Origin of the sequence: Spirosoma spitsbergense DSM 19989 (assembly GCF_000374085.1) — a bacterium.
Lineage (GTDB): Bacteria > Bacteroidota > Bacteroidia > Cytophagales > Spirosomataceae > Spirosoma > Spirosoma spitsbergense.
The window spans coordinates 1-84,005 of sequence record NZ_KB893500.1 but is presented as its reverse complement, the minus strand read 5'-3'; the positions used below and the strand labels follow the sequence as shown (position 1 = coordinate 84,005).

Below are 84,005 nucleotides of genomic sequence, written 5' to 3'. Positions count from 1 at the left end.
TGGAGGCTAACTTGACTTTGTCGTTCAGATGTTGTGCAATCTCACAAAATTGTGTATTTCTGCTTTTTATGAGCCCAATAATAAACTGAGCGACGAACTTTTTACGGGCTAAATTGGCTACAATTGGTGCTTTATGCAGGAGTGTTGTAATTTGGTCAATGAAGTTCTGCTTCATGGGAAAGGGGGATATTTGGAGCTTGAGAACTACAAAAATCCAACTTTCCCTTTTTCATCCCAATTTTAGCAGGGTACAGTACTAGGTGCGCTATATCCATACCAACTTTTAATTTGTTTTCTTTGATCTAATTCGTTTTTTCTACTCAGTAAATATTGATAAGTATGTGGATATTTTTCCATCAGCTCTTTTTCCTCAATTAAAGAATAGCTGTCTTTCTCAATTTTATAGGGGAAGATAATTAACTCGTTCTTCGCTCCCTTAAAGTTGTACCTTGTGAAATTTGTAGCATATATGGGTATTCTAAGCATTTCAGGTTCTAGTGTAACTTCTCGGCCTTCTGAATCAACAAGAATATCATTAATGTTTTTTAGACAAAAAACATTATCACAACCTGTACTAGACCCCCTTGCTATATCCGTAGGTAAATCTATAAGTGGTATGCTTTTTGATCTCAATTTTTTAAATATAACTTCAGTATAATCGTCATTGAATGACCAGCCAGTTCTTTTTAAAGAATTTCTATCAATTAGATTGAAGTTTATATTTTTATTTTCTATTAAAGATAAGGGGTCAATGTTAGCATATCGAATTTGTTTTTCTACAATAGATGAAATTGATAAGATACAGGTGTAAGTAGTTGCAGTGTCAAAAATCTGATGATAACCAAAATCGACAATACTTTTCAAGGCAGATTTATTTATTAAAAATTGGCGCACATTTAAACCGTAATTTGTTGTCATAAACTTTGAAGGTAGAATGTAAGAAAGGTTACCATTTAGTTTATTTAGTAATTGATGCCCCTTTTCTATAAATAATAAATAGATGTCATAATTCCCTGATGAAGCAGTCAGATAGGTGTTTTTGTAAATTTGTGTTACATCACTATAATATCTCTTTAAATCTTGAATACTCAAATAAGGAGGGTTACCAATAATAGCATCAAAGCCCACAAAGTCTCCTCTTTCGTTCAGAACCTCGGGAAACTCAAACCGCCATTCAAAGGAACCCCGATACAGCGTATTATTTTCAATGTCGGCAATTTCGGTTTCTGCTTTTTCAATAAGTTTGTCGTACCGCTTCTTTTCAAAGGCAATCAGCTTCGGGTCTTTGACCGTATCGAAGATGCTCAATTCACTATCCAGCAGGATACGTTCACCCCGTAGTTTGGCCAGTTTAGCCCGGCGTGGGTCGCGATTAATAACCGTTTCGCGGAACTGGCTTTTTATGTCGTTGATGAAGCGTTGTAGTTCGCTTTTGGCTTCTTTGTTGGGAGCATTCTTGTAGGCAGCTACCGCGTCTTTGTATGACCGTAAACTGAACTTCTGCTTTCTGAATACGTCGCTGAGGTCTTCGGTTAAACTAAATTTGCTCAACAGGCTATTCCCCTGTTTTATGTTGATGTCAATGTTGGGTAACGTTTCCAATTCGGTAAAACCGGATTCGTCGGTATAGTAGGCATTCTTGAGCAGTTCAATCCAGAGCCGCAACCGGCAAATCTTAACCGAGTTCGGGTTAATGTCCACCCCAAACAGGCAGTTTTCAATAATGACCTGCTTTTCATTAAACAGGCTCTTTTGCACCCGTTGCCGTTCAGCCGTGGGTTTATTGGTTGCAACCTGTAATCCATAGCTGAAGGGTTCGCTTTCCTCATCTTCTACCACTAACTCATCATTCAGGATGCTTACCGTGTAGCCTTTGAGCCGCTTACCGGTTTCGTCCTGTAATACATTTAAATCGGACTTAATAGCTATCAATTCATTCAAAGCCGATACCAGAAAGTGACCCGATCCCACCGCCGGATCACAGATGCGCAATTCATTGATGAGGGTGTTAGCTTCGTTGCGGTCAAGGTCTTTGTCTTCTAAGTCGGCAAAGTCTTTACAGTTCCACCCCTTTGCATCATTGAACTTTTGCACCACCGCTTTACGGATGGTTTCCCGGCACATATATTCGGTAATGAATCCCGGCGTATAAAACGAACCATCTTTGTAGCCGTTGATCTTTTCAAAGATTAGCCCTAACACACTGGCATTAATCAACGTCCGGTTCTTTTCCTGAATCTCTTCCCGGCTCTCCGATGCAAAATCATAAGCATCCAAAAAGGCGAACAAATAAGGCAGCGTAGGCAACTCTTTTTGATGCCGGTAAGCCGTATTATCCTTCAGCACACTTTTAGCCAACAGGGGCAACGTCTGGCTATCTTCCAGGCTGTTAATGTTGATGGTTGCGTCTTCCAGTTCGGTAATCTCAAACAACGAACTGTTCAGGTAAGGCACCCGACCAAATTTGGTTTGGATTGACCCTTGCCGTTCGGCGGGTTTCTTTGCCAGCACCCGAAAGAACAGTTTGAAGAGTTCGTCAAAGTCTCCCACCGTTGCCTGATTCAAAAAGGCATATGCTGGATTACCATTGTGATACTTGACCAACTGCGATTCCAGCAACTTGAGAAACAGAATCCGGTTAACCCACGTAATACAGAGTTCAAGGGCTACGCTAAACAGTTGCTCTTCTGTCGTAGCCCCGTATTGCCCCCGATCCGGTAAGTGGAAGAGTTTATTGGTAATGTCAAGCTGAACAATAGTATTTTCCAGTAATGACCCCTCATCCCGCTTACCTACTTCTTTACGCCGGATTACCTTTTTGCCCCCCTCCTTTACCTCTTCCAATCCGATGAGGTGCAATAGTTCGGTATAAAATTGCGGGTTAAGCCGGTTGCTGTCGGTAGCCGTTGGCAGCTTCAGCAGGTGCGTAGGAGACAGGATTTTGTACAGCGATAGTAAAGCCTTGTCATTGACCTTATCCGCGTCTAAGACGTTCTTTTGATAATCCCGAATATCAAAGTAGGTAAACGGGATTTCGTCGGTTAACTCCGATAAAAAGGGTTTGGCAATCTCATTGTAAAACAATTCATTGTTCTTGCTGACCTTTTGCCCCGTTGACCATGCTTTGTATTCTTTGGATAGGTGAGCATTGCGGTAAAACACCCGGTCAATCAGAGCCGCGTCAAAAATAAACCACTCATATACGTTGGTAATGACACAGTGTCGAAGGTCGCTGTTTTTGGCTCGTTCCCTCTCCTGAAAGTAGTATAGTAAGAGTTCGTGAAAGGCTTTTGTATTCAGGTTTTGCCGGGTTATCATTTCCCCTTTGTTTGCCGGTCGTTTGACCTCAAACAGTACCCCGGCTTGCGACGTGGCATCTTTACCCAGATGAATCACAAAATCAGTTTTACCCTTTGGAGCTACTACGTGGGCATCTTTGTAATAGACCTCCTTTAGAAAGTCCATCAAATGATCCTTTACGTTTTCTTCGCTTTCCTTCTCATTGATGAGGGGCAATAGTTTGGCGTAACTGTTTTTAAAGCGTTCAACCTGTTCCCGGTTAGCGGATTGAAGGCGGTAGGTTTTTTCAAGGGATTCAGCCGGTGTGCGGATGGTAAGCAGCATGCTTTTTTGTATCTTTAAAAGGCAGACAAATAAAGGAAATCAACGCCCATTTACAAACAGCCACCCACATAGTTAACCATAAACAACCATTACCACCCATGCCGACCGTTACCAAAGTACGAAGGCCCTGGCTAAAGATTCACCCAAAAACAGCCGGATTAAAACAGAAGCCGAACGGTGACATACCCGTTAACTTTTACCGAATGGCCAGTTGGCGCAACCTACGGGCAAGGGTATTGCAGGAGCAGCCCCTATGCGTTCACTGTTTCAATCAAAAGCGATTAACCCCGGCTCAGATGGTTGACCATATTACCCCGATCCGGTTAGGCGGTGAACCCTTAGACGAAAGAAACCTGATGCCGCTTTGCCACCACTGCCACCAAATTAAGCGGGGCAAAGAACGGCACTTATAACCCTCTTCATCATATGTGCGGGGGAGGGGTAGGTTAACTTTCTACCGTTTGTCCAACCCTTAACCGCTTGGATAACCAAAAAAAAACGGTGCCAAAATTCAGGGGGGTATATGGTTGTAAATCTCTAAAGTATGAACACCCCTTAACCGCTATACTAACCAAAAAAAAGCGGTGGTAAAATTCAGACTATTTTTTTTAGGCAGAGGTGTAAAAAGTTGATTTGGATTCGTTTAAGGCAGTTTTTACTACTTTTTTGGGGAAATTTAATTCAATTTAATTGCCGAAAATGACTGATTAAATGCTTTTGGGTTGAACGGGGCAAATTATGTGAACCGTTGCCCCGCCAAAAGAAAACGGTGTCAAAATTAAGCGTTTATTACCCCTAGTACAGAAAATGAAATTTAGTTACATAGGTATTAAAGTATTCAGGGAGGGTTTCAGCCAGAAGTACGGCTAAATTCTCGAATAGCGTGGCCACTAATTGAGGGTCTAAAGTGGCTAATGTGCTTTTTGTTTCGGTAAGGTTTCGGTAACAAAAATAAAACCCCTATAATCTACTGAAATACAGGTAGTTACAGGGGTTCATTGTACCGGGAGCCGGACTCGAACCGGCATGTCCTTGCAGACAATGGTGTTTGAGACCATCGCGTCTACCGATTCCGCCATCCCGGCGACAGAATCGTCCCGCCAGTGGCAGGATGCGTTTGTCAAACGTGGGTGCAAAAGTAGCCGCAGGCCGTGGGTTTTGCAAATAAAAATTCAACAGAATCGTAGTGGGGTCGTTCACGCACGTTCGGGTTAGTGTTGATTGATCCATTTTCTTAGTTTTACAGGGTTAAATTATCTTGTCCGATATGCCCGCTTCATCCTTAACGACTTCATTCACACCAACCCCTTCTTTACTGGCCGATTTACTCGCCAATTTACCGCAGGGTGTAATTGCCAGCGAAGCAGTTCGGGATACCAGTGGAATCATCGTTAATTATCGTGCCTACTATGCAAATGCGCAGGCACTGGCCATCATTGGCTATTCAGTTGAGCAACTCACCAGCCAACTGCTGTATGAATGGGCACCCCATGCCCTGACCCATGCTGAACAGATTCGTCGGGTTGTGGAGGAGCAGATTCCCTTCGACTTTGAGTATTTTCATCCGGTATCGCATCATTGGTACTGTATAGAAAATCGCCCGCTGAACAACGGCTTATGCACCACCTTTCGGAATATTGACGAGGCCAAACAGGCGCAACAGCAGACAGAAAACCAGACCCGGTTGCTACAGGGCGTTATGGATGCAATGGATGAAGCCATTGCCTACTGCGAAGCCGTCCGCGATCCGGACGGCCGGGTAATCGACTTTACGTACCAATTGACGAATGCCGCCAGCGATACGATTGTTGGTTTCTCCGCCGACCAGGTTATTGGGAAACGGATCACCACGTTTTTCCCGGAATTGAGGGAAATGGGTGTATTACAGCAATTCATTGACGTAGTCGACTCCGGCCAGCCCCAACGCATTGAACAGTCATACCAGGTTGATGATAACGAAGGCTGGTATCTGATGTCTATCATACCGTTGCTGAATGGCGTCGTTATCTATTACAAAGACATTAGTGCCAGTAAGCAGGCAGCCCGACAGATTGAAGAACAGGCGCTCATATTTGATGATGTGCTTAAATCTATTACCAATGGGTTGTGCGTGCTGGAAGCCGTCCGGAATGAAAACGGGGCTGTTATCGATTTTCGCTACGTGCGGGTAAGTCAGGCCATTTGTAGGGACACGGAGTTGTCAGTAGCGCAACTGGAGGGTAAATCTATTCTGTCTTTGTTTCCCGGCTTGCAGGAAACCACGTACTGGACGGCCTATTTAGCGGCCCTGACAACGGGGCAGACTCAACACTTCGAACTGCATTATCAGCGGGACCGATTCGATAACTATACCGATAACTGGGTCACCCGCATCGATGAGAATCGGATCATCTCGATTTACTCCATCGTAAACGACCAGAAACGGGTGGAATTGGAGGCTCGTCAACAGGCGGCTATGCTCCAGAGCGTGCTGGATAGTTGCCAGATGCCCATTGTGCTGTTTGAAGCCATACGGAGCAATAATGGCCAAATTGCCGACTTTCGGTATCTGCTCCAGAACGAAGCCAACGCCCGGGCGGTTGGCCACCCGCTGGATCAGACAACCACCCGCACCATGCTGGACGTATTGCCCAGCCTGAAGTCAATCGGAGTCTTTGACCGGTACGTCGATGTGGTGACGACCGGCCAGCCGCAGCGGTTTGAACAGCAAATTGCCGATGGGGCCGTGGATGGCTGGTTTGATATGTCCATTGTTAAACAGGGTGATGGGATCGTGATAGCCGCTAATGACCAGACACTGTTGCGCCAAACGCTATTGCGGGCCGAGAAGCTGGTAGGTGACTTGAAACAGTCTAACCAACAGTTGGAGCAGTTTGCCTACATAGCCAGTCACGATTTACAGGAACCCTTACGGAAGATTAGGTCATTCGGTGATATTCTCGTCAGGAATTATAGTGCTCTTCTGCCAGACGAAGGACAGGACATGATTGCCCGCATGCAGTCGTCGGCAGAGCGGATGGGTGTGTTTATCCGGGATCTACTGGCCTACTCCCGACTGGCTACTCAGGATGACCCGTTTCAGCCGGTTGCCCTGGAAACCCTGTTGGCTGATATTCAGCAGGACCTGAGCGTAGTCATTACGGAAACCCACGCTCAGGTAATTGTTGGCAGCAGTAGCCAGCCACTACCAACGGTCAATGGCAGTTTGCTTCAGCTACGTCAGTTATTTCAAAATTTAATCAGTAATGCACTGAAATTCTCCCGCTCTGGTGTACAACCCCAGGTAACGGTACAGAGCCGTACCGTAGGACCCGAATCCGTGCCCGACACGGTACTGAATCGCGCCAGTCAGTCATGGGTAGCTATCGACGTTACCGATAATGGAATTGGGTTTGAGGAGAAATACGAGGAGCGCATTTTTCAGCTTTTCGAGCGATTACACAGCCGTAGTGCCTATAGTGGAACGGGCATTGGTCTGGCTATTTGCCGGAAAGTAGCCGAAAACCACGGCGGTGCCATTCTTGCTCATAGCCAGCCCGGACAGGGTGCTCAGTTTACGGTATTTCTGCCCATCAGTGCAGTTTCCATAACAGAGTAAGCCAGCTTTCCTGGCTGAAAAGAGGACCGACTTGCTCGTATGACTTTTCTCTGCCGGGTCGGAATCCGGTACAAGTTACTTATCGCCCCATTCCATAGCCGGTGTCAACCTGGCTGGAAAGTTCTGTGTCAGCTTTTCAGCTGTATTATTCGTACCGAAGGGCATCAATCGGGTCGAGCTTAGAAGCCCGCACGGCAGGATAAATACCCGCAAACAGGCCTACGGATACACAAACAACCAGTCCCAGACCCATCCATCCCCAGGGAACCACAAATCCTCCTTTTCCCTGGCTAACCAGCGAGGCAATTAGATTACCAATACCCAGTCCCAGCATCACCCCGCCTAAACCGCCAAGAAGGCAAATAACGATGGCTTCAATCAGGAACTGCTCGCGAATTCGCTGGGGTGTGGCACCAAGTGACTTTCGGATGCCAATTTCGCGGGTTCGCTCTGTTACAGAAACGAGCATAATATTGAGTAGTGCGATGGCCGCACCCAGCAAGGTGATAAAACCAATGCCAAACCCGCCAATGCGCAGGTAGCCGGTAATGTTTTCGGTTTGTTTGGCCAGCTCATCGGCCCGGTCTATCTCAAACGAATCGGGTTGCCCAAGCGGGTCGCGCCGGACCAGGCGCATGGTGCCCCTTGCTTCGCCAACGGCTTCGTTCTGATCAGATACACTGGGAACGGATGCCGTGATGTCGAAGGTTAATTGTCTGGTACCGGCCAGCGCACGGGCGTTGTTCAGGGGAATCAGGAGAATCCGGTCATCGCCCCCGCCGGAAAATCCCCCCTTTTTATCCAGGACGCCAATGATTTTGTACTGCCTGCCCGATACACGAATGAGCTGGTTTATCGGATTCAGTTTCTTTTCAAACAGGGTAGTAGCGACTTCACTGCCAATAATAGCGACGTTGAGCGCGTAGTTCAGGTCATTCTGGGAGAAGTTACGGCCATTCTGAATCGTGTATCCTTTTACCGCCAGATACGTATCGTCGCCCCCGGTAAGCTGCACGTTTGGATTCGTTTTCCTAGACCCAAATTTCGCCTGGGCTGCCCCCACCACAACGGTCGAAACGGAAATAGTGGCTCCGTACGGAAACCGGCGTTTGAACTGAATGGCGTCAAAATAATCAATAGGAGCATCCTGCTTCTGGATGCGGCCACCCCGCCGGAAAGCATCCTGCCGGGCCACAATACTAAAGGTATTGGCACCCAGCCCGGCAAAACTATTGTTTACCGAGTCCTGAATACCATCAATAGCGGTCAGTATACCCACCAGCGACGTAATGCCGATGGCAATGATGAGTGAGGTCAGAATGGTTCGCAGCCGGTTACCGGCAATGGAACGCAGCCCCTCCCGTATGTTTTCGAGTAGATTCATGTGGTAAAGAGCGAAAGAATGAATGAGTGAAAGAGTGAAACCAGGCCACCGGTGCGGAGCGAAAGAAGGGCTTGTTTGCTATCACTCTTTCGCTCTTTCGTACTTTCACTCTTTAATTCCTGCACAATAATTGCTTATCTTTCGTTATAACAAAACTAACACAAGCATTCTTACCTCAGATACCAATGAAACGGCTGCTGTTACCGCTTATCCTAATTCTGAGCCTGACGGGCCGGGCGTGGGCTTCTAAAATTCTGATTCCCATGGATGATAGCCAGAAGAATCACCTGAAAGCCTACGGAATTGCTTTTTGGGTCCTGAAAGTGTACGATACCGAAATCGACTGGCTGCTCAATTACCGGGGTGGCTCATTTATGATGCCCCAGACGCAGGCTTTTGTCAACGAAATTGTTATCCGGGGTGTAAGTTATGAGGTTATTTCGGACGCCCAGGCAGGCCAGATACTGGCCGAAGTGGCGGCTCCCGATGCCAACATGGATGCCGTAAAACTTCAGAAACCGCCCAAAGTAGCCGTGTATTCGCCCAAAACCAAGCAACCCTGGGACGATGCCGTTACCATGGTGATGACGTATGCCGAAATACCTTACGACGTTGTGTTTGACGAAGAGGTGATGAATGGTAAACTACCTGAGTACGACTGGCTGCACCTCCACCACGAAGATTTCACGGGGCAATACGGTAAATTTTTCCACTTCAAAGATCAGCCCTGGTACATTGCCCAAAAAAATGAAGCGGAAGCCATCACCCGGAAATTTGGCTTCACCAAAGTACCTCAGCTAAAACTGGCCGTGAGTCAGAAAATCCGGGACTTTGTGCTGGGAGGAGGGTACCTCTTCGCCATGTGTAATGCTACCGATACCTTCGATATTGCCCTCTCTGCCCATAATACGGATATCGTCGATTCCTTTTACGATGGCGACCCCGCCGACCCCAATGCCAATAACAAACTGGATTATAGTCAGACGTTTGCCTTCAAAGATTTTCAGGTGTATACCAATCCGTACCTGATCGAGTTCTCAAACGTCGATAACCAGCCCGAAGAACGGGGGCTAAGCGAGCATAACGACTACTTTACCCTGTTTCAGTTTTCGGCCAAGTATGACCCGATTCCCACCATGCTGACCCAGAATCACCTGAACGTGATTAAAGGGTTCATGGGGCAGACAACAGCCTTCAAAAAAGCGTACATCAAACCGGAAGTGGTGGTTCTGGCCGAAAATCGGGCCGTTAACGAAGCCCGCTATATTCATTCTCCCTACGGCCGGGGCTTCTTTACGTTCTACGGTGGCCACGACCCCGAAGATTACCGCCACGAAATCGGCGAGGAACCCACCGACCTGAACCTGCATCCTAACTCCGCCGGTTACCGCCTGATCCTGAACAATATCCTGTTTCCGGCGGCTAAGAAGAAGAAGCAGAAAACGTAAGCCGTGCCAACCTTCACCGAGACACAAAAGAATCCATGGCGATGGTATATGACGGCCCTCGTAGTTGCCATGCCGTTCGTTTTGTATTGGTCGATTCGTTCCAACACCCGCTTTGTTGAGACAACACATTACTTATTTATGCTGGGCACATTATTACCACTTGCCCTATACATAATAATCAAATTTTTCGGTAAAACCACGTACCGGATTGACGAGCAGGGGGTCCATTACCGTGTGAAACCCTTCGAAAAATGGCAGACTATCTCCTGGTTTCATATTGACCGCGCTTTCGTCCGGGATCTTACACTTTTCGGGGAGTACCCAAAGGGAACTGTCGATGCCCGGAAGAGACCAAAGGGCAGACCGTACATTATGAAGTTTGGGCCAGGTAGCCGGATGTTTGATATGAAGTTTGGCGCAAAGGGTGACCTTGGTTTCCAGATAACCAAAAAGTCGGGTGGTACAATTCTTTTCGGTACGCAGCGCCCCGACGAACTGCAGGCCCTTTTAATCACGCTTGGATTCGGGGCTTGAACACGCTTGGTTAAAACCAGTTGGCTGGCACTGTTTATTAGGTTTTGGGTTTCAGATTCATGTCTGTACATTAGCTCGACAAGACCGTTCGACGCAGAACCAATGCCTATGAATACCTTCACCGAATTACAGCGTTTCCGCCAATGGTGGCTTTGGGGCATTGTCGGTATATGCACCATAATAGGTATTAGCGGAATCCTGGTTGATTCGAGTGCTTGGCCCGTTCTGCTGGTAGTTTTGGTATTACCCATTTTTATGTGGGTTTACCGACTGGATACGCGCTTCGACCGGGAAAGTATTCACTATCGAGCTTTTCCTCTTTTTGGCTGGCGCACTATCTATTGGACTGATATAACCAAGGCAACCGTTACTACCTATGCGTTTGTGGGTTACGGCATTCGCTGGAACTTCGGTGAATGGGTGTATAACGTGAATGGAAATCAGGGACTGCGCATAGAAACATCCAGCGGTAAGCGCATCCTAATCGGCACCCAAAGACCTGACGAAGTAAGGGTATTTCTAGCGTCAAATAATGCATTGTTTACCTCGTAAATAAATGTTTTTCACCATGCTAACCTTCTCTGAAACGCAGCAAAATCCTTATCGATGGTATGTTGTTCTGGCAGTTATTGGCTTCTCCCTTTCTTTGGTAAGCTGGTTTTATTGGGGGGCAACAGTCAATTTACTGGCAGAAGGAGAAAGCCTGGTTTCGTGGAAACTGGCCGGTGCATTCATTCTGGTCAGCGTGTTCTTTTGTGCTATTCCTTTCAGGAAGATAGAAACACATATCGATCAGAGCAGTGTGCAGTTCAAAATAAGCTTATTCGGTAGCAAGCGTGAGGTAATAAAATGGGAAGACATCGACCACGCTTACGTCCGGGAGTTTGTCCTGTACGGTGAATACCCCAAAGGCATGGGAGGCACCCGACAAGGGCCAAATGGCTGGGCGTACGTCATGAATGGCGACTACGGCTTGCAGATCAATAAGAAATCGGGCGGCAAAATTCTCCTTGGTACGCAACGCCCTGACGAATTACTGGCTTTCCTGACGACATTGCCAATCCAGCAAAAAACAAAAGTACTTTAGGGTTAAAACCAATCCGCTACAACTTCCTCCCGGCCCTTGCTTTCCAGTTTCCGCTCAAGGTCATCGGGGATTTTCGGGAAGAAATCGAGGCCTGTCAGTTGTTCAATCAGGTCCACCGGCACCACAAATTCCTGTAGTGAACCATGGGCTTCTTCATTATTGAGTAGGAAGCCAATCATGCGTATATTGGGCCTGTTACAGTACAGAATTACTTTGTAAAACTTGGCGGGTACACTCACTTCATTGCTTTTTCCGATGGTGGGTAAACCGGGTTTGAGTACCGGACCTGTCACAATGTAGAGGCCTTTATCGCGCCGTGCCCAGACGCGCACCTGATTTTCCAGTTCGCTCCAGATACCCCGGTTAAACTGAGGTGCCTGAGGGGTAATATTGCTCATGAAAAACGTTTCACGCATCATTCGCTGCGAAAACTTAAAATCGGCGGCCGGGGCCAAATGCCCCCGGTCATAGCCGGAACGGGTATAGTCCGATGGTAAAGCGGTCCCATTTTCGACGGAAGGGTCGGGTTTGAACTGCTCATTTTTTCGGTCGGCATCCCCCGTTGTTTCATACGCTAGGAGTGGATACGCTACCCACTCTGCATCTTTGTATTGCCCGCGGTAACTGAGCGTGTACCCTTCATGCCGAATCAGTTCACCCGCCGAACCGGATTTGGGCAACAGAAAATCAACCTCTTTCTCAAAATCGAAACGGGCATTACCCGACGATTCCTCCGTCGGTCTGCCGGGCCTATTATCACTGGCTTCACTTTCACCCCGTTCGCCGTTATCCGTTGCTACATCAGAAGGCTCATTGGGTTCGGGTGCTTTATAGGGATTCGATCCGTCCCGGTCACGGCGCGAATGCCCCAGTCCAACCATTTCCCGGAAATCATTCCAGAATGCCACTACGGGCTGGGTTCGGCCGCCGTAGTGTAGAAAAAGCCCAATCAGGAAAAAGATGAACAGCAGTACGAGCGTGTTGCCATGGGGCCTCATACCCCGACGGGTATATCCTTTGGTTGAAAATTTAGGCTTGAAGAACATACATCAAAGTTACAAACAGTTTGTGGTTTAGCGGTAGCATTCATGTCGTCCCGATTGGGCAATAAGTCATAATCCAATAACTCAATGTGTCTGGTAAATCCTGAACGATGAACTATAAGCCCAAAAACCACTGTTTTTAACCCATGTCATCCCTTACAATTGCCGTTATCGGTGGCGGAGCGGCTGGGTTTTTCGGGGCTATCACGGCTGCGGAAACCTTTCCCGAAGCCTCCGTCATTATTCTCGAAAAGAATCGCACCGTTTTAAATAAAGTCCGCATTTCGGGCGGGGGACGCTGTAATGTTACGCACGCCTGTTTCGATAACCGGCAGTTGGTAAAGCATTACCCACGGGGCGAAAAACCGTTACGCGCGCTGTTGACTCAGTTCGATGCTACGGCTACGGTAAACTGGTTCGAACGCCGGGGAAGCCCGCTGAAAACCGAGGCCGACGGCCGCATGTTTCCCACCACCAATACCTCCGATACCATCGTGGATTGCCTGCTAACCACGGCTCGAAGGCTGGGTATTCAGGTCAGAACAAGTTGTGGGGTAGCCACCATTCGGCAAACTGAAACCCGTACCTGGTCGCTCGATTTGCTCACGGACGAAACGCTCATTGCCGACCGGGTACTGATTGCTACGGGGGGCTATCCGCAACCGGCATCGTATAACTGGCTTCCCCGGCAGACCGATGAACTCTTATCGCCCGTACCTTCGCTGTTCACCTTCAACGTGCCGGATAGCTACCTGCTACCGTTGGCGGGCGTGTCGGTACCCGATGCCGGTGTATCAATCGTAGGGGCCAAACAGGAACAACGCGGACCGGTATTGATCACGCACTGGGGCTTTAGCGGTCCGGCCATTCTGCGTTTGTCGGCCTGGGCTGCCCGCGAGTTAGCCAACCTGGACTATCGGTTTACACTCCGTATTAACTGGGTACCCGATCTGAACGACAATGCCCTGCGCAGTAAGTTGCAGGATTTTCGGCAACAGAATGGGAAAAAGCTGGTTGTTTCACAAAATCCATTCGGTTTGCCTACCCGACTGTGGCATTCTTTTGCCGCAGAGTCAGGTATTCCGGAGGTACAGCGCTGGGCCGACCTGCCCGCCAAACCCCTGAACCGTCTGGCCGAGCGGCTGACAAACAGCCAGTTTCAGGTTGCCGGTAAAACTACGTTCAAAGACGAGTTTGTGACCTGTGGCGGTATCTCGCTCAATGGTTTGAACGGGCAAACACTGGAGAGTAACGCCTGGCCGGGGCTGTTCTTTGCGGGCGAAGTGCTGGATATCGACGGTATCACAGGGGGCTTCAACTTCCAGAATGCTTGGACAACGGGTTACGTAGCTGGATTGCATATTGGCCGATAACGCTTGCTCCCTGCCAAACTTCGTCCTTACGCGTTAACAGGCTACTGGTGATGATGAGTGACCCCGCCTGATGTCGGCCAGGGCTTCCTGCCCCATTTGCCATCGTCGAATAACGTTTACCTGACGCACAAGTTCCGGATCTTTGGCTACGTTGGTCTGGTCGAAATATTCCGGCATGCGCTCCGTCATGCAGCTTACCAAATCCTCAATAGAACCGCTAATCAGTTCAGGCGATAGTTTGGTTAGTTGAATGAGTGCCCTGGCCATAGAAGCGCTGTAAAAAGCACAGTCGATATCCTGATGGCGAACGGGTACGCCATCATGTAATCGCTGGAGATTGAGACTGCCATCTTCCAGTCGCTCCGAAGCGGCTGGACTACCCTCGGGTTGCGGAAATACCGTGTCGAGGTAACGTTTGAACTTATCCCACCAGGGTGGCTTCCCGTTTGGTTTCAGCGTATCGCAGAAGAGTACCCGCTGGGGCAGGCTGGGCTGCTGGACGTTCATCAGCAGCAAGGCGGCTCCCAGATGCCGGTCATCGACAGCATGGCGACGCTGTACGACAAAGCAATGAATCGCCTGCTGACTTTCCCGCTGCAATTGTTCGGCCGCCGTCCTGACGGCCCGCAGGGAATCTTCCATGTACCCTTCCGTTACAACATGAATGGGCAGTTGAGACGAAAACAACGCTTCCAGACGAAGTTGACGGGCAATTAAATTCAGGGTTGTGGTATCCGAACGCCGGGTACCGAAGTAGTAGCCAATATCCTCCCGTCCTTCTCCGGCGGGTATGTCCGAGAAACGAATAGAATCGCCACAATCCCGCTGCCGACTGACGGGACTGTACCGAAAGGGTACTTCCCGGTGTTCGCGGTGGGCGGCCAGGTTGTAGATACGTCGCTCGAATAGGGCCAGCAGTGGCTCGTAGGCATCCATCTCGAAAAAGACTTTTGTGTCGGGCCTAAGCAGATGCCGGGCAATGTCGTCCTGCTGAAGCAGCCGCTCAAGCGCATCGTCATGATGCTTGAAAAAACTCCGTAATGCCCCCTGCTCAATAAACGATTCAGTATCCCGTTCAACCTCCGTACTTCGGTCGATACCTGCCGCAGTACCCTGTTCAATCCAGTGCCTCAGATATTGTTTTACGGCTTCATCGAAGGTGAAATTTGCTTCCTCTGCCTGTTCCCGGGTGTATTGTGTATAAGAAATTTGCAGGCTACTTATCGGTTCAGGATTGCTGAAATCGAGGGCCGGGAGTGCAGTCATATAAGTTTGTCGGTGGTTTATAAAGTTTAGGCTAATATATGAATTTACGGAGGATTATTTTGACAGAGTGGCCTTGCACCGCAACTATATTTCTGGATTTCACAAAATGATTTTGCTCAGGTCTTTATTTCGTCAGGCCATTGGCAAAGCACGCCAGTTTACCTGGATGAACAGGGCGTGCAGTTCCAGTAAACGGGTCAGGAAATTTGTGTTCAATGAATTCGGAGATGGACTGAGGGGGGTATTTACAATACCGCCCGTGCCGCTTCCTCGTCGTATTTTAGCTGAGCAACCAAAGCCGGTAATCCATCAAATTTCTGCTCCGGGCGCAGAAATTCCCTGAATCTTAAGGTCATGTGTTCCCCATAAATATCTTTGTCGAAATCGAAGATATAGGTTTCAATGGTCTGATGAGTACCCGCCACCGTGGGTCGGAAACCAATGTTGAGCATACCACCGAGGGTTTGACCACCATATTCTACGGCAACGGCATAAACCCCATTGGCCGGAACAAGTTTAGCGGCATTATCCACCTGCATATTGGCCGTTGGGAACCCAATGGTGCGACCCAGTTGTCGCCCTTTCACAATGGTACCCGTTAACGTATAGGGTCTACCGAGAAACTGATTGGCGGTGTGGATATTGCCTTCGTTCAGGGCGGCCCGGATTTTGGACGAACTCACGCCCACCGCGTCTACGTCCTGCCGGGGAATTTCCTCCACCTCAAAACCGTACTCATGCTGATGGGCTTTAATGTATTCGAACCCACCTTCGCGGTCGCGGCCAAACCGATGGTCGTAGCCAATGACCAGTTTCTTCGTGCCGATTTTTTCAATCAGAATCTGATTGATATACTCCTCGGATGTTAATTGCGAAAACGAGCGGGTAAACGGAATGATGACCAGATGGTCTACGCCCGCCTGATCGATCAGGGCGGCCTTTTCCTCAAGGGTAGTCAGCAGTTTTAAGTTCTGACTGTCATTGGACACAACGGTACGCGGGTGCGGCCAGTACGTAATCAAAACCGACTCGCCCCCGCTGGCTTTGGCCACTTCCGTCAGGCGCGCCAGAATGGTCTGGTGCCCCCGGTGTACACCATCAAACGTGCCACTGGTAACTACCGCATTCGGCAATGGTTGTATATCATCGAGACCCTGGTAAATAATCATTCATTCGTTGATGGTTGGTTCGCCCGATAGGCGTCGATAAATTGCTCGATTGTACTGGCTTCTTCTATCCGGAAGTCGCCAATACGGGTCCGGCGCAGGCTGCTCATGTAGGCGCCATTAGTGAGTAAAAGGCCCAAATCGCGTACCAGACTGCGAATATAGGTGCCTTTGGTACACACAATGCGGAAATCTATTTCGGGAAAACGGCCCGCGTCTACCTCAAAAACCGAAACAGTCACCTGCCGCGCCTTGATTCCCCCCTCAACCCGGTCGGCAGTTTCACCCCGCCGGGCTTTTTCGTACAGTCGTTCACCATTAACCCGAATGGCCGAATAAATGGGGGGTACCTGTAATATATCGCCCGTTAGTTGCCGGGCCGCTTTCTGAATTTGTTCAGCAGTAATAGATGAGGTATCAAACTCAGCATCGAAGGTCGTTTCCAAATCGACGGAGGGCGTGGTTTTGCCCAGCACGAGCGTTCCCGTGTATTCCTTTTCCTGCGCCTGGTACTGATCAATCTGTTTGGTCATCTTGCCGGTACACAGAATGAGCAACCCCGTTGCCAGCGGATCAAGCGTACCGGCATGCCCGATCTTCTTGAACTTGCAGGCGTATTTGAGCTTATTGGCCACGTCGAACGATGTCCAGGTAAGCGGTTTGTCAATCAGGATAACCTGACCCGGATCGGGTGTTGGTAGTTCATTCACTGTTATAATACATCCAGTTTCACCCCAGCTGCCATCAGCCCCAGCAGCAGCAGTCCCAGCACAATTCGGTAATAGCCAAATACCTTGAACCCATAGCGCGTCAGGAAATTAACAAATCCCCGAATAGCAATCAGGCCAACCACAAAAGCAATGGCGTTACCCAGTAGCAGAGTCTGGTAATCAGCAGGCTGGAGAAGCTTGTAGGTTTTGAGCAGTTTATAACCCGACGCAGCGGCCATAGTGGGTACGGCCAGAAAGAACGAAAACTCGGCGGCCTGTTTGCGGGATAATCCCTGAAACATACCGCCAATAATGGTTGCCGCCGACCGGGATACACCCGGAATCATGGCAATACACTGATAAAACCCGATGCGTAGGGCGTCAGGTACGCTTACATCCCCGTCCTTGGGCTCTGCGTTGGTGATTCGGTCAATAAAGACGAGTACGATACCGCCTAACAATAGAGTTAATGCCACAACAACCACGTTTTCGAGCAGGGAGTCGATGAAGTCGTTCAGCAAAAAGCCAATAACGGCGGCTGGCAGAAAAGCAATCAGAATTTTACTGTAGAAATCGGCCATGGGCTGCCAGCGGGCAGGCACCGATTTCAGGTAGGAGGGGATAGTAAATGTACCCGTACGCGGGTCCGTCAGGAATCGGCGGTGGTACAGAACCAGTACCGACAGGATGCAGCCGAACTGGATATCGACCGTGTATAATTTGGTGAATTCATCACTGGCAATGCCGGCCAGCGACGAGTAAATAATCATGTGACCCGTTGAGGAAACCGGCAAAAACTCGGTTATCCCCTCGATGATAGCCAACGCAATAGCGTGAAAAAGCTCCATTAAAAAACAGTTTGTAGTTCGTAGTCTGTAGTTTGACGTTTGTCAACGGCGGACAAACTTAGGACAAGCGTGGTCAAACGACAAACTACGGGCCACAAACGGCGAACTTTTTAGCTTTTCGGGCGGGCAAGAATGGCGAAAAACTCAACCATGAAACCGGCCATTACCACAATTGGTCCCAGCGTCAGCCCCAGAAATCCAAAACCAAACTCTTCTTTGTCGAGACTCATGATAAAGAAACCGGCCAGGATGGTGCCAATACCGATGAGCATGAGCACGTAGTTCTGCCGTCCAAACGGCATCGCTACCGTACGGGCAGGCTCACTAACCGTTGACCGGATAGGAGCAGTTTTTGCAACTGCCGGTACTGGAGTAACCGTCTTTTTTTCTGGTTCTTCGCGGCTTAGTGTAGCCGAACCAGTCTGTTTATCTTTTGCCATTTCTTTTTGTGTTTAACTGAACGTAAAGTCTATAGTAAACAAGGTAAACGGTAGTATGGCTTTCATGGCCAGTCGTTCAGCTTGTTATACGGGCCTATTTATCATTAATAAAGCTCATCCAGCGTTAACCCAAGATACCGGTTTACGGCCTGAAAGGTGCTCAGAAAACCAATTATGATGCCCAGGCAAACAATCCCAGCCATCAGGAAAATAATCTTTTGCGGATCCTGAAACATACCCAGTTCGGGTAGATTATGAATGGCCAGTTGTAACCCGCCTATGAGCAACCCAACGGCAATGATACCCGCCAGAAAACCCTGCCACATACCCCGCCCCAGAAAGGGCCGCGTAATAAACGAATTGGTAGCCCCCACCAGTTGCATACTCCGAATCAGCATCCGTTGCGAGTGGAGAGCCAGCCGAATGGTATTGTTCATCAGTACCACTATGATTACCAGTAGAATCAGGGCAAAGGCCGACATAACTGCGTAAATCTTCGTGATATTCTGGTTGATATTATCGACCAGATTTTCCTGATACACCACTTCAAAAATGCCGCCGATCTGTTCCAGATCCTTTTTTACTTCCTGCAATTTTGCTTCCTCGAAATACCCTTCGTTAAGCTTAATCCGGTAGCTGTCGTGCAGTGGATTCTCTCCCAGAAATTTCGAAAAATCTTCTTTCGTTTCAGCAATGAACTCCTTGGCCGCTTCGTCTTTGGTGACCAGGTTTACCTGTGCTTTGCCATCGGTTTGTAACACGTAAGGTCGTTCCGCAATGGTCTTGTACACCACTTCTGTCTTTTTCTCGTCCAGTCCTTTATCCAGAAAGGCCCGGATTTCGTAGTTCTCGCGGATGTGGGTCACCAATTTCTTCGACTGGATAGCCAACAGCCCGCAGAAGCCGATCAAAAACAACGCCAGCGTCAGACTGAATAGAATCATGCCGCTGGGATACGCACCTACTTTTTTCTTTGTACGAGCCATTCAGGGGTTCGTGTTAATGGAAACAAAAATAACGGAATAACCCGCTAAGCGGTCGAATTTAAGAAAATTTAAGGGTAAACCGAAAAAGCCATACTATCGGCAAAAAGGGTTATCCCTGTTTTTCCTTGTTTATCCGGTGCTGAAAGACACTGGCCGGATACGTGACTTCAACCAGATACAATCCATTGGCTGGCGCTGCCCGCCCTGCCCGGTTCCGGTCGCGGGCCAGTATAATCTGTTCAAACCGCTCCAGGCTCATGCGCTCCTGACCAATCTCGATCATAGTACCAACAATGGTACGGACCATGCCCCACAAAAACCGGTTTGCCCGAATATGGAACGTCAGCGAATCGTCGTTTATGCGTTCCCAGTAGGCAAAATCGATCCGACAGTTAAAATGCGTTACGTTAGCACGGGCCTTGCTGAAGCTCTGGAAATTGGTATGTTGACGCAATACAGCACAGGCTTCGTTCATCAATGATAGCTTGAGCGATGGCCTGAAATGATAAGTCAGGCCGTTCTGAAATGCGTCTTTCTGGCGGGTAATCAGGTACTGATAATAGCGGGCCGTAGCCGAAAATCGGGCGTGGTCGCTGGAGTCAACCGGAAAAATGGCGTGGATGGCAATGTCGTCGGGCAGGATGCAATTGAGTGAATAAAGGAACGATTCGGTAAGCGTTATTGGCTCATCGACCTCGAAATGCGCAAACTGCTGCCTGGCATGAACACCCGCATCCGTGCGACCACTACCCATCACGTAAATAGGTTTTCCGAATCGCTGGGTCAGGGCGGCTTCGATTGTCGTTTGCACACTAACCCCGTTGGCCTGCGTCTGCCAGCCGTGATAGGCCGTTCCCCGATAGGATAGTTCGATAAAGTACCGCATAGCCCGCAAAAGTACGGCTTCGGCGGCAGTTACCGGGTATTGCCCGTGTCACATCCAAAACAAAAGGCCCTTTCTCTTGCTTGAGAAAGGGCCATATTAATCACAAAATCGATAGTTTACCGGGGACCCCGCTGACGGCTTCCGCCCCCATTGTATCCGCCTTCTCCCCGCTGGGGCTGATTCTGAGATGGCTGAGAATTGGGTGCGCTCCGGACGTCCGGTGTTCGCTGTGGCTGGTCGCCACCATTTCGCCCACCCGGTGACGATGGCGCGTTTACAGTACCCTGCCGCTCAGACCGGTCGAACGTTCGGTCCGTTTGTGGCGATGGTGTTGGAGCGGACGGACCGGCACCTGGCGAATAAGTCCCGCGACTGCGTCCGAAACGATCAGCCGGTGTGTTGTCCGGTGTGGGAGTCATTCCGGAGTTGCCACGCTGGTCGGCTGGTGCATTGCCGTTGTAACTACCCCGGTTAGTTGTATTCCCGTCATACGTCCGGCCAGGGACAGCGTTGTAATCCCGATTGGCTCCGTCATACGTCCGGCTCGGTGTGGTACCGCCGTTGTAAGTTCGGTCGGGAGCCGTGTTGCCATTATAACTGCCTCTCGGTGCAGCATCGTGGTTGTCATCGTATCCCCGGTTTGAGCCGTTAGTATAGTCGCCACGATTTCCCCGGTTCGAACCGTTATTTTGGTTATAATCGGTCCGGCCGCCATTGTTGTACTGGTTATTCCGGTTCGTATTGCCCTGCCCGTAAGCACTCGCTCCACGACTCGTTGCGCTACGACTATCCGGACGATAGAACCCAACGGACCCGTTCCCCACCACCGAATGCCCCGGACGGTTTATGGACTCAATCCGGTAAACCTGAACATTCCGGCGCGTAACACGCTCAATGTCGCCACGGGGCGGGCCGTAGTTGAACGACCGGTTATTGTACCGGTACACGTTGTTGATATAGCTGGTATTCTGGTAGATATAGTTCGCCCGATTACGGGGCACGTAGTAGCCGTACAGATTAGGGCTGGTGATGTACACCTGCGGTACGAAAGTCCAGTAAGGGGCCGGAATATTGATGTTGATGTTCACGCCGGGGCCAAGCGGTGCCCAGCCATAATACCCGCCACCCGACCGCCACGATACCCAGGCTGGTGCCCATTCCGTATCGGGTAGCCAGAGCCATCCGCCGTAGGCAGGGTCATAGAGCCAGCGGCCGTAGTGAAACGGTGCCCAGCCCCAGTCGTAATCCGATACCCACGTATTGCCGTACTCCGTTAGTACCCAGTGACCACCCGTTGCATAGGGTTGAAAGTCAGGCCCGGCATTGGGAATCCAGGCATTGCCATAACCCGGGTACTGGGTCCACTGCCCATAGGGTGACAGTTCATTATAGAAAGCATCAACGGGCACACTATAGCCCGGTTGGGCCGATAGTGGCTGCGCGAAAAACAGACAGAAAGCAAATAGGGCGATCAGGCTGGTTGTAGTTAGTTTATTCAGGATGGTAGTCATTGTCTGTGTTATTAGACAACGTCTCAGACGTTTCAAAAGTTAGATGCCTAAACACCCGAAACGTTTAACGACTGACCAGCGTATTTGTGCCGCCCCCAAACGCCTGCCTTTTCACCCGCAGGATTTTAGAAATGATACTGTATCCCTAGATATGCCAGATTCGATTTTACCCGAAACCGGTCATTGGCTTCCGGTATCGTCTGGACGGTGGTGGTAGTGGTCAACTCATTGAATAAGTGCTGATAAGCCAGCTTTATGCCTACCTTGTTGGAGAACCTATAGCGACTGAAAATATACGACCCCAGCGAGCCGATGTCGTTATTGTCGATGAGCAGGACATTGAACCGGGTGGGCGATGCACTAACCGTCGACCGGTTGCCCGATGCGACAAAGTCCGGCTTCCCGGTTGGGCCAAACGAAAAACCCAGCGCGTCAATGCTAAAGCCAAGCTGAATTTTTGGACTGACATTGACTGCCAGCGTTATCAGTAAGTTTAGGGCGTTTATGTTGGGAGCGGGGGCAAAAAGCGTATCGACCGAAGCCGGGTCGCGGGCGAGGTTGGGCGGTGCCGACGTGAGCGTGACATTGTTGGCGTAGAAGCCGGTAAACCGTACGCCTGATCCGATCAAAAACCGGCTTTTTTTGTCGAGCGACCAATCTTTATGGAGAGCGACCACGGGCGAAATGGTACTTGCTCCGAACCCCACACCCGCTTCTGCATAGGGAGAGCGTTGGGCGTATCCCGCCAAACCGATACTGGATAGGAGGACCGACAAACCTAGTATTCGTGAAAAATTCATTGGATAAGGTGGCTTAGTTTTATGTACGAAACGGCTAACTGGATTAAAAGCCAATGTTCCATACCAGTCGGTAAGCTAGATTGTCTTGTGGTATTGGTAGCGCATTGGGACCCCATCGGTAAAAAACCCCCATGCCAACACCCACGTAGGCCACGTTAGCTATCCTCTGCCGATAGAGGTTATCCACCAGCAGGCCGCTCTCGAAAAACCCCCGTTCCAGCGTCTTTATTGGAATCCCTTCGTGGTAGTCCGGCGACCGCAGGCTTCCATAGGCAATGCCCTGTACGACAGACGGTTCGGGTCGAAACCATCTCACGGTGGGTTTGCCGAGCAACGTTTTGAAGTTGTGCGTCACGAACAGCGTTGCGTACCGGTCGGAGGTAAATTCGTACAAGTCCATCGTCTGGAAATGATTCGCTACCCAGATTGGGCTAAAGTCGTTCTTCGCTCCGCGGGCGTTGTACAGGTACGGATAGGGCAGTTGACCCCACAGGATACCCGCGGTCAGGTTCAGGTACGTTTCGCCCAGCCGTCGGTGCCGAATCAGTTGCTCGTAACGGGTGTTGAGTTTCGTGTAATTGTAGTGCCCACCCAGCAAACGGTTCATCACGCCCTGAACAACCTGCACCGACCACACCGGCGAAGGAGCCTGTGCCAGAATAGTGCCCTGCCCCACCTGAGCAAACTGCTCATTGTAGGCGTACCGAAACCCCGCGCTCAGTTCGGTCGTGCTGAAGCTGGTCATGGGCATATGTTCGTATTCGGGGGGGCGAAACAGGTACGTATAGGTAGGCGTACGGGTTTCGTCCGCGACCGAAAACGTTACCGTCGTGTGCTTAACGGCCCGAAATGACCACTCTACCCGCCACTGTTGCAGGCTGTCGGCTCGCGTGAATAGAAACGTGCGAAGCAGTTCATATGGAATCTGCGGGTAATCCCAGATGAAAAACTGAACATTTCCCGGCTCCGAGACATCAAACCGATAAGCCGCCGTGAGATACATGCGCCGGGCCGGATTCAACAGTAGCCGGGCGCGGCCTTCGTATTTAACGGCCTGGTCGCGAAAACCGTAGGATAGTTTGGCATCCAGCCGCAGCGTTTTGGAAAAAGCCGGGCTGGTAATCGGGTTGAGCGTGAGTCGTAATCCTTCGTACCGGTTGCCATCAAAAAACGTCTGGCTCGACATGTTCAGGTACTTACCTAACGGCACAACACCCGCCGTACCCCATTCGGCCAGGGTGGGGAGCATCTTTGTTTTAAACCGTGCCCAGCCCCGCAAGGCAGCTTGCCTGGCAAACAGGTCTTTTTCGGCAATGGTGAGTGAATCGAGCCGGTGCGTTTGCCAAAATTCCTCCGACCGGCGTGTACTATTATCGGCCAGCAACAGGGCTATTTCGCTGAAATTTTCGGCACGAAGGGGCAGATCTATCTGAATATTTGTCAGTAAACTGCGGGTTTCTACCTCCACAGCCCCCATTTTCAGAACGGATGACGGACTTATTATCCAGTTAGACCGAATCTCTACCGGGAACCAGTGTTTTTTTATTTGCTTGTAGGTCTGCTCGAATCGGAACCGAAGTACGGTTTTTGGGTCGGCTGGTTCGGCAGTAACATACGTCGGTGCAAAACTGCCCGACCGGATATGCAGGACCCCTTTCAGCCCCGAAATTCCCCGTCCCTTTTTTGGTTCGTATTCAATAACAAAAGTGCTGTCGCCGGGAGTATGTACCAGCGTATCGGCCAGATAAAAATCGTAGACAGCCGCGCTGTTGCGGGAGAGAGGATTCAAAAATGAAATGGGTTCGGTCATGCGGGGCAATCGAATCAGTATCGTTTCCTTATGAAATCCAAACGGTTGAAACATAGGGCGAAAACTAGCGAACAACGTAGCCTGCGTACCCGACGTGCGCGAACCGATTATTTCTTCGTGGTTGAGCGTAGGGGCCAGAAACTGCCGTATGGAGTAAGACTCATTCACATACAGCGGTTTTGTAACGGGCGTATCATGGACTGGTTTAGCCGCTTTCGTGTGGCTGATGGTGGATACGTGGTACCCTTCGTACTGAAAGGAAGCCAGTGCTTCGGGATTGTTGCGGGGGAGGTTTTGCGTAGCCTGTTCAATAATCCGGTGGGCAGGGTTAACCGCCTTTATCCGAACCTCATTTAGTGTCAGGTGGCTTTCTTTCAGGGTGATCCGGCTGGCTTCGGTGGTAGCAATCCGGCGTGTTTCGTAGCCTAATGACCGTACCAGCAGTGTATCATTTTTAGCCGGGACGGTCAGGCTAAATCGCCCGCTACTGTCGGCCATCGTGCCATTGGTGGTCTGCTCAACACCAACGGTGGCAAATGGAATACCCTGACCACTTCGTTCCGATACAACTTGCCCGTGCACCTTCACCTGTCCAAATACAGGATTCAGCATCAGCCAGAAAATGAGTCCGAGAAGTAGCAGTTTGTTCATTGTCGGCCTATCAATGGACAGAGTCAGGCAACGCTGAACCAGCAGTGCTGCGGAAAGATGACCAACTAACAGCAAGGGCTGTGCCAGAAATATTTCCTCAGTAAGTTGTTAAAATTCAATGGTATAGCTGATTTTTTTTGATAAGCCGAACCCGGATTTTTTCTGAAATAACGAGAGTGTTACGGTATTTCGGGAGAATAGAATCCCGTTTGCTATCGCTTGTTTACAGCAAACGTATAGGGAACGTAACACTGGCAATCGATAAGAAGATAAGCATCAGTGCCCGGTTTTGGGCGATGCACCGGTTGGATAGATTAGCAGGAGTTATCATATTTAGAATCTTTTTTCCTGATATCCTCCTATGATAAAACGCGTACTTTTTTTTCTGCTACTGGGTGGGTGATTACGTGTCTATTGCCCGAAAAGGGAAAGGAATACACAACTGGTAACTGGGCGCGATTACCGACGAAAACAGCCGTGACCTGCCTATAAACCTGGACTTCCTGGAACCTGGAAAAATATATGAGGCCATCCTGTATAAAGATGCCCCCACTGCCGACTGGCAAACCAACCCGGAGGTCTATGTGATGGGGAAAAAGACGGTAACGGCCACTACCTCTCTAACGGTTCATCTAGCCAAAGGGGGCGGTTGCGTCATTCAGTTCGTCTAACGCTGAAAGCTGACAGCAAGGCATAAAAAATCCCGATTCGGTGAATGAACCCACCGCCGGGATTTTTATGCACTCACGACAATCGTGTGCGTCAGCGTATATCCTGTTGCCACACTCCCCGATAGGGTACCTAACTCCATCGTGAAGCCATCCGAAAAGACCCCATCCCTTTCGTTGGTCGTATCCTGCGCTCCTTTTGTATAGCCTTTGGCCTGAGCCGTTGTATACACTGTATTCGTTACGTCATAAGGAAAGGCAATCTGGGTAACCAGCAGGGATTTGCCGGCTGCGTTGTAAATGTGTACGTGAATATGTGGTGCCCGACCTGAATACCAGCCCGGAAAAACAGATGTAAAACCAACCAGCCCGGTAGCATCGGTAGTCTGGCGGCCGCGCAGAAAATCGACCGTAGTCAGATTGACGCTCTGCATCCCTGACCCGCCGTATTCGGAGTAGTAACCGTCCTTATCGCAATGCCAGACATCCACAAGCGCACCCGCCAGGGCGGCACAACCGGCATTGGCGTTCTTGATGGTGATATTAACCGCCAGCGTTACGCCTGTACGCCCATCGGTGATATCTTTCCGAACAAAATTGGTTGGTACTTTTGTGGGAAAAGGCCCTTCTGTTTCCGTGGGTGTAACGGAGCAGTTGGTAGCCGAACTGCCATTTGTAGAACCCGTTGAGGAAGTACCGGGATCCATAATTTTTGTCTGGCATGCTCCTGCCAGCGGAGTAATGGCAGCTATGCCCAATAAGCCGGTAAAACCCCGTTTCAGAAATTCTTTGCGCTCCATAGTTTTCAGTAAGAAAGTACTTCTCTGATTGCCGTACCTATACGACACTCCTTCGCGAAGGGCCGCGCCATCAAGCTGGTTTGTGGCTGGCAGAACCGCAACATATCGGGTGACGTTATTAATCTGACTTACGCGATACAAAGATCTTTCGTTGCAGTACGGGTATATCCGGTCGTAGAGGGGCGTATCGTTCTCCGTCTAAATCCTGTACTTTTGTAAAAAAATAATGGCCAACAGAAACCCACGTTTCTCAGGCAACCCTATAAACGGATTACGTCATGCCAGGAATGGAATTTTTTGGAGCCGCTGAGCGCAGTGAAATCAACGATGTGCTGGAAACCGGTATCCTGTTTCGGTACAACCACGAAGCACAACGCAATAACGTCTACAAAGCCCGTGAATTTGAAGCGGAAGTAGCTAAACTAGTTGGGGCGAAATACGCCCACGCCGTATCGAGTGGCTCAACGGCTGCTTTGTGCGCTATGGCGGCCGCTGGTATTGGGGCCGGTGATGAAGTTATCGTACCCCCTTTCACGTATATCGCTACCATTGAAGCGGTACTGATGATTGGTGCTCTGCCCGTTTTCGCGGACATTGACGACACCATCTGCCTCAGTGCGGAAGGTATTCGTAAGGCCATTACGCCCCGTACCAAAGGTGTTTGCCTGGTACATATGTGTGGACAAATGGCCGATATGGACGCTATTATGGCGGTCATTAAGGAGCACAACCTGGTACTGGTTGAAGATGCCGGACAGGCGATGGGGGCCAGCTACAAAGGGATTTCAACGGGCCTTTGGGGAAAAACGGGTGCTTATTCGTTCGATTTTTTCAAGATTGCCACGGCGGGTGAAGGCGGAATCATGGTGACGAACGACGAAACGGCTTATAAGCACGCTGACTCCTATTCCGACCACGGCCACGACCATATAGGTAGTAACCGGGGTATGGAGCAACACCCCATTTTGGGCTTCAACTACCGTATTAGCGAACTTCACGCGGCTGTTGGTTTGGTGCAAACCCGCCGGGTCCCTGAAATTATCGGCAGTAACAACCGCCATAAAAAGCAGTTGATGGATGCGCTGGGTCAGGTACCGGGTGTTTCGTTTGCGCGTATACCCGACCCGGATGGCGATTCTGGTACCTTCCTGAACCTGCTGCTACCCGATACCGAAACGGCCGGACGCGTAGTAACCGAGCTTAATGCTGCGGGTGTGGGTGGTTTCAACTACTGGTTTACGAACATGTATCACTTCATCAATCAGTGGGACCATATCAAGGAGATGCGGACGGCTTCGGCCCTGCCTATCGAGAAGTTCGGAGCACCGCAGGACTACAAGAATCTCGATATTCCCAATGCGCAGGCTGTTATTGGTCGATTGATTTCGTTCGGTGTCCGGGCTACCTGGACCCCGGAGGAAGTAGCAGCCCTGGCGTCGAATATAGAAGCCGCCGTTCGAAAGGTAGTACTGGTCGAAGCCTGATGCCAACGCTGTTCACGGAGGGGAGTTTACGCTTCTTCTTTGTTATGTTCGACTTGTTGAATGAGCCTTTCCATTTGCACGTTGGTGATGGCGGTAGAAAGCTATGTAAATATTGGATTTTTGCCGATAGTAGCATCGAACTGGCTGAATCAAAAGGCTTTAAACAGCGTGAACTGAACGGCATTTACACTACCTTACAAACCCGAATGAGTCAAATTCAGGAAGCTTATGGAGACTATTGCACAAAAAATAAAATCCAAATCAACTACAAAACAAGGTGGAGTAACTGATTCTGTTTCCATCGCCGAACTGCCAATCCTGGCGAACGTCCGGGTAGATGAGGAGCGTGTTTATTTTGATTTAGAAGATGGTCGAATCATAGCCTGGCCGTGGTCGTGGTCGGAGTTACTGACGAAAGCAACGCCCGAACAGCGGCAAAACTTTACTCATTCGGCTTATCATGTTTTTTGGGATGAACTGGACGAAATTATTGGGGTGAAAAATGTGCTCTATCCGGTTAAACTACAACAGCCCAATTCGCCAGCTTTCGATAAAAAATAGTATAAAATCTGTCATGCATAAAAATTTTAAAGGCATCGAGAAGACCGTTTTTGGTCGGGGAAGTTTTTCTCAGCTCGACGAAATTATTGCTCCCCATCGGGCTGATAACGAAGGCTATTTCGTTTTTCTGGTCGATAACTACTTCAAAGGAAAACCCCTCGAAAGCCGGGTGCCCGCCCACGATGAAGACCTGACCTATTACATCAGCGTCGAAGAACACGAGCCGACGACCAGTCAGATTGACCAGCTTCGCGATGAGATTCTGGCCAAAAAGGGTCTTCCATCCGGTGTGGTTGGTATTGGCGGGGGAAGCATCATGGACATTGCCAAGGCACTCTCGCTGATGCTCACCAACGAAGGCTCCTCGACGCTGTATCAGGGCCTGAACCTGATCAAAAAGCCGGGTATTTACCACGTGGGCGTTCCCACCATTTCGGGTACCGGTGCCGAAGTGTCGATGACGGCGGTGTTGACAGGCCCGGAGAAAAAACTGGGTCTTAAATGCGAATGGACCGTGTTTAACCAGGTTATCCTCGACCCCGAACTGATTGCTACTGTACCGCGCAACTGGTGGTTTTATACGGGTATGGATACGTATATTCACTGCATCGAATCGGAAAACGGAAACCTGAACAATGCCTATTCGCACGCTTATGCCGACCAGTCCATGAAACTCTGCCGGGAAATTTACCTCGGTGAGCAATCGGGGCAAACGCCGGAAAACGACGACAAGCTAATGGTGGCTTCGCTGATGGGCGGGCTGAGTCTGACGTATTCTGAAGTAGGCGTTTGCCACGCGCTTAGCTACGGGCTGTCCAAGATTCTGGGCATGCGTCACTGTTACGCCAACTGCCTTATCATGAATCATCTGGAAGACTATTATCCGCAGGGTGTGGCCGAGTTCAGACACATGGTAGCCTATCACCAGATTGATCTGCCGCAGGGGTTGTCGAACGACTGGAACGACGACATCCTCACCCAGATGGCGCATGTATCGTACGGCCTGCCGCATATGTGGCTGCACGCCATTGGCGACAACTGGAAGGAGGTCATCACGATTGACGGGCTGAAAGATTTGTTCCGCCGGTTGTAAATCGAAACAACGAGTATGGAAACCAGACAACGAATTGTATCAAACCCTGATGTATTGACTGGCAAGCCAGTCATTGCCGGAACACGCTTGTCTGTTCCCTTTATTGTAGGATTACTGGCAAAGGGGGTAACACATCAGGAAATCCTGGCTGAGTATCCTTACATTATGGAAGAGGATATTCTGGCTTGTTTGGCTTATGCCAGTCAAATGCTTGAAAGTAGTACGCTTGTTCCACTAGCAGCCTGATGAAGTGGCTGGTTGATGAGTGTACAGGACCGTCGGTGGGGCGATGGCTACGTAGCGAAGGATATGATGTTTATTCTGTTGGAGAACAGTCTCCAGGCTGGTCTGACTGGCAGGTGCTAGCGCATGCTGTTAGTGAAAACAGGGTAGTTATTTCGAATGATAAAGACTCTGGGGAATTAGTTTTTAAATTCCATTTGTCGCATTGTGGGATTGTTCTGATGCGATTGGACGATGAACGTATAGAAAATAAAATAGCCATACTGAGTCGTTTTCTGGCTAGTTTTTCTGAGCCAATTACCCCGCAGCATTTTATTGTTATCACAGAAAAAGCAATGCGAATTACGCTTAACAAATAAAAAATATGTCTCAGAAAATTGTTCGCGTTGGCGACATCGAGTGCGGAGCGGATGAGTTGTTTCTCATCAGCGGCCCCTGTGTTATTGAGGATGAAAAAATAATGATGTCGGTGGCCGAGCAGCTCCGCGAAATCCAGGAGCGGGTTGGCATCAAAATCATCTATAAGTCATCGTTCCAGAAGGATAACCGGTCCAGCCTGAATTACTATAATGGTCCCGGTCTCGATAAAGGCATGAAGATTCTGGCCAAAGTAAAGGAACAGTTCGGCTTCCCACTGCTGACGGACGTTCACTACCCTGACCAGTGTGCTGCGGCTGCCGAAGTCGTTGATGTGCTTCAGATTCCGGCGTACCTGTGCATGCAAACGATGCTGGTGGTGGCTGCTGCCAAAACGGGCAAGGTTGTCAATGTGAAGCACGGTCAGTTTCTGGCCCCGGAGAACATGAAGCACCCGGTCAAAAAGATTGAAGATTCGGGCAATGACCAGATTATCCTGACCGAGCGCGGTTTCACCTTTGGCTACAACGACCTGGTAGTTGACCCGCGGGCTTTTTACCACATGGCCCGCACCAACTACCCGGTTGTGTTCGACGTAACGCACGCTATCCGTAAGTATGGTATCCCATCGGCCGATGCTAAAGGCGGGGCGCGTGAATACCTGCCCGTGCTGGCCCGTGCCGGCGTGGCTGCGGGTGTGGATGGTCTTTTCGTAGAAACGCACACGTGCCCCTCAGAAGCTCTTTGCGACGCGGCCAGTCAACTGGATATTCGTTTTCTGGAGGAATTCCTGAAACCGCTTATTGAACTACACGCGGTGGAAGTAAAATACCGGAACACCCTGCCCGAACTGACTTAAATAACTTTTATCCTGTGGCAAAAAGGAGACCGGGCCGTGGGGTCAGTTATGAGTAACTGACCCCACGGCCCGGTCTCCTTTTGTGGGTAACTCCCTAAGCGGAAGCCTGTTTCAGTATCTCCTCCACCGTCAACGCTTCCAGCGAGGGTGCAACCATATCTGCTTTCGTAAGCACATCGGGCGTTCCGATGCCAACTACGAACATGCCCGCCCGTTTGCCCGCTTCTACCCCCGCAACGGCATCTTCAAACACCACACATTCGGCCGCGCTGAGGCCCAGTTCTTCCGCTCCTTTGGTGAACACTTCCGGGTCTGGTTTGCCTTTGCTGATTTTGTTCCCGTCAATGATAGCATCGAAGGCATCGGTCATGCCAATCCGTGCCAGAATCATTGGGGCATTTTTGCTGACGGAGCCAAGCGCGGTTTTCAGACCGGCCTGCCGAACCTGCGCGAAAAAAGCGGGTACCCCCGGTAGAATATCATTGGAGGTCATTCGGCTAACCAGTTCCAGATACCATTCATTTTTTTGGGTAGCCAGTTCGGTTTTTCGCTCATCGGGTAACGTAAGGCCACCGTGGGCCAGAATCAAATCCAGCGAATCCATTCGGCTAACGCCTTTCAACCCTTCGTTGAATTCCTCCGAAATATCGAAGCCAAGTTCGTTGGCCAGCCGTTTCCAGGCTTGATAATGATAGATAGCGGTATCGACAATGACCCCATCGAGGTCGAATAAGAAGGCATTAATGGACATAATTTTTCAGGTTGGCGAATGGCAAAAGTAGCCGATTCAGCGATTGATGATGCGCTGCAAAAAAAAACTTACCCCAGAATTTGCAAAACCAGAAAGCATATAGTTTACTTTGTATCACAAAGTACTTTTAGTTATAAACTATATGGAACCTTCATTTCCCTCCGAGCAATCAATGTCCATGTTTGACCGTATAAACCGCTGGGTTCGTACCTCTACCATGCTAAAACTGGCCGTTATCGGTATACTGGTGCTGGTCCTGCTGATTCCAACGGCCATGCTGCAATCATTGATTTCGGAACGGGAGTCGACGCGTAACATGGCCGTGGCCGAGGTGAGTTCAAAGTGGGGAGCGGAGCAGGTCATCGGTGGGCCGGTACTATCTGTACCGTACGAAACGACGGTGAACGATGCGAACGGACAGGTTCAGCGTCAGACGGAGTACGCTCATTTTTTACCCGACGAGTTGCAGTTTGATGGGAGTATTCGGCCGGAGAAGCGCAGCCGGGGTATTTTTACCGTTATGCTTTACAATACCCGGCTCAACATCAAAGGAACGTTTAAGAAACCTTTGGTAGCCTCTCTGGGGTTGTCGGCCAGTGCGATGCGATGGGACAAGGCCTTTTTGTCGCTTGGCATCAGTGATGTAAAAGGTATTCGGGAAGCCATAAAGTTTCGGTTAAATGACCGGCTGGTCGAAGCCGAACCCGGCATTGCGGGGGGGGATATTCTGCCATCGGGCGTCAGTATTCCCCTGGCACTGAATGCCGACACGTACGCGTTCGAAACTACCCTCAACCTGAATGGGAGCACGCAGTTGAGTTTTTTGCCACTGGGTAAAGAAACGCGGGTGCGGCTGCAATCGCCCTGGTCTACGCCCAGTTTTACCGGTTCCTTCCTGCCCGACCAGCGACGCATCACGGCCAGTGGTTTTGAGGCAAACTGGAAGGTATTGCAGTTCAACCGGAATTTTCCGCAGCAGGGTATCGGCAATTTTTTAACCAGGTCGGGGAGGGGAGAGGTAGTCAGTCCCGGTCAGCAGCCCAGTGAACTACCGTCGTTTGGGGTTAAACTTTTACTACCGGTGGATGAGTATCAGAAGACGATGCGCTCGGCCAAGTACGGTATCATGTTCGTCATGCTGACGTTCGTTGCTTTTTTCTTCGTCGAAATCCTCGACCGTCGGCGTATCCATCCCATTCAATATCTGCTGGTTGGTTTTGCCATCTGCCTGTTTTATCTGCTGCTGCTATCCATCTCTGAACACATGCCGTTCGACTGGGCGTACCTGATCGGGAGCGTTATTATCCTGGTACTAATCACCGGCTACGTCCGCTATGTTTTTCGAAATGTACGCCTGACGGTTTTATTCAGTACCGTGCTGGCGTTGCTGTACGGGTTTTTCTACTCGCTGCTGCAACTGGAAGATTATTCCCTGCTGCTGGGTAGTTTTGGCTTACTCCTCATGCTGGGCATAATCATGTACCTGACCCGCCACATCGACTGGTACCAGGCGTATGAACCGGCGGACGTGGTAAAGGCGTAGCGTCGTTGGTGTTAAATAAGGGAGGATGTGTATTTTTGGGCTAATCATTTTCTTATTCCTGCCATTACCCCAAATTACCTGATTATGTCCTTAACGAACCAGTACCTACAAAAAGCCAGGGCGATTCTGGATACGGCTGAGCAACAGGCCGATGCCATTCAACAGGCGGCCCAATGGTTTAGCCAGACGATTCTGGCGGGTCGGATGGTCCATTTATTCGGTAGTGGGCACAGCCGGATTATGGTGGAGGAGATGTGGCCCCGCTACGGCTCGTTTGCGGGTTTCAATCCTATTGTGGAGTTATCCCTTTCGTTTCATAATCTGGTGGTAGGCGCCAACGGACAGCGGCAGGCCATGTTTCTGGAAAATGTGCCGGGCCTGGCCCAGCGGATTTTACGTAACTATGATCTTTCGGAGCAGGATTCGGCGCTGGTCATTTCGTCCAGTGGCTGCAACGTCGTTCCTGTCGAAATGGCCGAACTGTTTCAAGAGCGGGGTATCAAAGTGGTGGCGCTGATTACGAAACAACACGCTGAAAAAAGTGCCAGCAAGCGCCCGGATGGGAAGAAGCTGAGTGACTTTGCGGATTTGATTCTGGATACCGGGGCACCCGCAGGCGATGCCATGGTAAACGTTCCGGGCCTGGATACGCCGGTAGCACCGGGGTCAACGGTGGGCGGGGCCGTGCTGGTCAACTGCATCAAGGCCGAAGTCGCCGGGTTGCTCACGCAGGCTGGTTATCCGCCCAGGGTGCTATCGGCTGCTAATGTAGTGGGAGCGGAGCGGGCCGTGTCGTTGTTTGAAAGCGCGTATGACGAGCATGCTCACCGGCTGGCTAAACTTTACGAACGCGTGGGTATTCCCTCGTACGTCAGTGAACCGCAAAAACCGGTAGTTCCCTGACACTGCTCCTCAAAAACTGTTCGGATGCAGACAGTTTTACCAGTAATTAACGATTAATTCGAACTATTGGGGCAGGGACTGGGGCATATCAGCCGCACAAAGCCGTCTATATGGGAAAAAATACACTAAAGACTGACCCCTGATCGGGTTGGCTCGCAGCCGTAATAGCCCCGCCGTAATTAGTAACGACTTTTTCGCAGATGGCCAGGCCAATGCCCGTACCCGCAAAGGTACTCCGATTATGGAGTCGCTGGAAAACGTCAAAAATGCGTGTCAGGTACCTTTCATCAAAGCCAATGCCGTTATCAATTACATCGATCTGGTGGTACATGTCGGTAGCTTTTGCCGGTTTCACCGTATTGGATAAATCAGCCGCTTTTACCGTTCGGGCGGTGATTTGAATGTGGGGAACGGTATCCGCCCGGCGAAATTTCAGGGCGTTGCTAAGCAGATTCTGGAAGAGCTGATTCAACTGAGAAGCTTCACCGATTATGGTTGGTAATACACCGACATTCACGATGGCTCTGGTTTCTGCAATGGTCAGGTCTAAATCAGTTACTACCGATTGCATCAGATCATTGAGTACCACCAATTTACTCGTATCACGCCGGATGGATAGGCGCGAATAGTTGAGCAGGTCCCGAATCAGGGTCGACATGCGACCGGCGGCACTCTGCATACGATCCAGATAATCCAGTCCTTCGCTGGAGGTTGATGCGAACTCTTTTTTCAATAGGTCGCCAAACGCCTGAATTTTGCGTAACGGCTCCTGCAAATCGTGCGAGGCTACGTACGCAAACTTCTGGAGGTTATCGTTCGACCGTATCAGTAAATCGTTGGCTTCTACTAAGTCTTCGTTGACCGTGAGCAATTCCTTCGTCCGCTGTTGTACCTGCTGCTCCAGTTCAACCGATAGTATTCGGTAACGTTCTTCACTTTCTTTCAGGGCTGCATTGGTTTTTCTTAGTTCCAGCATATGCACAACCTGCCTGGCCAGGGTTTTTAGTGCCGCCAACTGATTTTGGGACAACTGGCGGGCGGTCTGATCGATAACGCAGAGGGAACCCAGGGCGAAGCCATCCGAATCCACCAGTGGCACACCCGCATAGAAAACAATGTTTGGATCACCCGTCACCAGCGGATTCCGGGCAAATCGCTCATCTTCTCTCGAATCCGTAACCACCATCATTTCGCTTGGGTTGAGGATGGCATGCGCACAAAAAGCAAGTTCACGGGATGTTTCCCGAATGGGCAGGCCATGGTTGGATTTGAACCACTGCCTTGTTTCATCGATAAGGCTTATGAGGGAGATAGGCGTCTGACAGATTTCGGAAGCGAGTTTGGTGATATCGTCGTAGTCCTGTTCGGGCAGTGAGTCCAGGATATCATACTTTTTTAACGCATCGATTCGGTTACTTTCCACTGTATAAGGTAGATGAGTCTTCATAGGCTACTAGTGAAACAGGGGGCGCAGAAAAAATCAGCCAGTTTCAAAATTAGGGAAAACTGAGCCAAATCAAGTATTGTTTACTTTCTTTTCGGAAAGTGCTGACCGAAAGAAATCTTGTAGCGCGTTGTTTCTGTCTAGTAGTCTTTCAGCAGGATAATCACGATGGAGCCGGTTATCATAATAGCCGAACCAATCAGCTTCTGACGGATGGCCTGCTCGTTGAACAGCCGGTGTCCAAAAAATACGCTGACAATGGCCGAAAGCTGGAATAATGACAACGCATAGCCAACGGGCATGTGGTCAAAAACGTAGTTGGTTGTAAACTGCATGGTACCGACACAGGCAACGAGAAAGGCGTATTGAGTACGGTTTGTTTGACTTATTTTGCTCAGTTCACTTTTTATATCCAGCCGATAAACAAACAGAAGAAGCCCGGAGAAAACAGCCCCGAACAAGCACCAGCTAACGAAAGCAATGGTTGTTGACGAGGCCAGTACCACTTTTTTGACAAATACCGCTTCCACCGCCGTCAGAACCATAGCCCACAGGCGAAACCGGATTTCGGGCTTCTTCAGCAATGTCCAGGAAAATCGTTCTTCTGTGGTATCGAGCACGAAGTAGCTGCCGTAAATAATCAGCACAATACCCAGTACACCCCATCCATTGGGTATTTCTCCCAGCAGAAAAACGCCGATGATAATACTGACAACCGACTTATACGAATTAATGGGCGCCAGTACCGACAGGTCACCTTTCTGGAGCGCCTTTACTAGAAAACCGTTTCCCAACGCGCCTATCAGGCCGCCGAGAACCGAGTAATACCAGAATGAATCTGGCAGTGCCCGCCAGTTTATGCTAATCGCAACAGGAAAGCAGACTATCGATAAAAGCAGGTACGTAAAGAAATTGACCAACAGAGGGTGGTTTCCGCTGACCGTGAGCTGTTTCTGAAAAACGTTTCCGGTAGCATTGGAAAGGATTCTCAACAAAACGGCACCAGAAAGGAGAAAGGCCTCTATCAACTGATTGATGGTTTGTACCCGGTAAATTACACATAAAGTACCCTCATAAGGGCAGTATGCATGCTGAGACACGTCTACTCTTTGCAAACATAGATCTGTTTAGCGCTATTTTTCCTCATAGATTGGAAGTACGCAAACCATTTTACGGGTCAATTTACGGGTCATGCCATCCCTGGTCTCTACACGTAAATCAGCTGACTCAATCAAAATCTGGTCGCCGGCCTGAGCGTTGAGAAGTGAAAAATACAACGACGCCCCACCTGGATATATCATTATCCGTCTGCCATTTCGAATCAGGTATTCATACGTATTTTTTACGATCACAGCAGGCTTTAGATAGGGGTATTTTTCGAGACTTTCATCCGTAAGTACTACCCTTAATTTAACTAGCTTAGACAAAACCGATGCACCTCGTTCAGGATTGATGGGTACTCCGTCCTCATACACCAACACCTTGTAAGTCGGCTCCCGGCTGGAAGGCTGGCTTTGCGATATGGCTGGAATTGCCGATAGGGAAACCCAGCCATAAAAGAAACACAGAAATGAGAGTGGGGGGCGCATTGGATAGGTCGTTATGGTGCATGATATGCCTATAACGAAACCGATAATAAAATCTTTTATCAGCATTTTTCCTTCCCTTATTTCAACGGGAAATTGCCTGAACAGACGTATTGGTCCTGTATTTCAGCTACTTGATAAAATAGTAACTGGCTCCGTACCGAACACAACGTGCAGATGGTCAGGACTGGGTTTGCGGTTGGCCGTAAGCAGGCTGGCAAAAACGTAGACCACAAACGAAGCGATAAACGCGGGGAAAACCTCGTGTACATCGGCCATTGATTCATAATTGGGTCGCACGCCAAACCGCCAGATGATGTTGACCACAATACCCGTTATCATCGACGCCACCGACCCTAAATCCGTACCCCAGCGAAAATACAGCCCTCCGAAAATAGTGGGCAGAAAACTGGCTACGTACACTGAACCCGCAAAGGCCGACAGCTCTACCACGCCCGCCGGCGGAAATAACGTGAAGTAATATACGAGAACGCAGTACAGCAGCATGACCAGCTTGGTTCGGGGAATGATGCGCTCAACGGGCATGGGTCGCCACACGTTCCAGATATCCTTAACCAGTGTGGTACCCACTACAAGTGTCACCGACGCCAGAGCCGCCATACCAGCCGCAAAAAGTCCCATCAGGCAGATACCACTGATGAGCGGACTATTGAACTTATTCAGCATGAAGCCCACTACCTCGTCGGTATTGTTGACCAGATAGGCGGCTTCTTCCGTCGAAACCATACCATGTACCAGCGCACCCAGCCCCATGACGCACACCAGCGATACGCCCATAAAAATGGGGGTCCAGGTCATAGCGAACTTCATGCCTTTCCGGTCCTTCACGGTATAGAACCGAATGAGGAGCTTGGGTTCTGAAATCTGTTTCATGCCCACCGACAGCCCAATCCCGGCAATGTACAGAAACGAGGTCAACTGTCCGAAACTAACTAACCCACTGCCAATGGGCGTTCCTTTTTTAGACACATGATCGACGTAAGCAATTTTGGCCATCAGCACATCGTACCCGCCCACGTACACAAAGGGCAGGGCCAGCATTAGAATCGCCACCGCAAACATCAGAATGCCCTGTACTGCATCCGTCCACATAATGCCGTACATACCCCCCGAAATGGTATAGAAGCAGGTGAAAAACAGCATAAAACCCGCACCATACATGTACGGTATGTCGAGAACCGATTGCAGCAGATGCGCGATTCCCTTGGCAATACCGGTCATGTACCAGACAGTAGCAAACAGGATAATGAAGGCCGACAGCACCCGGATACTCCGGGAAAGCGGACTCTGGTAGCGAAGCTGAAAATAGTCCGGCACCGTAAACGACTTGAGCCGGATACTCTGATTCCGCATCCGGGGACCAAGAATCATCCACGACACAACGCAGAAAATGGCCCAGAATAGCCCCACCCACGTCCACGACAGGCCGTACCGAAACGATTCACCCGCCTGCCCGATGTAGGTGTTGGTGCTGATAAACGTCGAGAAGAAAGCCAGCGAAACCACCCAGCCCGGTATCCGGCGGTTGGCCACGTAATATTCGCCAACGGTTTTGGCCGACTGGCGTTGCAGGTACCAGCCGAGCGTGATAATCAGGCCCAGATAAACCACCATGCATAGTAACACGGTGGCGTGGTTAGTGAGGTAGTTCATTTGGTGGGTTCTTTTTCCTTTTCGTCATCCTGCACGTCTATTTTCATAAACTGTACAGCAATGGCATTGACAATCATGATGACCAGAATGGCCCAGTACGGGAAGGCGGTTAGGAAATCCATCGGTCAGAAAAGTTGTTTGAGGTCGTTTTTTGTCACTTTGCCCATTGCGTTCCGGGGCAATTCGGCCACTACCCGGTACTGCCGGGGCACTTTATACGGCGGCAACTGCGTCCGTATCCATTGATTCAGTTCGGCCAGGTCAATGGGGTGCAGGGCTACCAGCACGGCGGCTACCGTTTCGCCCCATTCCTCATCGGGCAGGGCAATCACTCCGCAGTCGTCAATGGCCGGGTGGGTACGCAGCACCTCTTCAATTTCCAGTGCCGATAGTTTGTACCCGCCCGACTTGATGATGTCGATAGAACTGCGGCCCAGAATTTTATAACTTCCGTCATCTACCACGGCCACGTCGCCGGTACGGAACCAGCCGTCATCGGTAAAGGCGTCGGCCGTGGCCTGCGGGCGTTGCCAGTAGTCCAGAAACACGGTTGGCCCCTGCACCTGAATCTCTCCCGGCTGGCTATCGGCAACGGGTTGGTCGTAGTCATCGACCAGGCGAATACCCACACCCGCCAGCGGTTGGCCGATGTGGCCGGGAACGCGTTTACCCCGGTAGGGATTGCTGATAGCCATCCCGATTTCGGTCATGCCGTATCGTTCGAGCAAAATCTGTCCGCTTACCCGTTCCCATTTTTCCATCACCGTAACGGGCAACGCGGCCGAGCCGGAAACCATCAGCCGGAAGGGGCGCATCACGGCGGTCAGGGCTTCCTGATCCGGTGTGTGCAAACGCTCCCAGTAGGTAATTAGCTTAAAATAAATAGTCGGTACGGCCATGAAAAGGTTGATCGTTCCCCGCTGAAAAGCAGCAAATACATCGGCCGCCGAAAATTCAGGTAAAAACTCACAGCAGGCACCCGCCCACAGGGCACATCCAATCACGTTTATGATACCATGCACGTGGTGGAGTGGCAGTACACACAGAATATGGTCGGTGGGTTGCCATTCCCAGGCCGTTACGAGTGAAGTTATCTGGGCATCAAGGTTAGCGTGGGTCGTTACCACGCCTTTGGGTAAACTCGTCGTGCCGCTTGTGTACAGGATCATTGCCTTCCGCTCCGGCATCAGGTCGGGCAGAATTATGGCGTCGTATTCATCCAACTGCTCCAGTTCAATAAACCGAAGCTGCCGCGCTTCGACCAGGGGTTTGATGATGGTTGTATAACGAGCCGAAGCCACGACAATATCGGCCCCCGTGTCAGATAATACGTAGTCGAGTGAAGCGGGCGGATAGGTCAGGCAAAGCGGTACTGCCATGCCACCCGCCCGCCAGATACCCCACTGCACCCGAACGTAATCGAAACCGGGCATAACCATAAAAGCAACTCGCGCTTCGGCCAGGTCGGCCTGACCATTCAGCAACCGTTGCGCAAAATGGTCAGACTGCTCCAGCAACTGGTTATAGGTGTACGACTGTCCATCGGAGATGATGGCGGTATTTTTCGGATGAGCCTGCGCCTGCCGAACCAGATGTAACATAGAGTGAGCGGTTTAGCCAGTAAAGTTCAACGACTGTTTATCCTACTAGGTATGACCGAATCTCAATGTTTTTTTATGGATTCTCTACCAAAAATATGTCAGACTGAGCCGGGCGAAAAATGGGGTTCCGGGGGTGAAACAAATGTCGGTAATGGGTGCTGGTTCACCACGCAGGTGGCTTTCGGTGGCAAACTGCGTTTCTTTCCAGCGTACGTTGAACAGGTTTTGTACCGATAAGCCAAGGGTATAATTTCGATGACTGTAATTGGCCTGCAAATCATTGACGAAATAACCGGTTGCGACAATCGAATAATCGTCGGTAGCGGGCCGGTCGGCGATATACCGGTAGCGGATGGAACCACCGAAGCCGCTATTGCTTTTCAGCGACAGTCCGCCCGTTGAGGTAAACAGGGGTGCCAATGGTAGGTAATTCTGGCCCGTTTCTGAATCGATGGCGCGGGGAGTAGCCGTGTTCAGGTCTACGTCGGCGTACAGGTTGGCTCCGTCCGTCCGGTTGGTGATCTGATACCGGGCCGATACATCGACACCATACCGGCGCGACCGGCCACTGGGTTCCACTACGTTTTCGTCGCCCACGAAAATGAACTCCTGCGCCAGCCACAGATACCAAGCTGCGGCATTGATGAGCAGCCGGGGAAATGGCTTGACAATCAGCCCCAGATCGGAACCGTAGGCCGGTGGCAGTATACCCTTGCCGCCCTGTGGCACTACCACCCGTGCATCGTTGGAATGAAACCCTTTGCCCGAATTCAGGTAAAGCTGCACCCGTGGATTGATGGTGTAATAAAAATTCAGTTTGGGCGAAACGATGGCATCCGTCGCGTGCTTTGTGGTTACGGGTTGGGCCAGCAAATCCTCGTACTGACTCCGGAAATAGTCGACCCGCACCCCTGCATTGATCGTAAACCGATCCGACACCTCAATCAATTCATCGGCATATACGGCCGCGTTCAGTTCGTTGATGTTGCCAAAGTTCTTCTGTTCAAGGGTAATGACCCGGTCCTTCGTGTGCGACAGTTCGGTGTGGTGGGTTAAGTCCTGCCGGTATTGCGCTCCTATAGTGGTGTTCCAGTGGCTACGGCCAACGCGTGTTTCAACGGCGTAGCTGCCGTTGTAGCCAAACAGATTCCGGTGTTCTTTTTGTCGAATCTGATCGCCATTGATGGTGTCCTCCCTGAAAAAAGTGAAGTTGGAATACAGTTCAAAATTGTAGTTGCTGTAAAAAAACTGATTTTTGATCACGTGGTTTCGGGGCGTTACCGTTACGAGTTGGGCGTTGAAATTTGTCCGGCTGGTTTCGCCCCCTTCGGTTGGGTCGATGGACCCAAAAAAGTCGGTCAGGCCCGAGGCTACTGCCCGTTCGGGAATCTGACCGGAGTGGTTCCATTTGCTCCAGAACGTGGAGCCAGTCAGGGTCAGGTTAGTATTTGGTGCCAGATGTCCGTGGTATTTACCGACTACGTTTAGCCGTTTAAAGTGCTGCGGATTATCGAAATACGAATTGGTAAACGAATATTCCGATGCCAGATAGGCCGATTGATTTTTATCCCGTTCTTTCCGGATCGCCGGACCGCCGGACCGCCGGAACGTATTCAATAAATCTAACCCAGCCACGGCGCGGTAGGTACCATACTGACCGGTTTCGAGTTTCACGAAGGACCGGTCGAGGGCGGTGCGGGTTCTGAAATCGACCCAGCCGGCGGTGGTCAGGTTCCCTTTGTCGGCGCGATACGGTCCTTTTTTGAAATCGACGCCTTCTACCAGTTCGGGAATAACAAAATGCAGGTCGGCATACCCCTGCCCGTGCGCGTGCGACACCATGTTGACCGGCATACCGTCTACCGTCAGGCGAATATCGGTACCGTGGTCGAGGTCAAAGCCACGCAGGAAAATCTGTTCGGCCTTCCCTCCGCCCGCGTGCTGACCAATGAACAGACCCGGCACCAGCCGCAAAATCTCCTGCGAATTGGTGATTGGGCGTAGTTTGATGTCCATACTGCCGATCAGCTGCTGATCGTGCGCCCGCTGCGAGGAGACAACCACCTCGCTCAAGTAAACCGATGTAGCCGACAGGATGGTACTAACAAACGTAGTCTGGTCATCATGCACGACTACATCGATTAGTTGTGCCTTAAACCCCACGTGCGACAGTTCAATTTTGTAGGGGGCCGCTACCAGCCCGTCGAAGCGGTACTGGCCCAGTTCATTCGTTAGGGTGGCTTTACCCAGTCCCACCAGTTGCACCGTTACGCCCGCCAGGGGCAGGTTGGTTGCCTGATCGTATACCTTACCGGACGCATGACCAAGGTGGGCATACGATTGTACACTAACCAACCCTACAATCAGGACAGCGTATAGAAATTTCATCATTAATGCAAAATGGGGTGATTCAACACCCGTTTTTCCAGTCGTTCTATGCAGTATAAGGGATAACCTCACAAGCTGTAAGGACAGTTGTGCAGGAGTCGGGCGTAATACAATTATCTCAGTGCAATGGCAGGAGATAGCCGTAAGGCCGCTCAGGAAGAAGAACGTAAACAGCCACGTATGGCTGGAAGATAGCTCCGTACCCCACGGAATAGCCTGACGGTGTTGAATCGGCGGGGACTAGGCCAGCCTGGGAGGTATGGGTATAATATGGCCGTACCCGGGCGGGATGGCATACTGACCAACAATCAAGGGCTTGATTGCATCGGCGTAGATGGGTTCCTGCATCGGCCACTGCATGCCCGGCAGGCAATGGGAATCCACACCACTAACAATCGAAATTAGATTATGCTTAGGCGTGTCGGTCGCTTTCTGATACCGGCTGGCCAATGATTCCAGCAGGAAATTTTCCAGCCCATCCATGCGCATGTACCGGCATTCCTGATACTGCTTACCGGCCTCACTGGCTTGTACCAGCAAAAACTCCTGCTGATCTTCCGGGCGGCTAATGCAACCCAGGCCAACCACCAGCAGGTAGTTGATTAGCAGCAGAAGGGCGAGAGAACAGCGGAGCATTGGAATAAAGAGAACTATGTGTGTAAAAAAACTACAGCGTGTAATTTGGGTTTGTTTTGCGGGCAGCTGCCACTAATTTCTGGTGTTCGGCCGCATTGCCCAGGGCCAGTTCAATGGCTCCTGCTTCCTGTAATAATTCGGGGTCTTTACTGCCGGTACGCATAGCAACCTGCATGTGTTTTTGAGCATTTTTCAAGTCATGCTTATTGAAATACACCCAGGCCAGCGCATGGTTGACATCAATATTGTTAGGCCGTTTTTTATACTCATTCAGTCCATACACCAGTGCCGAATCCAGTTGACCCGTTTTGGTATAAAGCTTACATAATTCCAGATCGACCGCGTGGCCCGAACGGGCATCGTCATCCAGCATTTTAACCACTTCAGCGTATTTTTTGGTGGCTTTGTCCTTATTTCCCTGCAAGGCATATATGTCGGCCATTTGCTCGTGGAACGAAAATTCAGGCATTATTTTAGCCGCTTTATCCAGCGTGGCCAGCGCCTGATCATATTGCTTGCGGGCCTTCTGAATCCGGGCTTTTCCGGCCATCGCAAATGCATAGCTGGGCCGAAGAACCAAAATGCCATCGTACTGATTTTCGGCTTTATCCAGTTGACCGGTTGTTTCGTACAAATGACCCAGGGTGTTTTTGCTCCAGCACTGGGGTTCAGAACCGGGTAAACCAGCCTGCACGGCCAGTTTCATCGCTTCGATAGAACTAGGGTAACTGCCATAAATTTCGCGCAGGTACGAGGCCCGTGAGTAGGCTTCCAGCGAGGGCTTGAGTGCCTGCATCTTGTCGGACATGGTTACAGCTTCCTCGTAATTCCCTAACTCTACATTGGCATCGACCAGTACACCGTATACATAGGCATTGTTCGGGTTGATCTGACGGGCTTTTTCGGCCAGGTCGCGGGCTTCGGCAAACTGGTGCTGCGACATTTTGACGGATGCCTTAAAGGTAGTTGCCTCAAAGTTTTTTGGTTCCATTGCCAGCACGCCGTCCAGCACTTTCAAAATTGCCGGATAGTAATAAGGGTGCTCACCGGTAATCCGGGCTTCGGCCAGATAGATCATGGCAATCTGAAGCCGGGGCTTTACATCATTTGGCTCCTTTCTGATTTTGTCGTTCAGTTCAGCCACCTTTTCTTTTGTGCGCTGCCACTCCACAGCCGTAGCTAACTCACCCCGCCGTTCAAAAAGGGGCGGAATGTCCATAATGGATGTGCTCGCGGTTTCTGTTTTCTGTTTGCTGGTACAACCGGTTTGTGCCAGCAATAACAGAAAAAGAAACGCCGGAAGGCCTAGTAAAAAGACTTTTTTGCCAGAAGTAATAAATGCGTTCATATAGAGAGAGAATGAAGACGTATTAACAAAAAATAAGCCGACTGCGCGTAAATGTACGCAGTCGGCTTACCGGATTTTATTTAGTGACGAATTACTTTGATCGTCTGGCTACCCGTTGGCGTTACTGCCTGCAGGAAGTAGGTGCCTGGCTGTTCGCCCAATGGCAGCGTATGACGCTCGACCGTCCCCGCTTCAGAGATTGTTTTCTGATTGATAAACTGACCGCGACTGTTGGTAACGCCCAGTTTCAGCGTCTGACCAACGGCTCCGTTTACCTCAAACGTTACGTCGCTATTGGTGGTCGGGTTACCCAGCAGACGCATCGATAGCGGAGCTACATTTTCAGCCGCTACACGAGCCTGCCCACAGGGGGTACGGAAGTCGAAATTGTAGGTAACCATTGACGCTGGGTCACCCACATAACGAGCCCGTATCATGAGTATACGGCTGCTGTTCGCATCCATCCGCAAGGGAGCCTCAATTTGCTGGTTTACGTTAGTGCTCCACATCCCGTTCACCGTACCAGGAGCCAGATACTCAACTGTGCGGGCAGGGTCTCCACCAACACGACCGTAGGTAATAGCACCTGTACTACAGTTATAGGCTACTACCGTTGCCGACAGGGGACTTGTAACCGGCGTTTGAGGGCCCATGTACTGATTGCCGATAAACCCTCTCCATGGGTCCTGTACAAATGGGAAGGCAGCTTTCAGGGTCGTATCGTTTTTCGTTACACCGGCGGTGAAACCCAATACATTGCCCAGCATCGGTGTTACCGGACTTGGGCTAACGTTCGGCGTATAGTCGTCGTACCACAGACCAATGGCTGCCAGTACTACACCACCCACGGCCTGCAACTCAATCGTTGTCACGTCATCCTCCAGCCGGCGTCCGTTGGGGAAACCATCCATGTTGGGAATAAACTGTAGGTTGATGTTGGTGTAGGTCGAGTTGGTCAACCCCAGCACCGCTGCTCCCACCAGTCCCAATGAAGAGAAGTTAGGGTCATTGCGCGGGGTAGCGGGAACGGCCATATTCAGCCGCAGCATGTCACCCAGGGTGGGCAGGAAGTTGTTAATGAAGGGCTTGCCAGCAGCCAGAGGATTGCCTGCTTTGCCGGTAGCCAGTTGGTAAGGCTTCAGGTTAGGCACCCCCGTGTAGAAGATAGGCAGCAAATCCACTGCCCGTGGGCTGGCGTTATCAGGCAGTAATACACCCCCGAAAGCAGCTTCGGCCAGGGCCGTACCATCCAGGGCTGCATTGCCTTTCAGACCGAACAGGCCGGGCTTGCCATTACGGAAGTCAAACGAACCCAGTGATTTTGACTGAATACGCAGGGCTTTCAAACCTGGAACCGCACTACCAAACTGGGAATCGTCCATGTACAGGGCGAGTTCAGGGTTGGTGAAATACTTGGCGAACTGAAGGTCATTACCAGCGTAAGGCGTAACCGAGTTCCAGCGGTCTTTTTGTCCGATTGGGATAACAGCTTCGTTGGTCAGGGGCATGCCCAGACGGGACACCTGTACCCACTTGCCATCATAGCCTACATCACCAGCCGCGTACAGCGTCTTGATCATTTTACGGCTACTCGACGCCCATACACCGATGACATAATCGCCATCCAGAATGTTAGCTGCCTGCGCTACTGTTTTGCCACTCTTTTGCAACGTCGAAACGGGCACTTCAATGGCAATGGTATGACAGTTAAACTTGGCAACGGCATCGCGGGCCTGCGCTCCGGTGCGGAAGTTGCCCACGTCGAATATGCCACCCAGGTCAACGAAGAAGGGATCGTCGATCGGTCCGCAGAAAATCCGCTCTCCTGTCGATGCCGTTGTGATGGCTTTGGTAGCCAGTTCGTTGTAGCTACCTGCGCCTAAACCAACCGTTTTGTTCTCAATGGAACGGGGTCCAATATTAGCCGGTGGCACTACGCCATTGCTGATAATGGTCATCCAGGTTTGACCACCGTTGATGCTGCGTTCGCAGGTGTAGGTCGCCTTCTGGTTCTGCTTACCCAACCGGATGTTGAAAAACGTGGTTGGGTCTTCGTTTACTATTTTGAAGGTAAACCGGTAAGTGATGTCATCACCAGCCGTAGAGGCATTGTTCTTGACGTGAACTTCATACCGGATGTTCTCACCGAACGTGTACCAGTTTGGTCCACCCGCCGGGTCTTCAAACGGAATATAGTTGGCAATCAGGATGATTTTCTCCGCGTCGGTTGGACTCTTGAACGCATACACGTCGGTATTATCGGCCAGTGGATCATTGGAGATCAGCGGGGCTTCGCGGTGCGAAGAAGCCCTCACCTGGCTATAGGGCAGGTACATCAGTACCGCCATCAAAGCTATTGATAGTATTTTTTTCATTGTTTTTCCAAAGAAGAATGAGGTGGCTTAAAACTTAACCGCTTTCGAGTAATTGAAACCACGCCAGGGTGTTTGCACGTAAGGGAACGAAGCCTTCAGGGTCGTATCGTTTTTCGTTACACCGGCGGTGAAACCCAATACATTGCCCAGCATCGGTGTTACCGGACTTGGGCTAACGTTCGGCGTATAGTCGTCGTACCACAGACCAATGGCTGCCAGTACTACACCACCCACGGCCTGCAACTCAATCGTTGTCACGTCATCCTCCAGCCGGCGTCCGTTGGGGAAACCATCCATGTTGGGAATGAACTGCATGTTGATGTTGGTGTAGGTCGAGTTGGTCAACCCCAGCACCGCTGCTCCCACCAGTCCCAATGAAGAGAAATTAGGGTCATTGCGGGGCGTAGCGGGAACGGCCATATTCAGCCGCAGCATGTCACCCAGGGTGGGCAGGAAGTTGTTAATGAAGGGCTTACCAGCAGCCAGGGGATTACCTGCTTTGCCCGTTGCCAGTTGGTAAGGCTTCAGGTTAGGCACACCCGTGTAGAAGATAGGCAGCAAATCAACGGCCCGTGGGCTGGCGTTATCAGGCAGTAATACACCCCCGAAAGCAGCTTCGGCCAGTGCCGTACCATCCAGGGCGGCATTGCCTTTCAGACCAAACAGGCCAGGCTTGCCATTACGGAAGTCAAACGAACCCAGCGACTTCGATTGAATACGCAGGGCTTTCAGCGAGGGGACCGCACCGCCAAACTGGGAATCGTCCATGTACAGGGCGAGTTCAGGGTTGGTGAAATACTTGGCGAACTGAAGGTCATTGCCATTATAAGGCGTCACTGCGTTCCAGCGGTCTTTCATACCGATTGGGATAACAGCTTCGTTGGTCAGGGGCATGCCCAGACGGGATACCTGTACCCACTCACCGTCGAACCCTACGTCGCCCCCGTTGTATAGGGTCGTGATTTTTTGCCGACTAGCCGAAGCCCATACCCCGATTACGAAATCACCATCCAGAATGTTAGCTGCCTGTCCAACGGATTTTCCGTCTTTCTGCAGCATGTTAACCGGAATCTTCAGGGCAATGGTGTGCACGTTGTACCGGGCCAGTCCATCTTTCGGCTTGTTTACGCTATTGCCTTCGGGACGGAAGTTACCTACGTCGAAAGCGCCCGCCAGATCAACAAAGAAAGGATCATCGGCAGGACCACAGAAAACCTTCTCGCCCGACGTTGCCGTGGCGATGGCCTCTGCAATGAGCATGTCATACGATTTGCCCAGTCCCAGACCCGGTGTATCGATAGACCGTGGCCCGATGTTGTAGGCTGGTACGATACCGTTTTGAACGATTGCCGTGAAGGGACCACCATTTACGCTTTTCTCACAGACGTAGCTCGTCTTTAAGTTTTGCTTGCCCAGCCGGATGTTGAAAAATGTGCTCGGGTCTTCGTTTGTTTTGGTAAATGTGAACCGATACGTGATATCGTCTCCCCCCGTAGTGGCTTTGTTTTTGATGTGAATCTCGTACCGGATCCGCTCACCAAAATTGTAGTAGTTTGGGCCGCCTTCGGGCGACTCAAATGGGATGTAGTTAGCAAGAATCGTAATGGTGTTCGGATCGTCCGGGCTTTTGAACGCGTATACATCGGTGTTGTCGGCCAGCGGATCGTTGGAGATCAGCGGGGCTTCGCGGTGGCTGGAGGCATAACTGCCAAATGCCAGTCCCAGCATAGCGAAACTAAGACATACTATCCTCAGTCTGCCTAATAGTAAAGGAAATTTTTGCATATCAAATTTAAATTAAACGTGAAAAAATTGTACCCAAATAAACGTAAAAGAATTAACTGCACTGACAATGAATAAGTTATTGCTGCATGAAGAATTTAATATTGCGGATATAGTAAAAGCACCTGAATGTGACTATTTGATGAGCAGAGATAGCTTTTTGTGACCCATTTATCCCCATAATAGACACCAGACACTGCGAAATTTTCAGATGAATTGTTGCGGATCTACTTTCAGGGCCAGAATTGGTTGTTGAAAAGTAACCGTATATACTCTCAGGCCCAGAAAATAGATTTAGTGATTTTGCGGAATGAACTTTTTATTCTGAATTCGTTCGGATACCGCTACACGTCGCCTGTCTGAAAGGCATATTTCGGGAGTGGGTCCGGATGACGCAGCACAGGGAGTTCGCCCGGAAAACCAGATCGGTGAAGCGTTAGCGAAGGCAGTCAGTAATCTGCTGCTTCGTTAGAGGAGTTCATGCACAGAATGGGCAACGGTAGGGAATCCCTCTCCCGGAAAATTATCGGCAGGAATATATAGGCCCGGTTGAGCGGGTGAAGGTGCAGAGGCAACGTAAAAGCAAAGGGGCTACGGGGTTGTACTGTTTTGGTGAATTTAGCGGGGTAACCGGATGATAAACTCGGTGCCTTCTCCTTCCGTACTTTCCACCATCATCTCGCCCCCGTGCCCTTTGGTAACAATATCGTAGCTTAGTGATAGACCCAGACCCGTGCCCTCGCCCGTTGGTTTGGTGGTGAAGAAAGGCTGGAAGATTTTTTGCTTCAGCGAATCGGGAATGCCCGTGCCATTATCACTAATACGGATTTCGACACGGTCATCCAGCCTTTTCGTCGTGATGCTTACAAAGGGCTGGTACCCTGTTTTATCCGTTTTTTGTCGTTGCTGAACGGCATAAAACCCGTTGTTAATCAGGTTTAACAGCACCCGGCTCATGTCCTGCTGAATTAAGTTTACCTCACCTATAGTCGGATCTAAATTCATTTTCAGTTCGCAGTTAAATCGACCCGTCGACCCGTGCTTTTCCTGCGCCCGAAAACCATGGTACGCCAGACGAAAATACTCGTCGCAGAGGGCGTTAAGGTTCGTGGGTTCTTTTGTACCCGTACTTTTTCGGGAATGCTCCAGCATCCCTTTAACAATGGAGGATGCCCGATGTCCGTGGTGGGTAATTTTCTGAAGATTCTGTTTCAAATCACCCAATAGTTCGGTTTCCAGTGCTTCATCCCGGTCGGGTCTCTGCTGTTCTTCTTCAATTTCAGTAACCAGTTCCGTACTCACTTCGGAGAAGTTATTAACGAAGTTGAGCGGGTTCTGAATTTCGTGGGCAATACCCGCCATCAGCTCGCCCAGGCTGGCCAGTTTTTCCCGCTGAATAAGCTGATTCTGCGTTTCATGCAGGTCGGCCAGCGATTGCTCCAACTCAGCGGTTCGGTCGGCAACCTGCTGTTCGAGCCGCTCGTTCTGGCTGGCCAGCAGTTGTTGTTTTTCCTGTTCCTGCCGCAGCGTTTGAGCCGACAATTGTTCGACTTCGTCGTACTTCTGGCGCAGCGACTGGTAGGTTCGGGCGTAATCGCGTACGAGCGAAAGCGACAGGCCCAACGGAACACTGAACATGGCCACCAACACCAGGATTTTTAAGGGGATTTCAATCCATTCCAGCACGTCGTAATTCAGGGAGAAAACGCTCAATGAGATACCCACCGCTACCCCTAACAGTAGCATGGCGAATAGCGCGTACAGCGTTATCTTCAACGAATTCCAGGGTAGCCGGGCATCGGCATCGGGATTTCGGCGTTTTGCCAGCCAGCTGACGCGAACGTATTCGACCATCATCAGACAGGCGGGGACCCAGTACAAATCATGTGGCAGAGGGCCAATTCCAATACTGTACAGCATGGCCACGATTGACAGTCCGGCCAGGCTCCAAAATGTCCAGCCGGGGCGTTGGCCTACGTAGGTATTGACCGAAAGCAGTAATAAAACGGTGCCTATACTAATGCCCGCCCGGCTCAAAGCCCCACACAGCGAATCGAGCGTCAGAGTGCCGGTGCTGTCATTGGTTTCGTTGAACAGGAATCCCACCGAAAAAGTCAGCATGGTAGCCGCCAGAACCCGGTTCACCCGCTGGGCCGGATTAGCCCGGTAAAACAGCCAATGCAATAGTCCCAATAACCCGAATAATCCGGTTATCAGATACCCCATACCACTCGACGTCCGCTGCCGGTCAATCAATCGGGGCATTGCCTTCTGCATCAAGCCAAACTCAGTCTGGAAAGGCGCCTTGTCGACGACTGCACTGAGCTGTGGGTCGGCCCGGAAGGCGTAGCGTACGGCCAGTGTGTGCCAATTACTATCTGCTATACGGATCGGCACCAGCGTTGTTATACGCTGCGAACCACCTGAGTCATACCCATCGGGCTTCAGCACAGCGATTCGTCGACCGTCCAGATACACTTCCGACCGGCCAAACTGCTGGATAGTAATAGCAGCATCCTGGTTCCGTAAATCCCTGAACCTGAATCTCTTTATAAACCAACCCCGGCCTTTTTTCCACAGGTCCAGATTCTCATTAAGGTCTGTTTCGGGATTAATTGTGGTCCAGAGACGAGCATCGTAACGCGGGTTATTCCAGCCTGTACTATCGCCCGCTCTGAAGTGCCAGGCGTTATCCGTCAGGGCATAATTAGTGGCTAAGGAATCCCCGACCTGAGCCGTTACATTCAGTGTACTGAAGAGCAGCAACAAACCAACAAACTGGTGAAAAAAACGCATCATGTACACAGGTATTACCTGGTTTATTGGTTACCTAACGGGCGCCGGTGGACTCAGATACCGGGCCAGGAATTTATAAATTTCCTCCCGCGAATCGCGGGCTAATTTAGTATCGAGCCGGTTGAAGCTGTGCCCACCGGGGGCATCCTGATAAATTTTGTACTCGAACTTTTTCTCGTGGGCTTTCAGGGCATTAATCAGCGATTCGACTTCCAGCACGTTCACGTCCTCATCATTCGTGTTCGTATGGATGAGCAGGGGCGTTTTCAGTTTCTGTGCATTCCAGACCGGCGACCGTCGGCGGTATTCTGCTACGTTGTCAGAAGGATCTTTTCCAATGTGCGTAGCCGCCGAAAAGATGGTTCGGTAGCTCTGCGGTTTGTAGCCCAGCCGCGCAATAATGTCGGACACGGGCACACCGGCATAGGCCACTTTGTAGTCTTCGGGGTGATCGAACACGTTCATCAGCGAAATCATGCCCCCGTGACTCCAGCCAATAATGCCCACCCGACTGGCATCTACCTGCGGCATATTCTCGACCGCCCAGCGCTTGCCGGCCAGCACATCGTCATTTTCGTAGTCGCCGTAGTCAATCTGGTTGTAGAAAGCCCCGCCGTAGCCCACGCTGCCCCGGTATTCGGGCGCAAAAATGAGGTATCCCTGGTCCAGCAATTCCCGCACAACATGGGCATACAACGTACTGAAATCACCGTGGATACCGTCGTGAACGAAAACAAGCAGGGGCAGCTTTTTAGCCGACGCAAACTTCTTCGACACAAACGTGTAGGCTGGAATCACTACCGGATTATTGGCCCCCTGCCCAGTGGGGTTCTTGATGACGTGGGGCGGCTTACTGTCATACCGAACCTTATCGATAATGGCTACATCGCCCAGTTTCTGGTACCAGAGCAAATCGTCAACACTTTTGGCCAGACTCTGATCGGCAAAGCGGAGGTTTTCCTCCAGCAGTCGAACACGTTCATTCAAATCAATGGGTGGGGTGGATGTCGTTGGACTGGCGGGAGGGGTTTGGGCAAATAGTGTACCGGAAATAAAGAAAAATAGGAACGTAGCAAGATACAGCTTGTACATAAGTTAGTTGATTGAGTGATTGGCTCGCTGCGTGAACAACGCAGCGATGGAAATTACAACTTTTCTCCTTTGGTCAACACACTTTTTATCCTCAGCACGGGAAAATGACTTTTTCAATGACCAGCGCGGTGGACAAGTGATGTTATTCCTTACGTTAACTGAGAACGTAGTGAAGGTAGTGAAGGTAGTAGACGAATAATGCCTGACGGTGGTGGCGTAATCATCGTACGATTTACCAAAGATGGTAAGTATAGTGTATTTCCCTTGAGTGAATCAGCTAGCTAGTACAGCTAATTAGCGCATTCGGCCCGTTCGTCAAAATTGATGAACGGGCCGAATGCGCTACAGCCTTTTTCTAAATACTTCTTACAGAAACGACCGGATTTTCTCCGCCGTTTGCGCCAGTTCTTCGGGCGTTGGCTTCAGCTTATGGCTGAAATCCATGTCGGCCATCGAATTGAGTGGAATCAGGTGGATGTGCGCGTGGGGTACTTCCAGCCCCACTACGGCCATGCCGATGCGCTGGCAGGGAATGGCTTTTTCGATGGCGGGGGCTATCTTTTTGGCAAACGCCATCAGGCCCAGATACAGGTCATCGTCCAGGTCGAAGAGATAATCGACTTCTTTTTTCGGGATTACCAGCGTATGACCGGTGGCCGTGGGCATCACGTCCAGAAAAGCCAGATAGTCGTCGGTTTCGGCGATTTTGTGGGCGGGTATGTCACCGGCCACAATGCGGGAGAAGATGGAAGGCATAGTTAATGGATAATGTACAATGGATAATGTACGATGTAAAAGAAGCGTGGGTACTCATTATTCATTTTACATCGTACATTATCCATTCATTCAATTACCGGCTTATGTCAAGTACGTCGAATTCAAGAACCCCGGCGGGTACCTTAATCTCAGCGGTGTCGCCTACATGTTTGCCCAGCAAACCCTTGCCGATGGGGGAGTTCACCGAGATGCGGCCCGATTTTAGGTCGGCTTCTTCTTCCGACACCAGCATGTAGGTCATCTGAGCACCGTTCTTCCTGTTCTTGATCGTTACTTTCGACAGCACCGATACCTGTGAGGCATCAATCGTTGATTCGTCCAGAATCCGGGCTGTAGACAGAACCTCTTCCAGCTTCGATATCTTCAGTTCATGAAGCCCCTGTGCATCTTTAGCCGCATCGTATTCGGCATTTTCGCTTAAGTCGCCTTTGTCGCGGGCTTCGGCAATCTGGTGGGCAATTGCCGTCCGGCCTTTCGTTTTCAACTCATTCAACTCCGCTTTTAGCCGGTTGAGTCCTTCTTCGGTGTAATATGAAATCTTTCCCATAATCGTATGCTTACTCGTTATTCTAAATTCTTACTAGTATTGGTGTAGGGCTAAAAAACAAAAAGAACGGTACACCGACCGTTCTGCAACCAAATTGGTTTTCTTTGCAGACGCGTCAGGGATACCATTGACTTCCCGAAGCGAGCGGTTTTGGTGTACAGAAAAAAGATTGTTGCATTAGGTACGCTGATTACTGATTAACAATAGCAGGATGTGCTGCCTGTAACAGCAGCGCATCGTGGATACAAAAATAGATATACTTCCCGGCTATATCAATACAAAGTCGGCTGGCCGGGTAAAAACTGATTAAACGATTCATGTCAACTCCACTTCGCATCATATTCATGGGTACGCCCGATTTTGCCGTTGCCAGTTTGCAGCGGTTGCTGGGTGCAGGCTGCCAGGTCGTGGCCGTCGTAACCGCTCCTGACCGGCCATCCGGTCGGGGATTACAGCTCACCCCATCATCGGTAAAAAAAGCGGCCGAAGCCGCTAATTTACCCGTGTTGCAACCTGAAAAACTGCGCGATCCGGCTTTCCTGGAACATCTGGCCAGCTTCCGGGCCGATTTACAGGTGGTGGTTGCGTTTCGGATGCTGCCCGAAGTGGTATGGTCGATGCCTACCATTGGCACCTTCAATCTGCACGGGTCATTACTACCGCAGTACCGGGGAGCCGCGCCCATCAACTGGGCCATTATCAACGGCGAAACCGAAACGGGGGTCACTACTTTTTTTATCGAAAAAGAGATTGATACGGGTCAGATGATTTTCCAGGATACCGAACCCATCTACCCTGACGATACCGCCGGAATGCTCCATGACCGCCTGATGGAACGGGGAGCCAACCTAGTAGTAAAAACGGTACAGGCCATCGAAGCGGGTGATTATCCCCGCACACCCCAGCCCACTGCGGAGGAAATGAAACCCGCACCGAAACTCAGCCGCGAAACCACCGAGATCAACTGGAATCAGCCTGCCCTTACTATCCGTAATTTCGTACGGGGCCTGTCGCCTTACCCAACCGCCTGGACGCTGATGAACGGAAAGGTGTTCAAGATTTACGAAGTCTCAATCGCTAATTTCTCTCCTTTTGCCGCCGAACCTGGCTGGTCGGCCATCGCCGACACGCACACCGACAACAAAAAAACAATTCTGGTCCGGGCTGCGGATGGCTGGCTGCAACTCGATTCACTTCAGGCCGAGGGTAAACGACGCATGAGCACTGAGGAGTTTTTGCGGGGGAATAAGCTTTAGAGAGGTATGAAACAATTCCTGAGCATTCTGCTACTGGCCACAATTACCTGCACCGTTGCTACGGCGCAACCCACAGAAACCTACGCCGAGAAACTGGGCTTCCCGAAAGGTAAAAAAGTAATCATTCTGCACGTCGATGATGTGGGGATGAGCTATGAATCGAATGCGGGCATGATGAACGCGCTGGACAAAGGCATTGCCAATTCGGCCAGCGTCATGATGCCCTGCGGTTGGGTACCCCAGTTTTTCGACTACCTCAAAAAAAAGCCGGATACCGATGCGGGCATTCACCTCGCTCTTACGTCCGAATGGGATAACTACCGCTGGGGTCCACTAGTAGGCTGCAAAAACGCACCGGGCCTATGCGACAGTCAGGGGGCCTTGTGGCATTCAGTGGCGCAGGTGGTCGAACACGCATCGGCTGATGAAGTAGAAGCCGAAATCCGGGCGCAGCTGGCGCGATACCGGGCCTTTGGCATGGAACCCACGCACCTCGATTCGCACATGGGTACGCTCTTCGACCCGAAATTTATCATGCGGTATGCGAAGGTAGGCATGGACCAGCACATCCCGATTCTGTTTCCGGGCGGACATGCCACGCTGATTTTCAAAGCCAGCAGTGTACCGGCTCCGATGCGGCAACTGGCGCATCAGGTGGGTCAGCAACTGTGGGAGTCCGGACTACCCGTTTTTGATGACATCGATGGCACCAGTTACGGCTGGAACCTCCCCGCCGGAATGCCCGTGACCGATGCGAATTTACAGCAATACAAAACCAGGAAGTACATCGAACTCCTCAACTCGGCAAAGCCGGGCCTGACCTACATCATCATGCACTGCACAGCCTCCACGCCCACCTTCGATCAGATCAGTACCTCCGGTCAGTCGCGCAAAGGGGATATGCTCGCCATGATGGATCCCGCCCTGAAGGCGTTTATCGAAAAAGAGGGAATTATCGTTACAAACTGGAAGGAGTTGCTGGAACGACGCAAAAAGGCTAGGTAAGTGGCTGGCCTTATAGGCTCATTAGTAACCTGGCCAGTGCCCGAACCAGTTGATTTGGTGGATCGAACTGGTAGCTGAGCAGGTGCTTACTGACAAAGGTTATTTTTCGCTAAAGATTCACGGCTGACTGTTGCCTTCGCCAAAGGCTTCGACCTCGAACTGGACGACCTTTCTTTCTCACTGTTTTCTCAACGAAAACGTGTTCCGCGACAGGGCAGTGCCATGGCAAGTTTGATCAGATAGGTACTGCCTTCGATCGTTCACCCATTACCTCTTTTATTCTTTCGCTTTTTATGAAACTGAACCCCGCTTTCCGCGCCGACCACGTCGGCAGTTTACTACGCCCTGATGCCGTTCGGGAAAACCGGCTTCGCTGGAAGAAAGGCGAAATCTCCGCCGAAGAACTTCGTGCCGTTGAGGATGCTGCCATTGCCGATACCGTCAAAAAAGTGGAGTCGCTGGGGATGAAATCCATCACCGATGGCGAATTTCGCCGGGATTATTTTCACCTCGATTTCCTGAAGCAACTGGATGGCGTCACCGTAACGGGCGGCATCGGGGCCAACCCAAACGCTAAAGTTGCCGACGATGGATTTACCCCGCCCCAGCTATCCGTAACGGGTAAACTCCGCCACGCCCGCGACATTCAGGTGGCCGATTATGCGTATCTCGAATCGGTCACCACCCAAACCCCGAAGGTGAGTATTCCGTCGCCCACGATGGTGCATTTCCGGGGTGGCCGCAAATCCATCGACATTGAGGCTTACCCGGACATGGATGAATTTTTTCATGATTTAGCCGCAGTCTATCGACAGGAAATAGACCATCTGTACAAAGCTGGTTTGCGTTACCTGCAACTGGACGATACGAATCTGGCCTATCTCTGCGACCCCAAAATGAGGGCGGCTGCCGTGGAGCGGGGCGAAGACCCGAATGAGTTGCCCAAAACGTACGCTGCGCTGATTAATTCGGTCATCGACGGTCGGCCCGACGACCTTACTGTGGGAATTCACCTCTGCCGGGGCAATTACCGGAGCACGTGGTTTGCCGAAGGAGGCTACGAACCCGTGGCCGAAGTCTTGTTCAGTTCCATCAATGTGGATGCCTATTTCCTGGAATACGACGACGAACGGTCGGGTGATTTTGCTCCGCTGCGCTTTGTGCCGGATAACAAAATGGTGATTCTGGGCATCGTATCGTCTAAAGTGCCGACGCTGGAGAAGCAGGCCGACCTGATTACGCGCATTGAAGAGGCCGCGCAGTACATGCCGCTGGCCAACATGGGCGTTAGTCCGCAGTGTGGTTTCTCGAGCACGCACCACGGCAACGCCATGACGATGGATGACCAGTGGCGCAAGCTCGAACTCGTGGTCGACACCGCCCGAATCGTATGGGGTGATTGAGTACTAATTCACCCGCTCGATGATGACTGCGTAGCCCATACCTACGCCGACGCACATGGTAGCCAGCGCATACCGCTTTTGCTGTTGCTGCAGTTCGAGCATAGCTGTTTGAATCAACCGCGTGCCCGACATGCCCAGGGGGTGGCCCAATGCAATAGCCCCGCCGTTCGGATTAAGGCGCGGGTCGTTGTCGGCCAGTCCTAGTGCCCGGGTGCAGGCCAGCGACTGGGCGGCAAAGGCTTCGTTGAGTTCGATAACGTCCATCTCATCCAGCCGTAATCCCGCTTTTTTCAGGGCTTTCTGCGTGGCCGAAACCGGGCCGATGCCCATGATGCGCGGCTCCACACCTACCACCGCCGAGGTAATAATCCGGGCTTTCGGCGTTAGCTGATACCGGTTGGCGGCATCCTGCGTAGCAATCAGCATGGCTGCGGCCCCGTCATTCAGGCCGGCCGCGTTCCCCGCCGTCACGCTCCCGTTCTTTTTGAAAGCTGGTTTCAGAGTGGCCAATACATCCAGACTCGTATTTGGTTTTACAAACTCATCCTGCTCAAACAGCGTTGGTGGCCCTTTGCGGGCCGCAATCTCAACCGGCATGATTTCCATCGCCAGTCGGCCCGACTGCCGGGCGCGCGCGGCTTTCTGCTGGGAATTGTAGGCGAACAGATCCTGGTCTTCACGACTGATGTGGAAAAGGTCGACCAGATTTTCGGCGGTTACGCCCATCGCGTCGGTCCCGTACATCTCCTGCATTTTGGGGTTGATGAACCGCCAGCCAAAACTGGAATCGAAGAGTTGCGCGTCGTTGCCAAAGGGTTTCGATGATTTGGACATTACCCACGGTCCACGGGTCATATGCTCCATGCCCCCGGTAATGAACACGTCGCCGTCGCCCGCCCGGATAGCCCGGTTGGCATGAACCACCGCCGACATCCCCGACGAGCACAGCCGATTGACGGTTTCGCCGGGAACGGTGTACGGTAGTCCAGCCAGCAACAGTGCCATGCGGGCTACGTTGCGGTTATCCTCCCCTGCCTGATTGTGGCATCCCAGAATGACATCCTCAATCACATCGGGTGGCAACGTGGGGTTTCGGCTGAGTAACTCCTTCAGTGGCATAGCCGCGAGGTCATCGGCCCGAACGGTCGACAGGCTCCCGCCAAAACTCCCGATTGGGGTACGGATGGCGTCAATTATATAGGCTTCAGTCATAGGATGAACGAGCGAAAGAGTGAAAACCAGTCGGCGGTTTTTTCACTCTTTCACTCTTTTGCTTGTTTTAAAGTTTGCAATTGTTTTGGCTTTTACGCCGTCGAGCGTGGCACCAGGCATTAGTTCCAGCAGGGTTAGTTTGCCATCCGGATAGGCAAATACGGCTAAATCGGTAATAATCAGGCTCACCACGCCCATTGCCGTGAGTGGCAGCGTGCATTGCGGCACTAGCTTGGACGACCCGTCGGGGTTGGTATGCGTCATGGTGATGATGAGTCGTTTGGCTCCTCTGGCCAGGTCCATTGCCCCGCCCACGCCCAGCAGGGGTTTACCCGGTACGGCCCAGTTGGCCAGATTAGCGGCTTCGTCCACTTCCAGTCCGCCCATGATTGCGACATCAATGTGCCCACCCCGAATCATGGCGAAGGAATCGGCGCTGTCGAAATAGCTGCTTCCTTTTAAGGCCGTCACGGGAATTTTCCCGGCGTTCACCGGGTAATTCATGGCCCCTCCACCATCGGCAGGGACGGGTCCCACGCCCAGCATCCCGTTTTCGGTGTGCAGCAAAATGCCGTGTTCGTCCGTAATCAGGTCGGCCACCAGGGTTGGAATACCGATGCCCAGATTGACCACGTCGCCTTTTTTGAGTTCGGCCAGTGCCCGCCGGGCCATGTTCATTCGGGATTCGTCCACCTTTTTGGACGACGATACTGAAGCCGAACTGCCTAAATCAGCCAGCGTCAGGGTTGCCTGTACCAGATAGTCGACAAAGCAGCCGGGCGTGTGTACCTCTTCCGGCGCTATCTGCCCAACGGGAACAATTTCCTCCACTTCAACGATAACGGTATCGGCGGCCGTTGCCATCGCCTTGTTGAAGTTATTTTCGGTCATGCGGTAGTGTAGATTCCCCGCCGTATCGGCCCGCCAGGCCCGGATAAAGGCGACGTTAGCCCGGATACTTTTGACGAAAACCTGCTCTACCCCGTCGATAATTTTTGTTTCGCGACCGTCGGCCAGTGGCGTCCCCGCCGAGGTGGGCGTGTAAAATCCGCCGATACCCGCTCCCCCTGCCCGGATGGCTTCGGCCAGCGTTCCCTGGGGTAATAGTTCGTACGCCACCTCACCACTCTGGGCGGCTTTGACCGCATCATGATTGGAGGTGAAAAACGACCCAATCATCCGGCGTATCTGCCCGTTCTGCAGTAAACGCCCGCCCCCCATGCCCACTTCGCCTACATTGTTACCAACGAACGTGAGGTTTCCCGTGCCGGTTTCTGCCAGTGCGTGCATCAGGTGAACCGGGTTGCCTGTCATCCCAAATCCGCCCTGTAGGAGTGTGTCGCCGTCTTTTACCAGCGCGGCTGCCTGCTCCAGCGTTAGTATGGGTACTGTTTTCATGCGTGAAGAGTTGATTGCCAGAGCTTACTACCCGTTGCCTCTGACGCCCTTTTGGCCGCGAGACCCACGTAGTTTTCGGCTATAACCGTTGAGGCTGCCTGACTATTGACTAATTGATTGAATCGGGATGCCTGCAAATGAGCATCGAAGGTTGATTTATTGGGATCACGGTGCAGCATTTCAGTCATGAAGTTCGAGAACTCCTGCACCCGCCACACCCGACGCATGCAACCCGCGGTGTAGGCATCCAGCTCCGACGAAATGCCGACCTCATACCAGCGCATGAGGGCATCGAACAAATGACCCGTATCGGCAATGGCCATGTTTAGCCCTTTGGCACCCGTTGGGGGGACAATATGGGCCGAATCACCCGCCAGAAACAACCGCCCGAATTGCATGGGCTCGCTCACGAAGCTGCGCATGGGCGTGATGGTTTTCTCCAGAATCGGGCCTTCCGCTAAAGTCCATCCGGTAGCCCCCAGCCGAATCTGGAGTTCGGCCCAAATGCGTTCGTCGGGCCAGTCGTCCAGCGTGTCGGTTACGTCGCATTGCACGTAGAGCCGCGAAATTTCGGGCGAACGCATGCTGTGCAGAGCAAATCCCCGGTCGTGATAAGCGTAGATCAACTCGTCGGTGGAGGGCGGGACTTTAGCCAGAATGCCCAGCCAGCAGTAGGGGTAAACTTTATCGTAGGTGGTAGTCAGGTGCGCTGGGATAGCCTGCCGGGCAATGCCGTGAAAGCCATCGCAGCCCGCTATAAAATCGCAGGTGAGGGTATGGTTACCGCCCTGATGCGTGTAATGGATGGCCGGTGCGTACCCGTCCAACCCGTCGATGGACGTGGCTTTGGCTTCAAACAAAATAGACTGGTCGTCCTCATCCAGCCGCAGATGTATCAGGTCTTTTACTACTTCCGTCTGGGCATAAATCGTCACACGGGAGCCGCCGGTCAGGTGCGCCAGGTCGATGCGGTGCCGGTGTCCATTGTAGCTTAGTATAACGCCATCGTGAACAAGCCCTTCGCGGTCGAGCCGGTCGGTGGCACCCGCCTGCCGGAGCCGGTCGACGGTGTTTTGTTCGAGTAACCCCGCCCGTTGCCGGCTTTCGACCCGCTGGCGGGGTCTATTTTCCAGCACCACCGAGTTGATGCCCTGCGTATGTAGCAGTTGCGCGAGCAGCAACCCCGACGGCCCGGCTCCGATGATGCCTACCTGCGTGTGATGGTTCATTTTTCCGGATTGTTAAGGACTTCGCTGGCCGCGTGAAAAGCTGCGTTGGCGGCTGGTAAGCCACAGTATAGAGCCGAGTGCATAATTACCTCTTTTATCTCGTCCATTGTAACGCCATTGTTAAGGGCGGCACGAACGTGCATCTTGAACTCGGTTTCGCGGTTCAGCGCAATGAGCATTCCCAGCGTAATCAGGCTTCGCGCATGGCGGGATAGACCTGGCCGGGTCCAGATTTCACCCCAGGCGTAGCGGGTAATGAAGTCCTGAAAATCAGTAGTAAAGTCTGTTGTGCCCGCATTGGCCCGGTCAACGTGGGCATCGCCCAGCACGGCACGGCGCGCGGCCATACCGGCTTCGTACGTAGGCTGATTGGGGGAGAGTTCTGGTTCGGCTAAAAACGTGTTCAGGGTACGGGCGAAAGCATCGGCTGATTCAACCGCCGACAGGTGGGCAGCTGGTAACTCAACCAGTTGGGCATCGGGGATAGCCTGTTGCATGAATTGCCCATCGGTTACGGTGGTTACCGGGTCGTGCGTTCCGGCAATGATGAGCGTGGGTGCCTTGATTTGGTGCAAATCTTCCCGGAAATCGGCGTTGCGGATGGCCATGCAGCAGGCCGCGTATCCCTGGTCGTCTGTTTCCCGGAACCGGTTTACCCAATGGTCGCGTACTGCCGGGTGCTGCTCCCGAAATTCGGGGGTCAGCCAGCGGTCGAGGGCGGCATTAGCAACGTCCGACAAGCCATACCGGCGTACCGTGTCAATGCGTTCGTTCCAGCTGACATTGGTGCCAATTTTAGCGGCTGTGTTGCTCAGAATAAGCTTATCGATGCGTTCGGGGTGGTGAATGGCCAACCATTGGCCGATTAACCCTCCCATCGATAAACCACAAAAATGCACTTTCGGAATGGCTAGTTCGTTCAGCAGGGCGATTACATCCTCGCCCAGATCGGCTATGGTAACGGGGGGGGGCAAAGCCGGGGTTTGCCCGTGACCCCTTGTATCATACCGCAGTACCCGGAGCGAAGGAGTTAACTCGTTCACAACGGCATCCCACATGGTCAGGTCGGCACCCAGCGAATTGGAAAATAGCACCACCATGCCCTCTTCAGGGCCGTCGAGCTGGTAATGCATCCGGTTGCCATTGATTTTTTTTTCAGGCATAAGTCAGTCAGGTACGTTGCTGTTTTGCTTCATTCGTTCCGTATCAACCTCAAGGGTACGGATTAATTCGTTGGCATGGTACAGGTTAGCCGCGGTCAGTCGAATCAGGTCGCGCATAACGGGCCACTCACTGTGCCAGGCACCAGCGGCCCGTTCGTGCGGCTGTATCATAGCGGCCAGCATACTGGCCACCAGGGCAGGGGTGTGGTGCGCAATGGCCACCATAAACGTGCTGCTGACCGGATTGCGTTTGTGCGGCATGGACGACGAACCGCCTTTACCATCGGCGGCACCCTCCCGCACTTCGCCCACTTCGGTTTGCATGAGCAGGATAATGTCATTCCCCAGCTTCCCCAGCGACCCGTTCAGGATGCCGAGCGTTGCGGCTATATTGGCCAGCCGGTCGCGTTGGGTATGCCAGGCGTGGGGTGTATTGCCTAATCCCAGTAGTTCGGCCATCCGCGCCCGAATAGCTTCCGCATGGTCGCCGAGTGAAACGCTGTTGCCCACGGGACCACCCAACTGAATCACGATGTCTTTTTCAACTACCTGGTCTACTCGTTCAGCCGCCCGTAGTAATCCGTCCAGCCAGCCCTTTACTTTATCGCCAAAGGTGATGGGCAAGGCCTGCTGGAGCAGTGTTCTCCCCATCATGGGTGTATCGCGGTGCGTTTGAGCCAGTTGTGTAAGTTGCGTATTGAGCTGATTCAAGTCGGTCTGACATTGGGCCAATCCCTGTTTCAACTGCATCATCAGCACCGTGTCGATAACATCCTGACTGGTAGCTCCCTGATGAACATATCGAACGGCTTCAACATCTTTCTGATGTACCCGCTCTTTCAGCATCGAAACGAACGGTATTGCTGGATTACCCGCCAGCAACGTCTGCTGGCGGATGGATTCTGTATCCCAGTTGGTTTGCCGACAAACATCGGTGATAGTTGCTGCCGCTTCTGCTGGAATTGCCCCAGCCGCAGCCTGCGCTGTGACCAGTGCCGACTCGAACGCCAGCATAAGCCGTAGCTCCGTTTCGTCCGAGAAAATAGTCTCCATCGGCGGGGTGGTAAAAATAAGGTCAGCAAGCATCGTTTTACTACTAAGTGAAGGGCAAGGTACTAATCAACGCCGGTTAGAGGTCGAAAAATACGGTTTCCTTCGGCCCCTGCATGTGGATATCAAAGACGTATCGAATCTCATTGTTCACCTCTGTCCGATGAGCCAGCAGGGTGGCCCGTCGTTCGGCCGGAACGGCGTTCAGCAAGGCATCCTGGGCGTTGGCTACCGGTTCGTCAGCAAAGTACAGGCGGGTGTACAGATTCCGTAGTGAGCCGCGCATCACCAGCATAACGTTGATGTGAGGGGCCGCACCTGTACTTATAGCACCGGGTTTGATGGTGGTAAACTGGAACTGATGACCGGGTAGTGTGCCCGTTCCCACCCGGCCAAACCCCAGAAAGCCCCGGTCGGTATGGGTCGCGGTGTTCTGCTCAATGGGTGCCGTGCGGTACTGCCCCTTCGCGTCGGCCTGCCAGAACTCAACCACGGTATCGGAAATGGTGGCCCCCGCGCCATCCCAGATACGGCCACTAACCATAATCCGCTGGCCGGGGGTATCGGGGCTAACCAGCGTGTGATTCATCAGGCTATCGTAGGGATAGCCGTACTGCTCGGCGGTCAGGGCATAAGCAAAGAAAGGACCGACTGTTTGGGAAGGTGTTTGTTGTAGCTGTTCCATTATTCGAAAGGAGTCTTGTGGCGACCGTTCAGGACAATATCAAACTGGTAAGCCAGGGCAAACTCGGCCTCGGTCCAGTCCATTCGGAATTTGGCAATCAGCAGCTCGCGGGCGTGCTGCGGAACGGACTGAAAGATGGGGTCGTAGTCGAACAGCGGGTCGCCGGGAAAGTACATCTGGGTTACCAGCCGCTGCTCAAACTGATGACCAATCACGGAAAAGTGGATGTGATTCGGTCGCCAGGCGTTGTAATGATTTCCCCACGGATAGGCACCGGGTTTGATGGTATAAAATGAGTAGTTGCCGTCCCTGTCGGTTAACACACGGCCTCCGCCCAGGAAATTAGGATCCAGGGGAGCGTCGTGAATTTCGGCTTTGTGAATGTACCGACCCGCCGAATTGGCCTGCCATATTTCGATGAGTACGTTGGACAATGGCTTTCCCCCGTCGTCCAGTACCTTCCCCGCTACTTTGATACGCTCACCGATTGGTTCGCCATTGATGCGGGCGTTCCTGGTCAGGTCGTTATCAAATTCGCGCAGCACCGACTGACCAAAAACCGGCATACTCAAATCGCGAATCAACTCCCGTACCGGCATAAGGGCCTGGGTCGGGCTACGCAGAATGGTTGATTTGTAGGCGGGCGACAAATGAGGTGGATGAACGTCGGTACCGGAGGCCGGTGCGGCTGACTGAGGCAGGTTTTTTTCGTGCAATGCTTCCATACGGGTGATGCTGTCTCCGAAACGTAAGGTTCAGCAGGTCAACGTAGCTATTCGAAAGACAATCGCCTGCTTATGTCTTGTAAAAGTAACGGTTCGGGTGTGCTATCATTTGGCAAATCGGACAAAAAACCAGCACAAAACAAACATAATTAAAAATAGATAAAATTTACTTATTGGGGAATCAGGCAAGATCATGGATTTTTATTCTCTAAAGGGATGATTGACAGGTGATTTCAGTAAAGGATTCCGGTTAGTAAACCCGTTGTCAGGACCCGACCAGAGCCTTTTTTGTCTAATCCAAACATGGCGAAACGGACAAAAACAGGGAAATGATTGGTAATTTACCCGCTGTTATGAATACTACATTAGCCACTTACGGCCTATACGGCGAGAAATACGAGCCCCGCCTGCCGGATTTTGTGCATAGTGAACTACACGAAACCCGATGCAAGCAATATGGCTGGGTTATTAGTCCGCACAGACACACCAATTTGTTTCAGATTGTGCTGATTGAATCCGGAGCGGCTGAGTTTACGGCGGGTTCGCAAACCATCTCGCTGAAAGAACCCTGCCTGATTACCATGCCGGTGGATGTTCTGCACGGGTACGTGTTTAGTCCGGACGTTACAGGAGTGGTTATTTCGCTGGCGGATTCCTACCCGGAAAGCCTGTTTCGCAACTCACCGTCCGTGCTGCTGGAACTGGGCCGAATGCAGTTGATTCGGGCTGGTCAGGATCAGGAGACGTTTCGGCAACTAGCCGCCCTGGCCTGGCAGGTACACCGGGAATTATACGCCAATCTACCCGAGCGTATGGTTTCCCTGCAAGCCTGCTTAAGTTTACTGCTGGTCAATGTGTATCGGCTGGTCCACCGGCAAGCGGCTGACGCGATGGCCGTGGACAACCGGAGTCTCCAGTATTTCCGGCAGTTTCAGCAACTGGTAAAAGAAAACCTGCTGCACCGACTGACCATTACAGACTATGCCCGCATGGTGGGCATTACCGCTGTTCACCTGAACCGGGTATGCCGGTCGATTGTGGGTAAATCGACGTTGCAAACCATTCAGGAGGCCATTTTGCTGGAAGCGCAGCGGTATCTGCACCATTCGTCCTATTCTATTTCCGAGATTTCGTACCTGCTGAACTTCGACGATATCAGTTATTTTTCCCGCCTGTTTAAAAAGCAGGTGGGCGTATCGCCCAGGCAGTTCAGGGAACAGGCCACTCGGTTGATGGTAGCAAAGAAACGGGATCCAGGGTAACTGTACGGATACCAGTTCACAGACGGGGGCAGAAGGCCAGGCAGCCGGTGCCGGGCTTTGTTCAAACTTGAATTAAATTCCCTCCGGGAGATTCAGGGGTGCCTGTGTATGTGCTATCGGCATAGTCGTCGGCCTAATTGGACAGTTAACCCATGATAAATGACCCGCTAGTGAATCATTTTTCGTATTCACTGTTTTTCTGGTATATAACCTTACGTACGCATGTTAGAAAGACCCCTTACCGACTGGTTGCCGCTCACGATGAAAGAAGTCGAGAAACGAGGTTGGGATGAAGTAGATATCGTGCTGGTTTCGGGCGATGCCTACGTCGACCACCCTGCTTTTGGTACCGCTGTCATTGGGCGCATCATGGAAAGTGAGGGGTTCCGTGTGGCCATCATTGCCCAGCCCAACTGGAAAGATGACCTGCGCGATTTCAAGAAATTCGGCAAGCCAAAGTACTTTTTCGGCGTCACGGCGGGGTGTATGGACTCGATGGTGAATCACTATACGGCCAACAAACGGCTGCGTTCCAACGATTCCTATACGCCCGGTGGCGAGGCTGGTTTCCGGCCCGATTACGCGACCATCGTCTACACCAAAATCCTGAAAGAACTGTACCCCGATGTACCCGTACTGCTAGGCGGAATAGAAGCTTCCTTGCGCCGGGTAACGCATTATGATTACTGGCAGGACCGGTTGATGCCGTCCATTCTGGTCGATGCCGGGGCCGATATGCTGGTGTACGGTATGGGCGAGCAGCCCCTGCGCGAAATTCTGAAACTGGCCCGGAAAGGAGTGCCTTTTTCGTCGATGCAGAATATCAATCAGGTGGCTTTTTTGCACGATGCCAGCACGCCACTGCGGGACCACAACAACTGGGATTCGGTGGAACTGGCGAGCCATGAGGTTTGCCTGGAGGATAAAATAAGGTACGCGGCTAATTTCAAGATCGTTGAAGTGGAGTCGAATAAGTGGCAGGCAAACCGGATTCTACAAAAAGTGGGCGACCAGGTGCTGGTGATCAACCCGCCGTTCAAGACGATGGAGGAGGCTGAAATTGACAAGTCGTTCGACCTGCCCTACACCCGCATGCCCCACCCGAAGTATAAAAAACGGGGACCCATTCCGGCCTACGACATGATCAAGTTCTCGGTCAATATGCACCGGGGCTGCTTTGGCGGCTGTAGTTTCTGCACCATCTCGGCGCATCAGGGCAAATTCGTGGCCTCTCGGAGCGAAGCATCGGTGCTGAAGGAAGTGGACGAGATTACAAAACACCCGGAGTTTAAAGGGTATATTTCGGACCTGGGTGGCCCGTCGGCCAATATGTACAAGATGAAGGGTAAAGACGAGTCGATCTGTGCCCGCTGCCAGAGTCCGAGCTGTATTCACCCGGTCATCTGCTCCAATCTCGACACCTCGCACAAACCGATGACGGAGTTATACAAAAAGGTCGATGCTAACCCCGCCATCAAAAAAGCATTCGTTGGCTCCGGCGTTCGCTACGATCTGCTGGTGGACGATTTTAACAAGAACAATGCCGATGGCAACCACGATGAATACATGGAGCAACTCGTTACGCGCCACGTATCGGGTCGCTTGAAAGTAGCTCCTGAACATACGTCGGATGATACCCTTCGGGTGATGCGGAAGCCCTCGTTCAAATATTTTAAGCTATTCAAGAAAAAGTACGATACCATTCAAGAGAAGCACAACCTGAAGCAACCGCTGATTCCGTACTTCATTTCGTCGCATCCCGGCTGCGAGGAGCAGGATATGGCCAATCTGGCCGCCGAAACCAAGGATTTGGGTTTCGAACTGGAGCAGGTGCAGGACTTTACGCCCACGCCCATGACGGTGGCCGAGGTTATCTACTATTCCGGCGTTCATCCGTATACGCTGAAGCCAGTTAAAACGGCCAAAACGCGGGAAGAAAAGCAGACCCAGAACAACTACTTCTTCTGGTACAAACCCGAATACAAAAACTGGATTCGGAACCGGCTGGCCAAACTCAATCGTCCTGATTTGGCCGAGCGATTGCTGGGTGCTCCAAAATCAGAAAATACCGATAAGCCGAATAAATCAAGGCATTATTCCGACCGGAAGAAGCGGTCATGAAATCAACGTTTTTCTGTCATTCCGACGTCAGGAGGAATGACAGAAAAATACCAATAGAAGGTTAAATCAGCTAATGTTTCTTACTCAAGTTCCTTAGGCACTTCACCAGCCGCCAGTCCACCGTTATCTTTCAATTCCACTCCCGTAAGTTTTAACCGGAAGGCTGTTTCGATAATATACATAAGTTTGTTGACGGCCATGATGGGCGTTAATCCCTGTTCCCGAATGTTAGAGAGACAATTTCGGCGTTCATCGGTCAGGCCGGGTTGGGGGGCGTAGGTAATGTAGGCGCCCATGCTGTCGAAGGAACTTAGGCCCGGCCGTTCGCCAACCAGCAGGATAGCCAGCCGGGGCTGCAACAATGCGCCGATGGCATCGGTGATAGCTACCCGGCCCTGCTCGACCAGTACAACAGGAGCCAGTGAATACCCCGCTCTTCGGACCTGCTCAACCAGTAAATTAACCACCAGAACCGCGTTTTTATGGATGGCCGTAGCCGACAGGCCATCGGCCACGATAAGGCTAATGTCTGCGGGTGTGCTGTTGAGTCCCTGTAACCGTTTCGCGGAAGGCTCATCCAGCAGTCGACCTAAATCAGGGCGTTGCAGGTACGTATCCCGATTTTCGGCCTGACTATGAACGGCACAAATCGGCAGGCCCGTTGGAGCCAGATCATCCTCCAGACTGGCTATATTCAGCCGGGAGTAAACAGCATCCTTCGCGTGGGCGTGGGCCAGCCGGAACCGCAATGACTCCCTAAGTGGAATGGAAACGCCCGTTTTTCCCAACGCAATACGGGCGTCGGTATAGGCCTTCAGCGCGTCCCACTCATCAGATTCCAGCCCTGTCTTTTTTTGCTTGTTCATGCCGGAAGGAGGGCTGCGTAAAGCTGTTTCTGAAGGCCACCGGAGAGTCGATTTCCCTGATTATCGATAATTCCCTGTCGCAGCAGCCACTCCTCAAATTCGGGAGCCGGACGCAGGCCCAGTACCCGGCGCAGATAGAGCGCATCGTGGAACGACGTGGACTGGTAGTGCAGCATAATATCGTCGGCACCGGGAACCCCCATAATGAAATTGACACCGGCCACGCCCAATAGCGTCAACAGCGTATCCATGTCGTCCTGGTCGGCCTGGGCGTGGTTGGTATAGCAAATGTCCATACCCATTGGCAGTCCCATCAGTTTGCCGCAGAAATGGTCTTCCAGCCCCGCCCGGATAATCTGCTTCCCATCGAACAGGTATTCGGGGCCGATAAACCCAACCACCGAGTTCACCAAAAAGGGATTGTAGTGCCGGGTAACGGCGTAGGCCCGTACCTCGCAGGTTTGCTGGTCAACGCCGTGATGCCCACCAGACGACAGCGCACTTCCCTGACCCGTCTCGAAATACATCAGGTTGTTACCCAGCGTACCCCGTTTGAGCGAAAGACCCGCTTCGTAGGCTTCCTGCAATAAGGGAAGCGTTACACCAAAGCTGGCATTGGCCTGTTGGGTACCCGCGATGGACTGAAAAATCAGATCGACCGGTACCTGCTGGTTGATGAGTTCCAGCGTAGTAGTGATGTGGCTGAGCACACAGTTTTGGGTCGGGATAGCAAAGCGTTCCCGCACATCATCCAGCATGTGCAGCAGACGCGCGGTCGTGGCCGGGCTATCGGTGGCGGGGTTAATGCCAATCATGGCGTCGCCACTGCCGTACAGTAATCCGTCGATGATGCTGGCCGCAATTCCCTTAGCATCGTCGGTGGGGTGATTCGGCTGTAACCGAACGGATAAATGCCCGGGTAAACCTATCGTATTGCGAAACCGGGTCACTACCTGTATCTTTTTTGCGACCAGAATCAGCTCCTGATTTCGCATCAGTTTTGACACGGCGGACACCATTTCGGGCGTCAGTCCGGGTGATAGTGCCCGTAGTGCAGCGGTATCAGCGTCATCACTCAGCAGCCAGTCGCGCAGGTCGCCCACGGTGAAGTGGCTGATGGTAGCCAGCGCAGCGGCATCGTGCGTATCAATGATCAGGCGGGTAACGTCGTCGGTCTCGTAGGGAATGACAGTTTCGTTCAGAAACTGGGTGAGCGGTACATCGGCCAGGGCTATTTGTGCCGCCACGCGTTCTTCGTAGCTATCTGCCACCAGCCCCGCCAGGCCATCACCCGACCGCAGCGGACTGGCCTTTGCCAAAATCGTTTTAAGGTCGGCAAAGCGGTACGTAAAGTGGCCGATGGTACAGGAATACCCCATTTTCTACGCGTCTATACTACGTTGGTATCCTGCCCCTGCCGGTGTTTCCGGTAGCGGACAGAGGCATAAAACAGACCGGCAATCGCGCCGAAGCCAGCGAAAAACAGCCCGCTTAATTTAGTATAAAAATAACCCATTGCCACCATCGTCACAATCGCCATGCCCAGCGCAATGGCTGGAAATACGGGATAAAAGGGCGCTTTAAACGACCGGGGTAGGTCAGGCTGGGTTTGCCGGAGACGGAATAATGATAGCATACTGACAATATACACTACCACCGCGCCAATGGTCGACAGGATAACTAATTTGCTGGTATCCAGACTTATGAGGGCTAGTGTGCCAAAGATGGCTCCTGCCAGTAACGCCCGGTACGGTACCTGACGCTTCGGACTTACGGTCGATAGGCCGTAGGGCAGATAACCGGCACGGGCCAGCGCAAAAATTTGTCGGGAATAACTAATAATAATCCCGTGAAACGAAGCAATCAGTCCGAAAAGCCCTACACTGGTGAAGAATTTGGTGAGTGGATTTTGCCGACCGAGTACAATAGCAATAGCTTCGGGCATGGGGTAGTCGAGGTGGTCGAGGTTTTCCCAGTTGGTGACACCGCCCACGCTGATCATGACGGTCAGGGCCAGAAAAGCCAGCGTCAGCACCGCCGAGATATAGCCCTTGGCAATGGCATTTTTTCCTTCTTTCACTTCCTCCGCTACCATGGCGATACCTTCCAGACAAACGAACAGCCAGATGGCAAATGGCAGTGCCGCAAACACCCCCGACCAGCCGAATGGCATGGGATTATGCATAAAGGTGTCGAAACGGGTGTAGGGATACACAACGCCTATAAAAACCAGCAGTTCGGCAATGGCGATAAGGGTGATAATCAGTGAAAACCAGGCCGCTTCTTTGATGCCCAGCAGATTTATGGCGGTAAATACCACAAACGACCCCGCCGAACACCACACCACGGGTACCGCCGGGTACAGAAAATGCACGTAACTACCCAGCGCCAGCGCAATGGCAGGGGTAGCGAACAGAAACTCAATCAGGGTTGCGTATCCGGCCATTAAAGCGCCGAATGGCCCAAATGCCTGCAACGCATATGAAAACGGCCCGCCCGCATTCGGGATGGCCGTGGTGAGTTCGGTAAAACTGAAAATAAAGGTGATGTACAGGATAATGATGAAGAGCGTGGCGATCAGCAACCCCACCGTGCCGGCCACGCCCCAGCCGTAGTTCCAGCCGAAATACTCGCCCGAAATTACCAGGCCGACGCCAATAGCCCACAAGTGAACGGGTGTCAATACTTTTTTGAGAACCGGAGCGGATTGGTCAGGCATGGTTAAGACAGACTACGGGCAGAAGAACAGAAAGGTGGCTGAACCTGATAGTACTGCAACATACGAACTTAACCCGTGCAAACACAGCTCTCGTTTCGCTTTCATTTGTCCGGGCAGCGTGCAAACGTAAAACCATCTTTGCAGAACTGTTACCTTTGTGAATTCATCGTAGCTTTAGCTCATGTCCACTCCCGTAAACGAGAAACTGGAACTCGCCCACAATTTTGTTCTGCATACGAACCGAAACATTTTCCTGACGGGCAAAGCCGGAACGGGTAAAACGACGTTTCTGCACCAGGTTAAGCAGCTAAGTGGCAAGCGGCTGGCCGTGGTGGCACCCACGGGCGTGGCAGCTATCAATGCCGGGGGCGTTACCATTCACTCCCTGTTTCAGCTACCGTTCGGGCCGCTGGTGCCGGGCGCTACCCAGCGGGAGGGGCGGAAGTTCAACCGGGAGAAAATAAACCTTCTCCGCACTCTCGACCTGCTGGTGATTGACGAAATCAGTATGGTGCGGGCCGATGTCCTCGACGGTATTGATGAGATACTCCGCCAGTATCGGAACAGCGGGCAGCCGTTTGGGGGCGTTCAGCTGCTGCTCATCGGCGATATGCAGCAGCTGCCGCCCGTTATTCGGGATGAGGAGTGGGCTTTGCTGCGACCGTACTACCAGACGGGTTACTTCTTCGGCAGCAAAGCCCTGCGGCAAACCCCTTACGTGTCCATTGAGTTAACCCATATTTACCGCCAGTCCGACCAGCGGTTCATTAACCTGCTCAACAGCATCCGGGAGAAGACCATCACTCCCGACCAGTTGGCTGATTTAAACAAGCGTTACATTCCTGATTTCTCGCCCAGCGACACGGAAGGCTACATTACCCTCTCCACGCATAACCATACGGCCCAGCAGATTAACAGTCAGAAGTTAGCGGCTCTGAAAGCGAAACCCCGCACCTTTACGGCCACCGTTGAAGGCGATTTTCCCGCCCACGCCTACCCTACCGAAGAGCGTCTTGAGCTAAAAGTGGGGGCTCAGGTAATGTTTATTAAAAACGATATATCGCGCGACAAACGGTATTACAACGGTAAAATAGGCCGGATAACGGACATTGACGATGACGTTATTGTCGTCGATAGTGGCGGTGAGGATATTGAGGTGTATCCGGCTGACTGGAGCAACATCCGGTATAGCCTCGACCCGTCTACGAAAGAAATCAAAGCAGAGCCCATTGGTACTTTCCGGCAGTTTCCGCTTAAGCTGGCTTGGGCCATTACGATTCATAAAAGCCAGGGACTAACGTTCGAGAAAGCCATTATTGATGCGTCGGGAGCGTTTGCGCACGGGCAGGTGTACGTGGCCCTCAGCCGCTGCAAAACCCTGAATGGGCTGGTTCTGCGCGCGCCTATCCCGTCGCGCAGCATCAAAACGGAGCAGACGCTGGAGGATTTCCACGAAGAAGTGCAGCAGCATATCCCTACCCAGCAACAGCTACACGAGTCGAAGCGAACCAACCAGCAAACCCTGCTTCAGGACATGTTTTCGTTTGAACGGGCCAATTCCCTGCTGTACCGATGTCGCCGGGTAGTGAACGAGCACACTAGTAGCCTGGCCCCGGCCTGTGTGCTCATAACCCAGCAGCTTACCGACCTCCTGCGCGATAAGGTGCGCGATGTAACCCAGCGTTTTTTGCAGCAGCTACCGGCGTACTTTACGCAGGAGCACTTACCCGAAGATAACAGCCAACTGCAGGAGCGCGTGCGGAAAGGGGCTGCCTACTTTCAGACCGTGCTGGGCCAGGAGCTACTCCCCCTGCTGCACACCCTCCCAACCGACTGCGACAATAAGCAGGTGCGCGAGTTGCTGCTGGAAGCAACGGACGAGCTGGAGAAAGAGCTGTTTAGCAAGCTGCGTAGCTTTGAAAGCTGCCGGGAGGGTTTTGGAGCGCTGACTTATTTACAGGCGCGTAATCGTGCCGAACTGGACTTTCTGCCCGAACGCAAAAAACACGAGCGGCAATCAGCAAAAACCGAAGAAGGGTCGGCGCGGGGTGGTCTGTACGGCGCCCTGATGAAATGGCGGAATGACCTGGCGGGCGAAAAGGATACCTCTACCTACCTGATTTTACCGCAAAAGGCCATCGTTGAACTGGCACGACTCAAACCGACCACTGCGGATGAACTATTGGCCATCAAAGGGTTCGGTAAAACAAAAGTAAAGCAGATTGGCGCTGAAGTACTGGCCATTATCCAGGCGTACGGCGACCGGCCGAAAGCAGGCAGCCGGAGTACGACGGCCAAAGAAAAACCGATAAAAGAGTCCAAGATTCCCTCAACAACCCTAACGCTGGCCCTGTTTCAGATGGGTAAAACCGTTGCCGAGGTAGCTGCCGAACGCGGTCTGTCCGTTTCCACCGTCGAAAGTCACCTGACCCAGTGCATAGGTAAGGGGGAGCTGGCCGTTGAAGCGATTCTTACGCCCGGCCGAATTGCCTTAATCCGTAATTACCTCGACGCGAATAGGCCCGGTACCCTGAGCGAAGCCGTACAGGGCATTGGGCAGGGCGTAACGTACAATGAAATCCGGATGGTGTTGGGTGCAAGTCAGGAGTAGCCGGATAAAATTCTCGGACTATACTGACACCAGTTCTTTGCGTTCCCCGATTTGCTGACGCCACATGGCGTAATACAGCCCTTTCCGCTCTACTAATTCCTCATGACGGCCTTCTTCGACGACATGGCCCTGTTCAAGCACAAAAATCCGGTCGGCGTGGAGGATGGTGCTCAGGCGGTGGGCAATCAGGATGGTAATGTGCTGACGCGAACCGGACAAGTCGCGCACGGTGCGGCCAATTTCTTCTTCGGTCAATGAATCCAGGGCAGAGGTGGCCTCATCGAACACCAGCAGCGCGGGTTTGCGCAACAGGGCACGGGCAATACTCAGTCGCTGCTTTTCCCCACCCGATACTTTCACTCCGCCTTCGCCGATAACGGTGTCGAGGCCCTGCGGGGCGCGGGACAACAGCGTGTCGGCGGCTGCCTGATGCAAGGCCATCAGGCATTCCGCATCAGTGGCGTGGGGTGCCACAAAGAGTAGGTTTTCGCGAATGGTACCCGCAAAAAGTTGCGTATCCTGCGTTACAAAGCCAATTTGTTCCCGAAGCTCGTCCAGATTAACATCTGAGCCGGGAATGTCGTTGTACCGAATCTGCCCGCTCAAGGGCTTGTATAAACCCACCAGTAACTTTACCAGGGTCGTTTTCCCGGAACCGCTGGGGCCGACAAAGGCAACTGTTTCACCCACCCGGGCATTGAACGAAATACCATCCAGTGCCGGTTTGTCGGCGGTGAGGTGTTTGAAATGAACATCGTCAAAGGCCAGCGTTTTCAGGGCTTCGACGGGTTGCGGGTGCAGGGGTTGCACATCGCGGGGCGTATCCAGTATCTGCTGGAAATTAGCCAGCGACGCTTCCGTTTCACGGTACACGTTGATTATGTTGCCCAGTTCCTGTAATGGCCCGAAGATGGCAAACGAATAGATAAACAGCGAGAAGAACTCACCAACGGTAATTTTCTCCTGTACCACCAGAAATAGCATCAGCAGCATAATGGCGTTGCGCAGCAGGTTGACAAACGTGCCCTGTACGAACGACAGCGACCGGATGTACCGCACTTTTTTGAGTTCGAGTTTCAGAATCTTCTCGGTCGTCGCGTTCAGTCGTTCGGTTTCCTGATTGGCCAGCCCGAGGCTTTTGACCAGTTCGATATTGCGCAGACTCTCCGTGGTGGAACCAGCCAGGGCGGTGGTTTCGGCCACAATTGTTTTCTGAACAGTCTTGATTTTTTTGCTGAGTAACGAGCTCACGAATCCCAGCAACGGAATGGTCAGAAAGTAGGCCGGGGCAATGGGCCAGTACACGGTAGCGGCATACCACATCACAAAGACGATACCCACCACCGAGGTGAACAGCACGTTCACGAACGACTGAATCAACTTTTCTACATCGGCCCGAACTTTCTGGAGTTTACCCAGCGTTTCGCCCGACCGCTGGTCTTCAAACACCTGATAGGGGAGGTCCAGCGAATGGCGCAGGCCGTCTGTATAAAGTTTGGCACCCAGTCGCTGGGTAATCACATTGACGTAGTAGTCCTGAAAGTTCTTGGCAATCCGGCTCACCATCGCTACGCCCAGTGCCTGTAAAATCAGGATACCGGCACCGTTTTGCAGGAAGCTCCAGAAACCCAGTGGTCGCAGGGCGCCACCCGGTTTAACCACATATTGGTCGATGATTTTTCGGAAAATGTAGGGGTCCAGCAGCGAGAAGACCTGATTGATAGTGGCTAGTAACAGCGCCAGTGCCAGAAGGCCCCAGTAACGCCGTAAATAACTGTACAGTAATTGCATAAATGAGTTAATGATAGAACAGCGCGGGGGTGCCTGTTGGAGGAAGCCCCTGAACGAATGCCGGTTATTTCGGGGAGTTAACAAAAAAAGTAACGATTTAGGTCGACGTTTGGCGTGTTCTGCTACTGGATAAATGCGAAATTTGCCGCATGAAAAACAAACTCTTACTCTTTTCTATAGCCAGTCTGTTCTTCGCCTGCGGGCGTACCGAAAAAACGTCGGACACGACCGGGAAGACGGCTGATACGTCCACTGACTCCGCCATGACTGCCGCCCCACCTGCGCCGAAAAACTGCCAGTCGGTTATTAACGCGGATAAACTGGGAAAGGCCGATGTGTATCAGGAGTCGGCCAAATCCATCAGCGTATCCATTACGATGGAGCAGGACGCCAGCACAACGCCCACCGCCAGTGATTGCTATTTCAACAACAAGGCTACGGTGCTGGCGGCCAAAAAATCGGGTAGTCAGGTTTTCAAACGTACCCTCCAGAAAGATGACCTGGCGTTGTTCACCAACGATGATGCGTACATTGAAAAGGCCGTTCTGCAACAGGTGACGTATAAACCCACTTTCAACGGACAGCGATACGTTACTCTGACCATGCGCCTGCTCCAGCCCGATACTAAAAAGACGATGACGTATACCGTTTTTATGAATTACTTCGGCGAGATGGTTAAAGTCAAATAAGGTGGCCCGTATAAAGATAAGCCGCTAAACTATGTTGGCTGACAGAGCGTTAGCAAAGTTCACCTACTGCCCTCCAATTGTGACAAAAGACGTTCCTGTTTTTCGATTAGCTGGTCAGGCGTTCGATAATCTAAAAGCGAACGCCCCGATTCAGATGGCGGCTGCCACGGCTTTTTTTACTTTTTTCGCCCTGCCGCCCATCGTCATTATCCTGAGTCAGTTGTTCAGTGGTTTACTAAATGTGCAGGACAAGCAGGTTAGCCGGCAACTTTTTCATGAACTGGCCCAACTGTTTGGGCATCAGGGGGCCCGCGAGTTACGGGATATTTCACACAACATGAGTCAGCGCCGATCGGGTCTGGCGTTTACGGCACTGAATATCTTTCTGCTATTGCTGGCTTCCACTACGCTGTTCGCCATCATCAAGCGTTCGCTCAATCAGCTCTGGATGGTGAAGTCGATTGCCCACCGCCCCTGGACGGATACCTTACTGGAGCGACTGGTCGCCCTGGGAATTATTATTTTTTCGGGTGTTCTGGTGGCGATGTCGCTGGCTATTCAACAGTTTCTGCTGACTATATTTCCCGATGCTATCCAGTACGACTGGCTGCTAACGGTTGGTAAGCATCTGCTTTCCATTCTCCTGTTGACGAGTTGGTTTTCGGTCGTTTTTAAATACCTGCCCGACATTCGGATACGGTGGCAGGGTATTTGGGTAGGGGCGCTGGTAACGGCCCTGCTAATTGAGGCAGGAGAAAAGATTCTGGATCGCCTGCTAATCAATAGCGAGGTAAGTTCTCTGTATGGCACATCAGGGGCTATTATCCTGGTCCTGCTGTTTGTCTTTTACTCGTCGCTGATCTTCTACTACGGCGCGAGTTTCACCCGTCAATACGCTCAGTGGATTCATCAGGAAGCAAGACCCTCGACCAATGCCACTGCCTTTGAAATCAATGATGTAAGCAGCAGGGAAGTGAACTCTGGGGAGGAGTAAAGGAGTGAACGCGTATAATCTATGTGGAAGTGTTGGTTCCAGATAACTGCCAGTCAATGCATACAAACAATAGCGGCCTGTACTATACAGGCCGCCTAAAGACAACTTTCTATCCCGGCCCTTGCCGGGTTCGATGGCTGTAAGGAATCAATCCTCTTTCTTATGATACACCAACACGGGCACGTCCGATTTTCCAATCAGGGAATTGGTGTAATTGGGGTGCAGAATGCCATCCAGGAAACCGGATTTTGGGTGTAACTCCATCACAATCAGGTCGGGGTGCGCCTTGTCCAACTGCTCTTCGGTGAGCACCTCGAGCCTGGCCTTGAACGCTTCCACGAGCGATTCGGTCTGGAAGGTTACCTGCGCCTGCGTCGTTTCGGTCTGCATAGCATAGGCAATGGTGCTTACCTGGGCTGGCCGGATTGCTTTCCCTTCGTCATTAACGGGCACGATAAGCACGGGACACCGGGCTTCGTCGGCTACGTCGGTTGCGGCACTACCCGCGAGCCGATCAAAAAAAGTGCTCAGATCACTGCGACCCATCACAATCAGATCGGCCGAATGGTCGCGGGCGGCATCCAGAATAGCGTCTTCTACTGAACCAATGCGCCAGTCGACCGCTATCTGTAACCCTTCGCCCTCCAGCTTATTGGCTAGTTGACCCAGCCGCTGGCGGCTAATGTCTTCAACTTCCTGCGAAGCCATCATGCCTATTCCCGGATCGCTAATGCTGGGGAATGTGCTGTCGGGCAGCATAGGTTGGAAAACGTGCAGTAATGTAATGGTTGCCCCCGTCTTCTGGGCAAAGAGTCGCACCCAGTCCAGGGCCACGGCATTACTGGTTGAAAAGTCGGTAGGGAACAGCAGATTAGTCATTTCAGTGAACAGTTATCAGTTGGCAGTTATCAGTTTTAGTAGGTGACGAGTTGCTGATAACCGTTCTCTGATAACTGCTAACTGTTCGGCTATGTTTACTGCTCGCTGGTACGGTTCATTTTTTCAACCGCCAGCAGTTGGTTCATTGTCTTCTGCATTCCTTCGGTCGAACCGTCCAGGAAAATGACGTTGCCCTTACCGTTTTCAGCAAAATGCTTGATGGCTTCGGTCCAGATAGAGAATAAAATCAGGGACGCATCCAGATTGGCTTCATTCATCACTTTGGCCGATTCGGCCATACCCCTGGCCACTTCTTCGCGGAACAGGGCCACCCCCTGTCCTCTTAGCTGCGAAGCTGTCTTCTCGGCTTCGGCCGAAATCTGAATGGCATTACCGTCGGCCTGGGCAGCCTTGGTTTTAGTAATGAGCAGTGCCTGGCCTTCGTTTTCGGCGGCTGCTTTCAGGTTGGAGGAGGCCACTACCTGCGCCATCGACCGCATAATCACTTCATCGAACGCAATATCATTCAGTTGCAGATCGGTGAGGTGATAGCCCCAGGTTTCGAGCAGCACATCGAGCTGTGATTTAACGTGTTCAATGATTTCGGAACGGAGCGACAGGATTTCGGCCTGCCGTTTGGTGGCCACAAAACTACGGATGGACCCTTCGATAGTTCGAATCAGGGCCTGCATAAACGACGCTTCGTCGATGAACTTGAAGGCTACATTTTTAATCGTTTCCTCCGCCTGATTCAGCACTGAATAGACCAGCATTGCCTTGAAGTTGACATTAGCCTGATCGGCCGTGATGGCCTGAAACGCCAACTCGACGGAGCGATTCTGAATCGAAATGCGCCGGTAGATGAACTCAATAAAGGGAATCTTGAAATTTAAACCCGGCGTCATGACCCGGGAATATTTTCCGAAAACGGTAATGACTGCCACCGTGCCCTGCTGCACGATAACGACAGACAGGTATATGATGATAATGACTAACAGGAACAGTACAAGTACAAAATTCATTGGCGTAAATGGTTTTAGGGAAATAAAAAACGGATTCCGCTTTTAAGGTACGGAATCCGTTGATAGTGTGTATGGGATTCTATGTAATCGGTCTCTGTTTAGTGTCCGGTTGATAGTTCGTAAGCCGGAGCCTCTTTCTGCCTGAAATACATCATCATCGCCATCAGGAAACCCGTGAACGCCAGCATGGCCCCCACCAGTTCGGGAGCGGCATAACCCAGACCGGCAGCGATTGGTAGGCCTCCCAGATAAGCCCCCAGGGCATTACCCATGTTGAACCCGGCTTGAGTCACCGAAGAAGCCAGCATTTCGGACCCGTTGGCCGCCCGAATCATCAAAATCTGAATCGGTGCACCCAGGGAGAAGGCAATGGCTCCTGTAATAAATGTCATACCGAGAAGGGGTATCTGAAAGGGCGAAGCGTAATACACAACGACCAAGCAAAGGCTCATCAACAAAAGAAACAACGCGGTGGCCTTGATGGGCGAAATACTATCGGCGGTACGGCCGGAAATCAGGTTGCCAAAGGCCATACCAAAACCCGCCAGCACGAGAATCCAGGTAATCTGACTACTGTCAAAGTGCGCCACTTCGGTTAGCAGGGGCGCTATATAACTGAACCAGGCAAACAACCCGCCGGTGCCAATGGCCGTAATACCCAGGATAAGCCAGGGTTCTATATGCGTAAATAACTTCAGGTCTTTCCGCAGGTTGGACTGACTCACCACCGGCATCACCGGCAGTAGCTTCTGAAGGCAAAACAGGGTGACCAGGCCAACAGCGGAAATGATGACAAACGTTAGTCGCCAGCTCAGGGTGTGACCGATGAACGTGCCTAACGGTACGCCGATGATGTTGGCAACCGTGAGTCCGGCAAACATCATGGAAATGGCCTGCGCTTCTTTCCCTTTACCCGCCAACCGACTGGCTACTACGGCACCCACACCAAAAAAAGCACCATGCGGCAAACCCGATAGCAGGCGGGTTATCAGCATGATTTCGTAGTTGGGCGCAAAGGACGAAAGCAGATTGCAAAAGGTGAACAAAACCATCAGGCCGAGCAAAATTTTCTTGGGTGGATAGTTCCCGGCAATCCCAACCAGCAGGGGAGCACCCAAAACAACGCCAAGTGCATAGGCTGAAATCAGGTGACCGGCAGTCGGAATCGTGATGTTCAATGTGTTTGCGATATCGGGCAGAATACCCATCATGACGAATTCCGTCATGCCGATACCAAAGCCTCCTATGGCGAGGGGTACTAATTGTTTTTTCATGTTGCAGCTTTCTATTTTCTGACAGCTCGTGCGTTTTACCAACTTGGAAAAACGCACAATAAACCCCACTTGGTGAAGTTTATTTGGTCAGAAAAATAGAAAAAATACAAAATTGTTCCCCGTTCTGGGAATGTTATAACTTATTAGTTGGTTGGTGCAACTACCGGTTATTGTACACGCTTACCCGGCATATCCCGGCCATTCTGATGCAGAATCAGCTGCTCGACTTCGCCTTTGTCGTTTTTAACGAACGTTACCTGCGCGTCGACCACTTTGAGGTAAAACTTGGTATTCGAAGTAGGAAAAAGTTCAAACGGGGGTTGGCCGGTAGCCTGCCCAAAGAGTTTATTATCCTGACGGGTGATGGCAATAGAAAAGGTGGGGGCCAGTTGGTACGTACCCACGTAGGATTGCAGGGTAGCCGCATCAACCACGGCATCGGCAGGCGTTTCTACGGTTTCGCCCAGTTGCTTCAGCATGGCCGTTCCGTTGGTATTGCCCGGATTCAGTTCCAGCGATTTTTTGTAATCCTGGATGGCCGCTACTTTATTCCCCGCTTTCATGTACGCTTCTCCCCGGCTATCGTACACGTTGTATGAGTTGGGAAAGGCTTCAGCATTGAGGGTAAACACGTTTATCGACTCTGGTAGTTTACCCTCGCCCATCAGTTCATAGCCCAGCGCGTTTATCTCGCTTTCGTTCAGGTTATAAGCTTTATCGGCTTTCCAGGCGTTGAACCGCTCCCGCGTCCTGGCAACTGGTTCTGTACGTACCGACTGACGAAGCAAATCGGTGATGGGCTTTTTAGGGGCTTCTACCGGTTGATCGTACAGGATACGAAGAATATTCCGACGCATGTCGCTGAGGGGGGCACCACCGGTATTGTTCAGCAGAACAATTAGTTGCCTATCCTGTGGCAGCCGGCTAATGAGCGTGTTGAAGCCATTGATGCCGCCACCGTGTTCGATAAGTTGCAGACTGTCTTTCTGGCTTCCAACCTTCGTTTTACCCACGTTCCAGCCATATGCATAGTAATCCAGAAAAGGGGTAAACATCGTTGTTTTTGAAGCCGCTGATAGGAGTTTGTCCGTGTACAACGCCTGGTCCCACTTATACAAATCTTCGACGGTGGAATAGAGCGAACCGGCTGCGTAGGGAATCGACATATCCAGGTAGGGCGCGTTTACGTAGCTTGCTCCCTGCTTTTCGTACCCCACAGCGCGTTTGGGCAGTATTGGACTGAACAGATCGTAGCCGGTGTCTTTGAGTTGGAGGGGTCCAAGAATAGTTTCCTGTAACACATCAGCATACGGTTTGTCCGTTACTTTCTCGATGAGTACCCCCAGCAGAAAATAGCCCGAGTTACTGTACGAAAACTTCGTGCCCGGTTCAAAGTCCAGGGGCATATCGGCGAAGGTTTTCAGGAAGGCGTCGGGTTTGTAAGGGTCCCTGCTTTTGGTTTGGAAAAAGCCGGGAAAACTGGTATAGTTCGGAATGCCGGAGGTGTGGGTAAGCAAGTGGTGAATCGTAATTTTATCGCCGGTTGCTTTAGGGTAATCAGGCAGATAATCCGTGACGTGTCCCGCCAGTTTCAGCTTGCCTTTTTCGACCAGTTGCATAACCAGCATGGCCGTAAACTGCTTGGTAATGGAGCCGAGCCGAAATTTGGTATCCGGCGCATTAGGAATGTTCCATTCCATGTTGGCCATACCGTACCCTTTCTTAAAAATGACCTGCCCTTTTTCTGCCACCAGCACCGAGCCGTTAAACTGTTTATTGGCCACGTACTGCTGCACGAGGGCGTCAATTTTAGCGACTTTATTCTGAGCAAAACTCATGGAAAGAGTGAGCCAGAGGAAGAGTGCCATCAGGGCAAACGATTGGGAGTAAACTATCTTTTTCATTTAGATAAGGAGTAGCCTACTGTACCCTGCTAAAATTGGGATGAAAAAGGGAAAGTTGGATTTTTGTAGTTCTCAAGCTCCAAATATCCCCCTTTCCCATGAAGCAGAACTTCATTGACCAAATTACAACACTCCTGCATAAAGCACCAATTGTAGCCAATTTAGCCCGTAAAAAGTTCGTCGCTCAGTTTATTATTGGGCTCATAAAAAGCAGAAATACACAATTTTGTGAGATTGCACAACATCTGAACGACAAAGTCAAGTTAGCCTCCAA

General features: G+C 51.5%; 70 protein-coding genes and 1 tRNA gene. 25 read left to right on the top strand and 46 right to left on the bottom strand.

All coding sequences use genetic code 11. From position 1 onward, the window contains the following. Positions 1-240: 240 nt before the first annotated feature. Positions 241-3,624, bottom strand: a complete 3,384-nt coding sequence (locus B157_RS0112600; protein ID WP_020603687.1) for a type IIG restriction enzyme/methyltransferase — start codon at positions 3,622-3,624, stop codon at positions 241-243. 98 nt (positions 3,625-3,722) lie between these two features. Here B157_RS0112600 and B157_RS35185 point away from each other — a divergent pair, with 98 nt between their 5' ends. Then, complete coding sequence (locus tag B157_RS35185; RefSeq protein WP_020603686.1) at positions 3,723-4,037, top strand: HNH endonuclease; 315 nt, start codon at positions 3,723-3,725, stop codon at positions 4,035-4,037. A gap of 588 nt (positions 4,038-4,625) precedes the next feature. Here B157_RS35185 and B157_RS0112590 read toward each other — a convergent pair. Then, positions 4,626-4,709: transfer RNA gene (locus B157_RS0112590), tRNA-Leu, on the bottom strand. A 182-nt stretch (positions 4,710-4,891) separates the two neighbouring features. On the opposite strand from B157_RS0112590, the gene B157_RS0112585 reads away from it, so the two are divergent. After that, positions 4,892-7,222 carry a PAS domain-containing sensor histidine kinase gene (locus B157_RS0112585; RefSeq protein ID WP_020603685.1) on the top strand — a complete coding sequence of 777 codons (2,331 nt, stop codon included), beginning with the start codon at positions 4,892-4,894 and terminating at the stop codon, positions 7,220-7,222. A gap of 145 nt (positions 7,223-7,367) precedes the next feature. Here B157_RS0112585 and B157_RS0112580 read toward each other — a convergent pair whose 3' ends face one another. Continuing rightward, a complete protein-coding gene (locus B157_RS0112580; RefSeq protein ID WP_020603684.1) occupies positions 7,368-8,606 on the bottom strand; it encodes an ABC transporter permease in 1,239 nt (412 codons plus the stop codon). Between the two features lie 185 nt (positions 8,607-8,791). Here B157_RS0112580 and B157_RS0112575 point away from each other — a divergent pair, with 185 nt between their 5' ends. The 4 genes from B157_RS0112575 to B157_RS0112560 all read left to right on the top strand — a co-directional run bounded on the left by B157_RS0112575 (position 8,792) and on the right by B157_RS0112560 (position 11,675). Next, positions 8,792-10,054: a hypothetical protein gene (locus B157_RS0112575; RefSeq protein WP_020603683.1), complete on the top strand. Its 1,263-nt coding sequence runs from the start codon at positions 8,792-8,794 to the stop codon at positions 10,052-10,054. 48 nt (positions 10,055-10,102) lie between these two features. After that, a complete protein-coding gene (locus B157_RS0112570) occupies positions 10,103-10,588 on the top strand; it encodes a hypothetical protein (protein WP_020603682.1) in 486 nt (161 codons plus the stop codon). A gap of 102 nt (positions 10,589-10,690) precedes the next feature. Next, positions 10,691-11,140, top strand: coding sequence for a hypothetical protein (locus tag B157_RS36835; RefSeq protein WP_157618416.1), 450 nt, complete (start codon positions 10,691-10,693; stop codon positions 11,138-11,140). Positions 11,141-11,156: 16 nt separating this feature from the next. Continuing rightward, entirely contained in the window at positions 11,157-11,675 is a 519-nt protein-coding gene (locus B157_RS0112560; protein ID WP_157618414.1) for a hypothetical protein, read from the top strand. 2 nt (positions 11,676-11,677) lie between these two features. Here B157_RS0112560 and B157_RS0112555 read toward each other — a convergent pair whose 3' ends face one another. Next, complete coding sequence (locus tag B157_RS0112555) at positions 11,678-12,721, bottom strand: DNA/RNA non-specific endonuclease (protein WP_020603679.1); 1,044 nt, start codon at positions 12,719-12,721, stop codon at positions 11,678-11,680. A 143-nt stretch (positions 12,722-12,864) separates the two neighbouring features. On the opposite strand from B157_RS0112555, the gene B157_RS0112550 reads away from it, so the two are divergent. Next, the gene (locus B157_RS0112550) at positions 12,865-14,091 is read left to right on the top strand and encodes a BaiN/RdsA family NAD(P)/FAD-dependent oxidoreductase (protein WP_020603678.1); all 1,227 of its coding nucleotides are present in this window, start codon (positions 12,865-12,867) and stop codon (positions 14,089-14,091) included. Between the two features lie 33 nt (positions 14,092-14,124). On the opposite strand, the gene B157_RS0112545 is transcribed toward B157_RS0112550, so the two are convergent. The 10 genes from B157_RS0112545 to B157_RS0112500 all read right to left on the bottom strand — a co-directional run bounded on the left by B157_RS0112545 (position 14,125) and on the right by B157_RS0112500 (position 25,165). Continuing rightward, the gene (locus B157_RS0112545; protein ID WP_020603677.1) at positions 14,125-15,357 is read right to left on the bottom strand and encodes a hypothetical protein; all 1,233 of its coding nucleotides are present in this window, start codon (positions 15,355-15,357) and stop codon (positions 14,125-14,127) included. A gap of 245 nt (positions 15,358-15,602) precedes the next feature. Then, a complete protein-coding gene (locus tag B157_RS0112540; RefSeq protein WP_020603676.1) occupies positions 15,603-16,526 on the bottom strand; it encodes a bifunctional riboflavin kinase/FAD synthetase in 924 nt (307 codons plus the stop codon). Further along, positions 16,523-17,233 carry a tRNA pseudouridine(55) synthase TruB gene (truB, locus tag B157_RS0112535; protein ID WP_020603675.1) on the bottom strand — a complete coding sequence of 237 codons (711 nt, stop codon included), beginning with the start codon at positions 17,231-17,233 and terminating at the stop codon, positions 16,523-16,525. Before truB ends, B157_RS0112540 begins: the two co-directional genes overlap by 4 nt. A gap of 2 nt (positions 17,234-17,235) precedes the next feature. Further along, positions 17,236-18,081, bottom strand: a complete 846-nt coding sequence (locus B157_RS0112530; protein ID WP_020603674.1) for an undecaprenyl-diphosphate phosphatase — start codon at positions 18,079-18,081, stop codon at positions 17,236-17,238. 110 nt (positions 18,082-18,191) lie between these two features. Then, positions 18,192-18,521 (bottom strand): DUF3098 domain-containing protein, encoded by a 330-nt coding sequence (locus B157_RS0112525; RefSeq protein WP_020603673.1) that lies wholly within the window; start codon positions 18,519-18,521, stop codon positions 18,192-18,194. 104 nt (positions 18,522-18,625) lie between these two features. Further along, complete coding sequence (locus B157_RS0112520) at positions 18,626-19,507, bottom strand: cell division protein FtsX (RefSeq protein ID WP_020603672.1); 882 nt, start codon at positions 19,505-19,507, stop codon at positions 18,626-18,628. 109 nt (positions 19,508-19,616) lie between these two features. Then, positions 19,617-20,393 (bottom strand): tRNA pseudouridine(38-40) synthase TruA, encoded by a 777-nt coding sequence (gene truA, locus B157_RS0112515; RefSeq protein WP_020603671.1) that lies wholly within the window; start codon positions 20,391-20,393, stop codon positions 19,617-19,619. A 116-nt stretch (positions 20,394-20,509) separates the two neighbouring features. Further along, positions 20,510-21,904: a DUF6600 domain-containing protein gene (locus B157_RS0112510; protein ID WP_020603670.1), complete on the bottom strand. Its 1,395-nt coding sequence runs from the start codon at positions 21,902-21,904 to the stop codon at positions 20,510-20,512. A 125-nt stretch (positions 21,905-22,029) separates the two neighbouring features. After that, positions 22,030-22,704 carry a hypothetical protein gene (locus B157_RS0112505; protein WP_020603669.1) on the bottom strand — a complete coding sequence of 225 codons (675 nt, stop codon included), beginning with the start codon at positions 22,702-22,704 and terminating at the stop codon, positions 22,030-22,032. Between the two features lie 43 nt (positions 22,705-22,747). Then, entirely contained in the window at positions 22,748-25,165 is a 2,418-nt protein-coding gene (locus B157_RS0112500; protein ID WP_020603668.1) for a DUF5686 and carboxypeptidase-like regulatory domain-containing protein, read from the bottom strand. A gap of 449 nt (positions 25,166-25,614) precedes the next feature. On the opposite strand from B157_RS0112500, the gene B157_RS39720 reads away from it, so the two are divergent. Further along, entirely contained in the window at positions 25,615-25,836 is a 222-nt protein-coding gene (locus tag B157_RS39720; protein ID WP_342664697.1) for a glycoside hydrolase family 97 C-terminal domain-containing protein, read from the top strand. Positions 25,837-25,901: 65 nt separating this feature from the next. Here B157_RS39720 and B157_RS0112495 read toward each other — a convergent pair whose 3' ends face one another. Then, the gene (locus tag B157_RS0112495; RefSeq protein WP_020603667.1) at positions 25,902-26,633 is read right to left on the bottom strand and encodes a dioxygenase family protein; all 732 of its coding nucleotides are present in this window, start codon (positions 26,631-26,633) and stop codon (positions 25,902-25,904) included. 278 nt (positions 26,634-26,911) lie between these two features. On the opposite strand from B157_RS0112495, the gene B157_RS0112490 reads away from it, so the two are divergent. From B157_RS0112490 to kdsA, 7 genes are read left to right on the top strand one after another with little or no spacing between them, the layout of a single operon-like run. Further along, positions 26,912-28,117: a DegT/DnrJ/EryC1/StrS family aminotransferase gene (locus tag B157_RS0112490; RefSeq protein ID WP_026308663.1), complete on the top strand. Its 1,206-nt coding sequence runs from the start codon at positions 26,912-26,914 to the stop codon at positions 28,115-28,117. Then, positions 28,117-28,407, top strand: a complete 291-nt coding sequence (locus B157_RS40495; RefSeq protein WP_084761804.1) for a DUF4160 domain-containing protein — start codon at positions 28,117-28,119, stop codon at positions 28,405-28,407. The genes B157_RS0112490 and B157_RS40495 overlap by 1 nt, the downstream gene beginning before the upstream one ends. Beyond that, complete coding sequence (locus tag B157_RS35175; RefSeq protein WP_020603665.1) at positions 28,346-28,678, top strand: DUF2442 domain-containing protein; 333 nt, start codon at positions 28,346-28,348, stop codon at positions 28,676-28,678. The genes B157_RS40495 and B157_RS35175 overlap by 62 nt, the downstream gene beginning before the upstream one ends. A gap of 13 nt (positions 28,679-28,691) precedes the next feature. After that, positions 28,692-29,771: an iron-containing alcohol dehydrogenase family protein gene (locus B157_RS0112480; protein WP_020603664.1), complete on the top strand. Its 1,080-nt coding sequence runs from the start codon at positions 28,692-28,694 to the stop codon at positions 29,769-29,771. Positions 29,772-29,786: 15 nt separating this feature from the next. Next, positions 29,787-30,017 carry a DUF433 domain-containing protein gene (locus B157_RS0112475; RefSeq protein WP_020603663.1) on the top strand — a complete coding sequence of 77 codons (231 nt, stop codon included), beginning with the start codon at positions 29,787-29,789 and terminating at the stop codon, positions 30,015-30,017. Next, positions 30,017-30,373 (top strand): DUF5615 family PIN-like protein, encoded by a 357-nt coding sequence (locus tag B157_RS0112470; RefSeq protein WP_020603662.1) that lies wholly within the window; start codon positions 30,017-30,019, stop codon positions 30,371-30,373. Before B157_RS0112475 ends, B157_RS0112470 begins: the two co-directional genes overlap by 1 nt. A 5-nt stretch (positions 30,374-30,378) precedes the next feature. Further along, positions 30,379-31,230, top strand: a complete 852-nt coding sequence (gene kdsA, locus B157_RS0112465) for a 3-deoxy-8-phosphooctulonate synthase (protein ID WP_020603661.1) — start codon at positions 30,379-30,381, stop codon at positions 31,228-31,230. A 94-nt stretch (positions 31,231-31,324) separates the two neighbouring features. Here kdsA and pgmB read toward each other — a convergent pair whose 3' ends face one another. Then, positions 31,325-31,981, bottom strand: a complete 657-nt coding sequence (pgmB, locus tag B157_RS0112460; protein WP_020603660.1) for a beta-phosphoglucomutase — start codon at positions 31,979-31,981, stop codon at positions 31,325-31,327. A 142-nt stretch (positions 31,982-32,123) separates the two neighbouring features. Here pgmB and creD point away from each other — a divergent pair, with 142 nt between their 5' ends. Both creD and B157_RS0112450 read left to right on the top strand, forming a co-directional pair. Further along, positions 32,124-33,524: a cell envelope integrity protein CreD gene (gene creD, locus B157_RS0112455; protein ID WP_245565073.1), complete on the top strand. Its 1,401-nt coding sequence runs from the start codon at positions 32,124-32,126 to the stop codon at positions 33,522-33,524. 84 nt (positions 33,525-33,608) lie between these two features. Next, a complete protein-coding gene (locus B157_RS0112450; protein ID WP_041952063.1) occupies positions 33,609-34,427 on the top strand; it encodes a sugar isomerase domain-containing protein in 819 nt (272 codons plus the stop codon). A 106-nt stretch (positions 34,428-34,533) separates the two neighbouring features. Here the strand turns inward: B157_RS0112450 and B157_RS0112445 are convergent, their stop codons facing one another. The 15 genes from B157_RS0112445 to greA form a co-directional block, all read right to left on the bottom strand. Continuing rightward, positions 34,534-35,850 (bottom strand): sensor histidine kinase, encoded by a 1,317-nt coding sequence (locus B157_RS0112445; RefSeq protein WP_020603657.1) that lies wholly within the window; start codon positions 35,848-35,850, stop codon positions 34,534-34,536. A gap of 161 nt (positions 35,851-36,011) precedes the next feature. Continuing rightward, positions 36,012-36,866, bottom strand: coding sequence for an EamA family transporter (locus B157_RS0112440; protein WP_245565072.1), 855 nt, complete (start codon positions 36,864-36,866; stop codon positions 36,012-36,014). 138 nt (positions 36,867-37,004) lie between these two features. Continuing rightward, positions 37,005-37,460, bottom strand: a complete 456-nt coding sequence (locus B157_RS0112435; protein WP_157618412.1) for a hypothetical protein — start codon at positions 37,458-37,460, stop codon at positions 37,005-37,007. Positions 37,461-37,583: 123 nt separating this feature from the next. Further along, positions 37,584-39,131, bottom strand: a complete 1,548-nt coding sequence (locus B157_RS0112430; RefSeq protein WP_245565071.1) for a sodium:solute symporter family protein — start codon at positions 39,129-39,131, stop codon at positions 37,584-37,586. Then, positions 39,128-39,253 (bottom strand): hypothetical protein, encoded by a 126-nt coding sequence (locus tag B157_RS40085; RefSeq protein WP_020603653.1) that lies wholly within the window; start codon positions 39,251-39,253, stop codon positions 39,128-39,130. Before B157_RS40085 ends, B157_RS0112430 begins: the two co-directional genes overlap by 4 nt. A gap of 3 nt (positions 39,254-39,256) precedes the next feature. Beyond that, entirely contained in the window at positions 39,257-40,732 is a 1,476-nt protein-coding gene (locus B157_RS0112420) for an acyl-CoA synthetase (RefSeq protein WP_020603652.1), read from the bottom strand. A gap of 84 nt (positions 40,733-40,816) precedes the next feature. Further along, complete coding sequence (locus B157_RS0112415; protein WP_026308661.1) at positions 40,817-43,120, bottom strand: TonB-dependent receptor; 2,304 nt, start codon at positions 43,118-43,120, stop codon at positions 40,817-40,819. A gap of 240 nt (positions 43,121-43,360) precedes the next feature. Then, on the bottom strand, positions 43,361-43,756 hold the full coding sequence (locus tag B157_RS0112410; protein WP_020603650.1) for a hypothetical protein: 396 nt from the start codon (positions 43,754-43,756) through the stop codon (positions 43,361-43,363). A gap of 31 nt (positions 43,757-43,787) precedes the next feature. Next, positions 43,788-45,104: a tetratricopeptide repeat protein gene (locus B157_RS0112405; RefSeq protein WP_020603649.1), complete on the bottom strand. Its 1,317-nt coding sequence runs from the start codon at positions 45,102-45,104 to the stop codon at positions 43,788-43,790. Positions 45,105-45,184: 80 nt separating this feature from the next. Next, entirely contained in the window at positions 45,185-47,452 is a 2,268-nt protein-coding gene (locus B157_RS0112400) for a DUF4331 family protein (protein WP_020603648.1), read from the bottom strand. Between the two features lie 54 nt (positions 47,453-47,506). Beyond that, a complete protein-coding gene (locus B157_RS0112395; RefSeq protein WP_020603647.1) occupies positions 47,507-49,207 on the bottom strand; it encodes a DUF4331 domain-containing protein in 1,701 nt (566 codons plus the stop codon). A gap of 672 nt (positions 49,208-49,879) precedes the next feature. Then, complete coding sequence (locus tag B157_RS35170; protein ID WP_041952061.1) at positions 49,880-52,060, bottom strand: sensor histidine kinase; 2,181 nt, start codon at positions 52,058-52,060, stop codon at positions 49,880-49,882. Positions 52,061-52,087: 27 nt separating this feature from the next. Continuing rightward, on the bottom strand, positions 52,088-53,149 hold the full coding sequence (locus B157_RS0112385) for an alpha/beta hydrolase family protein (protein ID WP_020603645.1): 1,062 nt from the start codon (positions 53,147-53,149) through the stop codon (positions 52,088-52,090). 366 nt (positions 53,150-53,515) lie between these two features. Next, complete coding sequence (locus B157_RS0112380) at positions 53,516-53,905, bottom strand: HIT family protein (RefSeq protein ID WP_020603644.1); 390 nt, start codon at positions 53,903-53,905, stop codon at positions 53,516-53,518. Between the two features lie 94 nt (positions 53,906-53,999). Beyond that, complete coding sequence (gene greA / locus B157_RS0112375) at positions 54,000-54,473, bottom strand: transcription elongation factor GreA (protein WP_020603643.1); 474 nt, start codon at positions 54,471-54,473, stop codon at positions 54,000-54,002. A gap of 317 nt (positions 54,474-54,790) precedes the next feature. On the opposite strand from greA, the gene fmt reads away from it, so the two are divergent. The 3 genes from fmt (at position 54,791) to B157_RS0112355 (ending at position 58,137) form a co-directional block, all read left to right on the top strand. Further along, positions 54,791-55,729, top strand: coding sequence for a methionyl-tRNA formyltransferase (gene fmt / locus B157_RS0112365; protein WP_211224988.1), 939 nt, complete (start codon positions 54,791-54,793; stop codon positions 55,727-55,729). A gap of 6 nt (positions 55,730-55,735) precedes the next feature. Further along, complete coding sequence (locus B157_RS0112360) at positions 55,736-56,734, top strand: polysaccharide deacetylase family protein (RefSeq protein ID WP_020603640.1); 999 nt, start codon at positions 55,736-55,738, stop codon at positions 56,732-56,734. A 293-nt stretch (positions 56,735-57,027) separates the two neighbouring features. After that, positions 57,028-58,137 (top strand): 5-methyltetrahydropteroyltriglutamate--homocysteine S-methyltransferase, encoded by a 1,110-nt coding sequence (locus B157_RS0112355; protein WP_020603639.1) that lies wholly within the window; start codon positions 57,028-57,030, stop codon positions 58,135-58,137. A gap of 3 nt (positions 58,138-58,140) precedes the next feature. Here B157_RS0112355 and pcaF read toward each other — a convergent pair whose 3' ends face one another. Genes pcaF through pcaH form a run of 7 tightly spaced genes read right to left on the bottom strand, consistent with a single transcriptional unit; the run spans position 58,141 to position 65,599 of the window. Then, positions 58,141-59,349, bottom strand: a complete 1,209-nt coding sequence (gene pcaF / locus B157_RS0112350; protein WP_020603638.1) for a 3-oxoadipyl-CoA thiolase — start codon at positions 59,347-59,349, stop codon at positions 58,141-58,143. A 42-nt stretch (positions 59,350-59,391) separates the two neighbouring features. Beyond that, a complete protein-coding gene (locus tag B157_RS37440) occupies positions 59,392-60,747 on the bottom strand; it encodes a 3-oxoacid CoA-transferase (RefSeq protein WP_020603637.1) in 1,356 nt (451 codons plus the stop codon). Beyond that, positions 60,744-61,976, bottom strand: coding sequence for a 4-hydroxybenzoate 3-monooxygenase (locus B157_RS0112340; RefSeq protein ID WP_020603636.1), 1,233 nt, complete (start codon positions 61,974-61,976; stop codon positions 60,744-60,746). The genes B157_RS37440 and B157_RS0112340 overlap by 4 nt, the downstream gene beginning before the upstream one ends. After that, on the bottom strand, positions 61,973-63,139 hold the full coding sequence (pcaDC, locus tag B157_RS0112335; protein WP_020603635.1) for a bifunctional 3-oxoadipate enol-lactonase/4-carboxymuconolactone decarboxylase PcaDC: 1,167 nt from the start codon (positions 63,137-63,139) through the stop codon (positions 61,973-61,975). Before pcaDC ends, B157_RS0112340 begins: the two co-directional genes overlap by 4 nt. 3 nt (positions 63,140-63,142) lie before the next feature. Then, positions 63,143-64,225: a 3-carboxy-cis,cis-muconate cycloisomerase gene (gene pcaB / locus B157_RS35165; RefSeq protein ID WP_020603634.1), complete on the bottom strand. Its 1,083-nt coding sequence runs from the start codon at positions 64,223-64,225 to the stop codon at positions 63,143-63,145. A gap of 43 nt (positions 64,226-64,268) precedes the next feature. After that, the gene (gene pcaG, locus B157_RS0112325; RefSeq protein ID WP_020603633.1) at positions 64,269-64,874 is read right to left on the bottom strand and encodes a protocatechuate 3,4-dioxygenase subunit alpha; all 606 of its coding nucleotides are present in this window, start codon (positions 64,872-64,874) and stop codon (positions 64,269-64,271) included. Next, complete coding sequence (gene pcaH / locus B157_RS0112320; protein ID WP_020603632.1) at positions 64,874-65,599, bottom strand: protocatechuate 3,4-dioxygenase subunit beta; 726 nt, start codon at positions 65,597-65,599, stop codon at positions 64,874-64,876. Before pcaH ends, pcaG begins: the two co-directional genes overlap by 1 nt. A 353-nt stretch (positions 65,600-65,952) precedes the next feature. On the opposite strand from pcaH, the gene B157_RS0112315 reads away from it, so the two are divergent. Both B157_RS0112315 and B157_RS0112310 read left to right on the top strand, forming a co-directional pair. Continuing rightward, positions 65,953-66,861, top strand: a complete 909-nt coding sequence (locus B157_RS0112315) for a helix-turn-helix domain-containing protein (RefSeq protein ID WP_245565070.1) — start codon at positions 65,953-65,955, stop codon at positions 66,859-66,861. A 222-nt stretch (positions 66,862-67,083) separates the two neighbouring features. Then, positions 67,084-68,982 (top strand): YgiQ family radical SAM protein, encoded by a 1,899-nt coding sequence (locus tag B157_RS0112310; RefSeq protein WP_020603630.1) that lies wholly within the window; start codon positions 67,084-67,086, stop codon positions 68,980-68,982. Between the two features lie 80 nt (positions 68,983-69,062). Here B157_RS0112310 and eutC read toward each other — a convergent pair whose 3' ends face one another. Genes eutC through eat form a run of 3 tightly spaced genes read right to left on the bottom strand, consistent with a single transcriptional unit; the run spans position 69,063 to position 72,567 of the window. Continuing rightward, complete coding sequence (gene eutC / locus B157_RS0112305; RefSeq protein WP_020603629.1) at positions 69,063-69,848, bottom strand: ethanolamine ammonia-lyase subunit EutC; 786 nt, start codon at positions 69,846-69,848, stop codon at positions 69,063-69,065. Continuing rightward, the gene (locus B157_RS0112300) at positions 69,845-71,227 is read right to left on the bottom strand and encodes an ethanolamine ammonia-lyase subunit EutB (protein ID WP_020603628.1); all 1,383 of its coding nucleotides are present in this window, start codon (positions 71,225-71,227) and stop codon (positions 69,845-69,847) included. Before B157_RS0112300 ends, eutC begins: the two co-directional genes overlap by 4 nt. An 11-nt stretch (positions 71,228-71,238) precedes the next feature. Further along, positions 71,239-72,567: an ethanolamine permease gene (gene eat, locus B157_RS0112295; RefSeq protein WP_026308656.1), complete on the bottom strand. Its 1,329-nt coding sequence runs from the start codon at positions 72,565-72,567 to the stop codon at positions 71,239-71,241. Between the two features lie 181 nt (positions 72,568-72,748). Here eat and B157_RS0112290 point away from each other — a divergent pair, with 181 nt between their 5' ends. After that, a complete protein-coding gene (locus B157_RS0112290; protein ID WP_020603626.1) occupies positions 72,749-75,178 on the top strand; it encodes an HRDC domain-containing protein in 2,430 nt (809 codons plus the stop codon). An 18-nt stretch (positions 75,179-75,196) separates the two neighbouring features. Here B157_RS0112290 and B157_RS0112285 read toward each other — a convergent pair whose 3' ends face one another. Further along, complete coding sequence (locus B157_RS0112285; protein ID WP_020603625.1) at positions 75,197-76,969, bottom strand: ABC transporter ATP-binding protein; 1,773 nt, start codon at positions 76,967-76,969, stop codon at positions 75,197-75,199. A gap of 149 nt (positions 76,970-77,118) precedes the next feature. Between B157_RS0112285 and B157_RS0112280 the strand changes: the two genes are divergently transcribed. Then, the gene (locus B157_RS0112280) at positions 77,119-77,658 is read left to right on the top strand and encodes a hypothetical protein (protein WP_020603624.1); all 540 of its coding nucleotides are present in this window, start codon (positions 77,119-77,121) and stop codon (positions 77,656-77,658) included. 79 nt (positions 77,659-77,737) lie between these two features. Then, on the top strand, positions 77,738-78,652 hold the full coding sequence (locus B157_RS0112275; RefSeq protein ID WP_245565069.1) for a YihY/virulence factor BrkB family protein: 915 nt from the start codon (positions 77,738-77,740) through the stop codon (positions 78,650-78,652). Positions 78,653-78,799: 147 nt separating this feature from the next. Here B157_RS0112275 and B157_RS0112270 read toward each other — a convergent pair whose 3' ends face one another. The 4 genes from B157_RS0112270 to B157_RS0112255 form a co-directional block, all read right to left on the bottom strand. Continuing rightward, complete coding sequence (locus B157_RS0112270; protein ID WP_020603622.1) at positions 78,800-79,531, bottom strand: universal stress protein; 732 nt, start codon at positions 79,529-79,531, stop codon at positions 78,800-78,802. Positions 79,532-79,626: 95 nt separating this feature from the next. After that, positions 79,627-80,553: an SPFH domain-containing protein gene (locus B157_RS0112265; protein ID WP_020603621.1), complete on the bottom strand. Its 927-nt coding sequence runs from the start codon at positions 80,551-80,553 to the stop codon at positions 79,627-79,629. 98 nt (positions 80,554-80,651) lie between these two features. After that, the gene (locus tag B157_RS0112260; RefSeq protein WP_020603620.1) at positions 80,652-81,827 is read right to left on the bottom strand and encodes an MFS transporter; all 1,176 of its coding nucleotides are present in this window, start codon (positions 81,825-81,827) and stop codon (positions 80,652-80,654) included. Between the two features lie 167 nt (positions 81,828-81,994). Next, positions 81,995-83,731 carry a serine hydrolase gene (locus B157_RS0112255; protein ID WP_020603619.1) on the bottom strand — a complete coding sequence of 579 codons (1,737 nt, stop codon included), beginning with the start codon at positions 83,729-83,731 and terminating at the stop codon, positions 81,995-81,997. Positions 83,732-84,005: the final 274 nt, after the last annotated feature.

Bases quoted from the DNA above. Each gene is read 5' to 3' on its own strand.
- B157_RS0112600 (WP_020603687.1), bottom strand. From the start codon at position 3,624: ATGCTGCTTACCATCCGCACACCGGCTGAATCCCTTGAAAAAACCTAC.
- B157_RS35185 (WP_020603686.1), top strand. From the start codon at position 3,723: ATGCCGACCGTTACCAAAGTACGAAGGCCCTGGCTAAAGATTCACCCA.
- B157_RS0112585 (WP_020603685.1), top strand. From the start codon at position 4,892: ATGCCCGCTTCATCCTTAACGACTTCATTCACACCAACCCCTTCTTTA.
- B157_RS0112580 (WP_020603684.1), bottom strand. From the start codon at position 8,606: ATGAATCTACTCGAAAACATACGGGAGGGGCTGCGTTCCATTGCCGGT.
- B157_RS0112575 (WP_020603683.1), top strand. From the start codon at position 8,792: ATGAAACGGCTGCTGTTACCGCTTATCCTAATTCTGAGCCTGACGGGC.
- B157_RS0112570 (WP_020603682.1), top strand. From the start codon at position 10,103: ATGACGGCCCTCGTAGTTGCCATGCCGTTCGTTTTGTATTGGTCGATT.
- B157_RS36835 (WP_157618416.1), top strand. From the start codon at position 10,691: ATGCCTATGAATACCTTCACCGAATTACAGCGTTTCCGCCAATGGTGG.
- B157_RS0112560 (WP_157618414.1), top strand. From the start codon at position 11,157: ATGCTAACCTTCTCTGAAACGCAGCAAAATCCTTATCGATGGTATGTT.
- B157_RS0112555 (WP_020603679.1), bottom strand. From the start codon at position 12,721: ATGTTCTTCAAGCCTAAATTTTCAACCAAAGGATATACCCGTCGGGGT.
- B157_RS0112550 (WP_020603678.1), top strand. From the start codon at position 12,865: ATGTCATCCCTTACAATTGCCGTTATCGGTGGCGGAGCGGCTGGGTTT.
- B157_RS0112545 (WP_020603677.1), bottom strand. From the start codon at position 15,357: ATGACTGCACTCCCGGCCCTCGATTTCAGCAATCCTGAACCGATAAGT.
- B157_RS0112540 (WP_020603676.1), bottom strand. From the start codon at position 16,526: ATGATTATTTACCAGGGTCTCGATGATATACAACCATTGCCGAATGCG.
- B157_RS0112530 (WP_020603674.1), bottom strand. From the start codon at position 18,081: ATGGAGCTTTTTCACGCTATTGCGTTGGCTATCATCGAGGGGATAACC.
- B157_RS0112525 (WP_020603673.1), bottom strand. From the start codon at position 18,521: ATGGCAAAAGATAAACAGACTGGTTCGGCTACACTAAGCCGCGAAGAA.
- B157_RS0112520 (WP_020603672.1), bottom strand. From the start codon at position 19,507: ATGGCTCGTACAAAGAAAAAAGTAGGTGCGTATCCCAGCGGCATGATT.
- truA (WP_020603671.1), bottom strand. From the start codon at position 20,393: ATGCGGTACTTTATCGAACTATCCTATCGGGGAACGGCCTATCACGGC.
- B157_RS0112510 (WP_020603670.1), bottom strand. From the start codon at position 21,904: ATGACTACCATCCTGAATAAACTAACTACAACCAGCCTGATCGCCCTA.
- B157_RS0112505 (WP_020603669.1), bottom strand. From the start codon at position 22,704: ATGAATTTTTCACGAATACTAGGTTTGTCGGTCCTCCTATCCAGTATC.
- B157_RS0112500 (WP_020603668.1), bottom strand. From the start codon at position 25,165: ATGAACAAACTGCTACTTCTCGGACTCATTTTCTGGCTGATGCTGAAT.
- B157_RS0112495 (WP_020603667.1), bottom strand. From the start codon at position 26,633: ATGGAGCGCAAAGAATTTCTGAAACGGGGTTTTACCGGCTTATTGGGC.
- B157_RS0112490 (WP_026308663.1), top strand. From the start codon at position 26,912: ATGCCAGGAATGGAATTTTTTGGAGCCGCTGAGCGCAGTGAAATCAAC.
- B157_RS40495 (WP_084761804.1), top strand. From the start codon at position 28,117: ATGCCAACGCTGTTCACGGAGGGGAGTTTACGCTTCTTCTTTGTTATG.
- B157_RS35175 (WP_020603665.1), top strand. From the start codon at position 28,346: ATGGAGACTATTGCACAAAAAATAAAATCCAAATCAACTACAAAACAA.
- B157_RS0112480 (WP_020603664.1), top strand. From the start codon at position 28,692: ATGCATAAAAATTTTAAAGGCATCGAGAAGACCGTTTTTGGTCGGGGA.
- B157_RS0112475 (WP_020603663.1), top strand. From the start codon at position 29,787: ATGGAAACCAGACAACGAATTGTATCAAACCCTGATGTATTGACTGGC.
- B157_RS0112470 (WP_020603662.1), top strand. From the start codon at position 30,017: ATGAAGTGGCTGGTTGATGAGTGTACAGGACCGTCGGTGGGGCGATGG.
- kdsA (WP_020603661.1), top strand. From the start codon at position 30,379: ATGTCTCAGAAAATTGTTCGCGTTGGCGACATCGAGTGCGGAGCGGAT.
- pgmB (WP_020603660.1), bottom strand. From the start codon at position 31,981: ATGTCCATTAATGCCTTCTTATTCGACCTCGATGGGGTCATTGTCGAT.
- creD (WP_245565073.1), top strand. From the start codon at position 32,124: ATGGAACCTTCATTTCCCTCCGAGCAATCAATGTCCATGTTTGACCGT.
- B157_RS0112450 (WP_041952063.1), top strand. From the start codon at position 33,609: ATGTCCTTAACGAACCAGTACCTACAAAAAGCCAGGGCGATTCTGGAT.
- B157_RS0112435 (WP_157618412.1), bottom strand. From the start codon at position 37,460: ATGCGCCCCCCACTCTCATTTCTGTGTTTCTTTTATGGCTGGGTTTCC.
- B157_RS0112430 (WP_245565071.1), bottom strand. From the start codon at position 39,131: ATGAACTACCTCACTAACCACGCCACCGTGTTACTATGCATGGTGGTT.
- B157_RS40085 (WP_020603653.1), bottom strand. From the start codon at position 39,253: ATGGATTTCCTAACCGCCTTCCCGTACTGGGCCATTCTGGTCATCATG.
- B157_RS0112420 (WP_020603652.1), bottom strand. From the start codon at position 40,732: ATGTTACATCTGGTTCGGCAGGCGCAGGCTCATCCGAAAAATACCGCC.
- B157_RS0112415 (WP_026308661.1), bottom strand. From the start codon at position 43,120: ATGAAATTTCTATACGCTGTCCTGATTGTAGGGTTGGTTAGTGTACAA.
- B157_RS0112410 (WP_020603650.1), bottom strand. From the start codon at position 43,756: ATGCTCCGCTGTTCTCTCGCCCTTCTGCTGCTAATCAACTACCTGCTG.
- B157_RS0112405 (WP_020603649.1), bottom strand. From the start codon at position 45,104: ATGAACGCATTTATTACTTCTGGCAAAAAAGTCTTTTTACTAGGCCTT.
- B157_RS0112400 (WP_020603648.1), bottom strand. From the start codon at position 47,452: ATGGCGGTACTGATGTACCTGCCCTATAGCCAGGTGAGGGCTTCTTCG.
- B157_RS0112395 (WP_020603647.1), bottom strand. From the start codon at position 49,207: ATGCTGGGACTGGCATTTGGCAGTTATGCCTCCAGCCACCGCGAAGCC.
- B157_RS35170 (WP_041952061.1), bottom strand. From the start codon at position 52,060: ATGATGCGTTTTTTTCACCAGTTTGTTGGTTTGTTGCTGCTCTTCAGT.
- B157_RS0112385 (WP_020603645.1), bottom strand. From the start codon at position 53,149: ATGTACAAGCTGTATCTTGCTACGTTCCTATTTTTCTTTATTTCCGGT.
- B157_RS0112380 (WP_020603644.1), bottom strand. From the start codon at position 53,905: ATGCCTTCCATCTTCTCCCGCATTGTGGCCGGTGACATACCCGCCCAC.
- greA (WP_020603643.1), bottom strand. From the start codon at position 54,473: ATGGGAAAGATTTCATATTACACCGAAGAAGGACTCAACCGGCTAAAA.
- fmt (WP_211224988.1), top strand. From the start codon at position 54,791: ATGTCAACTCCACTTCGCATCATATTCATGGGTACGCCCGATTTTGCC.
- B157_RS0112360 (WP_020603640.1), top strand. From the start codon at position 55,736: ATGAAACAATTCCTGAGCATTCTGCTACTGGCCACAATTACCTGCACC.
- B157_RS0112355 (WP_020603639.1), top strand. From the start codon at position 57,028: ATGAAACTGAACCCCGCTTTCCGCGCCGACCACGTCGGCAGTTTACTA.
- pcaF (WP_020603638.1), bottom strand. From the start codon at position 59,349: ATGACTGAAGCCTATATAATTGACGCCATCCGTACCCCAATCGGGAGT.
- B157_RS37440 (WP_020603637.1), bottom strand. From the start codon at position 60,747: ATGAAAACAGTACCCATACTAACGCTGGAGCAGGCAGCCGCGCTGGTA.
- B157_RS0112340 (WP_020603636.1), bottom strand. From the start codon at position 61,976: ATGAACCATCACACGCAGGTAGGCATCATCGGAGCCGGGCCGTCGGGG.
- pcaDC (WP_020603635.1), bottom strand. From the start codon at position 63,139: ATGCCTGAAAAAAAAATCAATGGCAACCGGATGCATTACCAGCTCGAC.
- pcaB (WP_020603634.1), bottom strand. From the start codon at position 64,225: ATGCTTGCTGACCTTATTTTTACCACCCCGCCGATGGAGACTATTTTC.
- pcaG (WP_020603633.1), bottom strand. From the start codon at position 64,874: ATGGAACAGCTACAACAAACACCTTCCCAAACAGTCGGTCCTTTCTTT.
- pcaH (WP_020603632.1), bottom strand. From the start codon at position 65,599: ATGGAAGCATTGCACGAAAAAAACCTGCCTCAGTCAGCCGCACCGGCC.
- B157_RS0112315 (WP_245565070.1), top strand. From the start codon at position 65,953: ATGAATACTACATTAGCCACTTACGGCCTATACGGCGAGAAATACGAG.
- B157_RS0112310 (WP_020603630.1), top strand. From the start codon at position 67,084: ATGTTAGAAAGACCCCTTACCGACTGGTTGCCGCTCACGATGAAAGAA.
- eutC (WP_020603629.1), bottom strand. From the start codon at position 69,848: ATGAACAAGCAAAAAAAGACAGGGCTGGAATCTGATGAGTGGGACGCG.
- B157_RS0112300 (WP_020603628.1), bottom strand. From the start codon at position 71,227: ATGGGGTATTCCTGTACCATCGGCCACTTTACGTACCGCTTTGCCGAC.
- eat (WP_026308656.1), bottom strand. From the start codon at position 72,567: ATGCCTGACCAATCCGCTCCGGTTCTCAAAAAAGTATTGACACCCGTT.
- B157_RS0112290 (WP_020603626.1), top strand. From the start codon at position 72,749: ATGTCCACTCCCGTAAACGAGAAACTGGAACTCGCCCACAATTTTGTT.
- B157_RS0112285 (WP_020603625.1), bottom strand. From the start codon at position 76,969: ATGCAATTACTGTACAGTTATTTACGGCGTTACTGGGGCCTTCTGGCA.
- B157_RS0112280 (WP_020603624.1), top strand. From the start codon at position 77,119: ATGAAAAACAAACTCTTACTCTTTTCTATAGCCAGTCTGTTCTTCGCC.
- B157_RS0112270 (WP_020603622.1), bottom strand. From the start codon at position 79,531: ATGACTAATCTGCTGTTCCCTACCGACTTTTCAACCAGTAATGCCGTG.
- B157_RS0112265 (WP_020603621.1), bottom strand. From the start codon at position 80,553: ATGAATTTTGTACTTGTACTGTTCCTGTTAGTCATTATCATCATATAC.
- B157_RS0112260 (WP_020603620.1), bottom strand. From the start codon at position 81,827: ATGAAAAAACAATTAGTACCCCTCGCCATAGGAGGCTTTGGTATCGGC.
- B157_RS0112255 (WP_020603619.1), bottom strand. From the start codon at position 83,731: ATGAAAAAGATAGTTTACTCCCAATCGTTTGCCCTGATGGCACTCTTC.